Source organism: Planctomycetota bacterium (genome assembly GCA_016125255.1).
In the GTDB taxonomy this organism is placed as follows: Bacteria; Planctomycetota; Phycisphaerae; order Phycisphaerales; family Zrk34; genus RI-421.
Genome location: WGMD01000006.1, coordinates 115,343 through 230,685, shown reverse-complemented (window position 1 = coordinate 230,685; position 115,343 = coordinate 115,343). Strand labels below are relative to the sequence as shown.

At 64.1% G+C, this 115,343-nt stretch carries 94 protein-coding genes, 1 tRNA gene and 1 pseudogene (2 of these 96 running past the window's edge); 44 read left to right on the top strand and 52 right to left on the bottom strand.

Features of this window, described 5'->3' with window-relative positions; all coding sequences use genetic code 11:
* The 5 genes from GC162_07670 to GC162_07650 all read left to right on the top strand — a co-directional run.
* Positions 1-1,192, top strand: partial view of a trypsin-like serine protease gene (locus GC162_07670; protein ID MBI1368519.1) — the 3' portion only. It extends 152 nt beyond the left edge of the window; only the last 1,192 of its 1,344 coding nucleotides appear in the window; its start codon lies beyond the left edge, outside the window; it ends in the stop codon at positions 1,190-1,192.
* Between the two features lie 78 nt (positions 1,193-1,270).
* Complete coding sequence (locus GC162_07665) at positions 1,271-1,798, top strand: sigma-70 family RNA polymerase sigma factor (protein MBI1368518.1); 528 nt, start codon at positions 1,271-1,273, stop codon at positions 1,796-1,798.
* Positions 1,791-3,305 carry a hypothetical protein gene (locus tag GC162_07660; GenBank protein MBI1368517.1) on the top strand — a complete coding sequence of 505 codons (1,515 nt, stop codon included), beginning with the start codon at positions 1,791-1,793 and terminating at the stop codon, positions 3,303-3,305. Before GC162_07665 ends, GC162_07660 begins: the two co-directional genes overlap by 8 nt.
* 59 nt (positions 3,306-3,364) lie before the next feature.
* On the top strand, positions 3,365-4,777 hold the full coding sequence (locus GC162_07655; GenBank protein MBI1368516.1) for a hypothetical protein: 1,413 nt from the start codon (positions 3,365-3,367) through the stop codon (positions 4,775-4,777).
* Between the two features lie 15 nt (positions 4,778-4,792).
* On the top strand, positions 4,793-5,026 hold the full coding sequence (locus GC162_07650; protein ID MBI1368515.1) for a hypothetical protein: 234 nt from the start codon (positions 4,793-4,795) through the stop codon (positions 5,024-5,026).
* 72 nt (positions 5,027-5,098) lie between these two features.
* On the opposite strand, the gene GC162_07645 is transcribed toward GC162_07650, so the two are convergent.
* The 14 genes from GC162_07645 to GC162_07580 form a co-directional block, all read right to left on the bottom strand.
* On the bottom strand, positions 5,099-5,974 hold the full coding sequence (locus tag GC162_07645) for a prepilin-type N-terminal cleavage/methylation domain-containing protein (protein ID MBI1368514.1): 876 nt from the start codon (positions 5,972-5,974) through the stop codon (positions 5,099-5,101).
* A gap of 6 nt (positions 5,975-5,980) precedes the next feature.
* Positions 5,981-6,763, bottom strand: a complete 783-nt coding sequence (locus GC162_07640; protein ID MBI1368513.1) for a prepilin-type N-terminal cleavage/methylation domain-containing protein — start codon at positions 6,761-6,763, stop codon at positions 5,981-5,983.
* A 61-nt stretch (positions 6,764-6,824) separates the two neighbouring features.
* Entirely contained in the window at positions 6,825-9,326 is a 2,502-nt protein-coding gene (locus GC162_07635; GenBank protein MBI1368512.1) for a hypothetical protein, read from the bottom strand.
* A 19-nt stretch (positions 9,327-9,345) separates the two neighbouring features.
* Positions 9,346-10,956: a hypothetical protein gene (locus GC162_07630; protein ID MBI1368511.1), complete on the bottom strand. Its 1,611-nt coding sequence runs from the start codon at positions 10,954-10,956 to the stop codon at positions 9,346-9,348.
* Positions 10,953-11,489 carry a sigma-70 family RNA polymerase sigma factor gene (locus GC162_07625; GenBank protein ID MBI1368510.1) on the bottom strand — a complete coding sequence of 179 codons (537 nt, stop codon included), beginning with the start codon at positions 11,487-11,489 and terminating at the stop codon, positions 10,953-10,955. Before GC162_07625 ends, GC162_07630 begins: the two co-directional genes overlap by 4 nt.
* 251 nt (positions 11,490-11,740) lie before the next feature.
* Positions 11,741-12,157 carry a VOC family protein gene (locus GC162_07620; GenBank protein MBI1368509.1) on the bottom strand — a complete coding sequence of 139 codons (417 nt, stop codon included), beginning with the start codon at positions 12,155-12,157 and terminating at the stop codon, positions 11,741-11,743.
* Positions 12,158-12,222: 65 nt separating this feature from the next.
* Complete coding sequence (locus GC162_07615) at positions 12,223-12,579, bottom strand: YciI family protein (GenBank protein ID MBI1368508.1); 357 nt, start codon at positions 12,577-12,579, stop codon at positions 12,223-12,225.
* A 19-nt stretch (positions 12,580-12,598) separates the two neighbouring features.
* Positions 12,599-12,991, bottom strand: a complete 393-nt coding sequence (locus GC162_07610) for a YciI family protein (GenBank protein MBI1368507.1) — start codon at positions 12,989-12,991, stop codon at positions 12,599-12,601.
* A 75-nt stretch (positions 12,992-13,066) separates the two neighbouring features.
* Complete coding sequence (locus GC162_07605; protein MBI1368506.1) at positions 13,067-13,498, bottom strand: YciI family protein; 432 nt, start codon at positions 13,496-13,498, stop codon at positions 13,067-13,069.
* A gap of 89 nt (positions 13,499-13,587) precedes the next feature.
* Positions 13,588-14,835 (bottom strand): sigma-70 family RNA polymerase sigma factor, encoded by a 1,248-nt coding sequence (locus tag GC162_07600; GenBank protein MBI1368505.1) that lies wholly within the window; start codon positions 14,833-14,835, stop codon positions 13,588-13,590.
* A gap of 476 nt (positions 14,836-15,311) precedes the next feature.
* The gene (locus tag GC162_07595) at positions 15,312-16,259 is read right to left on the bottom strand and encodes a prepilin-type N-terminal cleavage/methylation domain-containing protein (GenBank protein MBI1368504.1); all 948 of its coding nucleotides are present in this window, start codon (positions 16,257-16,259) and stop codon (positions 15,312-15,314) included.
* Positions 16,260-16,264: 5 nt separating this feature from the next.
* Complete coding sequence (locus tag GC162_07590; protein MBI1368503.1) at positions 16,265-16,990, bottom strand: hypothetical protein; 726 nt, start codon at positions 16,988-16,990, stop codon at positions 16,265-16,267.
* A 2-nt stretch (positions 16,991-16,992) separates the two neighbouring features.
* Complete coding sequence (locus tag GC162_07585; protein MBI1368502.1) at positions 16,993-18,489, bottom strand: hypothetical protein; 1,497 nt, start codon at positions 18,487-18,489, stop codon at positions 16,993-16,995.
* Complete coding sequence (locus GC162_07580) at positions 18,489-19,019, bottom strand: sigma-70 family RNA polymerase sigma factor (protein ID MBI1368501.1); 531 nt, start codon at positions 19,017-19,019, stop codon at positions 18,489-18,491. The genes GC162_07585 and GC162_07580 overlap by 1 nt, the downstream gene beginning before the upstream one ends.
* Before the next feature lie 152 nt (positions 19,020-19,171).
* Between GC162_07580 and GC162_07575 the strand changes: the two genes are divergently transcribed.
* From GC162_07575 to GC162_07560, 4 genes are read left to right on the top strand one after another with little or no spacing between them, the layout of a single operon-like run.
* Positions 19,172-19,732, top strand: coding sequence for a sigma-70 family RNA polymerase sigma factor (locus tag GC162_07575; protein ID MBI1368500.1), 561 nt, complete (start codon positions 19,172-19,174; stop codon positions 19,730-19,732).
* Entirely contained in the window at positions 19,729-21,306 is a 1,578-nt protein-coding gene (locus tag GC162_07570; protein MBI1368499.1) for a hypothetical protein, read from the top strand. Before GC162_07575 ends, GC162_07570 begins: the two co-directional genes overlap by 4 nt.
* Entirely contained in the window at positions 21,303-22,241 is a 939-nt protein-coding gene (locus tag GC162_07565; protein MBI1368498.1) for a DNRLRE domain-containing protein, read from the top strand. The genes GC162_07570 and GC162_07565 overlap by 4 nt, the downstream gene beginning before the upstream one ends.
* On the top strand, positions 22,238-23,044 hold the full coding sequence (locus tag GC162_07560) for a prepilin-type N-terminal cleavage/methylation domain-containing protein (protein ID MBI1368497.1): 807 nt from the start codon (positions 22,238-22,240) through the stop codon (positions 23,042-23,044). Before GC162_07565 ends, GC162_07560 begins: the two co-directional genes overlap by 4 nt.
* Positions 23,045-23,158: 114 nt before the next feature.
* Here GC162_07560 and GC162_07555 read toward each other — a convergent pair whose 3' ends face one another.
* Together GC162_07555 and rpsO are read right to left on the bottom strand one after the other, a co-directional pair.
* Positions 23,159-25,303: a polyribonucleotide nucleotidyltransferase gene (locus GC162_07555; GenBank protein ID MBI1368496.1), complete on the bottom strand. Its 2,145-nt coding sequence runs from the start codon at positions 25,301-25,303 to the stop codon at positions 23,159-23,161.
* Positions 25,304-25,579: 276 nt separating this feature from the next.
* Positions 25,580-25,849, bottom strand: coding sequence for a 30S ribosomal protein S15 (gene rpsO / locus GC162_07550; protein ID MBI1368495.1), 270 nt, complete (start codon positions 25,847-25,849; stop codon positions 25,580-25,582).
* A 156-nt stretch (positions 25,850-26,005) separates the two neighbouring features.
* On the opposite strand from rpsO, the gene GC162_07545 reads away from it, so the two are divergent.
* From GC162_07545 to GC162_07515, 7 genes are all read left to right on the top strand, one after another.
* On the top strand, positions 26,006-27,643 hold the full coding sequence (locus GC162_07545) for a phosphoglycerate dehydrogenase (protein ID MBI1368494.1): 1,638 nt from the start codon (positions 26,006-26,008) through the stop codon (positions 27,641-27,643).
* Entirely contained in the window at positions 27,636-27,971 is a 336-nt protein-coding gene (locus tag GC162_07540; GenBank protein MBI1368493.1) for a hypothetical protein, read from the top strand. Before GC162_07545 ends, GC162_07540 begins: the two co-directional genes overlap by 8 nt.
* Before the next feature lie 82 nt (positions 27,972-28,053).
* Positions 28,054-28,608 (top strand): sigma-70 family RNA polymerase sigma factor, encoded by a 555-nt coding sequence (locus tag GC162_07535; protein ID MBI1368492.1) that lies wholly within the window; start codon positions 28,054-28,056, stop codon positions 28,606-28,608.
* A complete protein-coding gene (locus tag GC162_07530; GenBank protein ID MBI1368491.1) occupies positions 28,605-29,942 on the top strand; it encodes a hypothetical protein in 1,338 nt (445 codons plus the stop codon). Before GC162_07535 ends, GC162_07530 begins: the two co-directional genes overlap by 4 nt.
* On the top strand, positions 29,939-31,417 hold the full coding sequence (locus tag GC162_07525; protein MBI1368490.1) for a hypothetical protein: 1,479 nt from the start codon (positions 29,939-29,941) through the stop codon (positions 31,415-31,417). The genes GC162_07530 and GC162_07525 overlap by 4 nt, the downstream gene beginning before the upstream one ends.
* The gene (locus GC162_07520; GenBank protein MBI1368489.1) at positions 31,414-32,307 is read left to right on the top strand and encodes a prepilin-type N-terminal cleavage/methylation domain-containing protein; all 894 of its coding nucleotides are present in this window, start codon (positions 31,414-31,416) and stop codon (positions 32,305-32,307) included. Before GC162_07525 ends, GC162_07520 begins: the two co-directional genes overlap by 4 nt.
* 44 nt (positions 32,308-32,351) lie before the next feature.
* Positions 32,352-33,635, top strand: a complete 1,284-nt coding sequence (locus GC162_07515; protein ID MBI1368488.1) for a polysaccharide pyruvyl transferase family protein — start codon at positions 32,352-32,354, stop codon at positions 33,633-33,635.
* Between the two features lie 53 nt (positions 33,636-33,688).
* Here GC162_07515 and GC162_07510 read toward each other — a convergent pair whose 3' ends face one another.
* The gene (locus GC162_07510) at positions 33,689-34,450 is read right to left on the bottom strand and encodes a DUF1080 domain-containing protein (GenBank protein ID MBI1368487.1); all 762 of its coding nucleotides are present in this window, start codon (positions 34,448-34,450) and stop codon (positions 33,689-33,691) included.
* Between the two features lie 256 nt (positions 34,451-34,706).
* Here GC162_07510 and GC162_07505 point away from each other — a divergent pair, with 256 nt between their 5' ends.
* Positions 34,707-37,757: a hypothetical protein gene (locus GC162_07505; GenBank protein MBI1368486.1), complete on the top strand. Its 3,051-nt coding sequence runs from the start codon at positions 34,707-34,709 to the stop codon at positions 37,755-37,757.
* Between the two features lie 45 nt (positions 37,758-37,802).
* On the opposite strand, the gene GC162_07500 is transcribed toward GC162_07505, so the two are convergent.
* The 3 genes from GC162_07500 to GC162_07490 are packed head-to-tail and all read right to left on the bottom strand — an operon-like array spanning position 37,803 to position 41,061.
* A complete protein-coding gene (locus tag GC162_07500; GenBank protein MBI1368485.1) occupies positions 37,803-39,110 on the bottom strand; it encodes a hydantoinase/carbamoylase family amidase in 1,308 nt (435 codons plus the stop codon).
* The gene (locus tag GC162_07495; GenBank protein ID MBI1368484.1) at positions 39,035-39,778 is read right to left on the bottom strand and encodes a (S)-ureidoglycine aminohydrolase; all 744 of its coding nucleotides are present in this window, start codon (positions 39,776-39,778) and stop codon (positions 39,035-39,037) included. The genes GC162_07500 and GC162_07495 overlap by 76 nt, the downstream gene beginning before the upstream one ends.
* A complete protein-coding gene (locus GC162_07490) occupies positions 39,775-41,061 on the bottom strand; it encodes an allantoate amidohydrolase (protein MBI1368483.1) in 1,287 nt (428 codons plus the stop codon). The genes GC162_07495 and GC162_07490 overlap by 4 nt, the downstream gene beginning before the upstream one ends.
* 58 nt (positions 41,062-41,119) lie before the next feature.
* Between GC162_07490 and GC162_07485 the strand changes: the two genes are divergently transcribed.
* Genes GC162_07485 through ade form a run of 4 tightly spaced genes read left to right on the top strand, consistent with a single transcriptional unit; the run spans position 41,120 to position 47,359 of the window.
* Complete coding sequence (locus tag GC162_07485; GenBank protein ID MBI1368482.1) at positions 41,120-42,577, top strand: 2Fe-2S iron-sulfur cluster binding domain-containing protein; 1,458 nt, start codon at positions 41,120-41,122, stop codon at positions 42,575-42,577.
* 15 nt (positions 42,578-42,592) lie between these two features.
* Entirely contained in the window at positions 42,593-44,941 is a 2,349-nt protein-coding gene (gene xdhB / locus GC162_07480) for a xanthine dehydrogenase molybdopterin binding subunit (protein MBI1368481.1), read from the top strand.
* Positions 44,942-44,949: 8 nt separating this feature from the next.
* Positions 44,950-45,744 (top strand): xanthine dehydrogenase accessory protein XdhC, encoded by a 795-nt coding sequence (gene xdhC, locus GC162_07475; protein MBI1368480.1) that lies wholly within the window; start codon positions 44,950-44,952, stop codon positions 45,742-45,744.
* Positions 45,737-47,359: an adenine deaminase gene (gene ade / locus GC162_07470; protein ID MBI1368479.1), complete on the top strand. Its 1,623-nt coding sequence runs from the start codon at positions 45,737-45,739 to the stop codon at positions 47,357-47,359. Before xdhC ends, ade begins: the two co-directional genes overlap by 8 nt.
* Positions 47,360-47,418: 59 nt before the next feature.
* On the opposite strand, the gene GC162_07465 is transcribed toward ade, so the two are convergent.
* On the bottom strand, positions 47,419-48,534 hold the full coding sequence (locus GC162_07465) for an aminotransferase class V-fold PLP-dependent enzyme (GenBank protein ID MBI1368478.1): 1,116 nt from the start codon (positions 48,532-48,534) through the stop codon (positions 47,419-47,421).
* A gap of 51 nt (positions 48,535-48,585) precedes the next feature.
* Positions 48,586-49,740: a helix-turn-helix domain-containing protein gene (locus GC162_07460; protein ID MBI1368477.1), complete on the bottom strand. Its 1,155-nt coding sequence runs from the start codon at positions 49,738-49,740 to the stop codon at positions 48,586-48,588.
* A gap of 197 nt (positions 49,741-49,937) precedes the next feature.
* Between GC162_07460 and GC162_07455 the strand changes: the two genes are divergently transcribed.
* From GC162_07455 to GC162_07395, 13 genes are all read left to right on the top strand, one after another.
* Positions 49,938-52,229, top strand: a complete 2,292-nt coding sequence (locus GC162_07455; protein ID MBI1368476.1) for a beta-galactosidase — start codon at positions 49,938-49,940, stop codon at positions 52,227-52,229.
* A gap of 4 nt (positions 52,230-52,233) precedes the next feature.
* Entirely contained in the window at positions 52,234-53,466 is a 1,233-nt protein-coding gene (galK, locus tag GC162_07450; GenBank protein MBI1368475.1) for a galactokinase, read from the top strand.
* Positions 53,463-54,446, top strand: coding sequence for a substrate-binding domain-containing protein (locus tag GC162_07445; GenBank protein MBI1368474.1), 984 nt, complete (start codon positions 53,463-53,465; stop codon positions 54,444-54,446). Before galK ends, GC162_07445 begins: the two co-directional genes overlap by 4 nt.
* Positions 54,447-54,459: 13 nt before the next feature.
* Positions 54,460-55,989: an ATP-binding cassette domain-containing protein gene (locus tag GC162_07440; protein MBI1368473.1), complete on the top strand. Its 1,530-nt coding sequence runs from the start codon at positions 54,460-54,462 to the stop codon at positions 55,987-55,989.
* Between the two features lie 4 nt (positions 55,990-55,993).
* Positions 55,994-56,983: an ABC transporter permease gene (locus GC162_07435; GenBank protein ID MBI1368472.1), complete on the top strand. Its 990-nt coding sequence runs from the start codon at positions 55,994-55,996 to the stop codon at positions 56,981-56,983.
* Entirely contained in the window at positions 56,980-57,939 is a 960-nt protein-coding gene (locus GC162_07430; protein ID MBI1368471.1) for a sugar ABC transporter permease YjfF, read from the top strand. The genes GC162_07435 and GC162_07430 overlap by 4 nt, the downstream gene beginning before the upstream one ends.
* A gap of 212 nt (positions 57,940-58,151) precedes the next feature.
* On the top strand, positions 58,152-58,676 hold the full coding sequence (locus GC162_07425) for a sigma-70 family RNA polymerase sigma factor (GenBank protein ID MBI1368470.1): 525 nt from the start codon (positions 58,152-58,154) through the stop codon (positions 58,674-58,676).
* On the top strand, positions 58,658-60,148 hold the full coding sequence (locus GC162_07420) for a hypothetical protein (GenBank protein MBI1368469.1): 1,491 nt from the start codon (positions 58,658-58,660) through the stop codon (positions 60,146-60,148). Before GC162_07425 ends, GC162_07420 begins: the two co-directional genes overlap by 19 nt.
* Before the next feature lie 23 nt (positions 60,149-60,171).
* Entirely contained in the window at positions 60,172-61,140 is a 969-nt protein-coding gene (locus GC162_07415) for a hypothetical protein (GenBank protein ID MBI1368468.1), read from the top strand.
* A gap of 93 nt (positions 61,141-61,233) precedes the next feature.
* Entirely contained in the window at positions 61,234-62,061 is an 828-nt protein-coding gene (locus GC162_07410) for a prepilin-type N-terminal cleavage/methylation domain-containing protein (protein ID MBI1368467.1), read from the top strand.
* 134 nt (positions 62,062-62,195) lie between these two features.
* Positions 62,196-63,173 (top strand): family 43 glycosylhydrolase, encoded by a 978-nt coding sequence (locus GC162_07405; GenBank protein ID MBI1368466.1) that lies wholly within the window; start codon positions 62,196-62,198, stop codon positions 63,171-63,173.
* An 11-nt stretch (positions 63,174-63,184) separates the two neighbouring features.
* Entirely contained in the window at positions 63,185-65,188 is a 2,004-nt protein-coding gene (locus GC162_07400) for a hypothetical protein (protein ID MBI1368465.1), read from the top strand.
* Positions 65,185-67,701, top strand: coding sequence for a hypothetical protein (locus GC162_07395; GenBank protein ID MBI1368464.1), 2,517 nt, complete (start codon positions 65,185-65,187; stop codon positions 67,699-67,701). The genes GC162_07400 and GC162_07395 overlap by 4 nt, the downstream gene beginning before the upstream one ends.
* Positions 67,702-67,806: 105 nt before the next feature.
* Here the strand turns inward: GC162_07395 and GC162_07390 are convergent.
* The 11 genes from GC162_07390 to GC162_07340 form a co-directional block, all read right to left on the bottom strand.
* Positions 67,807-67,880, bottom strand: a tRNA-Met gene (locus GC162_07390).
* Positions 67,881-67,892: 12 nt separating this feature from the next.
* Positions 67,893-69,290 carry a glycosyl hydrolase gene (locus tag GC162_07385; protein MBI1368463.1) on the bottom strand — a complete coding sequence of 466 codons (1,398 nt, stop codon included), beginning with the start codon at positions 69,288-69,290 and terminating at the stop codon, positions 67,893-67,895.
* A gap of 6 nt (positions 69,291-69,296) precedes the next feature.
* Entirely contained in the window at positions 69,297-70,592 is a 1,296-nt protein-coding gene (locus GC162_07380; protein MBI1368462.1) for a DUF1015 family protein, read from the bottom strand.
* Positions 70,593-70,692: 100 nt separating this feature from the next.
* Positions 70,693-71,472, bottom strand: a complete 780-nt coding sequence (locus GC162_07375) for a hypothetical protein (GenBank protein MBI1368461.1) — start codon at positions 71,470-71,472, stop codon at positions 70,693-70,695.
* On the bottom strand, positions 71,465-72,349 hold the full coding sequence (locus GC162_07370; GenBank protein ID MBI1368460.1) for a hypothetical protein: 885 nt from the start codon (positions 72,347-72,349) through the stop codon (positions 71,465-71,467). Before GC162_07370 ends, GC162_07375 begins: the two co-directional genes overlap by 8 nt.
* Before the next feature lie 6 nt (positions 72,350-72,355).
* Positions 72,356-73,255, bottom strand: a complete 900-nt coding sequence (locus GC162_07365) for a hypothetical protein (protein ID MBI1368459.1) — start codon at positions 73,253-73,255, stop codon at positions 72,356-72,358.
* A 34-nt stretch (positions 73,256-73,289) separates the two neighbouring features.
* Positions 73,290-74,411, bottom strand: coding sequence for a phosphotransferase (locus GC162_07360; GenBank protein MBI1368458.1), 1,122 nt, complete (start codon positions 74,409-74,411; stop codon positions 73,290-73,292).
* 68 nt (positions 74,412-74,479) lie between these two features.
* Complete coding sequence (locus GC162_07355; GenBank protein ID MBI1368457.1) at positions 74,480-75,358, bottom strand: YicC family protein; 879 nt, start codon at positions 75,356-75,358, stop codon at positions 74,480-74,482.
* Positions 75,359-75,376: 18 nt separating this feature from the next.
* Positions 75,377-75,901 (bottom strand): preprotein translocase subunit SecG, encoded by a 525-nt coding sequence (secG, locus tag GC162_07350; protein MBI1368456.1) that lies wholly within the window; start codon positions 75,899-75,901, stop codon positions 75,377-75,379.
* A gap of 23 nt (positions 75,902-75,924) precedes the next feature.
* Entirely contained in the window at positions 75,925-76,692 is a 768-nt protein-coding gene (locus GC162_07345; GenBank protein MBI1368455.1) for a triose-phosphate isomerase, read from the bottom strand.
* A gap of 103 nt (positions 76,693-76,795) precedes the next feature.
* A complete protein-coding gene (locus GC162_07340) occupies positions 76,796-77,266 on the bottom strand; it encodes a hypothetical protein (protein MBI1368454.1) in 471 nt (156 codons plus the stop codon).
* A gap of 224 nt (positions 77,267-77,490) precedes the next feature.
* Between GC162_07340 and alaS the strand changes: the two genes are divergently transcribed.
* The 6 genes from alaS (at position 77,491) to GC162_07310 (ending at position 84,582) form a co-directional block, all read left to right on the top strand.
* A complete protein-coding gene (gene alaS, locus GC162_07335; GenBank protein ID MBI1368453.1) occupies positions 77,491-80,298 on the top strand; it encodes an alanine--tRNA ligase in 2,808 nt (935 codons plus the stop codon).
* Positions 80,299-80,314: 16 nt separating this feature from the next.
* On the top strand, positions 80,315-80,770 hold the full coding sequence (locus GC162_07330) for a hypothetical protein (protein MBI1368452.1): 456 nt from the start codon (positions 80,315-80,317) through the stop codon (positions 80,768-80,770).
* Positions 80,771-80,889: 119 nt separating this feature from the next.
* Positions 80,890-82,134, top strand: coding sequence for a DUF3419 family protein (locus GC162_07325; protein MBI1368451.1), 1,245 nt, complete (start codon positions 80,890-80,892; stop codon positions 82,132-82,134).
* A gap of 2 nt (positions 82,135-82,136) precedes the next feature.
* Positions 82,137-82,877 (top strand): methyltransferase domain-containing protein, encoded by a 741-nt coding sequence (locus tag GC162_07320; protein ID MBI1368450.1) that lies wholly within the window; start codon positions 82,137-82,139, stop codon positions 82,875-82,877.
* A 7-nt stretch (positions 82,878-82,884) separates the two neighbouring features.
* Entirely contained in the window at positions 82,885-84,093 is a 1,209-nt protein-coding gene (locus GC162_07315) for a stage V sporulation protein E (GenBank protein MBI1368449.1), read from the top strand.
* 90 nt (positions 84,094-84,183) lie between these two features.
* Complete coding sequence (locus GC162_07310; protein ID MBI1368448.1) at positions 84,184-84,582, top strand: hypothetical protein; 399 nt, start codon at positions 84,184-84,186, stop codon at positions 84,580-84,582.
* Between the two features lie 33 nt (positions 84,583-84,615).
* Here the strand turns inward: GC162_07310 and GC162_07305 are convergent, their stop codons facing one another.
* From GC162_07305 to GC162_07220, 18 genes and pseudogenes are all read right to left on the bottom strand, one after another.
* Complete coding sequence (locus GC162_07305; GenBank protein ID MBI1368447.1) at positions 84,616-85,614, bottom strand: EamA family transporter; 999 nt, start codon at positions 85,612-85,614, stop codon at positions 84,616-84,618.
* Entirely contained in the window at positions 85,544-86,299 is a 756-nt protein-coding gene (locus GC162_07300) for a family 16 glycosylhydrolase (protein ID MBI1368446.1), read from the bottom strand. Before GC162_07300 ends, GC162_07305 begins: the two co-directional genes overlap by 71 nt.
* Before the next feature lie 9 nt (positions 86,300-86,308).
* Positions 86,309-88,303, bottom strand: a complete 1,995-nt coding sequence (shc, locus tag GC162_07295; protein MBI1368445.1) for a squalene--hopene cyclase — start codon at positions 88,301-88,303, stop codon at positions 86,309-86,311.
* A 205-nt stretch (positions 88,304-88,508) separates the two neighbouring features.
* On the bottom strand, positions 88,509-89,717 hold the full coding sequence (gene sucC / locus GC162_07290) for an ADP-forming succinate--CoA ligase subunit beta (GenBank protein ID MBI1368444.1): 1,209 nt from the start codon (positions 89,715-89,717) through the stop codon (positions 88,509-88,511).
* A gap of 106 nt (positions 89,718-89,823) precedes the next feature.
* A complete protein-coding gene (locus tag GC162_07285; protein MBI1368443.1) occupies positions 89,824-91,509 on the bottom strand; it encodes an L-lactate permease in 1,686 nt (561 codons plus the stop codon).
* Positions 91,510-91,521: 12 nt separating this feature from the next.
* Positions 91,522-93,042, bottom strand: a complete 1,521-nt coding sequence (gene hpnR, locus GC162_07280; GenBank protein ID MBI1368442.1) for a hopanoid C-3 methylase HpnR — start codon at positions 93,040-93,042, stop codon at positions 91,522-91,524.
* A 65-nt stretch (positions 93,043-93,107) separates the two neighbouring features.
* The gene (gene mutS / locus GC162_07275) at positions 93,108-95,720 is read right to left on the bottom strand and encodes a DNA mismatch repair protein MutS (protein ID MBI1368441.1); all 2,613 of its coding nucleotides are present in this window, start codon (positions 95,718-95,720) and stop codon (positions 93,108-93,110) included.
* A gap of 383 nt (positions 95,721-96,103) precedes the next feature.
* Positions 96,104-96,886 carry a prepilin-type N-terminal cleavage/methylation domain-containing protein gene (locus GC162_07270; protein ID MBI1368440.1) on the bottom strand — a complete coding sequence of 261 codons (783 nt, stop codon included), beginning with the start codon at positions 96,884-96,886 and terminating at the stop codon, positions 96,104-96,106.
* A 227-nt stretch (positions 96,887-97,113) separates the two neighbouring features.
* Positions 97,114-98,286 (bottom strand): hypothetical protein, encoded by a 1,173-nt coding sequence (locus GC162_07265; protein MBI1368439.1) that lies wholly within the window; start codon positions 98,284-98,286, stop codon positions 97,114-97,116.
* Positions 98,283-99,800, bottom strand: coding sequence for a hypothetical protein (locus GC162_07260; protein ID MBI1368438.1), 1,518 nt, complete (start codon positions 99,798-99,800; stop codon positions 98,283-98,285). The genes GC162_07265 and GC162_07260 overlap by 4 nt, the downstream gene beginning before the upstream one ends.
* Entirely contained in the window at positions 99,800-100,309 is a 510-nt protein-coding gene (locus GC162_07255) for a sigma-70 family RNA polymerase sigma factor (protein MBI1368437.1), read from the bottom strand. Before GC162_07255 ends, GC162_07260 begins: the two co-directional genes overlap by 1 nt.
* Positions 100,310-101,085: 776 nt before the next feature.
* Positions 101,086-101,256 (bottom strand): annotated as a pseudogene (locus GC162_07250) (prepilin-type N-terminal cleavage/methylation domain-containing protein).
* A gap of 57 nt (positions 101,257-101,313) precedes the next feature.
* Positions 101,314-101,997 (bottom strand): hypothetical protein, encoded by a 684-nt coding sequence (locus GC162_07245; protein ID MBI1368436.1) that lies wholly within the window; start codon positions 101,995-101,997, stop codon positions 101,314-101,316.
* A 30-nt stretch (positions 101,998-102,027) separates the two neighbouring features.
* A complete protein-coding gene (locus GC162_07240) occupies positions 102,028-102,672 on the bottom strand; it encodes a hypothetical protein (protein MBI1368435.1) in 645 nt (214 codons plus the stop codon).
* Between the two features lie 62 nt (positions 102,673-102,734).
* Positions 102,735-104,123, bottom strand: a complete 1,389-nt coding sequence (locus tag GC162_07235; protein ID MBI1368434.1) for a hypothetical protein — start codon at positions 104,121-104,123, stop codon at positions 102,735-102,737.
* Positions 104,120-104,698: a sigma-70 family RNA polymerase sigma factor gene (locus tag GC162_07230; protein MBI1368433.1), complete on the bottom strand. Its 579-nt coding sequence runs from the start codon at positions 104,696-104,698 to the stop codon at positions 104,120-104,122. Before GC162_07230 ends, GC162_07235 begins: the two co-directional genes overlap by 4 nt.
* A 470-nt stretch (positions 104,699-105,168) precedes the next feature.
* The gene (gene ppk1 / locus GC162_07225) at positions 105,169-107,349 is read right to left on the bottom strand and encodes a polyphosphate kinase 1 (GenBank protein MBI1368432.1); all 2,181 of its coding nucleotides are present in this window, start codon (positions 107,347-107,349) and stop codon (positions 105,169-105,171) included.
* A 189-nt stretch (positions 107,350-107,538) separates the two neighbouring features.
* Positions 107,539-108,486: a hypothetical protein gene (locus GC162_07220; GenBank protein ID MBI1368431.1), complete on the bottom strand. Its 948-nt coding sequence runs from the start codon at positions 108,484-108,486 to the stop codon at positions 107,539-107,541.
* 96 nt (positions 108,487-108,582) lie between these two features.
* Between GC162_07220 and thrS the strand changes: the two genes are divergently transcribed.
* The 3 genes from thrS to GC162_07205 all read left to right on the top strand — a co-directional run bounded on the left by thrS (position 108,583) and on the right by GC162_07205 (position 111,989).
* Positions 108,583-110,562: a threonine--tRNA ligase gene (thrS, locus tag GC162_07215; GenBank protein ID MBI1368430.1), complete on the top strand. Its 1,980-nt coding sequence runs from the start codon at positions 108,583-108,585 to the stop codon at positions 110,560-110,562.
* A gap of 249 nt (positions 110,563-110,811) precedes the next feature.
* The gene (locus GC162_07210) at positions 110,812-111,681 is read left to right on the top strand and encodes an esterase family protein (GenBank protein ID MBI1368429.1); all 870 of its coding nucleotides are present in this window, start codon (positions 110,812-110,814) and stop codon (positions 111,679-111,681) included.
* Positions 111,678-111,989 (top strand): methylated-DNA--[protein]-cysteine S-methyltransferase, encoded by a 312-nt coding sequence (locus GC162_07205; protein MBI1368428.1) that lies wholly within the window; start codon positions 111,678-111,680, stop codon positions 111,987-111,989. The genes GC162_07210 and GC162_07205 overlap by 4 nt, the downstream gene beginning before the upstream one ends.
* Positions 111,990-112,076: 87 nt before the next feature.
* Here the strand turns inward: GC162_07205 and GC162_07200 are convergent, their stop codons facing one another.
* Entirely contained in the window at positions 112,077-112,862 is a 786-nt protein-coding gene (locus GC162_07200; protein MBI1368427.1) for a TSUP family transporter, read from the bottom strand.
* Between the two features lie 64 nt (positions 112,863-112,926).
* Between GC162_07200 and GC162_07195 the strand changes: the two genes are divergently transcribed.
* Positions 112,927-115,343, top strand: the 5' portion of a protein-coding gene (locus tag GC162_07195; protein ID MBI1368426.1) for a hypothetical protein. It continues 232 nt past the right edge of the window; 2,417 of the gene's 2,649 nt are visible here — the first part of the coding sequence; its start codon is at positions 112,927-112,929; its stop codon lies off the right edge, out of view.

The following is a 115,343-nucleotide window of genomic DNA, read 5'->3' as shown; positions in this document are numbered from 1 at the left end:
CACGACGCAGATCGTCCGTCAGCGTTTCGGCATGCTCGGTGACGATCCGTTCTTCCGCCTCTTCAACATCGCGCCGATGGAGCGCGATGTGAAGCGCACCAGTCTCGGATCGGGGTTCATCGTCCATGCCGAGGGCTATATCGTCACCAATGCGCACGTCGTTGAAGGGGCGGACGACGTGGAGGTCATTCTTTCCAATCAGACGCATCTCAAAGCCCGCGTGCTGGCGTCGGACCCGACGCAGGACCTGGCGGTGCTCAAGGTCGATCCGCCCAAGGACATGACGCTCAAGCCCGTCACGCTCGGCGACTCGTCGGACCTGATGATCGGCGAGCCGGTCGTCGCCATCGGCAATCCCCTCGGGTACGAACATTCCGTCACCGCCGGAATCATCTCCGCCGCCAATCGCGACCTGCAGGTCACGCAGGACTGGAAGCTCGAAGGCCTCATCCAGACCGACGCCTCGATCAACCCCGGCAACTCCGGTGGCCCGCTGCTCAACGCCTATGGCCAGGTCATCGGCATCACCAGCGCCATTCGCTCCGATGCGCAAAACATCGGTTTCGCCATCCCCGTCGATCGACTCCGCATGCTGATCCCCGATCTGCTTTCCCCGCTGGCGGTCAAACAGATCGACCTCGGCGGGCAGATCACCGAAGTGCGTCACATTGATCCGCCCGCCACGATCCGCACCGAACTGCACTGGCAGACGCCAGGCGAAGCAGGCCCCGGCCGCCTCGTCCGCGCCATCAATGGTCATCCCGTCAGCAACATCGTCGACGCCTGCGTCGAGCTGCTCCGCGCCGAGGTCGGTCAGAAGATTCAGCTTACCGATGATCAGGTCCCTTTTGAGATCACCGCCCAGCGCGCCGCCCCGAGCGACGCCCAGCGACTCGCCCGCGCGATGATCGGCGTCGAAGTCCGCGAGCCCACCGCCGGCGACCGTGCCCGCCTCAAACTCGGGCGCGTGGCCGGCGTGCTCATCACTGATGTCCAGAACGGCAGCCCCGCCGACAAAGCCGGCCTCGAACCCGGCGATGTCATCGTGCAGCTCGGCCGCCACCGCATCGACACGCTCGATTCCCTCGCCGTCCTCATGACCCGCGCCGGCGCCGGGGCGCAGGCGGATATTTACATCGTCCGTCGCGGTCAGCTTGGCCGCACCCGCCTGACCCTCCGTGGGACGCTCTGAAAATTTCATCCCAATCCGCCGCCGCCCCTGTTAAGGTATCCGCCTCCTCGTCGTAACAAGAGGCGTAAGGAGCAGACGATGGCGGTTGACCATGACATGATTGTCAAGGTGCTGGTGGCGCAGCGCGGAAAGCTGCTGGCGTACATCCTTTCGCTGGTGCAGGATTTACACGTCGCCGAGGAACTCTATCAGACTGTACTCATGCGGGCGTTGAAAGACTCCGGCTCCGTCGATGGGCCGGACCATCTGATGAACTGGGCCCGCGTCGTCGCTCGCAATATCGCCGTCGATCATCTCCGCTCGACCGGTCGCCGGGCGGTGCTGCTCGACCCGGATGTGCTCAATCTGCTCGAATCGACCTGGCGGACGAAGGACGACGACGCCGACGTCGAACGCACCGAGGCGCTGCGCGATTGTCTGGACGCGTTGTCCCCGCAGGCCCGTCAGCTCATCGAACTGCGCTACGCGCAGGACATGAGCATGAGCGACGTCGCGGCCCGTATCGATCGCCCGCTCAATTCCGTCTACGTGTCCATGTCGCGCATCTACCGACGCCTTTCCGAATGCATCGAAGGCAAACTCCAGCCGAGGCGCGCCAATGGCTGACGCATCGCGCGACAGTTCGTTCGATCTGGCGATGGCGCACTATCTCGATGGCGCGATCGCTGATCGGGCTGCGGCCGCACTCAATGCGCGGTTGCGTGACGATGCGGCGGCGCGCGAGGCGTTTGTGAACTGTTGCCGACTGCTCGCCGATTTGCACGAACACGCCGCCGTGACGCCGCGGGCGTTTGAGGCGGTGGAGACGAAAACAATCGTCCCGGCGCCGCGTTTTGGATGGCGCGCCGTTGCGGCCATCCTCATCGGTCTCGCCGCCGTGGCGGCCTACTTCGTATCGACCTCATCCGTCGCGCCGCACGCAGGGACGAACTCGAACGAGCCGGCGATCGCGACGCTGATCGCGTCCGAGGACGTCACATGGTCCAGCTCGCCCCGCATGGACGGCGAATCGCTGACGACGGGGCGTCTGGCCATCGCCGCCGGCAAAATCGAACTGCTCATCGGCGGGCGCGTCATGGCTCAGCTTCACGGCCCCGCGACGCTCGATCTGAGTTCCGCCGGCCTCGTGCACCTGGATCGCGGTCGCATCGATGTCGACGCCGTGCCGGGCTTCACCGTCACCGCGCCCGGCTTCGTCGTCACCGACCTGGGCACGCGATTCAGCGTCGCCGTCGACGCGCAGGGGCGCGGCGAAGTATTCGTCCACAAAGGCACCGTGAGTCTCGCCGCCGGACGCAGCGGGTTCTCCGGCCAGCTCTTCGCCGGTCAGGGCGCGAGTATCGACGGCGGCATCGTCGCGTCGCTCAGCGCTTCGCAATCGCAACTGGCGCGCCTGCCGCGCCCGACCATTCTCGCCGACTGGACCTTTGATAATTTGCCGATTGGCTCCGCGCTCGCCGAAGGTCAGCGCCTCGGCGATGCCGCCGCCGACCGGCGCGACGCTTTCGTCGGCCCGGGCGCCGAGCCGCAGGTCATCGCCGGGCCCGCCGAGTATGGCGCGACGTCCGCGCTGCACTTTGACAAGGGCGAAAATCCCGTCATATTTCGCGGGAATTTCGGTGGTTTCACCGACGCGGGTGAATCCGCCGGCGACGCCTTCACGTTTGGCCCCGCCGACAGCTTCACACTCGAAGCCATCGTCCGCACCCGCCAGTCCGTCTCCGGCGCGATTGTCGCAAACGATGTCGGGTCGAATCGGCCGTCCTGGTGGCTCCGCGTCGATCAGAAGGGCGTCGCGCGGTTCCTGATCTGTGACGGCCCGACGTTCTGCGATGTCACCTCGCCGATGCCGATCAATGACGGGGTCTGGCACCATGTCGCCGCCGTGCGCGATGCCGAGCAGCACAAGCTGCGATTGTATGTGGACGGCGAGCTGGTGAGCGAGGCGGACGATACGACGCATCGTTCGCTCGCCAATGATCACGACATCCGCATCGGCGCCTTCAATGCGCCGGGTCGATCGCTCGTCGGCGACATCGACCGCGTGCGCATCGCCTCCAAGGCGCTGCCGCCGGAACGATTCATTCACCGTATCGATGCGGGGACGCAATGATGACACCGCGGCGCACGAGCCGCTGCAACGGATCAAATAAAGATAAGGAGCATGAACGCATGAATGGGACACATCGGATCAAGCGCGGCGCGGGGCAACAATCGAAGACGACGTTTCGGGGCGGACTCGCCGCCGGCGCGGTGATGCTGGCGATCGGCTCGCCGTTCGCCGGCGCGGCGACGCTGAATGTGACGGACGGACTGGTCGCATGGTACGACGGGGCGCTGTCGACGTATTCCAACACCGCCGGCACGTCGGCTTCGACGATCGGCGGCAACGTCCTGCGATGGGAGGACCAGGCCCCGCTCGCCGGTAACAACCATGTGCAGCAGCAGAACGTCGTCTCCGATCCGACGCTCGCCAACGCCGGTCTCGCCGACGGACTCAACGGCACGCACACCGTCTTGCATTTTTCCGGGACCAACAATCTGCTCGCGCTCGATGGGGGCAGCGGCCTGCCGAACCAGGATCCCTTCGGCGATTCTCTCGACGGGTCGAACATCACATGGTTCGTCGTCTCCCGCTCCAACTCCGCCGCCACGACGCAGCGCACGCTCGGTGCACAGGTAGGCACGACTGCTAGCCAGTGGGGCAGCTTCTACGAAACCGACGGCGATCAGACCGGCAGCGCACGTAACGGCAGCGGCACGCTGCTGACGAGCCGGGCCGACACCAGCCCCGCCTCGACGGGCATCGTCCGCACCGAGTTTACGATTCAGTCCACCGCGTGGAACGGTGCCGCGTCGATTCAGTCCTTCGTGACCGACAACGCCGGTCATTTCGTGCAGGGGCCCAAGACGGCGGGCGGCGCGGATGTGGGCGACTTCAATCGTTTCCGCATCGGCATGGACTCCGCCGGGACGACCGGGCTGACCGGTGACATCGCCGAGGTGCTCATCTATAACCAGACGCTCGTCGGTCGCGACCGCGCCAAGGTCGAGCAGTACCTCTATGACAAATACTTCCGCACCGCTCCCGATGACGTTGTGGCGTATTACGAGTTGGGCGAAAAGGCGCCGGGCAACACCGGGTCGATCGGCCAGACGATCATCGACGAAACCGGCAATCACAATGGTGCCGTCGCCGGGAACGTCGTCGACTACATCAGCGGCGACGCGGGTCACCAGATCAACGGGCGCGGCATTCACTTCGACGGCTCCGATGAAGCCAATCGTGACCGCATCACGATCGCCGACGATGCCGCGTTCCACTTTGACGGCAGTTTCACCATCGAATCGCTCGTCCGCACGACCGATACCGGCGTGGTCAGCGTGGTCGCCAAGAACGGCGTGAGCGGATCGGTGAGCCAGTGGTGGATGCGCAGCAACACCGGGCGGCTCGAGTTCCTGATCCGCGATGAAGGCGGGCATCAGTATTCGGTGACCAGTGCGGTCGACCAGTTGATCAACACGGGCGACTGGGTGCAGGTCGCCGGCGTGTACGACGCCGCGGCCGCGCAGCTCAAGCTCTAAATCAACTATGAACTCGTGCAGACCGCCAGCGTCGGCACGATCACCGGCCTGATAGGCAACAACCCCGATGTCGTGACGATCGGCGACTTCCTCAACGGCAGCCGCGAACTGGAAGGCGACATCGATTACATCCGCATCACCAACGGCGCGCTCGCGCCCGCGCAGTTCGTCACGGCGATCCCCACGCCCGCGGCCCTTCCGGCAGGGCTGGCGCTCATCGCCCTGCTGGCGGTGCGCCGGCGCAAATGAATCGTTCGATTTCAAATCGTGACGCGCATTTGGCGGCGCGGCTTGCCCCGCGCGGCTCAATGCGCCGGGCGATCAGGGGTGGCCGATGTTGTACATCTTGGCAACATCGTCGACGGTCAGGGCGCGGCGGACGATGCCGATCTCGTCGATGAGACCGTGAATGTATCGTGCCCCGCCGGCCTGTTCATTGCGGCCGATCATCAGGCGGTAGTCATTGAGGTCCATCGGCGTGGTGAGCGTCCGCGTATTCTCGACGTTGCCATCAATGTAAATCGCCTTGTCGTACCGGCCGGAGCCGACGTGCATCGTCACCACCGCCAGATGCCACGCATTGTCATCGACCGGCGTATGGGCGTCGAGCACATCGGCCGGCCCGCCGTGGTTCGTGTCGAACGAGAGTGTGTGAGATGTCAGGTAGCGGTGCAATCGCCAGGTGGAATCGCCCTTGGTGATCAAGGCGTCCCATGTGCCCTGAAACTCGTCGATCTTGAACCAGCAGAAGACGGAGAACGATCCGCGGAAATCGAACTGGCCCTGCGTCTGCACGGCCGTTTCGAGATAGTCGTCCACGCCGTCGAATTGGATCGCGCCCTTACCTTCCCATCGCCCGGTCGCCCACACCGGGAACTTCGTCTCGTCGACCGGCCAGGTCATGCGGTACAGGTCATTGGCCGAGGCGATGCGAATCATCTTCGTGTCGATCGCGCCCTGGGCTTTGTTCTTGACGGTGCGGTCGCCGCTGCCGCCCTGACCCTGAAAATCGTAATACGCCGCCATGTCCGGATCGGCGGCGAGATTCCTCGAATATGCGGCCCATGCGGCGTAGCGCGCCTTCTTCCGCGCGCTGCCTAATGCCGGCAGCAGGATGCCCACCAGCAGCACGATGATGCCGACGACGACAAGGATTTCGATCAGCGTGAAGCCGCGATTTCGTGTCGGTCGATTCATGAAACCTCAGCGATCAGCATACGCGAAGTTGCCCGGGTAATGCACGCGCGTCGGGTCATTGAAGACGAGGCGCTCGGTCTGGAGCGTGTTGGCGGTAGCGACGTGGCCGTCGACGAATCCGACGTTGGCGACGCCGGTGTCCAGAAGCTGGTCCTGATGCGTGGGCAGGAACCCGGCGGGCTCGCCCTGCGCGTAGCGTTCGTAGCGGGGCAGATGATACGTGGCGAGCGTGTCCTGCGTGGGCCAGGTGCGGACGACGAGGTCGGCGTCATTGATGCCCACCCCCGAGTAAGCCGGATGGGCCCACGGGTTTTCCTCGCTGAACATGCACAGTTCCGCGGGGCGTCGGACCTTCGTCAGCGAGCCGATGCCCTCATTGTCATTGTCCGTCATCGGCGGCGTCGAGCCGATGTTCCAGTTCATCGAATAGGCGCGAATCGCATCGTCATTCGTCAGCGCCTTGAAGATCGGACACATCAGCACGCCGGCGCTTCGGAAGTAGGGCCAGAGCAGACTTTGATCGAGTCGCGTGATGCCCGGGCCGTCGGACCCGTCGACTTCGCCTTTCCAATTGAGCGTGATGGCCATGCGGAATGGCGGATACAGGCCGTGGTTGTCGCTGGCGTACATCTGGTTGGACATGACAAGCTGGCGCTGATTGGCGGCGCAGACGGTCAGCGCGGCGACCTCCTTGGCGTTCTCGAGCGTCGGCAGGAGAATCGCCACGAGCACCAGGATGATCGCGACGACGACCATAAGCTCGATCAATGTGAATGCGGCTTTTTTCATGGCGATTTTCCATAGCCGCCGCTCAACGGGCGGCGCGGACGCGCGACACGTTGCGTCGCGGTTAGCTGCGCCGACGCATCGCAACGACGCTCAGCAGCGCCAGCCCGGCGGGCAGCGCCGCGGGGGTCGGGACGGTCATGACTTCCAACCCGCGATTGGCGACGTCGCCCACGAGGTGGAAGTCGGTCGAGTTGAACGCGGTGAAGGCGCCTTCGGCGGCGAAGAGCTCGAACTCGGAGCCGACGCCGCTCTCGAACATGATCACATCCAGGTCATACCACCCTGCGGTCTTGAAAAAGACAGTGGCCAGCACGTTGCCCGGGCCGCCGGTGCCGAAGCGCTCCAGCACGACGTTGCCGCCGATCGCCAGGGAATACCCGTCGTCGCCGTTCATGCCGAACGTGTAAAACCCGGCGGTGAGAATGTGCACGGCTCCGGTGGCTTCGAGTGCGTAGTTGTCGCCGGTGATCGGCGGGGCGACGCCGCCGCCGTAGTTCGCATCGCTGCCGCCGTCGAGCAGATTGAGCGTCGCGTAATAGTCCTTGGCGCGGGTCGAGCCGTAGATCGTCGGGAAATCCAGCAGATCATTCGCCTCATTCAGATCGCCCAGCGACCCGCCCAGTTGTCCGGCCGCGAGTTGGACGGCCTTGACGACGAATCCATTGCGTTGACGGTCGATCGTGTTGTCATCACCGGCCAAGCCATAGAACTCGACATTATTGCTCAGAGCGTCCTGCGCGGTGAACGTCATGCCTTCGCCGCCGCTCTTTTCGAACCAGAGTAGTTGATACTCGTACACGCCCGCTTCCAGGAAGTTGGCGGTGTTGGTGATGGCGTTCGTCCCTTTGGGGTAATTGGCTTCGGAGACGACGGTGCCGCCGATGATGAGTCGGAACCCGTCATCGCTGGCGGTCGAGAACGTGTACTGGCCCGGCGACGTGATATTCATCACGCCCGTGAACGCCACGCCGAAGTTGTCGCCGTTGAATCCGCTTGGCACGCCCACGCCGCTGATGTTCGTCCGAGCATGACCCCGATCGAGCGTCGGCGTCACCGTGCCGTCGAGCATCTGACCGACTTCGTAGAGCGAGTTGACCGTGAAGCCGGATTTCTGCACATCATGTTCGCTGACGGTCTTGACGCCCGTGCCAGTGGCGATGGCGCTGCCGAGGTTCTCGCTGCTGGTCAGCACATTCTGATAGACGGCGATTCCACCGTTGGCCGTATCGCCCACGAGCGGGCCGACCGTATTGTCCGTTCCCTGTTTGGCCCAGAATTCGAGATTGTTGCCGCCGCCGCCGTTGTACTGCGTCAGTTCGAAGCGATACAGACCGGCTTCGTCGAAGGTGATGCCGACGCGCTGATCGCTGCCGCCGGTCGGGCCGACGAATTCGGAGACGACCTTCCCGCCGATCGTCAGACGGAAGCCGTCATCGGAATTGACGCCGAACACGTACTGCCCGGCGGTCTGAATATCCAGGACGCCGGCCCACTGGGTCGCCATGTTGTCGCTGGAGCCGCCGGGGTAGTTGGCGGTGCCGGCGATGAGGCCGGGCGTGCCGGCGCTGTTGGTGTAGTTGATCGTGCTGACGGAACCGGCCGCGGCCTGACCGCCGGGGTGGAATAGTTCGCCGCTGAGCAGGCCTTCGCCCTGATCGATGCTGCCGAGCGCGCCGCTGCCGCTGGCGAACTGCTGGAATCGGATGCCCGACGCCGAGCCCGCGCCGCCGAGCGAGTCGGCGATCTTCTCGCTATTGGTCAGATTGCGACCGGCCGTCGCGGCGATCTGGCTTTGCGTCAGCGCTTCGTTGTAGATGCGCACATCGTCGAGTTTCACCTGCGCGAAGCTGTTGATCGATCCGCCGTTGTCGCGGCCGCCGAAGACGACATATTCATACGTCGCGGCGGCGACGGAGCCCGTGTCCGAGCCGTCCGTGATCGACCCGGCCGTGTCCAGCACGCCGTCGACGTACAAGTAGCGATTGCCGTTGGCCGAGTCCCACACCCCCGTGAGCTGGTGCCATTGCCCGTCGTTGACGTTGATCCCGCCTTGCGGATCGTCATTGCCCCCGGTGCCGCGCAGTGTGAAGGCCGCGTGGTTCGTGTCGTTGAATTTGCGGAGCTGATACCCGTTGCCGCTCTCGCCCTTTTCCGAAACGAAGCCCTCCCACGTATCGGGCCAACCCTTGACCCAGACGCTGATCGTCATCGGCCCGGCGGCGATGTCCGCGTCGTAGGTCGATTGATACGTCAGGTTGTCGCCGAGATTCTGGCTGCCGCCAATCTTGGCGTTGGAGTTGATCACGCGCACGGCGCTCGAACCATTGGTCAGGTCCAGCGAGGCCCCGCCCCGTCCCAGCGGCGTGTCGGTCGAGAAGCTGATCGTGCCGACCGCTTCTCCGTCATGCGTCCCCGCGGGCTTGAACCCGGAGGTTTCCAGCAGATTATTGTCGAATTCCCATTCCCCGATCAGACTCGCCTGCGCGATCCCCGCCGGGATCCCCGCCGCGATCATCATCGCCCCGATCACGCCCATCCGTTGCATCACATGTTCGATACCCATTCCAATTGCTCCTTTCGCTTTAGCGAATCTCTTGTCCTTGCTCCGTCATCGCCGCTGGTTCCTCGTCCGAGCGACCGACGTGATAGATCTCGTTGATTTCGCGCTCGCTCAGCGCCCGTTTGAACAGCGCCGCCTCGCCGATCAGACCGTCGAAGGCGCGATCGTCGCGACCGGCCGTCTCGGCGTTGTTGCCGATCCACACGGGCCAACCATTGGGTCCGACCCATCGCAGATCGCGCTGAGCTTCGAGTTTTCCGTCGATGTAAAGCCGCTTCCGCGGCGTGTCGCCCGCCTCGTACGTCGCCGTCACCAGATGCCATCGCCCATCGTTGACCGGCGTCGAGGCGGGCATGTCATCGGTGTCGCCATTGGCGGTCGTGCCGAAGCTCAGCGTGTCGGTGTTGTCGTTGCGGTGCACGCGCCATGAGCTGTCGCCTTTGGTGATCAGCGACTGCCAGTGCGTCGTGAACCGATTGACTTTGAACCACGCCATCACGCTGAACGACCCCGAAAAATTACACCGCTCGCTCGCCGCATCATTCAGCGCCACATGCGATCGACCGCCCGGCCCGTCAAAACGCAGCGCCCGCTTGCCCGGCCAGCGGCCTTCGTCCCAAACCGGCCCGTCGATCTCCGCGTCCATCCCGCGATCCTTGCCCGTCGCCTTGAGCAGTTCCGGCGCGCCGTCGGAAAAGTCGTAGTACGCCACGATGCTCGGATCGCGCGACAGGGCCGTGCTGAACGTCTGCCATCGTTTGAAGCCGCGTTCTGTTTCCCCCGCCACGCGCGCCGCCAGCAGCAGCGCCGCCGAGTCGGCCGGCCCGATGCGCCCGTCGACGCCGATCGACGCCGACTCGTCGACAGTAAAGATCGCGTTCTGAAGCGCATTGGCCAGCCGCACGCGACCGGCCATGACCTGAATCGACGTGCGCCCGAGTCGATCGACGACCATGGCGAAGCGTGTGCCCAGATCGATGACGCGCGCCTCGTTGGGCGCGGTCACGGTGAACCCATGCGCCCGTTCAGGCACGAACGCCGTCAGCACGCCTTCGTCGAGTCGGCCGAGGTTGCGGTCGATGACCTGAAAGCGCGCCGGGCCGAACAGCGTGACCACCGCGCCGTTTTCGAACATGATCTGGGCTGACCCGCTGGTCAACTCCATCGCGCCCGCCGCCAGATCGCTGCCGGGCTGCGTGGGCAGATTGGCGTCGCTCCACTGCGCATCGGCGCCCATGTCCGTGAGCATCGCCACCGCCATCCGTGGCACGCCCGTCGGACGCACCGATTCGCCGGGATGGTGAAACACGATCGCGGCCGCCGCGCCGATGAGCGCGATCGCCGCCGCCAGTCCCATCCACGGCCGAAACAGCCGCCGCGCCTCGCCCCGGCTCCGCTTGGCCACCGGCCGCGCGGTCGTCGTCGCCTGCGCTGCCGGGGTATCTTGACCGTTCATCGTCCACGATAAATCCATCTGCAGCGACAGGTACATCAGATACGTCCGCCGCACGTGGTCATCATCCGCCATCTTCGCTTCCAGTTCACGCCACTGCGCCGCCTCAAGCCGGTTCTCCACAGCGCCGTGAATCAGCTCCATCGTCGCCGCGTCCAGTCGTGTGTCGCGCCTGCTCATGACCGCCCCCCGGCCACGCGGCGCTCGATGCACGTCATCAAACTGGTATGCACCCGCTGAAGCGACCGATACACCGCCCAGACGCTCTGTCCGATCCGCTCGGCGATCGACTTGGGCGATAACGACTGGCTGTACCGCATCTCGAGCAGTTCGCGATTGGACCCGTCGAGATGTTTCATGCACTCCTGCAAAGCCGACTGCCGCGCATCGAACTCGGGTCGCATCGCCTCGGCCATGTCGGCCAGTTGATCGAGCGTCCGCTGGCTGAACACCCGGCGCTGCACATCTTCCTTGGACCAGTGATTGAGCACCTCGTAACGCGCAATGCGAAATGCCCACGCCGCGAAATCCGACGCCCGGTCGAACTCGTCGAACTTGCGCCAAAGCACGATGCTCGTCTGCTGCATCAGGTCCTCGGCATCGTCCAGCGACCGCACCTGCGAGCGGATAAACCCAAGAATCCGCCGCTGATGCGCCATCAGCAGCTCGACGAACGCTTCATAATCTTCGCTTGTGGCTCCGGGCCGATTCATGATCTCAATTGCGCCTCAAAAGAAGTGGCTCCACAGGGGAAACGTCGCCATCATCCCCGTTTTGGCGCGCGAAAACGTGAATTGTGAAAATATATTTCGACGACCGCGAATGAAAAGGCCCTCCCCCCTGAGGGGGAGGGCAGGGTGGGGGTGAATTGAGTAGATCGAGTCCCGGTTCCGAGTCGAAGCGCGCTCAAACGGATACGCTTCGCCCTCCCCCGGCACCTCCCTCGGAGGGAGGGGAGGAAGAATCACATCTTTTGCGGGACAATGACCATCCATGACACGCCGAATTTGTCGGTGACCATGCCGAAGGCGGGGGAGAAGAATGTCTTGGTCACGGGCATTTTCACCTGGCCGTCTTCGCTCAGAGCCGCGACGACTTCCTTGGCTTTGGCTTCCGAGGGCACGTCGAACGACAGCGAGATGCCGCCGAAGGTGGAAGTGCCGGCGCAGCCGCCGTCGGAGCACATCAGTGTCGCGTCACCGATACGGAGTGTGGCGTGCATGACCTTCTCGGCGATGGCGGTCATGTGCTCACCCGATCCGCACGGCACGGGGGAGTCCTTGAATCGCATGAGCATTTCGACCTGCGCGCCGAGCGCCTTCTTATAGAACTCGATCGCTTCTTCACTGCGTCCTTCAAAACAGAGGTAGGGCTGAATCATGGTTGAAGTCCTTGTTGGATGAAGGTTGAAAATCACGCGGCAAGCCGCGTCGCTGAACGAGGTTGTCACATTTCGGGCAGTCCCGCGAGGTCCATGACGGGGCGGACTTCGACGGTGCCTTTTTTGGCGCCGGGGATGCGGGCGGCGATGGCGATGGCTTCGTTGAGATCGCGGGCTTCGACGAGGAAGTAGCCGCCGAGTTGTTCATGCGTCTCGGCGAAGGGGCCATCGGTGATGACGGGTTTGCCGTTGCGGACGCGGACGCTGGTGGCGCTGGCGACGGGCATCAGGGGCGAAGCGCCGAGGTACTGGCCGCGCTGGTGAAGCTCGTGCGTGATCTGCGTCGACTCGGCGTAGCACTTTTCACGCTCCGCATCGGTCCAGTCGGCTTCGTTGGTGTAGATGAGCAGCAGATATTTCATGGCTGAATCCTCGGTCAAATCACTTGTTCTTGGCGGCGTCGCGGGCGGCGATGAGTTCATTGATCATCGGCTCGGCGGGGCGAATCTCAAAGGGCCCGCCCAGCCGCACGCCCGGATGCTTGGACATCAGCGCGACGGCTTCGGCCATGTCCTTCGCTTCGAGAATCAGAATCCCGCCGATCTGCTCCTTCGTCTCGGCGTAGGGCCCATCGGTGACGACGGTTTTGCCGTTCTCGAAACGGAGGGTTTTGGCGGTGCGCGGCCCTTGCAGCGCCTCGCCGCCGGCGAAATGCCCGCCGTCGCGCAGCACATCGTCGTACGTGAAGCATTCCTCCATCATGGCCTGCGCCTCCTCGGGGGCGAACGATTCCATCTTGTTTTCTTCGATGTAGCCGAGGCAGATGAATTTCATGGGGGGCTCCTTGGGGATCATGTTATGTGTGTGTGGAAAAGCACCCGCGAGAGGCGTCGCTAAACGGAGGGATTGTTACTCGCCGTGTCGGGCGGCGATGTCGGCGCGGAGGCGGTCATTATGAGCGCGGATTTCGGGGGTGGCCGCATCGCCGAAGTCCTCCACTTCGTAGATCGGGCGGATTTCAATCACCGACTGATCGCCCGTCGGGTTCGGGCATCGTTTGACCCATTCGGTGGCTTCTGCCAACGATTTACAGTTCCAGAGCCAGTAGCCGGCAATAAGCTCCTTTGTCTCGGCGAACGGGCCGTCGACGATGGTACGGTCGGTGCCGCTGAACACGACGCGGGCGCCCTTGCTGCTGGGTTGAAGGCCTTCACCGGCGAGCATGATTCCGGCTTTGACGAGTTGCTCGTTGTAAGCGCCCATGGCGGCGAACATTTCCTGGCTGGGCATGACGCCGGCTTCGGTGTCGCGATTGGCTTTGACGATGATCATGAAACGCATGGCGGGGCTCCGTGTGCGGGGTTGAATTTCCAGTTCCATCAGTGAGTCGAACGGGCGGCGGCGAAATCGACACGCGGCGAAAAATATTTTCAGCCCAGTTCCGCGAGGCGGCGGATCAGAAATCGCCGCTCCGGGTCCTGCTGCGTGAGGCGCAGGGCATTTTCATACGACACGCGGGCGTCGTCCATCCGCCCGAGCCGCCGGCAAAGGTCCGCGCGGGCGGCGTGCGCGAGGTAATAGTCGGCGAGCGATCCATCGGCCAGCAGGGCGTCGATCAGCGGCAGACCCGCCGCCGGTCCGTCGCGCATGGCGATCGCCACCGCCCGATTGAGCGCGATGATCGGCGAGGGCGTCACTTGCATGAGCAGGTCGTACAGCGCCGCGATCCGCCCCCAGTCCGTCGCCGCCGGGGTCGCCGCCTGCGCATGCACGGCGGCGATGGCGGCCTGAAGCGTGTACGTCCCGAAGCGACCGGTCGCCATCGCCCGCTCCGCCAAAGCCACGCCTTCGTCAATCATCGCCCGGTTCCACAAGCCGCGGTTCTGATCATCCAGCAGCACCAGATCGCCCGCCGCATCCGTCCGCGCCGCACTGCGAGATTCATGCGATAACATCAACGCCAGCAGCCCCATCGCCTCCGCCTCCGGCAGCAGTTCGACGAGCACGCGCCCGAGCCGAATCGCCTCGCCGCAAAGGTCGGATCGCGTGACCGACTGACCCGACGAAGCGGAGTAGCCCTCATTAAAAACGAGGTAAATCACCCGCAGCACGCCGTCGAGCCGCTGGGGCACGTCCGCCCGCGTCGGCACTTCGTAGGGAATCCTCGCGTCGCGGATCTTCGCCTTGGCGCGGACGATGCGCTGGGCGATCGTCGTGGGGGACACGAGAAACGCCCGGGCGATCTGCTCGGTGGTGAGCCCGCAGACTTCGCGAAGCGTCATCGCCGCCTGCGCTTCCGGCGACAAGGCGGGATGCGAACATGTGAAAATCAGCCGCAATTGGTCATCTTCGACGCCCGGCTCGTCCGGCTCCGCCGCGCGCTCCTGCCGATCGAGCCGCTCCGCAAGCGTCGAAAGCGACGCATCGAATCGCGCCCGCCGGCGGATGACGTCGATCGCCTTGTGCCTCCCCGCCGCCACGAGCCACGCCCGCGGATTGCCCGGCACGCCGTCGCGCGGCCACTGATCCATCGCCGCCGCGAACGCCTCCGCCACCGCCTCCTCCGCCAGATCAAAATCCCCCAGCACCCGGATCAACGTCGCCAGCACCCGCCGCGACTGAGCCCGGTACGTCGCTTCAATCCGCGTGAACACATTGTCGCCCGAAGCTTCGCTCATCCGCACGTCACTCGCCGCTTGATCGAATAGACGCGCATCATAACACGAGCGGATCACCCGATGCTGGGTCCCATTCCCCATTCACACCGGCGCGGCATACCCCGCCGTTTTCACCACTTTCGTGCGCCCTCGTTCCCCGCTCAATATCGCAACTTTTCGCGCACCGCATTGTCCTCATGCCCGACGCGGCGCGCCCGGTGCGCATCGGCGCGGTGGGCGTCGCCAACCCCGTGCGCGCTTTTGCGGGACTTACATCAACGCCGCGACGCGCCCGTGCGATTTTTGCATCGCCGGTGCGCAGGAAGTTGTCGGTGGCTGTGGGAAGCGTGGGTGAAATGACCCACATCGAGCGAGAGAAGATCGGATTCCAACAGGCACGACCGGCCGCCGACCGCGTCCATTGCGGGTTGGTATCCAGACAAAAGAATGGTTCCAGACACCTTTCCGGACCGACACCTTTCCGGACCCCGCGCCGGTCACCAATGCGGTCGATTGTCACGGTTCCATTGGCGGTTGACCTGGTCATTGAACGCGGCGGTGATGAGTTCGTCCTGTCGCTCCGTCTCGGCGTGTCCGTCGCCGCGCAGGGTGTTGACGCGTTCGACATGGACCGCGCCGGGGTACTGGCGCGGGGCGTAGCCGCCGATGTAGGCGGACCAGTTCACGTCGCCGAGCGTATTGAGATCCCAGTTGCTGTCACCGAGGACGATGAACGTTGCGGGCGCGACGACGCTGCTCATCGTCTGGTATCCATCGCTTCCGCCGACGTTGTGGTATGTCCCGGTGCCCAGAGCATTGCCGGGGTAGAACGGATAGCCCCAGACGTTGTATCCATAACTGAACCAGCTTCCGCGGCCGGAGCCGAGGTGGTATTCATCCTGCTGCCATCCATACACGTCCGGGGCGAGCCCGCTGCCGAGCTTGCGGACCCATCGCGTCTTGGGGTCCGCGGCCGGACAGTAGAACACATCCATCGCCCCGGCAAGCTCCCGGCGCAGCGTCGGAGGCCAGATCCAATCGCCATTGGAACGATTGACGCCCGCGGGGAAATACTGCTTGTGGTCGAGTCCGTAGGTCATGACGGCCATGCCCATCTGTCTTTCGTTGGAAGCACAAACGACCTGCCGGGCGCTGGCCATCGCCTTGCTCAATGACGGCAACAGAATGGCGATGAGCAGCGCGATGATGCTCACGACGACGAGGAGTTCGATGAGGGTGAAACCATGTCGGCGGCGGGCGCGATATTCAGCGTCGGGGCTTGCTCCGCGCGGCCCGATTCGTTCGCCGCATGGGGCCGGTTCGACACGCTCACGATGAAGAAGCCCCGCCTCCAAATATGTCGTTCGCATCAGCATGTGTTCCATCACATACACTCTCAATGCGGTCGATCCGTTTTCACGGATCGACCACAAGCAGGCAAACATTCGATTCAGCGCCGTCGGCGCAGGGTCAGGAGTCCAAGGAGCGACAGCCCCGCCGGCAGCGCGGCGGGCGCGGGCACGATCGCGACCGCGGTCTGGTAAAGCGTCAGGGCGTTGAGCTGGGTGGTGTTGGCGGTGGTGTAGGTGGCGTCGGTGTAGCCGAGCATGGTGAAGGACTGGGACAATGTGGCGTCGGCGATGAAGGTTCCGGTGATGAGTCGGCCGTCGCCGTAGGAGACGCCGGCGGAGTAGCCGGGGCTGAACGTGCCCATGTTCTGTCCGTCGACCTTCATGGCGCGCGTCGCGGTTCCATTGCGTCCGTCCATGATCAGTAGCTGAACACGGTAGGTCGCGCCGTTGACGAGCGTGCCGACGCCGCCGACGCCGAGCGTAACGGTCTTGGCGGTGGTGGTGGCGACGAACGTCGCGGTGCTGGAGACGGGATTGGTGGCGGAATTGACGTGGGCGGTGGTGAAGCTGGAGCCGAAGTTAATACCGCCGGCGACGAAACTGATGCCGTCGAAGGTGGTGGCGGACCCGCCGGCGTTGGCGGCGTAGACGAATGTGCCGGTATGGTCGAACTGTCCAGTGCCCATATGGTCCTTGAGCGGGCTGGGCGTGTTGACGTAGAGGCCGGAGGACCAGGTGATGACCGACGCGCGCGCGCTGAGGACGGGCGCGAGCGTGAGTGCGAGGAAGGTCGCGACGAATGCGGCGGCGGACGGGCGTTTCATGGTCATTCTCCTGGGGTTGGTTGATGTTCGAGGTTCGGTTCGGAATCGGACGTCTCGGCGCCGGCGGAGCCGAGGCGCCAGAGCGCGTGAATCTGCGCGTCGGACAGTGCGGTTTGAGCGATGAACAGGTCGTCCATGTCGCCCCTCAGCGGGCGCGGATCGCGTGAGGTCCACTGCCCGATCTGCAAGGCGTCGAGCTTGAGTCGCAGGGGCGCGTTGAGGTGTTGACGCAGGACGCATTGGCCGTTGAGGTAGTGCCGCACCTCCGCGCCGGGGCCGTCGTACACGCTCGCCACATGCACCCATCGGCCGAGTTGCCCTGGCGCGAGGGCGACGGGGGCGACGATCGTCTGCGGCGGTTGAGCGCAAATGGCCAGCGTGACGCATCCGCCGCGCATGTCCCATGCGAAGTCGCCGGTCTCCATCCACTGTCCATTGATCGCCAGCGTGCGGATCGGGCGTCCGGACGGATCAAGCCGAACCCACGCCGCCAGCGTCACCTGCCCGCGCGCCTCGCCGAGCGAGAGCGGCGGGCGTGCCGCAAAATCGTTGAGCTTCAAGGCGCGGCCCGCGGCGTCGGATCGCCCGTCCGCCGCGCCGTCGTCGAACGATTCGTAGACCATCACCGCCGCGTCATTGCGTAGCACCATGCCCATCAGCGGCGCGATCTTGTCCGGTGCGGCCCACGGCGTATCGAGCAGCGACGCCAGCGAGCCCGCCCGTACCCACGCCCCCGCCTCGTCGACGCCCGCCAGATCACCCGCCGCCAGCATCAGCGGCGCCCCGACCGGCGGATGCAATTCGACGCGTCCCTGTTTGACGCCGACCGCCTGTCCGCGTGCGTCGGCGATGACCCGGAACGCCGTGCCCAAATCGACGATGCGTGTGCCGTCATGCAGCTCCACGCTGAACCCGTGCGCCGCCGGGGGCACAAATGCGTTCATGTCGCCGCGCATCAGTCGTCCGCGGTTGAGCCCGGTCATTTCAAATTCACACGGGCCCGTCAGATCGACGACGGCGGTGGAGTTGAACATGAGCTGGGCTTTGCCGGCGGTGAGTTTGATCGGGGCGGTGAGGGCGGAGCCGAGGGAAAGGGAGCCGTCGGTGTTTTCGAATTGCGCGTCGTTGGAGACGTCGCTGAGGATGGCGAAAGACGCGGGAGGGTTGGAGTGGGGAGTGGGGAGTTCGGAGTGGGGAGTGGAAGGCAGGAAGACGAAGAACAGCGCGGCGGCGATGACGAGCAGTGCGGCGATGGCTGCCACACTCCGCACTCCCAATTCCCAACTCCGCACGCGTTCGATCCGGGGTTTCTCGGTGCTGATCGCGCGGTTTGCGGGCAGTGCGTGCAGGTCGGTGAGGGTGGTGTGCAGGAGGAGGAAGCGGGCGGCGTCGCGGGCGGCGGCGGGGGAGGCGGCGATATGGTCGCAGAGCAAGCGCATGGCGTCCGGCGCGAGGCGGGCGTCGAGGTAGTCGCTGAGCTGACGATTGAGGTCGCTCATCACTCGGCCTCCTGACGCTGAAGGCGGCGCTCGATGCACTGGGCCAGCGCGGCGCGGACACGGTAGAGCAGGACGGAGACGGCGTTGGCGCTGGTGCTGAGTTTGTCAGCGATCTGCTGGACGGAAAGCTGCTGCTCGTAGCGGAGCGTCAGGGCCTGTCGGGCGCGATCCTCGACGGCGGCCAGGCAATGCTCCAGCGCCCGGCGGCGCTGGCCGGTTTCGGTGGCCAGTTCGGCGTAGGCGATGGACAAACTCTCCAGCGCGGCGGGGTCGAAGCACATTTCCGCGCGGGGCTTTTGACGGAAGTAGTCGGCGACGCGGCGATGGGCGATGGTCATGACCCAGGGCGCGAACGGCCGGGCGGGGTCGTACTTGTCAAAGTCCTTGAAGGCCGAGTGGGCGATGTCCTGCATGACATCCTCGGCGTCGGCGACGCGGCGCACGGCCGCGAAGACAAAGGACTGCACCGCCGCCTGACACTGCACCCACAGAACGGGGAAGTTATTGTTATCGCGGGTGTTATAATTCATGTCATCGTCCGCGGCGTCGTGAGCCGGACCTTGTCTTCATCTATAAATTCGCGAGGACGGGGCGAATCTGTCGGGCGGTTTTGAAAAGATTTTTCGAGTGGCGCGTAATTTTCAGGGGGCATTGTAAACCATTAAGCGGAAGGACAGGCCTCATGAGCGATGGATCGGACATCCATTTCAATGCGGATCGTGATCGGGCCAAGCGGATCGCGCGGCTCTGGACGGCGGCGCAGCCGACGGTTCGGTCGTTTTTGCATGCGCTGTTGCGCGAGCCGGGCGCGGTGGACGATCTGCTTCAGGAAGTGGCGGTGACGATCGTGGACAAGTTCGACGAGCTGCGATCGGCGGACAAGTTCGCGAGCTGGGCGATGGGGATTGCCCGGAACAAGGTGATGAACTACCGGACGGTGCGATCGCGGGATCGTCACCTGTTCGATTCGCAGGCGGTGGACCGGTTGATCGATGTGCACGCTTCGATGGCGGGCGAGTCGGAGCCGCGGCGTGCGGCGCTGGAGCGTTGTCTGGAGACGCTGAGCAAGCGCGGGCGTGCGGCGATCGATCTGCGTTACGAAGAGGAGTTGGCGTCGGAGGCCATCGGCGCGAAGCTGGGGCTGACGCGCAACGCGGTGAACGTGCTGCTTCATCGCACGCGTGCGGCGCTGCTCGAGTGCATCGAGTCGCGGCTGTCGATGCGGAAGGGGGGCGAGGCGTGAATATGCCTGGCGATGAACACGATGCGATGTATCTGATCGAGCGCTACTACGCGGACGAACTGGACGCGGGGCAGGTCGAGGCGATGTGGCGGAGCATAGAGAGCGACGAAGCGTTCGCGCGGCGGTTCGCAGCGTACACGATGCTCGAAAGCCACCTTTGGGAACGGGGGCGCGCGGAGCGGTCGAGCCGCGCGGCGACGGCGCGGGAAACGGAACACGCGACGGAGCTGCGGCCGATGCGTCTTGGCGGGGGGACATGGGGCATGGCGATCGCGATCGCGGCGGCGGTGGCGCTGGCGGCGACGGTGTGGATCATGACATGGAGCCGGGCGGATCACACGTTGCCGCGCATCACGGCGGTCGAACCGGCGAATGTCGGGCCGACGGTCGGGACGGTGACGGAAATGCACGATGCGGTGTTCGAGAATGCCGCCGGCGAGATGTCGCTGGGCGGGTCGCTGCCGGCGGGGCCGATCCGGTTGGCCTCGGGTTCGACGCAGATCATGTTCGCATCGACGGCGGTGGTCGAACTGGTCGGGCCCTGTTCGTTTGAGATGATCGATGCGATGCACGGGCGGCTGGATCGGGGTCAGTTGACGGCGTATGTGCCGGATGGGGCGCACGGTTTCGCGATCGAGACGCCGCACGGCGGGCGGGTCGTGGACATGGGCACGCGGTTTGATTTGTTCGTGGACGAAGCGGGGTTAGCGCATGTGACGGTGATGGAGGGTCGGGTGCGCGTGGACAGTTTGGGGGGGGCGGGGCGGATGTTGAGCATGGGCGAAGTGGCGAGGATCGATGCGGCGGGGACGATCGATGTCGCGAGAGCGACGTCGCCGCGGGCGATTCCGTTGGGCAATCTCTTTGACGATCCGGCGGGGACGAGTCTTGAGCGGGCGATCGCGTCGGACACGTTCGGGGCCGCGGCGCACATCGGCGGGCTGGCGGTGGCGCAGATTCTTCACGGCGGGGACGTGCCGGGGACGATTCAGCCGATCGTGCCCGAGGAGTCGGGTCAGAGCGCGATCGCGGTGGATCTTCGCGCGATGGGTTGGACGAATTTGCGGACGGATCGCGCGCCGGCGAACGATGCATGGAGCAATCTCGAAGGCGAAGGGGGGATTCGCACGACGGGTCGGCGGGCGCCGGCGAATTTGCCTCGGACGGAGCAGGGGGTGGGGATGCATGCGAACCTGCTGCTCACGCTCGACCTTGCGGCGATTCGCAAGGCGGGGTTCATGGATGCGGACGCGCCGCTGCGTTTTGTCGCTGATCGTGCCGGGCTCGATGACACGGGTCTGACGCGCGGGTCGGTGCATCTGGCGGTGCTGGTCAGTGACGAGCACGGGGTGATCGCGGGTCAGATGGACGGGCGCGAGGCGAGTGTTATTGATGACAACGGCGTGTATCGACTGCCGGGGGCGGGGGCGGCGCTGCGCGGTCGCGCCGCGACAAGGTTCGATGTGGCGCTGCCGCCGAGTGCGCGGTATCTGACGCTGATCGTCGCTTCGGCGGGCGACACGGAGGAGGACCACGCCGTCTTCGCCGGCGCCCGCATCGAGGTGGGGCCATGACGACGAATGCAATTCGAGAGCTTCGCATGTTGACGAAAGCTTGCTTTATTCTTGTTCCTTTTGAAGGAGAATCGCTGATGGACCGTCTCCGCATGATCATGATGGCGCTGTTGAGCGCCGTCGCCGTGTTTGCCATTTCGCCCGCCGCCTCCGCTGCGACGATCACGTTTCAGGAAGGCGCGCACGTCGTGTCGAGCGACGGCAAGATCGACATCGCCAACTACACCGGCACGCGCGACACGTCGCTCGTGCAGGAATCGTCCAACAACAACTATGGCGGACGCACGACCATCCTCGTCGGCGTGCTCGGCTCCGGTCGCGTTCGGGGCGGGCTCGTCGGCTTTGACGTCTCGGCGCTCGCCGGTCACTACCTGACGATCGACTCGATGACGCTGCGGTTGTACGTGGACGCCACCAGCGCCGCCGGATCATCGCAGACCATCAGCGTCGCCCTCGAACAGGCCGGCAACGCCGGTTGGGTCGAAGGCACGGCCAACAGTGCGACGCAGACCGGCTCCGCGGACTGGAACTACGCGGCCCATACCTCCGGCGCCTGGCTCGGCGGAACCAACGGCGCACGCACCGCCTCCGACCTCTACGGCAACGTCGGTTCCCTCGCCGTCTCCGCCACAGGCACCGGACAGACCGGCACATTCGTCGACTTCACTCTCAGCGCCGCGTCACTCCCCGCCTCCGTCAACACGCTCACCAAGATCATCGAACTGTGGCTCGGCTCCGGCGGGGCAAACAACGCCGGCCTGCTCCTGTCCTACGGGGCCAACGTGAGCAACCCGCAGTGGCAGTTTGCCTCCAGCGAATCCGCCACCGCCTCGCACGCCCCGCAGCTCATCATCACCTACACCGTCCCGACCCCCGCCGCGCTCCCCGCCGGCCTGTCGCTGATCGGCCTCCTTTCGATGCGCCGCCGTAAATGAAAAACATCCCCTCCCATCCCGAAGCGCGTTTCGATTCGAGGCGGGGTGACTTAAGTCACCCCGGCGCGCCCGGCGCGCGATGCGCCTTCACCTTGATCGAACTCCTCGCCGTCGTCGCCATCATCGCCGTGCTCGTCGCCATGCTCCTGCCGGCCATGAAAGCCGCCCGCCGCGCCGCACGACTTGCCGTCTGCGCCTCCAATGAGCGGCAGGTCATGCAGGGACTCCTCGCCTATGCGACCCAGTACGACGGCAAGCTCCCCTACGTCGGCGCCTGGAACAAGTTTCAGGCCATGATGTACGTCATGTACGAACGCACGCAGGGCCTTTCCCCGCAGGGCTTTGGCAACCTCGGCCTGCTCACGCCAGCCGATCTCGTCGATCAGCGTACCGACGTCCTGTTCTGCCCGCTTCAGACCACCCCCGCGCTTCTGAATTGTCACGGCGACCTGACCTCCCCCAACGCGCAGCCCTCCGCCGGGCACTCCATGTATCCGGCCGACCTGGCCAAATACGGCTGGTCCAACCTCCGTGGCGGATACTTCACACGCAACTTCAACACCAGCGCCTACCAATCCGTCTCCATCACCCAACTCGCCGGCCGCCCGTACCTCGCCGACGTCTTTAGCACGTGGGGCGCCGTCGAATCCTCGCATGCCGACTCTGTGACCGTCGGCTACGGCGACGGCTCCGTCGCGCTCCAGACCGCCGACCCGATCGCCACGCCGCAGTACCTGACCGTCAACTACGCCACAAGCTGGAACCCCAGCTTCGAACTCATCTGGCAGACGTTCGGACGCTGAACCCGCATCCAACGAGGCGGGGTGACTTCAGTCACCCCGGCTTGTGGGCAACAATGAACAACCCCGCCGCGGGCGCGACGGGGTTGTGAGTTTGACGCGGGATGGCGCGGGGGTTTACTGCTTGGCCCCGGCTTCGGCGGCGGCTTCCTCGGCGATGACGGCCTTGCGGGAAAGACGCAGGCGGCCCTGTTCGTCCTGGCTCAGGACCTTCACGCGGAGCATCTGGCCGATCTTCACCACGTCGGCGACCTTCTCGACGTACTTGTCGGAAAGCTCCGAGACGTGGCAGAGCCCGTCCTGTCCGGGGATGACTTCGATGAAGGCGCCGAAATCCTTGATCGAGGAAACCTTGCCGTTGTAGATCTTGCCGACCTTGACCTCTTCGCAGAGGCGCTCGACTTCGTCGAGGGCTTTCTCGGCCTTGCCGGCGCCGACGGCGGAGATGAAGACGGTGCCGTCTTCCTCGACGTCGATGGTCGCGCCGGTGTTTTCCTGGATCGCGCGGATGGTCTTGCCGCCGGGTCCGATCAGGCGGCCGATCTTGTCGGGGTCGATCTTGGTGCGGAGCATGCGCGGAGCGTACTTGCTGATCTCCTTGCGGGGCGCGGGGATCGTGCTCTCGATGAGTTCGATGATCTGGAGGCGGGCTTTCTTGGCCTGCTCGAAGGTGGCGGCGATGATGTCGTAGCTGAGGCCGCGGGTCTTGAGGTCAAGCTGAATGCCGGTGATGCCGACGCGCGTGCCGGAGACCTTAAAGTCCATGTCGCCGAAGTGATCTTCCTCGCCGAGGATGTCGGTGAGCAGCATCGTCTTTCCGTCCTCCTCGACGAGTCCGACGCTGATGCCGGCACAGGTGTTGGTGATCGGCACGCCGGCGTCCATGAGGGCCAGACACCCGCCGCAGACGCTCGCCATGGACGACGAGCCGTTGGACTCGAGGATTTCGCTCACGAGCCGGACGGTGTAGGGGAAGTCCTCGGGGCTGGGGAGCACGCCCTGCAAGCTGCGTTCGGCGAGCGCGCCGTGACCGATCTCGCGGCGGCCTGGGCCTGTGACGCGGCGGGCTTCACCGACGCAGAAGGGTGGGAAGTTGTAGTGCAGGTAGAACTTCTGGGAGTATTCATCGTGAAGGCCGTCGACGATCTGTTCGTCCCGGCCGGTGCCGAGCGTGGCGATGGCCAGCGACTGGGTTTCGCCGCGGGTGAATGTGGCGGACCCGTGCGTGCGGGCCAGGACGTTCACTTCGGCGGAGAGCGGACGAATCTCGTCGCTCTTGCGGCCGTCGGTGCGCTTGCCTTCGAGAATGATGCGGCGGGTCACTTCCTCTTCGATCTGCTCGAAGGTTTTCTTGATCTCGCGGCGCTTCTCGATCGCCGCCTTGTAGGCGGTGTAGCTGAGGTTCGAATCGGCGGCGGGCTCGGGGGCCTTCTCGTCGAGGTAGGTCTTGAACACGGCCTTGACCGCTTCCTCGCGGGCGAGCTTGCCGTCGGTGCGCTTGGCGGCGGTCAGCGAAGCGGTGATGTCGCTGCGGACCTGCGCGACGACTTCGGGGGCGGGCAGATGAAGCTCGGCGACCTTCTCCTTGGCGGCCTTGGAGACCAGCTCGTCGATGGCGTCGAGCAGGATGAAGATCTGCTGATGACCGAACTTGATGGCTTCGAGGACGACGGACTCTTCGACTTCCTGAGCGCCGACTTCGATCATGTTGATCCCGTCGCGGTGGCCGGACAGGACCAGCTCCATGTCGGAGAACTCAAGCTGGGCGAGGGTCGGGTTGACGGCGAACTGGCCGTCGATGCGTGCGACGCGGACGGTCGCCACCGGGCCGGCGAAGGGGATCGAGCTGATCGCCAGGGCGGCGGCGGCGGCGGTGCCGCAGATCACGTCCGGATCGTTCTGCCCGTCGGCGGATTCGACCCAGCACTGAATGAGCACTTCGTCGAGCAGTCCCTTGGGGAACAGCGGACGGACGGGGCGGTCGATCATGCGCATCGTCAGAATTTCCTTCTGCGACGGCGCGCCTTCACGCTTGCGGAACCCGCCGGGGAACTTGCCGGCGGCGCTGATGCGCTCGCGGTAATCGACCTGAAGCGGGAAGAAATCGATGCCCTCACGGGGGGCGCCGCGCACGACGGCGGCGAGCACCGTGGTGTCGGCGTAAGTCGCCCAGATGGCGGCGTCGGCCTGCTTGGCGTACTTGCCGGTTTCGAGGCGCAGCGTGCGCCCGCCGATTTCACGTTCGACGACGATATGAGCCATGACCATGTCCTTAAACCGACTGCCAGTACGGTTTGGGATAAACCAGTGGAGGGGCCCATGCGGGACCTGCGGTTCGCAGGTGGCAGTCGGCCGAAAACAAGGTGTCAGCTTTCAGCGGTCAGGTGTCAGCTTTTTTGCTGACGGCTGATGCCTGACTGCTGACGCCTTCCTTGTGTTTGGCCTACTGCCGCCTGTCCCAAACGGGGCGGGCCGCTCCATCACATTGAATGTAAAAAACACGCCGCGGAGTTATCCGCGGCGTGCCGGTGAGTCGTTTTACTTGCGCAGGCCCAGACGATTGATCAGGTCCAGGTAGCGCGTGCGGTCCTTGCTCATCAGGTACCGCAGCAGGCGATTGCGTTGACCGACCATCATGATCAGCCCGCGGCGCGTGCTGTAGTCGTGCTTGTGGGCACGCAGGTGTTCGGTCGTGTCGTTGATCCGCTGCGTCAGAAGGGCGACCTGCACCTCGGGGGAGCCGGTGTCGCCTTCGTGCGTGGCGTAGTCTTTGATGATCGAGTTCTTCAGTTCGGCCGTCAAGGTCATGGCAATGCGTCTCCGGGTCAATTTCGAGTCGGCAGTATATCCGCCCCTTTGCACGCAGGCAATCGACAACGCCGGGAATCTTGGATAAGATATCGACCCCAATCCCTCCACCGGACGTACGGCGGAGCCAACAGCCAAAGAAGGGATTTATTCGCCATGGCCCAAGCCACCGCTTCCACCCCCGATGTGATCCACATTCTCATCGCCGACAAACTCTCCCCCGCCGGCGTCGAGATGCTCAAAAACACCGAAAACGTCACCGTCGACGTCAAGCCCGGCCTCAAGGAGGACGAGCTTGCCGCCATCGCCGGCAACTACGACGGCATGATCATCCGCTCCGGCGCTCAGGTCACCGCCAAGGTGCTCGCCAACCCCGGCAAGCTCCGGGTGATCGCCCGGGCCGGCGTCGGCGTCGATAACGTCGACCTCGACGCGGCGACCGAAAAGGGCGTCCTGGTCATGAACAGCGCCGACGCTTCGACCATTACGACCGCCGAGCACGCCTTCGCGCTGCTCATGGCGCTGGCCCGCAACATCGGGCCGGCCTACAAGGTCATGACCGAAGGCGGATGGGACCGCAACAAGTTCGTTGGCCGGCAGCTTGAGGGCAAGACGCTGGGCGTCGTCGGGTTCGGGCGCATCGGCCGGACGGTCGCGGAGCGCGGGCTCGCCTTCGGCATGAAGGTCGTCGCCGTCGACACCTTCCTCAATGCCGAGACCGCCCTCGACGGTCAGGTCAAGATCATCAAGAGCTTCGACGAAATGCTGGGCATGGTCGACTTCGTGTCCTTCCATGTTCCGCTCAATGATCACACCCGCAACATGCTCAATGCCGAGCGCTTCGCCAAGGCCAGGAAGGGCTTCATGATCATCAACGCCGCCCGCGGCGGGGTCATCGAGCTCGATGCGCTGATCGCCGCCCTCGACGCCGGTCAGTGCGGCGGGGCGGCGCTGGATGTGTACGAAGTCGAGCCGCTCGAGAAGGACAGCCCGCTGCGCAAGCATCCGAAGATTCTGCTGACTCCGCACCTCGGCGCCTCGACGGAAGAGGCGCAGGAAGCGGTGTCCAATCATGCGTGTGCGCAGGCGCTGGAATACCTTCAGGGCAAGGGGATTCGCGGGGCGGTCAACGCGGCGGGGCTGCGGATGGACCTGGAGCCGATGCAGATCAAGTATGTGGAGCTGGCCAAGCGGATGGCCCGGCTGATCTCGCCCATGTGCGAGAAGGGCATCAGCGGCGTGACGGTGACGTGCCAGGGGGAAAGTCTCGCCGGCGCGGCGAGCACGATCGAACGCATGGCGCTCGTCGAAGTGCTCTCCGACGCGCTGGACGTGCCGGTCAACGTGGTCAACGCCAAGCTTTTCGCCGAGCAGCGGGGGATTCAGACGCGGTCGGTCATCGACGATCAACCCCGGCCGATCGCGCAGGTCGTCATCGAGATTCAGAGCGGTTCCGACCGCCGGCGGATCGTCGGTGCGATTTATCAGGATGGGCAGCCGCGCGTGCTGGAGATCTGCGGGTATCACATGGACATGGTCCCCGCCGGTCCGATGGTGCTTCTGCTCAATGAGGACAAGCCGGGCATGATCGGACTCATCGGCAACGAGTTCGGCGGCGCGGGGGCGAACATCGCCGACATGGCTCTGTCGCGTCGCGGCGATACGGCCATGACCGTGCTCAAACTCGACAACGTCCCGGCCGAGGCCCTGCTCACCCGCCTCAAGTCCAAACCCGGCATCCGCAAGATCGCCGTCGTCGAATTGCCCCCGGTCAAGGGAGTCAGCCATGAGTGATTCGAAATCCAGGGATATGCGTGATCTGGGCTACGACGCGGAGGACGCGTACTTCCATGAGAAGGATCAGGAAGCCGTCGACCGGCTTCGGCAGAACCTGACGTCGGCGCGGAAGAAGCAGGCGGCCGATCAGTCCGGCGAGCCGCACTGGCTGCGCTGCCCCAAGTGCGGGGCGAAGATGGCGGAAGTGGCGATGGGCCCGGTGAAGGTCGATCGCTGCGGCGGGTGCGGCGGCGTGTATTTCGACGCCGGCGAACTGGAACTGCTCCTCAAGGCCCGCGAACCGAAGGGCGTTTTGAGCGTGCTGGGCAATCTGCTGACGCGCTGAGCGTTTTTTAGAAAATTTTCCGTTTTTTGCGCGGTACATTCTCCGGATCGGGTCAGTATCCCTATCCAGAGGTCAAGCGCGCATGTCCGATTCGAGTACCTCATTCGATCCCCGGCGTCATGAGCAGTTCATGCGCCACTTCACCGCCAATCAGCGGAACATTTATCTTTACATCCGCTCCCTGACGCCGCACGCGGCGGACGTCGAGGACATCTTTCAGCAGACGAATCTGGTGCTCTGGCAGAAGTTCGACACGTTCGACCCGGCGGGGTCGGCCGCCGACTTCCGCGCCTGGGCCTTCCGCATCGCGCATTTCGAATTGCTCAATCATCGCTCGCGCTGCGGCAAGGGGGGCGTCAAGTTCTCCGACGCGTTCGTGGCGGACATGGCCTCGCAAATCGAGCGGGAGTCGGAGGTGATGGAGGCGCGCCTGTCGGCGCTGAGCGCGTGTCTGGCGAAGCTGCCGGACCACGACCGCCGCGTCATTCAAAGCCGCTACAGCTCCGACGCGAGCGGGCGTTCGGTGGCGATGTCGATGGGGCGCAGTCCGCATTGGGTGTACAAGGCGGTGTCGCGCATCCGGCGGACGCTGCTCGATTGCGTGCAGCGCACCTTGCGGCAGGAGGGCGTGCTGTGAACGCGACGCTGATGGACCTGCTCGATCTTCTGTGCGAAGGCGACCTGTCGACCGATCAGGCGGCGGCGCTCGAAGGGCTTGTGCGCGAAAGCGAGGAGGCCCGCCGGTTGTATTTGAATGCGATCCTCTGCGACGGGTATCTGCGGTTCGAGTTCGGCGCGGGCGCGGCGTCGCCGGTCATCGCGTCGCCGATGCGAAGGGCGCGCTGGCGATACGCGGCGCTGGCGGTGGCGATCGTGTTGGCGGTCGGGTTGTCCATGCTCACTGTCCCCCGCGGCCCCGAGCCGGCGATACGACCGTCCGTCAACGAAGCGCCGGTGGCCATGCTCAGCGACATTTCGCGCGACGTCGTGTTCGCCGATGCGCCGCACGCCGTCGGCACGGACCTCATGCCCGGGGTGATCGCGCTCAAGGCGGGCACGGCCCAGGTCGTCTTCCACAGCGGGGCGGTCGTCGATCTGGCCGGGCCGTGCCGATTCGAGATGACCGGCGCCAATCGCGGGCGTTTGAGCGAAGGGGCGCTGCATGCTTTCGTCAACGACCGCGCCCACGGATTTGCCGTTGACGGCCCAGACGGCGTGCGCGTGGTCGATCTGGGCACACGCTTCATGATGCGCGTCGATGACGGCCGCACACGCGTAGCGGTCATCGAAGGCACCGTAGAGACGCGCATCGAAAACCAGATGATCCGCCTCACCGCCGGTCAGGGCGTGAACCGTCAGGGCGATGCGTGGGTCGTGACCGATGCGAATCAGTCCGGCATCGCGGGCATGGATGACCATGTGCGATTCCTTACCTTCGGTCCGCCGGTGCTGCGTGCGGGCGTACTGGAGGACTCGCATCACCTTTTCGTCCTGCGCGAGCGCGCCAACTACCGGCTCCGCAAGACTCAGTCGGCCGGTGTGGTCGGCAGCGGGTCGTTCTCCCGCGGGAACGTCCGTTCCGGCACGATCCCCGCCGGGACCTGCGTCGACAGCTACCTGCTGCACTTTGACGCAGAGGGCGACACCAGCGAGAGCAAGGCCACGCTCGACGCACTCATCATCTTCGCCCGCCCGATCCTCGGCGTGATCGCCTTCGACGGCATCGTCGAAGCCGATGCGACCTTCGGCGCGCCGGATGTGCAGTACGAGGCGGACACGACGCGCGGCATCGAGCAGGAAGACACATTCGCCATCGGCCCCGACGGCCGCACCCTCCGCGTGCACCTGACGGGATGGCGTCCCGATGAACTGCGCGTACTGGTGGCGTCGGAGCCCGCCGCCTCGCAGGCCGATCATGTCAATCACCGTGCCGCCGGCGCGGAAGACTCAACACCAGGAGAACACCCATGAGAACCCGCAGACCATTGCAACGCACTCGATTCGCCGTCGCGGCCCTGTTCGCGCTGGGCATGAGCTTCTCGCCGGTCAACGCCGAACTGTTGCTCTACGAACCTTTCAACTACACCGCAGGCGCGAATCTCACCGGCCAGGGCGGGACGACGGAATGGGGCTTTGACGCCGGTTCGACCTGGACCTTCGGCGGCTCGCAGACCGCCGACCTCCTCGCCGATTCGATCCCCTTCGGCACGAATCTCATCACCGAAGGCAACAAACTGCGGTACAACTCCAACGCCAACGCCAATCTGGAGAACGCCGTCGCCAGCCGGCCGATCGATTTCACAGTGAGCGGCGGGACGTTGTGGATGTCTTATCTGACCCAGAACAGCGTCAGCGACCAGACGAACACCGGCAAGGGCGTCTTCATCGACGAGTCCGCCACCAGCAGCGGCGGGGGCAGCCGCAAATTCTCCGCGCTCGCCAAGCGCAACGGCGTCGCCGCCGCGGCCGTCGAATACAACGGTGTTGCCACCAACGCCGGTGCCGACTACAACGCTACGACCCAGGCGTACATGGTCATCGCCAAATTCGAGAACGTCGGCTCCGGCGGCGGAACCGCCAAGATGTGGGGCCTGACCAGCAGCGAATTCGACTCGATCTACGGCGACTACATCATCACCGAGGCCGAACTCAACGCCGTCGTCCCCGCCGCCCGGCAGGTCACCACGACCGTCGGCACGCAGACCACCGTGACCACCAATGATTTTCTCAATCTGCTGTTCGTCGATCAGACGGCCGGCGCCAACGCTGCCTTCTGGACCGACGAGGTGCGCGTCGGCAATTCGCTCAACGACATGACCGCCGGCCGAATCGCCTATTACGACTTCACCGGCTCCGACGGCAATTTCAACACGACCGCCTTCGACTCCCGCGACACCCAGAACAACTCCGCCGCGAGTCGCATCGCCAATCACGGTTTCGCGCTCGGCGGCTCCGGCGTGTACATCATCACCAACACCGCCTTCGACACCAGCGAAAGCACCTCGCCCGGCCTCAACCTCGGCGGCGGGAATCAGACTTCCCCGACCCACTACATCTCCTTCACCGTCGATCCCGGCGACGGCATCGAGATGTACTACGAGGCGCTGACGCTCTACGGCAATACCTACTACGCCAACGATCAGTTCAACCTCGAACTGCGCGTCGTCGACGGCAACGGCTCGGAAGTCTCTCTCGGCACGTATTCGTACACGCCCGGCAACGCCAACAACGAATCGGTCAAGTTCATCACGTTCAACTTCGCGAACTTCGCCTCGTACAACACGACGGAGTGGCGCATTTACGGATGGAACACGCAGTCCGCCGACGCGGGCATCCGGCTCGACGACATCACGCTGTTCGGCTCCGTCGTGGCGGTGCCCGCGCCGCTGGCGCTGCCCGCGGGGTTGGGGCTGCTGGGCATGGCGCTGATGCGCCGACGCATATGACAAAAAATCTTTCATATCGTTCGCGTCATTTAGCGGGGGGGCTTGCCCCGCGCGGCGCGCGCCTCGGGCCGCGCGGGGCAAGCCCCGCCGCTAAATGGCGCGCTCGACGCCGACATGGCTTTACGCTCATCGAACTGCTCGTCGTCGTGGCGATCATCGCGCTGCTGATTTCGATTCTGCTGCCGTCGATGGACAAGGCGCGGGAGGCGGCGAGGCGGGTGGTCTGTGCGTCGGGCGAGCATCAGATGTTCATGGGCCATTTCGCGTGGGCGGCGGATCACAAGGGCCAGTTCGTCGAGGGCCAGCCCATTTACGACCAGTCAGGCCCGAGTTCCGGCGCGACCGGCGAGTACGCGGTATGGTTCCGCGGCTGGGCGGCGCCCAAGGCCTCGGAATACGGCGGGCCGTATATTCGCGAGGGCGCCCTCGTGCGCCGCAATTACCTGCCCGACGGACGCATGTTCTATTGTCCGAGCTGGAAGGGCGTCATCGGTTACGAGAAGATCGGCGCTGAGTACAGCGGCGGCGGCGGATGGTGGGAGAATGCCGCCGACGCGCCCGCGGCGCAGCTCTTCATGCAGACCACCTATCACTACAACTGCACCTTCAATTTCGAAAAGTCCGCTTCGCTGACCGGATGGCGCTCGGCGCTCAACAGCGACCCCGGGTCGCGCGTGCTCATCGCCGACGCCTTTTCCGACCCGACGCGCGGCGTCGACTTCCATCATCGCGACGGGTACAACATCGCCCGGCTCGACGGGTCGGTTTCGTACTTTGGCGATCCGCGCAATATCATCCGCGACCACAAGGGCGGCTTGACGTATCACGCCAGCACCGCCGATTATCAACTGCACCAGGCCCCGGTGTGGCGGCTCTTTGAACAGCCCTGATCGCGCCGCGCCCGCCGGACCGCCGACCGTGCTAACATCCGGGTATGAGCAAATACCCGCCGATTTCCCGTCGTCAATTGATCCGACATGCCGCCGGCGCCGCGGCGGTTCTTCCTTTCGTCAGCGCCGTGCGATCGGCGCTGGCGGCGAGCGGGGCGAAGCGGCCGCTCATCATGCTTCGCTCGGGATGGCAGACCGTCAATATCGGCGACATCACGCACACGCCCGGCGTGCTGGCGGTGCTCCGCAAGTTCATCCCCGAAGCCCGCGTCATCGCTTGGCTCAGCGCCATGGACCGCGGCGTCGACGTCATGCTCAAAAAGGAGTTCCCCGATGTGGAGCTGACCGACGACGGCAAGGTTGCCGTGAGCCGCTTTGACGAGGTGGATTTGATGCTGCACGGGTCGGGGCCGTCGGTCGTGGCGGCGACGAGCTTGGACAAATGGCGGCAGGCCACGAAAAAACCGTTCGGCACGTTCGGCGTGACCGTCGGCTCGGTCAATGACTGGCTGCGCGATCTCCTGAACGATGCGGCGTTCGTCTTCACGCGCGAAACCGCTTCGCTGGACGTGCTGCGCAAAGCGGGCGTGACGAAACCGACGCTCGACTTCGCGCCCGACGGGACGTTCTACTTTCCGATCCGTGATGACGAGAAAGGATTGGCGTATCTGAAGGCGAGCGGGTTGGAGGAACGCAAGTTCATCTGTGCGATCCCGCGCCTGCGTTATACGCCTTATCACAAGATTCGCGCGCACGGGGCGAACTGGACGCCCGAGCACATCAAGATGGTGGAGGAGACGAACGACAAGTACAAGGAACAGGATCATGCGAAGATCCGCGAGGCGATGATTCGATGGGTCCGCGAAACGGGGATGAAAATCCTTGTCTGCCCGGAGATGACGTATCAACTCGACATCGAGGACGAACTGCTGATCGATCCGTTGCCGGCGGATGTGAAGAAACAGGTGGTGAAGCGTGATGTGTACTGGCTGCCGGACGAGGCGGCGTCGGTGTACCGGCGGGCGCACACGGTGATCAGCGCGGAATGTCACTCACCGATCATCGCCGCGGCGAATGGCACGCCGGCGTTTTACATCCGCCAGCCGACGGACACGATCAAGGGGCAGATGTATTACGACCTGGGGTTCAATGACTGGGTGTTCGAGGTGGACGATGTGACGGGCAAGGACATCGCGGACCAGCTCATGAAGGTGCACGCGGATTATCCGGCGGCGCTGGCGAAGCTGGGTCGGGCGATGGGGAAGGTGACGGAGCAGTACGAGAAGACGACGGCGGTGGTGAAGTCGCATCTGGGAGAGGCGCAATGAAAAAGCGGGGGGACTGAAGTCCCCCCGCCTCGAAAATGCCGGGGAATCCGCGGTTATTCGAGGGGGCGGATCCAGATGTTGCGATAGCGGATGGGGTCGTTGCGGTGGTCCTGGAGATGGATGGGGAGTTTGTCGGCGTGCTTGGCGTAGGGTTGACGTTTGGCGTGGCTGGTCGGGCCGACGAGCGCTTCGTGATCCTGCACGAGGCAGCCGTTGAAGAAGACGGTCATGGTGGCGGGCTGAGTGACTTTGCCGGCGTCGTCGAAGTGCGGGCGATGGAAGATGATGTCATAAGCGTTCCATTCACCAGCCGGTCGGGCGGGGTTCACCAGCGGCGGGTACTGCCCATAGATCGACCCGGCCTGTCCGTCGGCGTAGGTCTTGTTCTCGTTGCGATACGTGTCCAGGACCTGCACTTCGTAGGTGTCCATGAGGAACACGCCGGAGTTGGAGCGCGACTGGCTCGTGCCCTTGGAGCTCGGGTCGCTGGACCATTCGATATGGAGTTGGCAATCGCCGAAGGCGTCTTTGGTGCGCATGTCGCCGGACTTGGGCACGACGACGAGGGCGCCGTCCTTGATCTCCCATTTGCCGTCCCACTTGTCGGTGTTCGTGCCGTCGAAGAGGACGACCGCATCGCTCGGCGGCTTGCATCCCTCGCTGAACGTGCCGGGCTCGACGACGGGGGACATGGGGCGATTCATGTCGTGAATCTCCCAGTCCAGCGGATTGCGCGACCCGCCGGTCGCCGCGGCGTAAACGCTCAGCGACAGCGCGGCCAGCGCGAGCGCGGCCAGAACATGACGGGAACGCATTTGAGTCAGAAGGCGGTTCATCAGGCGGGCTCCTTGAAAGTCGGAAAGGGGTACAGACCTTGGATCATACGTTTTGCCGGGCGGCGTTCGCAAGGGCGGATCGGGGCGCGGATCGGCCCGTCGCGAAAGAAAACGCTGATTTTGGCTGAAAAATTGCCCGGCGGCGAAGTTTTTTCTTGCATGGGGCGACGCGTTTGGGTTAACCTCATGGCACGAGGATCAGTTCATTTTTGAGGCCAGGCAAGAGGAGCATGTCATGAGAGACGCGCAACGCCGCGGACGTTTCGGGTTCGTCATCGTTTTAGGTTCGCTCATCGCCGGTGCGGCTGTGTCCGCGCCGGGCGCCACCAAAACATGGGACGGCGGCAACGCCGGCGACAACTGGTCGGCGGACGGCGCCGGCGGCAACTGGTCCGGTGATCCGGCGCCGGTGACGGGCGTCGACAGCGTGCTGTTCAATAACGGCGGGTCCGCCGCCTCGCTCGGCACGGTCACGAACATCCTCGACCTCTCGCCCATGAGTCTCACCGGCCTGACCTACGTCAACACCACCGGCAGCACGCACACGACCGACCTCAACGGCAATACGCTCACCGTGCTCGGCGACGTCAACGTCGGCGTCGACACCATCGGTCAAAACACCCTTGTCGGCTTCACCGACACGAGCGGCGGGCAGAGCGGCGTGCTCGCCATCGGCAATGGCTCGCAGCAGATTACCATCGGCCAACGCATCACCTTCACCTCCGGCAACATGAGCGCCCAGCTCAATCTCAATGCCGTGCCCACCGTCAACATCGACGTCGCCACCCTCACGCTTTCCGACAACGATACCAACCAAACCTCGACGACTTCCGCCACGCTCAACCTCGGCGCCAGCAACACCATTCTCGCCGACACGTTCTACGTCGGCCGCCGCAAAGGCACCGCCACCGTCGACATCGTCTCCGGCGGGACGCTGAACCTCGGCTCCAATGCCGACCGCACCGACCTGCTCATCAGCTTCGGCGACGTGAACACCTCGTTCACCGCGGCGAGCGACTTTGACATGTCCGCCGGGAAGCTCGTGGCGGTGCTCGATGATCTGAAGATCGGCGTCAAGACCACCGGCACATCGACGGGCAACTCCACCGGCACGTTCACGATGTCCTCCAACGCCGCCAACAGCGTCGACGTCAACAATGTGGTGCTCGGCGACTGGTCCGCCACCGGCGCGGGCACCGCCTCGGGCTCGATCTCGATGCTCGGAGGCACATTCACCGTCAACAACAACCTCGTCCGAGGAGCCGCCAACGGCTCGGGCAACTCCGACAGCCACGTCACCGTGTCGGGCGGAACCATGAATGTCGCCGGCGACTTCCAGGTCGACACCGTCGACATCGGCTACAACGGCCGCACCGGACTCGTCACCGCCGGCGGCGATGCACAAGTCGGCTCCGGCTCCGAAACACTCACCATCGGCCGGCGCAATTCCGGTACTGGCGGAACCACCAATGGAACGCTCGACCTGACCAGCGCCGACTCGACCGACATCAACGTCGGCACCGTCAGCATCGGCCGGCAGGAGACCTCCAGCGACACCGTCAACGGCACGCTCAAGCTCTCGACCGCCGGCACGAACACGCTCACCGCCAACACCATTCGCCTCGGCTTCATCGCCGGCGGCAACACCGGCAACACCACCGGCAACATCCAGTTCGGCGGCGCGGCCAACAACGTCTCCGTCGATACGTTCATCGTCGGCAATGACAAGGCGACGGGCAATGTGACCATCGCTTCCGGCGGCGTGCTGACGCTCGGCGGAAAAACCGGCGCTGCGGCCGACCTGTTCATCGGCGACAACGCCGCTTCCGGCACCGGCACCACGCCGACCGGCAGCGTGTTCAACATGTCCGGCGCGTCGGCGGCGAGTGTGCTGACCCTCGACGAGCTGGTCATCGGCCGCTACTCCAGCGCCGGCTCCGGCGGCGGCACCGGCACGTTCACCATGAACGCCGGAACCGTCAACGCCAACAGCATCGCCCTCGGCGTCGACACCGGCTCCAACCCGTCCAACTCCTCCGGTACGCTCAACCTCAACGGCGGAACCGTCAACGTCAGCGGCTCGATCACCAACGGAGCCGGCAGCGCCACGCTCAATGTCAACGGCACCGCCGCGATGAGCGTCACCGGCGCCGCCGCCCTCGACACGGTCAACATCGGCTCCCCCGGCGGCAACACCGGCTCGCTCGACACGACCGGCGGCTCCAACTTCAACCTCACCGCGACCAACATCAATCTCGGCACGTCCACCAGTTCCGCCGCCAAGGGGACGCTCATTCTTGCTTCGACAAGCTCGTTGACCGCCACGACGATCACGGTCAGTGATAACACCAGCTCCGGTCAGGACAGCGTGCAGAGCAAGGTCACGCTGGGCACGACCATGACCACCATCGCCGCCGACACATTGACCATCGGCGGACGCAAGGGCAACGGCCTCGTCGCATTCAACGGCTCGGGCACGCTCGCCCTCGGCTCCGCAGGCAACCGCATCGATACGCTTCGCCTCGGCTACAACAACGTCGGCGGCACCGGCACCAACGCCGTCGGCACGCTCGACGGCACCAACGGAACCATCAACGCCTTCGTCGACAACATGGTCCTCGGTCAGCATGCCTCGGGCTCCGGATCCGGCACCGGTACGCTCACGCTGACCGACGGCGTCTTTGATGTGAATACACTCACCCTCGGCGACGCCCCCGGCTCCGGCTCCGCCACCGGCATCGTCAATCTCTCCGGCGGAACCCTCAAGGCCGGCACCATCCAGCACGGCGCCAACGTCGGCACCTCCAACGCCACCTTCAATTTCACCGGCGGCCGACTCGCCGTCGACAACTTCGACTTCGACCTCGTGCAGAACGGCGGCGTGCTCGCCCCCGGCAACTCGCCCGGCCTGACCGCCATCGACGGAACCTACAACCTCAACGCCGGCTCCATCGAATTCGAACTCAACGGCATCATCGCCCAGACCGAGTATGACCAGGTCACCGTCACCGGCATCGCCAACCTCGCCGCCGCCGGCGTCATCAACCTGCTCGTCGGCTTCGCGCCCACCGACGGCGACACCTTCGACCTGCTCATCGCCGACGAAATCACCAGCAGCGCCACCGTCAATCTCCCCGACCTGAACTGGTCCTACGAAATCATCAATGACTTCGACGGCAACAACGACGTGCTGCGCGTGACCTACACCGAAATCATCCCCGAGCCGGCGACCCTGACGCTGCTGGCCCCAATGATGTTCGCGATGCTGCGCCGCCGTCGAAGCTGATCAATCGCGCCCTCTCAAGCCGCTTGCGGCTTAGCACGCTTCCAATCACCCCGCCAGCGTGGCGAGCGTGCGCGCCAGGACTTCGACGCCGCGCGCGATGTGTTCGGGGCTCGCGTATTCATCAGGCCGGTGCGACACGCCGCCGCGGCAGGGGATGAAGATCATGCCGATCGGGCACAGGCGGGCCATGAACAGCGAATCGTGATACGCCCGGCTCACGAGCTTCATGCTCGATGCGCCCGCCCCTTCGCAGGCGGCTTGCACGGCGTCGATGACGAAGTCCGCGCAGGCGGCGGGGGGGTCGGCGTTGCGTGTGGTGAAACGGACTTTGACGCCCCGGCGGGAGGCGAGCACGTAGGACCCGGCGACGAGGTCTTCGATGAGCCGGTCGCGCCGCTCGCCGTCGATGTCGCGGATGTCGAAAGTCATGGCGGCGCGGAACGGGATCGAGTTCACGGCGGCGGGCTCGACGCGAATCTGCCCGCAGGTGCCGACGGTGTCGGGGCTCGCCGCATTGGCGAGCCGCTCGAGCATCAAGACGATCTCCGCCGCGGCGCAGAATGCATCATGGCGATCGCGCATCATCACGCCCCCCGCATGCCCGCCTTCGCCGTCGACGACGACATCGAGCGTGGCCGGCGCGGCGATGGCGGTGACGATCCCGATGTCGAGGTTCGCCGCTTCGAGGCGCGGGCCTTGTTCGATGTGAAGCTCGACGAAAGCGTGGTAATGATCGGCGGACAGCCGCACCTTCGACATGTCGCCGCGGAACCCCGCGGCGGTGCGGACCTGATCGTAGTGATGACCCTCCGAATCGGTCAGGGCCGAAAGCTGCGCCGGCGAGAGTACGCCGCTCATCGTCCGCGAGCCGGTGCAGCCCATGGCGAAGCGCGTCGGCTCCTCGCTGGTGAACATGATCACGTCGATCGAGCGGCGCGGTTTGAACCCGGCGGCCTGAAGAGCGCGGATCGCCTCCAGCGCCCCCAGCACGCCGACCGTTCCGTCGTACATCCCCGCATTGGGAATCGCATCCGTGTGCGACCCGCTGCCGATTCCCGGAAGCGACGGCTCCGTGCCGGTCCAGCGGGCGAACGTGTTGCCGATCGGATCGACATGCACGGACAGTCCCGCCGCCTCGTAAAGCGCGCGAAGCATGGCGCGACCCCGGCGGTCCTCCTCGCTGAACACGATGCGCGTCACCGCCGGCGCGGGATAGCTGCTGATCTTCGCCAGCGCGTTCAGTTCCCCCAGCAGCCGCTCGATGTTCACATGTGGCTTCACGACATGGCGTCCCGGTTGACGTTCTTGGAATATAGGTACTGCGCCGGCGCCTTGCCGATCGCACAGAACCATTGCGGACAGTAGGGCCCCATCCAGATCGAATCGCCCGCCTCGACGGGGAACCATTCGTCGCCGAGCCGATACACGCCGCGCCCGCGCGTCATGTACAGCCCATGCTCGAACACATGCACCTCGACGAGCGGCAGCGCCGCGCCGGGGTTGAACGTGAACAGATTCACCGCCAGGTCATACCCCGGCTCGTCCGGCAACAGATTCGCCAGCATCGCATCCGGATCGCCCATGAACGGTTGTGCCTTGCGATCGGCCGCCCGCCCGACCAACGCCTTCGGCGGCGCGACGCCTTCGCGCGCTTGGTACCGGTACTCGAAGAGGATCAGCGAAGCGACGTTGTCCGTGGTGATCTCATGCGGCGCGTCCGGCGGCAGGTACGCATAGCCCTGTGCATCGAGCGCATGCTTCTTCCCATCGAGCGCGAGCGTCGCGGCCCCATCGCGCACGAACACGAAGCGCTCGACGCCCGGCTGCGGCGGGGCCGACACGGAGCCGGGGCCCATCATGGCGATGTACTGCGTGAACCCCGCGCCCATCGCCGGCGAAATCAGCACGACGCCCTGCGTCTGCCTCCAACCCGGCAGCGCCGCGATGACATGCGAATCCGGCCCGATCATCGCATGATCGCGCGCGACGCGGCTGCGCGTCTGACCCAATGGTAACGTCATGGTTGTGGCTTCCTCGTGTGTTCTTCGGCAATCCGCCCGATGCATCGCACGATCACATCGATCGCGACCGCGACATCGCCCGCCTCGACGCGCTCCGAGGGATGATGGCTCACCCCGCCGGGATGGCGCACGAACAGCATGCTCACCGGCCCCAGCGCCGCCATCGGCACCGCATCGTGTCCCGCCCCGCTGGGCAAAACCGGCGCTTCGCACCCCGCCGACTTGGCCGCAGCGGCAAGACACGCGCGGAGTCGATCGTCCATCTTCACCGCCGCCTGCGAGCGGGATTCATCGATGGTGAACGTCACGCGCGCGGCGCTTGCGAGCCGCCTCGCCTCATCGATCAGGCGGGTCATCGCCGCTTCGCGCGCCGCGTCGAGCGGATGACGCACGTCCAGCGAGATGGTCGTTGTTTCGGGAATGACATTCGTCGCGTTGGGCAGATTGTCGATGCGGCCGATCGTAACGCGCAGGTCGGGGTCGGACTGGCTCATGTCCGACGCGGCGGCGATGAACCGGCTCGCGGCGACGAGCGCATCGGCGCGGTCGGCCATCGGCGTGGTCCCGGCGTGCGCGGCCCGGCCGTGGAACGAGAGCCGCAGACGCGACTGGCCGGCGATGGCGCTGACGATGCCGACCGGCTGCCCGAGCGATTCGAGCACGGGGCCCTGTTCGATGTGCGCTTCGATGTATCCGATCAGGCGGGCGCGATCATAGACGGCGTCGGCGATCGCGCCGGGGTTGAGGCCGTAGCTTGCGATCGCCTCATGCATGGCGACCCCGGCGTCATCGACGCGGTCGAGCCAGGCGGGGTCGAACGTGCCCGCGAGGGCGCTGGAGCCGATGTAGCTCAGGCGATAGCGCACGCCTTCTTCTTCACTGAAGGCGACGACGTCGACGTGAAACGGCAGGGGGATGTCGCCGAGTTGTTCGACGGCGGCGAAGCCGATGACGATGCCCAGCGCCCCGTCATATCGGCCGGCGTTGGGGACCGTATCGAGGTGCGATCCGATGAGCAGCACGGGCGCGTTATCCGAGGCGGCGGGGCGTCGGGCGATGAAATTCCCCGCCGCGTCGATGCGGCATGAAAGGCCCCGTTCGTCGGACCATTGGGCGAGCAGATGGTGCGCCGCTTTCATGCCTTCGCCCAGAAAAACACGCGTCAATCGATCGGCGTCGTCGGAGCAGCCGGCCAGATCATCGCAAAGCCCGAGGGCCGTCACGCCGACCGAGGCGTCGGCGGGAAAAGCATTTGGGTGCGACGACAATGTTTTGGCGCACATATCGGCGTATGATAGCAGGGATGGGCCTGACGGGTAGAGGCGTCGGACCGGTTATGACATGACGCGCGACGAGATTCACTTTCACATCAACGGCCAACCGCATCGCATTCACGCAGGCGAAGCGACACTCACACTCTCCGACTACCTCCGTCGTCGCCGCAACCTCGTCGGCACGAAAATCGTCTGCAGCGAAGGCGACTGCGGTGCGTGCACCGTGCTGGTCGCGCGACTCGACGAGGACGCCGAGCCGACCTACCGCCCGGTCGATGCGTGCATCACCTTCCTCTTCCAGCTTGACCACACGCACGTCCTCACCGTCGAAGGCCTCGCCGAATCCGGACGGCTCAATGTCGTGCAGCAGGCGATGGTTGATGGCCACGGCTCTCAGTGCGGATTCTGCACGCCGGGCTTCGTCGTCACGATGACCGGCCTGTGCGAAGATGCTCATCGCGCCGGTCAGCAGCACATCGAACCCGAGCAGCTCCGCTACGGCCTGACCGGCAATCTCTGCCGCTGCACAGGGTACGTGCAGATTGTCGAAGCCGGCGCGAAGATCGATGCGGCGGGCGGCACGCCGTTGTGCAAACGCTACCCCGTCGCGCCGATGCGCGAAGCGTTCGCGGGTGATGAACCGAGCGTGCGGCTCACCGAGGGCGACATCGACGTGTGCATCGCCGCATCGATCGACGAGGCCGCCGCGTTCATCGCCGAGCGGCCGGGCGCGCGGATCGTCAGCGGGGCGACGGACGTCGGCGTGGCGGTCAACAAGAACCGATACGCGCTCAATCATGTGCTGTGCCTCAACGGCATCGCGGCGATGAAGCGCGTGGCGTATGACAATGGCGAAATCGTCATCGGCGCGGCGACGCCCTGGAGTGATGTGCTGACCTTCTGCCGCGAAGGATTGCCTGAATTTGCCGAGGTGCTCGATGTGTTCGGCGCCCCGCAGATTCGCAACGCCGGCACCATCGGCGGTAACATCATCAATGCCTCGCCCATTGCCGATGCCCTGCCGCTCTTGTTCGTCACCGAGGCGCAGCTCACGCTTGTCAGCACGGCGGGCCGGCGCGTCGTGGCGATCAATGACTTTTACGTCGGTTACAAGAAGTTCGACCTGCGCCCGGGCGAGCTGCTCGTTGAAGTCCGCCTGACGCGCCCCAAACCGAATCAGCGCCTGCGACTCTACAAGGTGTCCAAGCGCCGCGACCTGGACATCTCGACGTTCACGGCTGCGATCCTTCTGACGATGAACGGGCCGATTATCACGGATGCGGCGCTGGCCTACGGCGGCGTCGCGCCGGTGGTGCTGCGCCTGCCGAAAACCGAGGCGGCGCTGCGCGGGCAGGCACTGAGCGAATCGCTGATGCTCGAAGCCGGGGCCATCGCGCAGCGGGAGATCAAGCCGATCAGCGATGTGCGCGGGTCGGCGGACTACCGGCTTGAGCTGGCGCGCACGATTCTACTCAAGGCGTATCACGACATCGCACCGGCCGACGCATCGGCGACGCCGGCGTAAGGAAACGCACTGACCATGCCCACTTTCGGCAAACCCATTCCGCACGACTCGGCGACCGGCCATGTGACCGGCTCCGCGCTGTTCATCGACGATTGCCCGCCGATGTCGGGCGAATTGTTCGTCGATTTCGTCGGCGCGCCGTGTGCGTCGGGTGTGATCAAACGCATCGATGTGTCGAAGGCGCTGTCGGCGCCGGGTGTGGCGGCGGTTTTGACGCACGAGGACATTCCGGGCCGCAATCTGTGGGGCCCGATCTTTCATGACGAGCCGATTCTCGTCGCCGATCGGATCAGCTATCTGCATCAGCCGGTGGCGATCATCGCCGCCGAGTCGCGCGAGGCGGCCCGAGCGGCGCGATCGCTGGTGACGATCGAGGTGGACGAGGACAAGCCGATCCTGACGATCGACGAGGCGATCGAGCGCGAGAGCTTTCTGGCGTCACCGTTGAAAATCGAGCGCGGCGATGTCGAGTCGGCGCTGGCAAGCGCCCCGCATACGCTCAGCGGCGTGTTCCGCAACAAGGGGCAGGAACAGTTCTATCTCGAATCGCAGGCGGCGATCGCCTATCCCGGCGAGGACGGGCAGGTGCGCGTCGTCAGCTCGACGCAGAATCCGACGGAGACGCAGATCGTGCTTGCGGAAGTGCTCGGCGTGCCGATGAGCCGGGTGGTGTGCGAGTGCAAACGCATGGGCGGCGGGTTCGGCGGGAAAGAGACGCAGTCAGTACCCGCGGCGTGTTTCGCGGCACTGGTCGCGATGCGGACGGGGCGATCGGCGCGCGTGGTGTACACCAAGGACGACGACATGCACATCACCGGCAAGCGCCACGCTTATCGCACCGGCTATCGCGTCGGCTTCGATGAAGACGGTCGCGTGCTGGCGGTGGATTTCGATTTCGTCTCCGACGGCGGGGCGTTCTGCGATCTGTCGACGTCGGTGCTGGAGCGGACGCTGCTGCACTCGGACAATGCGTACTACCTGCCGACCGCCCGGCTGCGCGGGTGGATCGCGCGGACGAACACGCCGCCGAATACGGCCTTCCGCGGGTTCGGGGGGCCGCAGGCGATCATCGCCATCGAAGCGATCATGAGCGACATCGCTCACGCCCTCGGCCGCGATCCGGCCGACATACGACGCATCAATCTCTACGGCGAAGCGCCGCGGAATGTCACGCCCTACGGCCAGATCGTCCGCGATCACGTCATCGTCGAGACGGCCGACCGGATTCGACAGACGAGCAACTACGACACCCGCCGCCGCGCGGCGATGGACTTTAACGCCCGCTCAAAGACGCACCTCAAGGGCGTGGCGATGACGCCCGTGAAGTTCGGCATCTCGTTCACGACGCGCTTCCTCAATCAGGGCAACGCGCTCGTCAACGTCTACGAAGACGGATCGGTACAGGTCTCGACGGGCGGGACGGAGATGGGGCAGGGGCTTAACGTCAAAATCCGCCAGATCGTCGCGGACGAATTCGGCATCGCCGTCGAGCGTGTGCAGATGATGACGACTTCGACGGAAAAGAACGCCAACACCTCGCCCACCGCCGCCAGCGCCAGCACCGACCTCAACGGCACGGCGGCGGCGAACGCTTGCGAAGAGATCAAGGCGCGCATGGCCCAGTTCGCCGCGACGTTGCTGGCCGCGCCGCAGCGGGGGCTGACCGCCGAACCGGCGGCGATCCGGTTCGCGGACGATCACGTCCATGACGAGCGCGATCCGTCGCAGCGCATCGCCTTCACGAAATTCTGTCACGCCGCACGCCGGGCGCGCGTCGATCTGGGCGCGCGCGGTTTTTACGCCACGCCCGGCGTCGACTTCAACCGGCAGACCGGGCAGGGTTCGCCCTTTCTGTATTACACCACCGGCGCTGCCGTCGCCGAGGTGACGATCGACCGCTTCACCGGCGCGACGGTCGTCGATCGCATCGACGTATTGATGGACATCGGCCGGTCGATCAATCCGGGCGTCGACCGCGGACAGATCATCGGCGGGTTCGTGCAGGGTATGGGCTGGTGCACGACGGAGGACCTGTGCTACGACGCTCGGGGCGAGCTGCTTTCGCATTCGCCGACGACGTACAAGATTCCCGATATCACCGATATTCCCGCGGTTTTCAACGTCGACACGATCGGCAATCCGCGTCATGTGGTGAATATCCGGCGATCCAAAGCCGTGGGCGAGCCGCCGCTGATGCTGGGCATCTGTGTCTGGGCGGCGGTCAAGGAAGCGCTCAACGCGCAGTCGAAAAACGGACCCGTGGCGTTGCCGGCGCCGGCGACGGGGGAAGTGGTGCTCATGACGCTTGCCGGGATCAGGAACGGATTGTGTCATGCGGCGGGCGCGGGATCGGTCGGAGTGTGAGCAAATCCATGCGTGACTGGAATCTGATGGAAGTGATGCTCGATCTGCGGCGGACGGGGACGCCGTTCGTGGAGACTACGCTGGTCGAAGCGCGCGGCTCGACGCCCGCCGACGCGGGGAGCCGCATGATCGTCACGGCCGACGGGCTGCTCGCCGGGACCGTCGGCGGCGGGCGCATCGAAGCGAAGGCCATCGAGTTCGCGCAGCGGATGCTCGCCGATCGGGCGGTGCCGACGCAGTGCGTTGAGTGGAATCTGAAAAACGATGTGGGCATGACCTGCGGCGGGGTCGTGCGGGTGTACTTTGAGGCGTCGAACCTGCTCGATTGGAAGATCGTCATTTTCGGCGCGGGGCATGTCACGCAGGCGCTGGCCCGGCTGCTGGTGACGATGCCGTGCATGGTGCGCTGCATCGACCCGCGCGGGGAGTGGCTGGAGCGCCTGCCGGCGGGCGTGGCGCGCACGCGCACCGACGATCCGCCGGGCGAAGTGGAGAAACTTAGTGACGACTGTTTCGTGCTCTGCATGACGCGCGGGCACAAGAGCGATCTGCCCGTGCTTGTCGAAATCTTCCGGGAAAATCGCGTATTCGCCTACCTGGGCGTCATCGGCAGCGCGTCAAAGGCGGCGGTGCTGCGACGCGAGATCGGCGAAGCGGGCGTGCCGGCGCAGCGAGTGCAGTTTCATTGCCCGATCGGGTTGCCCATCGGGTCGAACCATCCGTCGGAGATCGCGGTGAGCATCGCGGCGCAGCTTCTGGAAGTGCGCGGGCGGGGAATAGGTCGAGGGTCTGTTGATGCGTGAACGGATTGCGGGTCAGATTGTGGATGCGACGACGCGTCGTATCTTTGCGGGTGTGGTGCATGTCGAGGACGGGCGCATCGCGGCGATCGAGGAAGGCGGCGATGGCGGGGCGTACCTGATGCCGGGGTTTGTTGATGCGCATGTGCATGTGGAAAGCTCGATGCTCACACCGGCGATGTTCGCCGCGGCTGCTTCGGTGCACGGCACGGTGGCGACGGTCAGCGACCCGCACGAGATCGCCAACGTGCTGGGCGATGCGGGCATCGAGTTCATGCTCGCCGATGCGGCGCGCGTGCCGCTCAAGTTCATGTTCGGCGCCCCGGCGTGCGTGCCGGCGACGCATTTCGAGACCGCCGGCGCGACGCTCGGCGTCGAGGCGACGCGCCGCTGGCTCAACGATCCGCGCATCGGGTATCTGAGCGAGATGATGAACTGGCCCGGCGTACTGTCGCGCGATCGGGAGGTCATGGCGAAGATCGAAGCCGCAAAATCAGCGGGCAAACCCGTCGATGGCCACGCGCCCGGCCTGCGCGGCGAGCAGGCCAAGCGCTATCACGAAGTCGGCATCAGCACCGATCACGAATGTTTCACGCTCGCCGAGGCGCTCGACAAGCTGGCCGCCGGCGCGAAGATTCTCATCCGCGAGGGCTCCGCCGCCCGGAATCTCCAAGCGCTCTGGCCGCTGGTCGGCACGCACCGCGGGCGCGTCATGCTCTGCTGCGATGACAAGCACCCCAACGATCTGGTGCACGGGCACATCAACGACATCGCGGCCCGTCTGATCGCGTACGGCATCGATGTGTTCGACGTGCTCGCCGCGGCGTGCATCACGCCGGTCGAACACTATCGTCTGCCGGTGGGCCTGCTCCGCCTCGGCGATCCGGCGGATTTCATCGAAGTCGAAGACCTGAAGCGATTCAACGTGCGGCGGACATGGATCGACGGGAAACTCGTCGCGGAAGGCGGTTCGTCGCGCATGACCGTCGCGCCCGCCGAGCCGATCAACCGGTTTGAGGCGAAGCCGACGACGCCCGCCGACATCCGCATCGCAGCCCGGTCGTCGCGCGTGCGCGTGATCGTCGTCGATGACGGTCAGATCGTCACGCGCCGCAGCGTCGAAGCGGTCAAAGTCATCGATGGCGCCGCGGCGGCGGATGCGACGCGCGATCTTTTGAAAATCGCCGTGGTCAATCGATACAAGCCGGCCCGACCGGCGGCGGCGTTCGTGCAGGGGTTCGGCCTCAAGCGCGGCGCGATCGCCGGCTCGGTCGCACATGACTCCCACAATATCATCGCCGTCGGCGCGGACGATGCATCGCTCCGTCGGGCGGTCAATGCGGTCATCGAACGGCGCGGCGGCCTGGCCGTCGTCGATGGCGATCAGACGCATGCGTTGGCGCTGCCGGTGGCGGGATTGATGTCCACGCAATCGTGCGGCCAAGTGGCGAAACAGTATGATCTACTCGAGACCGCGGCGCGGTCGCTGGGTTCGACGCTGCGCTCGCCGTTCATGACGCTCAGCTTCATGTCGCTGTTGGTCATTCCCACGCTCAAACTGAGTGACAAAGGGCTTTTCGATGGGGAAAAGTTCGCGTTTGTCGATTTGTTTGCGTGAGCAGAAAAACAGGCCGCTCGTTCGACGGGCTCACGACAAGAAGCGGCCTCGCTAAACGATTAGGTTTTGGCGGGGATGTCGGCGAGGACTTTCTTGAGGGCTCCGACGACGGTGTCGACGTTCTGTTTCGTCGAGCCGTGGCCCATCAGGCCGATGCGCCATGCTTTGCCCGCCAGATCGCCGAGGCCCGCGCCGATTTCGATGTTCATCTCATTGAGCAGACGCGCGCGGACCTGCTTGTCGTCGACGCCCGCCGGGATGGCGACGGGGTTGAGCATCGGCAGACGATGGCCCTTCTGATTCGTGAACGGCAGGCCGAGCGGCTTGATCTGCTCGGCGAGATAAGCGTGCGTCTGGCGATGGCGCTCGAATCGCTTCTCGAGCCCTTCTTCGAGCACGAGGCGCAGGGCCTCATGCAGCGCGACGTTCATGTTCACCGGCGCGGTGTGATGATACGCCCGGTTGCCGGTCCAGTAGTTCATGAGGAACGTCATGTCCAAATACCACGACTGAACCTTCTTCTTCCGCGCCTTGATCCGCTCGATCGCGCGCGGCGAGAAGGTCACCGGGCTGAGCCCCGGCGGGCAGGACAGGCACTTCTGCGTCCCCGAGTAAGCCGCATCAACGCCCCATTCGTCGATCTTCACCGGCGCACCGCCCAGACTCGTCACGCAGTCGATGACGAACAGCCCGCCGACGTCATGCACCGCTTTGCCCAGCCGATCGAGCGGCTGATGCGCCCCGGTGGACGTTTCGGCATGCACGATGGCGAAGAGGTTGGGCTTGACCTCCTTGATCTTTTCGATGAGCGCCTCCTGATCGAAGACGGTGCCCCAGGGGGCTTCGATCTTGACGACGTTCGCGCCGCATCGGCCGGCCTTGTCGGCGAGGCGACCGCCGAAGACGCCGTTGACGCAGATCAGCGCGGTGTCGCCGGGCTCGAGCAGGTTGACCATCAGCGCCTCGGCCCCCGCGCTGCCGGTGCCGGAGACGGCGAGGGTCAGCTCGTTGGTCGTGTCGAAGACCTTCATGAGCATCTGGCGCGTTTCGTCCATGATCTTCATGAACGCCGGGTCCATGTGTCCGATCGTCGGCTGCGCGAGCGCGGCGAGCACGCTGGGCGGAACGGGGCTGGGGCCGGGACCGAGCAACAGACGCGAGGGAGTGACGGGCATGTGAACGCTCCATGGAGATTGCCGAACCAGTACAACAGTATAACCGACGGGTTAGCGCATCTGCGATTGGCGTCGATATCGGCCGGGCGTGATGCGCTCGGTCCGCTTGAACAGGACGCTCAGGTATTCGGGGTGCGCGAAGCCGGTCAGCCGGGCGATGCGGTCCAGCGGCAGTTCGGTCCCGGCGAGCAGTTCCTTGACGCGCTTGAGCTGCGCCCGGCGAATCTCGGCATGAGGCGATCGGCCGAGCTGCTCGCGGAAGCGCCGCTCCAGCGTCGTGCGCGACACCGCCAGCTCTTCGAGCAGTTCCTCCACGCTCAAACCGAAACTTGCCCGCTCGCGGATGATCCGCAGCGACTCGGCCACCAGCGCATCCTCGATTGCCAGCACATCCGACGACTGCCGCGTCACGACATCGAGCGGCTCGATCAGCAGGGACGACGCCTTGACGTGCCGACCGTCCATGAGCCGGTCCAGCACGCCCGCCGCCTCGTACCCGACGCGCGCCGCATGCGGCACGACGCTCGACAGCGGCGGGCGACCCAGACTGCAAAGCAGCTCGTCATTGTCGCACCCGATGACCGCCACCGTTTCGGGGATCGCCAGATTCGCCCGCGCTGCGGCGTCGAGCACATGCTGGCCGCGCAGATCGTTGGCCGCCATGATGCCGACCGGCTTCTTGAGTCGGCGAAGCCAGCGCTCGATGCGCCGCTGCTCGACGACCCACGACCGGTCCCGCCGCCCGCTCCATGTCGATCGGTAGCTGTGTACGTCATGACCGGTCGCGGCGATCCGGTTCTTGAATCCGTCATGGCGCAGCTCCGACCATCGGTGATCGGAGAACCCGCAGAATGCGAAGCGGCGAAATCCGCGGTTGAGCAGATGATCGGCGGCGAGGCGGCCGATGGCGGCATGATCGGATTCGATGCGTGGCACGCCCGGGCGCGGCTCCTCGATGTCGCTCAGGTCCACGATCGGTTGACGCCGGGGATCGATCGCCAGCAGCGATCGGCGGGTGCGACAGATGATCCCGTCGCCGCGCCAGGTCGCCAGCCAAGCCGGCGGGCGTGCGAACAGATCGCTCTGATCTAAAAAGATTGACCAGGGCCGATGCGTCTGCACATATCGGTTGACGCCCTCCAGCAGCCGCCGGCCGTAGATGCTCGACGTTTCCACAATCAGCGCGACCTGTCGGATATGCGGCATACAAGGAAATACTATGCCGTATGTCGTCATCCGGCTGAAATGAGTGAATTGCCCGTTCATAAGTGCAGAACGATCGAATCAGACGTGGCAAAGGATCTCAAAATATATGACGGCGATCTCAATGCGGCCGTTGTGTCGTGGTCGTAGCATGTCTCGATATTCAGATGAGGCCCCCTGTTCTGGAGCACATGATGCGAATGCGGCGGATGCTTGCGGCTGTGGCGATGTCGATGACGGCGACGGCGATCGCGCGGGGTGCGGGCCCGGCCCCGGAGGCGTGGTCGCCGGCCAAGGCGACGATCATGACACGATGGGCGAAGGAAGTTTCGCCGGACAACGCGCTCGTCGAGTATCCGCGGCCGCAGATGGTGCGCGAGGCGTGGACGAATCTGAACGGGCTGTGGGACTACGCCATTGTCGAAGCGGCGGCGGAGGCGGCGCCCGCGTCGTGGGACGGGCGGATTCTCGTGCCCTTCGCGATCGAGTCGGCGCTGAGCGGCGTAGGCAAACGCGTCGGGCCGGGCAAGGCGCTGTGGTATCAGCGCACGTTCGAACGGCCGGCGACCACGGCGGGCGGACGGCTGCTTCTGCACTTCGGCGCGGTCGACTGGCAGGCGACGGTGTGGGTCAACGGCACGCAAGTCGGCGAGCACCGCGGCGGGTATGACCCGTTCACGTGCGACATCACCGATGCGATCAAGGGCGATGGGGCGCAGACGCTGACGGTGCGCGTGTGGGACCCGAGCGATGCGGGGGCGCAGCCGCGCGGCAAGCAGGTCGAGCGGCCCGAAGGCATCTGGTACACGCCGGTCACGGGCATCTGGCAGACGGTCTGGCTCGGGCCGGTCCCGGCCAGCTACATCCAGTCACTCAAGATCACGCCGCACCTCGCCGCCAAGACCGCGGAGATCGAAATCGGTGCGAGCGCCGCCGGCCAGACGGCGATGATCGATCGCGTCGAATTGCCCGGTATTTCAGGCGTCAAAGTCGAGACCACCACCGATCCGACACGCGTGATCATCCGTCTCGAAAACCCGCGGACATGGTCGCCGGAAGATCCGTATCTGTACCCGGTGAAGATCACATGGAAAGGCCCCGACGGGAAGACGGACACGGTCGAAAGCTACTTCGGCATGCGCTCGATCGAGATGAAGAAGGACGAAGCGGGCTTCAACCGCATGTTCCTCAACGGCAAGCCGGTGTTCGAGTACGGCCCGCTGGATCAGGGGTGGTGGCCTGATGGTCTGTACACGGCTCCGACGGACGCGGCGCTGCGTTCTGACATCGAGGTGACGCGGCAGATGGGCTTTAACATGTGTCGCAAGCATGTGAAGGTCGAGCCGGCGCGGTGGTACTACTGGGCGGACAAGCTGGGGCTGCTCGTGTGGCAGGACATGCCGTCGATCATGCAGCGCGGCAAGCGCATGCAGGCGGGCAGCGGTTCGCACAAGGATGTGAGCTTCACGCCGGAGGAGCACGCGACGTACATGAGCGAATGGGAAGCGATCATGGCCGCGCTGCACAATCATCCGAGCATCGTGGTGTGGGTCCCTTTCAATGAAGGATGGGGCCAGCATCAGACGAACGAGGTGATTGAGTGGACGATGCGGCGCGATCCATCGCGCCTCGTCGACGGGCCCAGCGGATGGGAGGATCTGGGGGCGGGGTCGATGAAGGACATGCACAATTATCCGGGGCCGGGGATGTTCGCGGTGATGGACGAGCGGATCAGCGTGCTGGGCGAGTTCGGCGGGCTGGGGCTTCCGGTGAAGGATCACCTGTGGCAGCCGGATCGCAACTGGGGCTACCGGACGTACAAGGACTCGGACGAACTGGGCGATCACTATCGGCAGCTCATGATCAATCTGCACCGTCTGATCGGCAAGGGCCTCGCCGCCGCGGTGTACACGCAGACGACGGACGTCGAGGGCGAAGTCAACGGGCTGCTGACTTACGATCGCGAAATCTGCAAGATCGGCGTGGAAAAGCTGGCGAAATGGAATGCCGAGCTATACATGCCGCCGCCGATGGAAAAGACGATCGTGCCCACCAGCGCTGAAGCGCCGCAGCAGTGGCGCTACACGACGACTGCGCCGGCGGACGATTGGATGAAGCCGGACTTTGACGCATCCAACTGGCACGAAGCGCCCGGCGGGTTCGGCACGCCCGAGACGCCCAACACCACCGTCCGCACGCGCTGGGACACGCCCGACATCTGGATCCGCCGCACCGTCGAACTCGACGCCGGGGCGGGCGAACTGATGCTTTCGATCTATCACGATGAAGACGCGGAAGTGTTCATCAACGGCGTTCCGGCGACGACGGTCAAGGGTTTTGTCACCAACTACGTGACGATGCCCCTCAGCGCGGCGGCGACGGCGGCGCTGCGCGAGGGCCGCAACGTCATCGCCATTCATTGTCATCAGACCGGCGGCGGGCAGTACGTCGACGCCGGGCTCATTCGCCTCGTTCCGCAAGGCGGCCGCTGACCTAATGCACGACGAAGCGGGAAAATCCGTGACCCATGATGCGCGACTCGCGGCGCTGATCGCGCGCGCGGAGGCGGGGTTCATGCATCGCTTCGGCCGTGCGGCGACGTACATCGCGGCGGCGCCGGGGCGCGTCAATCTCATCGGCGAGCACACCGACTACAACGACGGCTTTGTGCTGCCGATGGCGATCGATCGCTACACCGTGCTCGCGGCAGACCGGACGACGCACGGGCAGGTCCGCTTCGCGAGCGCCTTGGGCGAGAGCGAGGCGGCGGTCGATGTGAAGACCTTTGACCATGAGGGCCAGCCGGCCTGGTCACGTTACGCGATCGGACCGTGGGCCCTGATGGCGCAGCGGCGCATCGTCGGGGGTGCGGCCGATGTGTGGATCGAAACGGATGTCCCGCTCGGCGGCGGGCTCTCGTCGAGCGCGGCCCTGGAAGTAGCAACGGCGACGCTCGTCGAAGCGCTCGGCGGCGCCTCGCTTGATGCGATGGACAAGGCGAAACTTTGCCAGCGGGCCGAGCATGAATACGCCGGCATGCCGTGCGGCATCATGGACCAGACCGTCAGCGTGCGGGCGCGTGCGGGGCATGCGCTGCTGCTCGATTGCCGCAGCGGCGAGGTGGAGCACGTGCCGATGCTCGATCCGGGCGTTTCGGTGCTGGTGGCCAATACGAATGTGAAGCACGCGCTGACGGAAAGCGAATATCCGACGCGGCGGCGGCAATGCCGCGCGGCGGCGGAGGCGCTGCACATCGTGTCGCTGCGCGATGCGGACATGGCGATGCTCAATGCGGCGACGTCGGCGATGGACGATGTCACCTATCGCCGGGCACGGCACATCATCACCGAAACCGCGCGGACGCAGGACGCGGCGGCGGCGCTGCGCCGCGGCGACTGGCGAGCTATGGGCCGGCTCATGGATGCGTCGCACCTGTCGATGCGTGATGACTTTGAGATCAGTTGCGATGAACTCGATCTGATGGTCGATCTCGCTCATTCGATCGGGATCGACGGCGGCGTGTTCGGCAGCCGCATGACCGGCGGGGGATTCGGCGGGTGCACCGTCTCGCTGATCGCCGCCGATCATGCTTCTCGCATCATCGATCAAATGCACCGCGCCTACCTCGACCATACCGGTATCGAGCCGACGCTCTTTCTGACTCACCCCGCCCGGGGCGCGCACATGGTGCGCCGCCCCCGGCTTCCCGCACAGGAGCAAACCTCATGAACTTCCGAACCCGCATGCTCGCCTTGACCGTGGCCCTGTCTCTGCTCGCCGGTTGTAACAAGGAACCGGCTTCCTCAACTGGAAGCGGCGGGGGAATGAGTGCGGCGAAGAAACTCGTCGTGGGCTTCTCGCAGATCGGCGCCGAGTCGAACTGGCGCACCGCCGAAACGCAATCGATTCAGGGCGAAGCCCAGAAGCGCGGTGTCGAACTCAAGTTCTCCGACGCGCAGCAGAAGCAGGAAAATCAGATCAAGGCGCTCAATGCGTTCATCGCGCAGGGCGTGGATGCGATCATTCTCGCGCCGGTGGTCGAGACGGGGTGGGAGCCGGTGCTGGGCAAGGCCAAGGAGCGCGGCATTCCGGTGATCCTCGTCGACAGGGGCGTGAGCGTGAGCGATGCCAGTCTGTACGCGACGCTGATCGCTTCGGATTTCGTGAACGAAGGCAAGATGGCGGGGGAGTGGCTGGCCATGAAGATGGACGGCAAAGCGAATATCGTCGAGCTTCAGGGCACGGTCGGGGCTGCGCCTGCGATCGATCGCAAGAAGGGCTTTGAGGAAGCGATCGCCGCGCATCCGGACATGAAGATCATCCGAAGCCAGAGCGGCGAATTCACACGTGCAAAGGGAAAGGAAGTGATGGAGGCGTTTCTGAAGTCCGCCGGCGACGAGATCAACGCCGTGTACGCACACAACGACGACATGGCGCTGGGCGCGATCCAGGCGATCGAGGAAGCGGGCAAGAAGCCGGGCGTGGACATCATCGTCGTGTCGGTCGACGGCGTGAAGGCGGCGTTCGAGGCGATGGTGGCGGGCAAACTCAACTGCACGGTCGAGTGCAATCCGCTGCTGGGTCCGGCGGCCTTCGACGCCGTCGAGCAGGCGGCCGCGGGTAAGCCGCTGCCCAAACACACGGTCGTCGAGGACAAGGTGTTCGATCAGTCGACGGCGAAGGATGTCATCGGGTCACGCCAGTATTGAGGCGATGTGCGGAATGGCGGATACACCTCTCATCGAGATGCGCGGGATCGTCAAGACGTTTCCGGGCGTGCGGGCGCTCGACGGCGTCGACCTGACGCTGCGCCGCGGCGAAGTGCACACGCTCATGGGCGAAAACGGCGCGGGCAAAAGCACGCTCGTCAAAGTGCTCACCGGCGTGCACCGGCGCGACGGCGGAAGCATCCATTTCAAAGGACAGCCGATCGACCCGGCGAGCCCGCTCGACGCGCAGCGGCTGGGCATCGCGACGGTGTATCAGGAAGTCAACCTCGTGCCGGACTTGAGCGTGGCGGAGAACATCTCGATCGGGCGCGAGCCGCGGCGGATGGGGCTGATCGACTGGCGAGCGGTCCGTCGGCGGGGCGAAGAAGCGATGGCGCGGCTCGGCGTGAGCATCGACGTGCGGCAATCGGTGCGAAGCTGCTCGATCGCGATTCAGCAGATGGTCGCCATCGCCCGGGCGCTGGATCAGAACGCCTCCGTGCTCGTGCTCGACGAGCCGACGTCTTCGCTGGACACCGCCGAGGTCGCCGAGTTGTTTACGGTCATGCGGCGGCTGCGCGGCGAGGGACTGGCTATCGTCTTCATCAGCCACTTTCTCGAACAGGTCTACGCCATCAGCGACCGCCTCACCGTGCTGCGCAACGGCAAACTCATCGGCGAGTACGCGGCGGCGAAGCTGCCGCGGCTGCAGCTAGTGTCGAAGATGATCGGGCGGGAGCTTGAAGCGGTTGAGCGGATGGAACAGCGCCATGCGACCCCGGCGACGACGACGGAGACGCCCGTGGTGCTGGAGGCGAAAGGATTGGGGCGGCGTCATAGCGTGACGTCGATGGACCTTCAGATGCGAGCGGGGCAGGTCGTGGGGCTGGCGGGTCTGCTCGGATCGGGCCGCACCGAGACCGCGCGGTTGATCTTCGGCATCGACGCGCCGCAGGAAGGGTCGATCACGATCGATGGCAAGCCCATGCATCGTCACACGCCGCGCGCCGCCATCCGTCACTGCATTGCGTTCACGCCCGAAGACCGCAAAGTACAAGGCATCGTGCCGGAGTTGAGCGTGCGGGCGAACATCGTGCTGGCGCTTCAGGCGCGGCGCGGCTGGCTGCGTCGCATTGGCAGCCGGGACGCCGAGGCACTGGCGGAGCGTTTCATCAAGGCGCTGAACATCGCCACACCCGACGCTGACAAACCCGTCGGCCAGCTTTCGGGGGGCAATCAGCAGAAGGTGATTCTGGCGCGCTGGTTGGCGATGGATCCGCGCGTGCTGATTCTCGATGAACCGACGCGGGGCATCGACGTGGGCGCCAAAGCCGAGATCGAGAAGCTGATCGCCTCGCTGTGTCAGCGCGGCATGGCGCTCCTTTTCATCTCCAGCGAAATCGAGGAAGTCGCCCGCGATTCGCATCGGGTCATCGTGCTCCGCGATCGCAAAAAAGTCGGCGAACTGACCGGCGGCGACATCACCCTGCCGAAGATCATGCAGTTCATCGCGGCGCGACATGCGGAGAGCGCCGATGCGTGAGTCGATGGGCAAACTCATCTGGCCGATCGCGGCGCTGGGCGTCCTGCTCGTGTTCAACGCGCTGGTCAACCCGGCGTTCTTTCACATCGAAATCATCGACGGCCGCCTCACCGGTTCGCTTGTCGACGTGCTCGATCGGGCGGCGCCGGTGCTGCTGGTGTCGATGGGCATGACGCTGGTGATCGCGACGGGGGGTGTGGACCTTTCGGTCGGCGCGGTGATGGCGATGGCCGGTTCGCTGGCGGCGGTGCTGCTGGCGCAGCATGGCGCGAGTCTGACGATGGCGATTACCGTGCCGCTGATCGTCTGCACGCTCGCGGGGGCGTGGAACGGCTTGCTCGTGTCGACGGCGGGGATTCAACCGATTGTGGCGACGCTGATTCTGATGGTCACCGGACGGGGCATCGCGCAGCTTCTGAGCGACGGACAGATCATCAGCGTCGCCGGTCACGCCGGCTTCACATTCATCGGCGGGGGCGACCTGTTTGGACTTCCGTTCACCGTGACGATCGTCGTCGTCATGGCGATGCTCACGGCCGGTCTGACGCGCATGACCGCGCTGGGCCTGTTCATCGAATCCGTCGGTGGCAACGAAACCGCCTCTCACTACGCCGGCCTGAACGTCCGCCTGATCCGTTTCATGGTTTATGCGTTCACCGGCCTGTGCGCCGGGATCGCCGGTCTGATTTACGCATCCGACATCACGGCCGCGGACGCCAACAACGCCGGTCTCTACATCGAGCTCGACGCCATTCTCGCCGTCGTCATCGGCGGCACGCCGCTTGTCGGCGGACGTTTCTCGCTCACCGGCTCGCTCATCGGCGCCCTGATCATTCAAACGCTCACGACGACGATCCTCATGACACGCTTCGGCGGGCAGAGCATCCCCACCGAATATAACTTCATCATCAAGGCTCTCGTGGTGCTCATCGTGTGCCTGTTCCAATCGGACGTGCTGCGGTCGATGGTGTTTCGTCGAAAGGTGCGGGCATGAAACGATTGCCGACATGGATGCGATCGCCGACTGTCGCCACAGCGTTGGTCTTTGTCGTGCTCTACGCGTCCGCATCGCTGGCGTATCCGGGGTTCTGCTCGTGGTTCGGGTTCACTTCGATGTTCGCGGAGAACGCTTCGCTGGGCATGGCGGCGATCGGCATGACGTTCGTCATCATCTCCGGCGGAATCGACCTGTCCGTCGGCGCGGTGATCGCGCTGGCGAGCATCTTTCTGGCCAAGTGTCTGGTGGTCTGGCACATGCCGGTCGTGCCGGCGGTGTTGCTTGTCATGGCGCTGGGCGCGGGATTCGGCGCGGGTATGGGCGCGATCATCCGCTGCTTCCGATTGCCGCCTTTCCTCGTGACGCTCGCGGGGATGTTCCTCGCACGCGGCGTCGCGCTGGCGCTGACGCCGCAAAAGCGATTGGAAATCCGCGGCGTGCCGGCGTTCGATGCGCTTGTCCGTTTCGGCATCGTCGACTTCAACTTGCCGGCGATCGTGTTCATGATCACGATGGCCGGCGCGATGGTGCTCGCATCGATGACGCGATTCGGACGCAACATCTACGCCATCGGCGGCAGCGAATCGTCGGCCATGCTCATGGGCCTGCCTATCGGTTCGACCACGATCCGCATCTATGCTTTGAGCGGCCTGTGCGCCGCGATCGGCGGAATCATCCACGCCGTCGGCACGCAGGCCGGCGACGCCTCGGCGGCTTATCTGATGGAACTCGACGCCATCGCCGCCGTCGTCATCGGCGGCACACTCCTGTCCGGCGGCGTCGGGCACGTGGCGGGCACGCTTCTGGGCGTGCTCATCCTCGGCGTCATCACCACGATCCCCAACTACCAAGGCAACCTCAATACATGGTGGACGAAGATCGCCATCGGCGGATTCCTCCTGATGTTCATCCTGCTTCAGCGCCTGCTCGAGCGCAGCACACGCGCGACATAACGGTCCCGCGGAGTCGCCCACCGCGATCATCAATTGAACGGCATGGCAGATCGTATCCCATGATGCTTGAGAGAGTTACGATTGAAATCAACAGGCGGCGGTGACCGGAAAAATTCTTCCCGCCAAGTGTCACATCCCGTGTCCAGCGGGAGATTTACTAGCGAGGTTCTTCGTTCGATTCAGCGGCAAAGTATTGAGGCGTGACAGTCAGCATGTCGCAGGAAGCTCAGGAAATTCTCGCCCGGGAGTGGGTCAAGTCGCAGCGCTTGCTCACGGGTTATCTGCACGCGGCTCTGGGGGACTTTCAGAAATCGGAGGAAGTCGCGCAGCGCATCGCGGTGGTGGCGGTGCGGCGAGCGGCGGATTACGACCCGCAGCGGCCGTTCGTGCCATGGCTCTTGGGCATCGCCAAGCTGGAGCTGCTCAAGTTCAGTCGCGACCAGGCGCGGGATCGTCATCAGTTCACCCCCGATCTGCTCGACCGATTGACCGCCAATTACGTCGAAGCGGCGCCGCAACTCAAGTCGATGGAGCAGGCGCTGCGTGAATGTCTGAAGCAGGTTCCTGACCGTGCGCGTCAGGTGCTGGACATGCGATACAACCAGGCGATGCACACGCTCGAAATCGCCCGGCAGGCGCGGACCACCGACGCGGCGATCCGGGCGCTGCTCAAGCGCACGCGCCACATGCTCAAACGCTGCATTCAGTCCAGTCTGGGATGGGAGTCGACGCAGTGAATCGTCCGCTCAAGGACATGATCGACGACTTCCTTGACGGCGCATTGAGCGACGACGATCGCGATCTGTTCAACGCCGCGCTCGATGATGATCGGGCAATGCGCGATTTCATCTTCGCCAATCACCTGCACGCGCTCATTTACGATGCGATGAGCGAATCGGCGCCGCTGGCGAAGATCGAAGACGCGGATACGGAGCCGCAGGTGATCGTGAAACGCGCGTCGATGTTCGGCGTTCGGTTCTGGGGATTGGCGCTGGCCGCCGCGGTGACGTTGGCGGCGACAGTGTGGTTCGCCATGTCGCCCGGCCCTTCGAATGCCGTGTCTCGATCAACGCCGCCGGCGGGGTTGGCGATTCTAACGAACTTGGAAGATGCGGTGTTTGACGAGTCCGGCGACGCAAACGGGGTCGAGTCGCCCAAACTCGGCCACGAATTGTCGCATGGGCCGATTCGCCTCGTTTCGGGCAAGGCGCAGGTGATGTTCAACTCGACCGCCGTGGTCGATCTGGCGGGGCCTTGCGAGTTTCGCATGGTCGGTCCCAATCGCGGGCGGCTCACGAGCGGGCGCGTCGAAGCGTATGTCCCCGAGCGGGCGCACGGCTTCGTGGTGGAGTTGGCCGGTGATGCACGCATTGTCGATCTGGGCACGCGCTTCGTCGCCGATGTCAGCAATGACGGCGTGAGCATGCTGCACGTCACCGAAGGTAAAGTGCGGCTGGAGACGCGCGACAACCAGTATGTGCTCGCGGCGGGCGATGTGCGACAGATCAGCGCCGGCGTCGCCCGCAATTTCTCGGATGACGTGCTGCTCATGAATCCCGTGGCGTACTGGCGGTTCGATGCGGCGGAGGACGGGCGGGCGATCGATCTGATCGGCCTTCGCCGCGCGTCCTTCAACGGCACGGCCCACATCGCCGACCCAGACGACGATCGCAGTCTCGTGCTCGACGGCCGCGGCTATCTGACCCTCGACGCCGATGACGCACTGAATCAGATCGGCAACCGGCTGACCGTCGCTGCATGGGTCCGGCTCAACAGCCGCGAGCGTCAGGCGATCGTGCACAAGTGCTATGACGTCGCGTCCTACTCGCTGGAGATATTTGACGAGCATCCGGCCTTCGTCGTGATGCAGAAGGGGCAACACAAGCCGATTCACGTGGGCGCGAGCGAATTGATGCCGGTGGATCGATGGGTGTTCCTGGCCGGCGTTTACGACGGCAGGACGGTCGCGCTCTACGTCGACGGCCGGCGCGTCGCCGAGGAGTCCGCCTCGCGCAGTCTGCCGGTGAATGTGTCGCGCGGTCCGATCTACGTCGGCCGCCGCAGCGATCGTGATGCGGACTACGTCGATGGGCGAATCAGCCGACTGGCGATCTTCGACGCGGCCCTGTCGCCCGAGCAGATCGCGACACTAAGCAAGCAGACGCTTGAACCTACGGAAGCGCCGACGAAGTTCGACGCAGGAAAATGAGACCTCTTTGAAAGGAGCGAATAATGCCTTGTTCCCAATCGCGTATCAGTTGTTTCATCCAACGCATCGTCACCGCATTCATTCTTGCGACATCTGCTGGTGCCGGACAGGCCGCGGTTCTCGGGCCGTACACCGCCGATTCCAATACGCTGCTGCTGTACCATTTTGACGAAGTCAGCGGCGGAAGCGATCCCGGCAATCCCATCGTCAACTTCGGCGCCAACGGCACGAGCTACAACCTGACCAACACCGGCGGCTTCGACGGACGTGATAACGTGCTCGGTAACGGAGGCGGATATGGCGCCACGGCATTCACCGGCTTCGGCTCCGCGTTCGACGTCTTGAGATCAGGCAACAACACCTATCACAGCGGCGTGTCCGGCTCCTCGGTCGGCGGCGGGCTGAACATCGGCACATCGTTCGCCCAAAGCAATCTTCAATCCGCCTCCGGCGCATTGACCTATGAAGCGCTCATCAAAGTCAGCGACATCACCAATGAGCATCAAATCCTCTCCCGCGACACCTCCAGCGGCACACGCGGTTTCGTGTTTGAAATCGCCGGCGGCATCCTGAAACTCGTCAGCTCCGGCGGCGGGTCCGCCGTCAATGCCACGATCCCGACGTCGGGCGCCAACGCCTTCGCCGCCGACACTTGGTTCCATGTCGCGGTGACCTACACCGGCGCCGACGGCGTCTCGGGCAACACGAAGATCTACTGGACGAAGGTCGACAACGCCGCCACGCAGGCCAATCTGATCGGATCGGGTACGCTCAATGACATGGCCAACGCGACGACCGATTTGGTCATCGGGTCGTCGAACCGCAGTCCCTATCGATTCGAGCTTAACGCTGTGGACGAAGTGCGCGTCAGCGATGTGGTGCGCACGGCTGACCAGTTCATCTTCGGCCCTGTCGTCGTGCCGTCGCCGGCGGCGCTGCCCGGCGGGCTGGCGCTGTTGGCATTTGCCGCACTCAAGCGTCGCCGCCGCTGATCGGACGCCCTGACGAAATCCGCGATCGCACGGTGAAAGCCGTCCGATCGCCTTGCTCCTGGTTCCGCTCGGAACATCAATATGGCGACACCTATGAATCAACGATCTGGCCGGTGTACGAGGATGCCCAACGCGTTCACGCTGATCGAACTGCTCGTAGTGACGACGATCATTGCGGTGCTGATCGCGATTCTCCTGCCGTCGTTGAAACAGGCCAGGGCCGCGGCGCAGCGTGCGTACTGCGCCTCCAATACGCATCAGCTCCATGTGGCCCAGACGCTGTACTTGGCGGACAACTTCAATCTTCTGTTTCCCTACTACTGGAATGCGGAGGCGGGCGCGGGGAAGGTGTGGACGTACGAACTGAAGCCGTATATCAACGCGGCGCACGATGTGCTCAAGTGCCCGAGCACCGAAGACCCGCCTGGCAAATCGGTTTGGGGCAACGATCCGAACCCTTCATCAGCCAACACGCGCATGGGTTCGGCCCGCATGACATGGGGCGATCAGCGCCACGGGGAAGTTGAACCCTGGGACCGCTCCAGCTACGGGTACAACACCTGGCTCTGCTATGACAATCGATACATCGCGGACTCAGATGTCTTCAAGTCGCTCAATGAAATCACCATGCCCAGCCGCGTGCCCATGCTGGGCGACTCCGCATGGCGCGATCTTTACCGGGGGACGCTCAAGATATTTCCCTCGAACATGGATGACCCCTATCGTTCCATGGCCAGCTCGATGGATACCGTAGCACTCTGGTGCACCAATCGCCACGGTCGGGCCACCAACGTGGTGTGCATGGACGGGTCATCAAGCGCCGTTGTGCTCACGGAATTGTGGTCATTCAAATGGCACAAGTCCTACGACACCACTACGCCCGTCAGCGGAATTCCCAAGGAATTCTGGAATCTGAATTAGCCCCGCTCAATCCTCAAGCCGGACGACGTTCTTTAATGAAATCCCACCGCTTCCCGCTTCGCGTCTTTGCCTGCGCCTGGATCGCTACGATCGTTCTTGCCCAAGGTTTCGCCCATGCCGGCGACACGCCGCGCATGTACTACGCCGACACGGTCAGCGGCAAGCCCTTCTCGAAAGACCCGGCGGTGGTGCGATTCAACGGCAAGTACTGGCTTTACTATTCGATCCCGCCTTACGCGGGAAAATCCGGCGCGGGTTGGACGATCGGCGTGGCGACCAGCGAGAATCTTGCGGATTGGACGAAGGCCGGCGAACTGCAGAATTCAGGCGAACCTGAAAAGAAGGGCTTTACTGCCCCCGGTGCGATCGTGCTCAATGGCAAGGTGCATCTGTTCTATCAGACCTATGGGACGGGCCCGAGGGACGCCATTTGTCATGCATGGTCGAGCGACGGGCTCAACTTCACGCGCGATCCGAGCAATCCGATCTTTCGTCCGACCGGCGACTGGACCTGTGGGCGGGCGATCGATGCGGATGTGATCGTGTTCAAGGGCCAGCTTCTGCTGTACTGGGCGACGCGCGATCCAGAGATGAAGATTCAGATGCAGGGCGTCGCCGCCGCTCCGGTCGATAGCGATTTATCGCGGGAGACATGGAAGCAGTTGAACATGGACGGTCCGATTCTCAAGCCGACCGTGCCGACGCCGCTCGATGATCCGAACCTCGATCTGGCATGGGAAGGGCGGTGCATCGAGGCGGCGGCGATGGCGCTGCACGAGGGGCGTCTGTACATGTTTTATGCCGGCAACTACAACAATGCGCCGCAGCAGGTCGGCGTGGCGGTCAGCGACGACGGCTTGCATTTCAAGCGGCTCTCGGACAAGCCGATCGTGCCCAATGGGCCCACGGGCAGTTGGAACCATAGCGAATCCGGCCATCCGTTCCTGTTTCAGGATGACGACGGGCGCGATTATCTTTTTTATCAGGGCAATAATGATCACGGTAAGACGTGGTACCTGTCGATGGTGCCGATCCGCTGGGAGCATGGCAGGCCCATGCCCGCGCCAAACCTGCTGCCGCCGGCCCCATCCATCGCCTCACCGCAGGAATAACAGGATCAGTGATGGCTCGATTCAGACAGCCGGGACGGACAATGGTGTGTCGATTGATTCTTGTCGTGACGTTCGCAATGTGTGCGGTCGTGGATGCCCAGTCCAATCGCCCACCGCTACAGGCACAGCTGTACTATCGCCTGCCGATGGGTAGCGTGCATGCAAAATCTTGGCTCAAACACCAGCTCGAAATACAGCGCGATGGTCTGACCGGAAACGCCGAGGAACTCTACGACGACATCGGTCAAAGTGACTGGATCACGGACCGGGCGCGCGGCGGGCAGTACGCATGGGAACGCGGACCATATTATGCCCGTGGGCTGGTCGCGCTGGCGTATGTGCTGGACGACGAGGGGTTGAAGGCCAAGGCGAAGAAGTGGGTCGACCGCGTCATCCAAAGCCAGCGCGACACCGGCGACTTCGGGCCGCTTGAACGCAATTGGTGGCCGAACATGGTGGTGCTGTATTACATGCGCGACTATTTTGAGGCGACAAGCGATGTGCGTATTTCGGCATTCATCGAAAAATATCTGAAATATGAGCTTGCCGAACTGCCGACGCATCCGCTCGGCGACGGGACCAAGTGGCAATGGCCCAAAGCGCGCGGCGGAGACAATCTCGAAATCGTGCTGTGGATGTACAACCGGACGGGCGAGCAGTGGCTGCTCGATCTGGCGCATCTGCTGATCGATCAGACGAATCAATGGAGCCAGTACTACGCCGATGGGACTGGCGACAACTGGTATCCCAACCATGCGGTCAACACGATGCAGGGGCTTAAGACGCCGCCGCTGACGTATCTGGTCACAGGGCGGGACATTGATCGGCAGGGATTCGCCAACGCCACCCGGCCCGATGGATGGCTCATGCAGAAATACGGACGCATCGATGGCATGCTCAACGGCACCGAACCGCTGTCCAACCGCAGCGCCACCGAGGGCTCCGAACTATGCGCGATCGTCGAGCGGATCATGTCCGACGCCGTCGCCCTACGGATTCTCGGCGATGCGCAGATCGGCGATCAAAACGAACGCGTCGCCTATAACGCGCTGCCCGCATCACTGATGTACAACGGACAGGGCATTCGATACTACATCCTCGCCAACCAACCCAAATGCACCAATGAATTCCTCGGCTTTCGTGACAATGGCGCGGGAAAGTTCGCCATTTGTCCGAGTCCGAATTCCGGGTATCCTTGCTGCCGAAGCAATTATCACATCGGTTGGCCGGCATTTGTTCATGACATGTGGATGGCGACGGCCGACAGCGGGCTGGCCGTCGCCGCCTATGGACCCAACACGGTCACAGCCCCGGTCGGCGCGGACAAGCGCGTAGTGACCATCGACCAGACGACCGACTACCCGTTTCGCGAAACGTCGACGTTCACCATCGTGACAAAGCAAGCCGCGGCGTTTCCATTGGAATTGAGAATCCCATCATGGTGTAAGAATCCGATGGTGCGGGTTAATGGCGAGCCGCAGAAGGGCGTCGAGCCCGGCCGATTCTTTCGCATCGAGCGCCCTTGGCGCGACGGCGATACGGTGCAGGCGCAGTTCCCGATGGCCATCGATATGGAGCCGGGGGAAAATGGATCGGTGGCGGTGACACGCGGGCCGCTCGTCTATTCGCTGCTCATCGACGAAGAATGGAAAGCGGTCCGAGACTATTTGCACGATCGGTTTCACGCGTATGAGATTCGTCCGGCAAGTGATTGGAACTATGCATTGCTGAACGACGATAACAAGCAGCCGGCGGTCGTAGTGGAGCAGGCGGATACAATCCCGGAACAGCCATTCCATGTCGCCGATGCGCCAGTGCGGCTGAAACTCAAAGGCGCGAAGACGACGGAAGGTGGTTGGGGATCGTTCCAGGAGCGCTGGGTCGGTCGAGCTGTGAGCCCGCCCCAAAGCCCTGTGACTTCATTCGGCAAGATCGAGGACGTGACGCTCGTGCCGTACGGATCGACTGAAATACGTGTCACATACTTTCCGTGGTTCAAATCGGATACGAAATGAGTGCGACCATGATTCACCAACGAATTGCCGCGGGATGCGTTCTCGCGTTTTGTCTCTGCTGGCTTGGCATCGCTGAAAAGGTCCAATCCGCTGAGTATTACGTGAGCAGTGAAACCGGGGATAACAGCAATGATGGCAGCCGGGAGCATCCGTTCAAGGATCCTTCCTGCGGCGCGGCGCGCCTGCGATCCGGCGACACGCTGATCCTCCTCGCCGGGCGTTATCACGATATTCTTTCCACGAATCGCGAAGTTGAAGGCGCCACCAATCCCAATCCAATTCCCGGCGACCAATGGCAGGATCCGGCCCGACCCGTGGTCATCCGAGCGGAGGAAGGTCAGAAAGTCGTCTTCGACGGTACGGTCGCCATTAGTGACATCAGTGAAGGCGCATGGGAGCCCTACAAGAGCGGCATTTATCGCATTAGGTTGAAGCGCGATATCTGGGAGCTTTTCGATAATGGTGAAGTTCAGACTTCCGCGCGCTGGCCGAACGCATTCTGGTACGACGGGTCGATCTGGGATCAGAGCCGTTGGGCGTCGTTCGGGGACAACACATATCTGAAGAACCGCGAGTACATTGATGCGGACACGAAGCCGTTTCCGCACTGTGACATCGCCAAGGCCGGTTTCGATGCGACCGGCGCGCTGGCGATCATGAACATCTCCAACTTCGACACCTACTGCGAAATGGTGACTGAGCATGGCAAGGGCAATCCGCGCTTCAAGACGAAGTTCAACGAGTATGGGAACATCCGCGCGCTGCCGATCATGCGCGGCCCGGACAACGACGGCAAGGTGACTCGGCAGTTCAAGAAGGACGAAGGCCGACTGCTGCCGATCTTCAATCTGTTCTTCCTGGAATGCAGTCTCGAACTGCTCGATGCGCCGACGGAATGGTTCTATGACAAGGATTCGAAATACCTCTATTACTACCCGATGGACGGGAAGAATCCGCAGGGGCGGGATGTTCGGGGGAAGGTTCAGACGTATGCCTTCGACTTGTGGAACGTGCGCGGCGTCGTGCTCAAGGGCCTGAACTTCTTCGGGACGACGATTTCTTTCCGAGGGACCGGGGAGGACAACGACAACTGCACGCACATCACGGTCGAAGATTGTGATTTCCTGTATCCCAGTTACAGCAAACGCATGCTCGGCGACAATCGAACACCCGAAATCACGCAGCTCGCGACGGATCAGCCGCGTCATCTGACCATTTGGAATCCGCGTCATTTCACCGTGCGCAACTGCACATTTCGCAAGGCCGACGGGTCCGGCATCCACATGGCCGGTGCGGACAATATTCTCGACAACTGTCTTTTCGAGCAGATCGACTACTCGGTGATCGATCCGTCTTCGGGGCGGAAGGAAGGCAAACAGATGACCTTTCGCGGCAATGACGACACCGTGCAGGTGCGTCAGTCGCCGGGTATTGTGATTCATCGCGTGACGGTGAACACGGCTGGTTCGGCGCACAGCATCCCGAACGGCGCGAACGTCAAGGACATCAAGAAGCCGAATGTTCAGGGCGACAAGAATGCGAAGTTCTCGGTGGTTTCTTACTGCCGGGTCATCCGGGGCGGACTGCTTCAAGTTCAGGACGGCGCCAATTTCCACATCTGGCAGTTCGACTCCGACTATGGCACGTTCGATCACTGCTGGGCGCAGGACACGACCAAATGGGGCTACCGATTTGACGGGGCGTACGCGCCGGATCCGGCGGTGTTCGAGTTCAACTCGCGGCTGGATCACTGCCGCGTGAGCTACTGCGTGGCGTGGAACATGTCGCGTGACCATGTCTTCACAGGCAAGAGCTTCGTGCGCTACGGCAGCGGTTCGTTCATCCTCCGCGGCGACTGGCATTACGTCTACAACAACCTCGGCCTCGGCGAAGAGCCGGCGCCGATCTATATCGCCTCGGAAGACGGCGGGAATACGCACACGGAGGTCTACAACAATGTTGCCCGGGCGATGTCTGGGAAGTACCACGCCAAAGGCCCCGAGCCGTTCAATGGTCATCAGGGACAGAACATCGGCGCCGGCGAAACGATCGATCCGGCACAGCTTCTGCGCGATCCGCAGAACATGGACTTCCGCCCGCGAGCGGGGTCGCCGCTCATTGACAGCGGCAAGTACATCGATGGCGTCACGACCGATGTGGTCGGCACCGCGCCGGACATCGGGCCGTACGAATATGGCGCCAAGGTCTACTGGATTCCGGGGTATCAATCGCCAAGTGCGTCGACGCCGATCCCGCCGGACGGAGCGACGACGGCGAAGCCCGATCTGGATCTGATGTGGCTGCCGGGATATCAGGCCGGGAAGCACACGGTGTGCTTCGGACGGAGCGCCGATGCGATGACGCGAATCGGGGAATTCACGGATGGCAACATCTGCTCGCCGGGACCGCTGACGTCGGGCACGACGTACTTCTGGCGCGTCGATACGATCGATCGAAACGGTCAGTTGCTGACCGGTCCCGTCTGGACTTTCACCGTGCAAAAAGCGCAGTGACCGGCGGGCGGCTCATGAACCTATCCATCCTCCGCGGCGTCGATGCGCTCCCGAACCATACAAAAAAAGCCCCGCTTTTCGAATGAAAAACGGGGCGGATCGCAATGCCGACGGGTGGGCTCGAACCACCGACCTAGGGCTTATGAGTCCCTCGCTCTAACCAACTGAGCTACGTCGGCGAAGGCGTCATATTATGGCGTTTTCTGTAGCGAATTCAAATCGGCAGGGGGATCAAAAAAAGTGGCATGCGGCCCGCCGCCCGCAGCTCGTTTGAGCAGCAGGGCGATCTCCATCGCATGGTAATCACCCCAAAGACACGACTCGCCGCAGGGCACACGCCGGCCTTTGGGCACATAGTCCCACCCGCGCGGGCAGTGATAGTTGGCGTGCAGGATCAGGCCCTGGTGCTCACGGTCCGTCGAGAGGTACGGCTCGCTGAAGAGCGTCGATGCGATGACGCGGGCGGCCTGGTCGTATGTCTCATCGTCGAGCAGGCGGCCGAGCCGCCAGAAGCCCTGTGCGGCGATGGCGGCGGCGCTCGCATCGATCGGTTCGTGATCGTTGTACGGATTACTCGGTCCGGCTTCGTAAACGATGTCGCGAGGTATCCCCGGCGCGCCGGCGTCCCAGTAGACCATGCCGTCCGTGAAACTGTGGCGGAGGTACCACTGGGCCGTCGCCTCCGCGGCCCGGCGATACACGCCGATGACCTCGTCGAGCGTTATGCCCATGTCCGAAACATCCGGCCGCATCGCCGCGAGGAACTCGAGTTGCTCGGCGAAGCCGCAGAGGATCCATGCCAGTCCGCGCGTCCATGTCGAGAACGGCGAGTAGCCCTGCTGCGTGCTCGGGCAGCGGTAGCGGCCGTCGGTCGTGTTGAAGATGGACTCATGCACGACGCGACCGGCCTCGGCGGGCGTGTCGTAAATGTCGCGCCCTTCGCCGTAGTAGATGTTGTACTTCGCGGTGCTCAGCCCGTGCGCGATACTGCGATGCAGCAGGTTGATCGGCTCATCGTTTTCGCCCATGAGCACGTGCCCGAGTTGCCACGCCAGCACGAGCGAGCGCATCGAGCGGATCGTGTCGGAAAAAAGCGAGTGGGGGCCGTTGAAGGAGTGCACGAATCCGCCGCCGCCGTGCGTGGGCGTCCAGCGTGCGGCCTGCACGGCGCCGCTGGCCTTGAGCGCCATTTCGTAGAAGCGGCGCTGCCATTCATCGCCGGCGATGCGCCCTTCGCGCATCAGGCGGCGAAGATTGCCGTACGTCGAAACATTGTTGAACCCGTGGTCATGCACGCCGATGTGCGAGACGTGCGGCGCCATGCGCTCGACCGTGCGCGACCGGCCCAGTTCGAGCATCGACTTCTCGCCCGTCGCGTCAAAGAGCAGAATGGCGCAGCCGTATTGAAAGCCCTGCGTCCACTCGGTCCAGCCGCGCGATGTGTAGCGCCCCTTGATCGTGAACACCGGCGTGCCGTCGGCCCGGTTCCACGAACGGTCGATGTCCGCGATCTTCCAGCCGGCCAGATCGAAGAGGCGATCGATCTTTGGCGACAGGGCGTCGAGCGTAGGAGCGTTGTGCAGGTCCATGCGTGCTCAGTTTAACGGATTGATGATCAGACCCGTCGCCAGCTTCGGGAAAAAGAACGTGCTCTTGGGCGGCATGACGGCGTTGGCGCGAGCGACGTCGCACACGCTCCGCAGCGGCGTCGGCTGCATGACCACGCCGAGCCGGCCCGGCTGATCGTGCGTCTGACGGATCAGCTCGGTGAGCTGGTGCGGGTACGCATAGCTGATGCCGGCTCCGCCGAAGGCCGGACGAATGATGCGATCGACGAGCAGTTCGTGAAACACCGCGACGTCGAGCATGCGCCACACGGCGGGCTTGTCCGGCAGATCGCTGGCCAGCGGGTCCGCCGAGTTGGCGCTGACCACCCATGTCCGTCCCGTGCTCGGGTCATAAAGCCCCAGCGCGTGCGCGCCGTAGCCGGGCAGGTCGTCGAGCATCTGCGGCGTGCCGTCGGCGCCGTGATCGCTCTTGACGATCGAGAGGCGGCCGTCCGCCTTGATCACCTCGATGAGCTTGCCCATCTCGAAATCGACCAGACCCTTGAGCACGCGATGCGTCGGCAGCACGATCAGCCCCGGATCCTGCTCGGGCACGAGCACCATGAGGCAGCCCTTCGCCAGCGGCTCGTTCGGATGCGCTTTGAAATAGTTGAGCGCGGTGGTGTAGCGGTGATGCCCGTCGGCGATGAAGATGTCGGTCTTCTCCAGCGCCTTGGCGAGGGCGGAAATCGCCGGCTCGTCGGTGATGATCCATACGCGATGTTCGACTTTGTCATCGTCCGTCCTGCCGTGAAAGTCAGCGGGGCGGGCGAAGGCGGAGGAGAGCAGCTTCGTGACTCTTTCGCCGGCGTCGTCGAAAACGCTGAACACGGGGCTGAGCTGCGCATCGGTGGCGTTCATGAGCTTGAGGCGATCGTCGGTGCCGCCCTGGATCGTCATTTCATGCCGGAAGATGCCGCCGCCGGGACGGTTGAATTCCTCGACGCCGACGGCGCAGAAGAGGCCGCGCCGGGCGTAGGTTTTGCCGCCGGTGGTGTAGGCCTGTTCGTAGGCGTAGACGGCGGGTTTGGCTTCGCGCGTGAAGACGCCTTCGCTGATCCACTTGCGGTACATGTGACCGGCGGCGGCGTAGGCGCTGTCGGGGCCGACGGTTTTGGGCGGGGTGACGGGCAGGTCGACGGCGACGATGTTGTGCGGGTCTTTGGCGAGAAGCGCCTGCTTGGGGCCCTCGTCGAGCACGTCATACGGCGGAGCAATCACGCTCGACACGTCGGCGTTCGGGACAGCGTAGCGGTAGGCACGAATCGGCAGCAGCTTGGGCATGGCGAAAGCTTTCGTAGATAATGGGCGGCTCTATACGGGTGGGTCGAATAGCGTACACGTTCCGAGAAGAATCGCAAATCCGAACGCGTGGACATGGATTTTACGAAGCGCCCGGCTCCATCAGGTCGGCGCGCTCGGTCAGGTAGTCGGCAAGGGCGATGCGGCCGGTGCGGCGGGCGGCGACGGCCAGCAGGCGGTGACACTGCGCGGCGACGGGGGCGGGCATCAGCTCGATGAGCGAAAGGCGACGGGCGAGCTGCGACAGCGCAAGCTGGTCAAATCCGCAGCCGACTTCGTAACGCAACTGAAGCGCGAGCACCTGCACGGATTCGGTCAGGGTGATGGGCTGCTGGTGCAGACCCGCCAGCGCGGCGTGCGCGCCCCAGGCGTCGTTCATCGCGAGGCGGTCTTCGGCGAGCATGAGCAGAAGCTGCGTCCGCATCGAGAACGTCGGCGTCTGGGCGGACTCGGAGAGGAGCGCGGTGATGATGGCGGCGGATTCATCGTGGCGACGCTGGCGGTGACGCAGCGCGGCGAGCTGATGATAGATGAGCAGGCGGACCGTGCGGAACATGGTGAAGCGCGGCAGGGCGGCGGCGATGGCGTGCTCGATCTGCTCGATGGGTGCGTGCGCATTGGTCAGTTCGGCGGCGCGCTGCACGAACTGGTTCGTCCGGGCGGAGTACATCGAGGCGATGAACCAGCCGACGAGTCCGGCGAACATGCTTGCGTAGGGAAGGGTCGTGTCGGCGAGCGTCGGGAGGGCGGAGCCGATCCAACCGAAGATGAAGAGTCCGACGATGGCCCGGCGGACCAGATCGCTCAGGTCGAGCTGGCGGGAGAAGCGCGTCGGATCGAATTGCAGATTCGGGTCAGGCATACACGCCCCCTGTCTGCGAAAGCATATTCGCCAGCGATGGCGCGGGCGGCAGGGCGGCGAGCGACTTGGTTTCCGGCAGGTCGTTCATGATGGCGGCGGGCGAAAGCAGCAGCGTCGCGCGTCGCCACCACTTCCGTGCGGCCGCGTCGTCGGCCCGCTGCTGGAAGGCCGCGGCGATGAGCCCGTAGGCGTAGCCGGCGTCGACGCCGAGCGGGCGAAGCTGTTCGACGATGCGATCGTCCGCGGCCGCGGCGTCCTCGAAGTGATGGGTTTTGATCTGCTGATAGAGCCGACCGGTCGTGAGCATCGCCGACTCGATCGGCGCCAGGTCCGCGCGGGCGAGCGAGCGAATCTCGTCGTCCGCATCGGCGAGCCGATCGACGTGCAGGTACGCCATGATGCGCAGCAGGCGCACGTAATTGGAAGCGGGCGTGCCCTTGGGCAGATGGTCCAGCAGATAGTCGCAGGTTTCGGCGGCCGCGTCGTAGTCGTGCACGCGCATCAGCGCCGCCGCCATGAGCGACACCGTCTGCCCATGCAGATGCGGCGTCGTCGTCAGGTCCGGCAGAAGCGACCACGCTTCACGGACGACATCCATCGGCCGGCGCAGCAGCGACAGTTCGTACACCTGACGCGCCCGGCCTTCGAGGCGCGTGCGGCGTTTTCCCCGGCGGCCGGCGTAGATGATCATGCCGATGAGAATGGTCCACGGGATGACGAGTGTGAGCCAGTGATCGCGCAGGAGCAGCCAGCAGGCGAGCACCACGACGATCATGCCCATGAGCATGCGGCGGGGATTGGCAGGCGGACGCGGCGTGCAACGCTTCAGATGCTCGCGCGTCTGTGCGGCGGTGGGTGGAGTGAAAACGTCTTGCATGTTCAATCAGGGTTGGGCGGGCACGATCCGCACCTGAATTCCGCCCGGGACGACCTGCTGTTCGATGCGGACATTCGCTCGCATCAGGACGCGGCCGGTGGCGGAGAGGTTTCGGGGCTGGGGCTGGGACTCGGGCGCGTCGGCCATCGTGATGCGGATCGCCGGTTCATCCGCGCTGTCGCCGAGCAAGGCGTTGAGGTGCTGCCGCCAGGGCTGGTAGAGGGAGGGATCGGAGACGTTGGCGAGCATCTGGCTCACGGCGGAGAGGCGCTTTTTGTTGTCGAGCCGGAAACGCACGTGCATCGGATGGCTGTTGCGAATCAGGTCCAGGTCGATGAATTCACCGGGTTCGTGTCGGCCGATGCGGGCGGAAAATTCCTCACGCGTCAGATCGTCGGTGAACGTCTGCCCGTCCATGCCCGTCACCAGATCGCCCGGCCGCAGATAGGCATAGGCGGGGAAGCCGGGGTAAGTGAAGCAGATAAGCATGGCGGGGGTGTCGAGCATTGGGTGCTGATGGGCCTTGACGACGAATCGGTTCTCGTTGCGCGGCTCTGGGAAATACACGCCCAGCGCTGCGCCGTTGTCGGGCAGAGTGATGACCTCGGGGCCGGCGTTGATTTGAAGCTGGGCGTAGAAGCGGTGCATGGCGATCTGGACGAGCCGCTGCCGCACTTCCGGCGACTTGCTCGTCCGCAGCGCGGTGCTGAGCTGGTCATCGCTCACGTCGTCGCACGTCATGAGCTGCGTCGTGGCGTTCTCGCGGGTCATGAAATCCGGATCGCTCAGTTGCGCGAGCAACTGGGCGACATCGCTTGTCGGAGCCGGGGTCGCGGCCATCATCGACGACGCCGACGCACACAGGAGCGTCAGGGCGAGCATCGAGATGGCGGCGCGTCGTTGCATGGGTTTACTATAGGCGGCCGAACGGCGGGGCGGGCTAACCGAGAATATTCGCGAGCTTTTCCGCGTGTTCCTGCAGCCAGCGGACCTTCCGCTCGATCATCAGCAGGAACCCGAAGCCCTCCATGCGGGCGAAGGACCCCGTGGCGGCGATCGGAATGACGCTCTCGGCGATCAGCGCTTCGATCATCAGCCACGGCACGACGCGCAGCTCGCTCTTGGAAAGCACGTTGACCGTGTCATACCCAAGAAGGAATCGCTTGAAGCGCGATTCGTCGATGTAGTCGGGCCACTGCGCCGCATCGTCACCGCCGCCGAGGATCGAGAATTGGAGCGCGCCGTTGGCGGTGTCGATGATGCGCTGCTGCATGCGTGCGGCGTCGTAGTCGATGACGGCGACGACGCGTGTCTTGCGGAAGAGCATGTTGCCCGGATGCCAGTCGGAGTGGATGATCTGCATGGGCCAGTCGGGCAGGCCCGATTCGTTGACGCGCATCGCCGCCTCGTTGTACGAGCGGCGCATGAACTTGGCGACCTCGCTGATCTTGTCGGCATGAACGGAGGCGTTGCGCGGATCGACCTTGGCGAGCGTGGCGGGGACGGTCTCCATCGCCGACTGCACGGTCTTGGAGGCGTGATACGAACCCTGCGGCGGCTCGTACTCCGGCTGATAGTCGCGGACGAGCTTGTGAAAGAGCGCCAGTGTCTTGCCCGAGTCCTGCGTGGCTTCGAGACTGTTATCGTAGCCGGTGCCGTTGATGTACTCGAAGCATTCGTAGATGTGGGCCTTCCACTGAAGCATCGAGTTGTTGTCGCGCTTGGTGCCCATCAGGTGGGGCAGGGGGAACTGCTGCGCGGCCAGATGGAGCTGAAGGGCATGCGCGAAGGCGACCTTGAACGGGTCGTTCTTTCCACCGGCGCGACGCTTGAGCAGGAAGATGCCCTTGTCGGTGCGGAGGAGCAGCTTGGGCGCCCGGCGCGACCCGCGGGGGAACTCGGTGATGTTCTCGATGATGCCGATGTCGAAGTGGCTGAGCACGATGGCCAGCTCGTCGGCGGCAAACTGATCGCGATCGCCTTTGGCCTGGGGGCCGGAACTGACCTCGCCGCTGGCCGAGGCGACGGCTGCGGTGCTCGAAGCTGGATTGATACTGCTCATAAGAGCCACCTGACATTGAAAACGGCGGACTCCCCCCAGTATACACCAGAATCCACGCCCGCGAAGGGTTATTCCACGTTCTGGACCTGCTCTTTAATGCGGTCGATCGCCCCCTTCACCTCGACGATCGTCCGGGTGATCAGGGCGTCATTGGACTTGCTGGCGATCGTATTGGCCTCCCGCAGCAGTTCCTGGCTGATGAAATCGAGCGTGCGGCCGGCCGGCTTGTCGTCGCCCCGCGTGAGGATTTCCTGAAACTGCTCCAGGTGCGCCCGGAGCCGCTGAATCTCCTCGCTGATGTCGCATCGTTCGGCGAAGAGCGCCACTTCACGAATCAGATCGACTTCGTTGAGCTTGAGCTTGGCCTGCGCGGTCAGTTCGTCGATGCGGCTGCGGAGACGCTGATGATACTCATGCACGACCAGCGGGGCGCGCTCCACGACCTGCTCGAGCCGCGTGATGATCTCTTTGATGTGCGCGACCAGGTCGGCGGCGAGGCCTTCGCCCTCGGCCTGACGCATGCGGCACATCTTCTCGCACGCCTTGTCCATCAGTTCATGCACCACCGGGCGGCACGACTGAAGCAGCGCCGACTGATCCGGCTGCTGCACGATGCCGGGCAGCGCGAGCATGGAGCCCAGGTCGATGGTCACGGACCCGTCGGTGACGGACTGCTCGATGGTCTGAAGGTGCGAGAGGTATTCCTTGAGGGCCGCTTCGTTGATGGCGTAGGCGGCTTTGGCGCTGGTGTCCTTGAAGGCGACGGTCAGCGTGACGGACCCGCGGGTGATGCGTTTGCGCACCTCGGCGTCGAGTTCGGGTTCGAGGCCCAGCAATTGATCGGGCAGCCGGATCGTCGCCTTCAGATACCGGTTGTTGACGCTGCGCATTTCGACGGTGTAGTGCACCCCGTCGCGATCGGCGCTTGCATCACCATAACCGGTCATCGAACGAATCAAAGGCGATTACTCCGGCTTGGGGGCGTCGGCGGGGGCGGGGGTCGTCGGGGCCGCGGGCGCTTCGGTCTTCGGCGCTTCAGGCGCCTCGGCCTTCGGAGCGGCGGGTGTTTCGGTCTTCGAAGCCGCAGGCGCCTCGGGGAGGGGAATCGCAGGGATGTTGCTGCTATCGATGGGGACGTTGGGGACGGCGGGGGCGGGCTTGCCGCTGCCGGGCGTCGCCGGTTCTTCGGGGGCGTTGGCCGGGGTGACGATTTCGGTGGGCGTGGGCTTGGCGTCGGAGCGGGTGGTGTAGACGAGGCCGATGCCCAGAAGGATGAAGATGGCGAAACCGCTGACGGTGATCCATGTCAGGACGTCGCCGGTCTTGGCGCCGAAGACGGCTCCCTGTCCGCCGCCGGCCCCGCCGAAGGCGCCGCTGAGTCCGCCGCCTTTGGGCTTCTGAATGAGGATGATGAGCGTCAGCACGAGGCAGACGAAGATGAAGCCGATGGCCAGCAATGTGGTGCCGATACCTGCGAGCGTGAGAATCATGGTCAAAGTCCTTGGCGTTGCGATCAGACGGCGGCGTCGATGATCGCCTTGAAGTCGGCGGCCTTGAGGGAGGCCCCGCCGATGAGCCCGCCGTCGATGTCGGGCTGGCTGAAAAGTTCCTTGGCGTTGTCGGGCTTGACGGACCCGCCGTACTGGATGCGGAGGGCGTCGCCGACGGCGGTGTTGTGATCGAAGAGGCCGAAGCTCACGCAGTCGCGGATCTTCTTATGGGCGGCCTGAGCGTCGGCGGTCGTGGCGGTCTTGCCGGTGCCGATGGCCCAGACGGGTTCGTAGGCGATGACGACGTTCTTCATCTGCTCGGGCTTGACGCCGGCCAGACCCAGCAGGGTCTGGCCCATGTTGATGGCGTCGGTCTGACCCTTCTCGCGTTGTTCTAGCTTTTCGCCGACGCAGAGCACGACGGTCATCCCGGCTTCGAGGCCGGCCAGCACCTTGTCATTGATGAGGCCATCGCATTCGCCGATGACGTGGCGTCGCTCGGAATGGCCCACGAGCACGACGGACACGCCCATGTCCTTGAGCATCGAAAGACTGACTTCGCCGGTGTAGGCGCCGTTGGGCTTCATGTAGAAGTCCTGCGCCCCGAGCAGGATGCCCGAGCCGGCGAGCTTCTTGCCGACCTGCGCGAGGTAAGGGAACGCCGGGCACACGAACACTTCCGCCGTCTTGGACGACCCGGCGGCGACGAGCGCGGCGGCCAGCGCATCGGCCTCCGCCGTGTGCAGGTTCATTTTCCAGTTGCCGCCCACGATGGGCTTACGATCAGCCATGTTGCGAAAACTCCACACTGCCCTGAGCGGTCCCGGGCGTGAATCTGAAAGTCGGACATGATAGCACGTCCTGAGCCGGCGACAAATGGGGCAGGCGGGGGCGTCAGCCGCCGTCCGAATCCTCGAGCATTTCGACGTCGATCATGTCCTTTTTGCGACCGGTCGAACGCTTGTTGCGGATCAGGTGTTCGCGGCTGATGATCGGCAGCGTCAGGCCGTCGATTTCAACCTCCAGCCGATCCGGCCACGCCTCATCAAACTGCACACCGGTGATGGAGCAGATCACATCAACCCGGCCCGGTGGAATGCCGACCTGCACGACGTTCGTGGGATGGCAAAAGTCTTCGACGGTGATTTGAAGATCATTGAGCGGCGCGCCGAACCGCGCTAACGCCTGCCATGCGCGCGGGGCATTTTCCGGCGTGGAGCGAATCCAGATGTCCAGATCGTGCGTATAGCGCGGCAGCCGATGCGCCGCCATCGCGTGGGCACCAACCACGAGAAACTCAACCCCCCCGGCGATAAATTCGGACAACACGTCGCGAAACTCCGGCCTCAGTCTTTGTTCGCTCATTAGGCACCCACGGGTTCTCGGAAAGGATTCGCATCAGGTCCAGTCGTTGGGCCGGTGTCATCGCCACCACTTCTTCATCCTTCCCCTGGTCCTGAAGGGTCGTCATGCGGACTTGGATCGTGCGTTTACTCATATGGTCATTATATCGTCCATCCCCCACCATTTTGCCCATTGCCTGGGGTTCCCTACAATGTCCGCTCTGCAAAATAGGGAACCGTCCGCTTATGCCGACCAGTAATGAAATTCGTCGTCAGTACCTGGATTTTTTCGCCTCCAAGTGCGGGCACACCATCGTGCCCAGCGCCCCGGTGGTCCCGCATGAGGACCCGACGCTGCTGTTCACCAATGCGGGGATGAACCAGTTCAAGGACGTGTTCCTGGGCGTCGGCGAGCGGCCCTACACGCGCGCGGTCGATACGCAAAAGTGCATCCGGGCCGGCGGCAAACACAATGACCTCGACGACGTCGGCAAAGACACCTATCACCACACCTTCTTCGAAATGCTCGGCAACTGGTCCTTCGGCGACTACTTCAAGACCGAGGCGATCAACTGGGCGTGGGAACTGCTCACCAAGGTCTGGGGCATGGACCCGACCCGCCTGCATGCGACTTACTTTCAGGGAAACGAAGCGGAGGGCCTCGCCCCCGATGAGGAGGCGAAGCAGCTCTGGCTCTCGCATCTGCCGCCCGAGCGCGTGCATCCTGGGAACATGAAGGACAACTTCTGGGAAATGGGCGACACGGGGCCGTGCGGACCGTGCTCGGAGATTCACGTGGACCTGACGCCCGACAAGTCCGGCGCGTCGCTGGTCAACGGTGGCGACGCCCGCGTGATCGAAATCTGGAACCTCGTGTTCATCCAGTTCAACCGCGACACCGATGGCTCGCTCGCTTCGCTGCCCGCCAAGCATGTCGACACCGGCATGGGCTTCGAACGTCTCTGTGCCGTGCTGCAGGGTAAGTCCAGCAACTATGACTCGGACGTATTTGCACCCTTGTTCGCTGCGATTCAGCAGATCACCGGCGCCCCGGCCTACAGCGCCAAACTGCATAGCGCCGTCGACGTCGCCTATCGCGTCATCGCTGATCACGCCCGCTGCCTGACGTTCGCCATCACCGATGGCGCGATGCCGAGCAATGAAGGGCGCGGCTACGTGCTGCGCCGCATTCTCCGCCGTGCTGTGCGTTACGGGCGGCAGAACCTCAATATCGCCGAGCCGTTCATGCATCGCCTCGTGCCGGTCATCGCCGATCAGATGGGCGATGTGTTCCCCGAACTGCGCGAGGACCCCGGTGCCATCGCGGCGGTGATCCGCGATGAAGAAGAATCGTTCGGCAAAACGCTGGAGCGCGGGATCGAATTGTTCGAAGCCGCTTGCGGCTTAGCACAGAACAAGCAGATCACCGCCGCCGACGCCTTCCGCTTGTACGACACGTTCGGTTTCCCGCTGGACTTGACGCAGCTCATGGCCGAGGAGCGCGGCATGAAAGTCGACGTCGCCGGGTTCAACACGCTGATGGACGAAGCCCGCCAGCGAAGCAGGGGCGACGGCGGGCAAGTCGACGCGAAGCAGAGTCTCTTCGCTCTCGTGCATCAGGGCGATCTGCCCGCCACGAAATTCGTCGGTTACGACGCCAATGTCGCCGACGATGCGCACGCCGCGCGGGTGCTGGTGCTCAACGGCCCCAAGTACGAGCGCGCCACAGCGCTGCGCGTCGGACATGACGCGGCGATCGTCGTCGATGCGACGCCCTTCTACGCCGAGTCCGGCGGGCAGGTCGGCGACCGGGGCACGATTCACTCGACCCACGGCGCCGTGTTCCAGGTCAACGACACCATCAAAGTCGGCGACGTCTACTTCCACCTGGGCCAGCTCGATCAGCCGAACATCCACCGCGACGAACTGCCCTTCACCGAAGAAGACCCGCTGCTTCTGGAGATCGATCAGCCGCGGCGCAACAAGATCATGGCCCATCACTCTTCGACCCATCTGCTCAACTGGGCCCTGCGCGAAGTGCTCGGCGACCACATCGCCCAGAAGGGCTCGCTCGTCGACGATGAAAAGACGCGCTTCGACTTCTCGCAAGGCAAAGCCCTGACCGCCGAGGAGATCGCGCAGGTGCAGAAGCACGTCAATGAGCAGATCGAAGCGGCGCTGCCGATTTACATCGACCTCGCTCCACAGGAAGAGGCGCTGAAGATCAACAGTCTCCGCGCGGTGTTCGGCGAGAAGTATCCGCCGATGGTGCGCGTCGTGTCGATGGGGGCGCCGGTCAAGGACCTGCTCGCCGAGCCGGGTAATGACAAGTGGCGGCGCTACTCGATCGAATTCTGCGGCGGCACGCATCTGAAGACGACGAAGGACGCCCAGCGCTTCGCCATCGTCAGCGAGGAAGCCGTCGCCAAGGGCGTCCGCCGCATCACCGCCGTCGCCGGCGACATCGCGCGCCGGGCCTTCGACACCGCGGCCGTGCTCGCCGAACGCATCGACGCCATCCGCCAGGAGCAGCCCGCCTCGCTCGAGCAGGACCTGGCCGCCCTGACCGATGCGGTCAACACGACGACGCTGCCGCTGCTGGAGCGTGCATCGCTGCGTGCGGGACTCGACGATCTGCAGAAGATCATCAAGGAGCATCGCAAGACGGCGTCCAAACAGGCCGAGGGCGGCGTCGTCGAAAACGCCCGCAAGATCGCCGACGATGCGGCGGGTAATGTCATCGTCGCCATGATCGACGGCGCCGATGCCAACACGCTTCGCACCGCCATGGACGTCATCCGCAAGAAGCGGCCCGAAGCGGCGATGATGCTCGCGGCTGCGGGGGACGACAAGGTGTCGTTCCTGGCGTCGGTGCCGGAAGCAATGATCGGCAAGGGGCTCAAGGCCGGCGACTGGGTGCGCGAAGTGGCGAAGGTCACCGGCGGCGGCGGCGGCGGGCGACCGGACATGGCGCAGGCCGGCGGGAAGAATCCCGCCAAGCTCAATGACGCGCTGACGCTGGCTCGCGAGTTCGCCGCCGCTAAACTTGGCTGATCGCGAGGCGACCCGCATGCAACCCTACGACCTGCCCGACACGCTCCGCGACTTCTTCGCCACCGTGTCCACGCTCTCGCTCGCCACCGTCGACGACGCCCACAAGCCCCACGCCGCCAACCTCAACTTTGTCGCCGACGCCGACGTCAATCTCTACTGGGTCTCCCACCCCGACTCGGCCCACAGTCGCCATCTTTCCGCCCGTCCCGACGCCGCGATCAGCACCTACGCCGACTTCACCGCGCCCTCGGAAATCCGCGGGCTTCAGATGCACGGCCGCGTCGAGCCGATCGACCCCGCCGACTTCGATCGCGTGCTTGCGCTCTTCCTCGATCGTTTCCCCTACGCCGTGCAGCTCGTCGACCGAATCCGCCGCGAGCAGTTCTACGTGCTCCGCCCCACATGGGTCCGGTGGATCGACAACTCCATCAATTTCGGGTTCAAAATCGAAACTCACTGGCCCCGCATCTGATCTTCATTCACATTTCACCCGCTCCTCATATTGCGATCCGATAACACTTTCACATTGCTCACACGGGCCTGATGGATCGGGCCCGCGCGATCGGCAAGACCTGCGAAAGGATCGTGATCATGTCGACATGGACCGCTCCGAATCCCGCCGCGACCTCCAAATCGCTGCTCAAGAAATCCGTGCAGTTCAACGGCGCCATGACCCGCAAGGGCATGCTTGAGCGGCTCTTTTCCCTCTGGTTCCGCGGGTTCATCTATAACCAGATCTGGGAGGATCCCCGCGTCGACGCCGAGGCGCTGGATCTCGGGCCGCACTCGAAGCTGCTGACGATCTCCTCCGGGGGGTGCAACGTGCTCAACTATCTCGTGCACTCGCCCGCCCGCGTCGCCGCCGTCGATCTGAACCGTTGCCACATCAGTCTCGCCCGCCTGAAGATCGCCGCCGTCGAGCATATGTCCAGCTACGAAGACTTCTATCGCTTCTTCGGTTCGGGCAATGAAAAACGCAATCTCGATGTGTACCGCGACTGCCTGCGCGAAAAGCTCGACGAGCCGACGCGCCGGTTTTGGGATCGCCGCCGGTTCGGGGGACGCCGCATCAACTACTTCGCCAAGGGCTTCTATGAATACGCCAAGCTCGGACAGTTCCTTCGCGTCTCGCACCGCTTTGCGCGACTTCTTCGTCGTGATCCCGAGTTGCTCCTTGCCGCTTCCACCCGCGACCAGCAGCAGCACTTCTTTGACACGACCGTCGCGCCGATTTTCGATAACCGCTTCGTCCGTTGGGCCGTCGGACTCCCCGTCTCCGTCTTCTCGCTCGGCATCCCGCCCAGCCAGCACGATGCGATGAAATCCGAAACCGAGGGGCACATCGTCGACATCTACCGCGAGCGCGTGCGCCGGCTCGTGTGCGACTTTCCCATGGATGAAAACTACTTCGCATGGCAGGCGTTCGGCCGCCGCTACGACCACGAGCAGCGCCGCGCCCTGCCCGACTACCTCCGCGAAGGGAACTTCGACACGCTTCGCGCCAACATCCATCGTGTCGAAACCTACCTGACCACGCTCACCGACTTCCTCCGCGATCAGCCCGACGCTTCGCTCGACAGCTTCGTGCTCCTCGATTCGCAGGACTGGATGCCGCCGCACGTCATCGCCGAACTCTGGCGCGAGATCGCCCGCGTCGGCGAGCCGGGCTCGCGCATCATCTTCCGCACCGCCGGTCAGCGCTCGCCCATCGAGGCAGCCCTCCCGCCGGAACTGATGAGTCGGTTCAGCTATCAGGCCGACCGCTCCCGCGAACTACACGCCAAGGACCGCTCGGCGATCTACGGCATGTTCCACCTGTACACGAAGATCAACTGACCATGACCCGCGGGCTTGCAAATCATGTCGCGCCGCTCGCGGACCATGCCGGTCGCATGGACCGCATGTACCGCTTCACGCGTCACGTCTACGACGCCTCCCGCAAGTACTACCTGCTCGGGCGCGACCAGCTTCTTTCGCGTATCGCTAGAGACATGGACGGCGGCTCCGGGGTCGCCGTCTGTGAAATCGGCTGCGGCACCGCACGGAATCTCATCAAGCTGGCGCGGCTGAATCCGGCGCTCCGCCTCTTCGGCCTCGACGCCGCGCAGTCCATGCTCGACACCGCCGCCGCATCGCTGAAGCGGGCCGGGCTCACGGATCGCGTCACGCTGCGCCGCGCGCTGGCCGAGCAGCTCGATCATCGCAGGACGTTTGACCGTGATCATCCGTTCAACGCCGTGTTCTTCTCGTATGCCTTGTCGATGATGCCGACCTGGCCCGCCGCCATCGACGCCGCCCTGGCGAATCTCGCGCCGGCCGGGCGACTCTACATCGTCGACTTCTGCGATCAGGCTGACTTGCCTCGTGCGTTTGCCGGCCTGCTCAAACGATGGCTCGCCCTGTTTCATGTCCATCATCGCCCCGAACTGCTCGCCCATCTTCATTCGCTTCAGGCCGCCGGCCGGATTGAGTTGGAATTGACCTACCTGTATCGCCGCTACGCCTTCTGTGCGGTGATTCGGGATGGGTATGACCCGGCCGCGCAAAAATTGCAGTCGCCGGCGAGCGTGACCCGATAACAGCACGATGCCGTCTTCTGGAAATATCCTTCAATGGCTCGTCATCTGCCTGCTCGGGCTGGCGGTCGTCATGGTCAACTCGGCGGGCATGACGGTCGGTGACGATGCGGTGTCGATGCAGTCGCTTTTGATGGGCCGGACGGCGGTGTATGCGGTGCTGGCGATCGGGGCGATGGTCGTCGTCGGTCATCTGGACATTCGCCGCTTGTATGCCCAGCGCGGGTTCTTCAATCCGGTGGCGTGGCTATTGGTGATATCGCTGGTGTTGTGCGTGCTGGCGCTGGTGCCGGGGCTGGGGCGTAATGTCAATGGTGCAAGCCGTTGGCTGAACCTCGGGCCGGCGAGTTGGCGGTTGAGCTTTCAGCCGAGCGAATTGGCGAAGTGGACGACGATGATCGCGATGGCGTGGTGGGGCGCCCGGCATGCCGGCGGGTTCCGCCGCTTCGGGGACGGACTGCTGGGGGGCATCGTGATTCTCGCCATCGTCTGCGGGCTGATCGTCGTCGAAGACCTGGGCACGGCCGTGCTCATCGGCATGGTCGGCATTCTGCTTCTGATGGCGGCGGGGGCGCGGTGGTGGCATGTCGCCTTGCTCACGCCCCCGGCGATCAGCGCCGTCATCGCACTCATTCTCACCTCGCCTTACCGCGTCAAGCGATTGCTCGCCTTCACCGATCCGTGGGCCGACCCGCAGGGCATCGGCTATCACCTCATCCAGTCGCAGGTCGCCATCGCCGGCGGCGGACTCTTCGGGCGCGGCGTCGGCAACGGACTCCAGAAATTCGGCTACCTGCCCGAAGACACGACCGACTTCCTCTTCGCCATCATCTGCGAAGAGATGGGGCTGGCCGGCGCGTGTCTGGTCATCGGCTTGTACCTGTCGCTGCTTTGGGTCGGGCTCGGCGTCGTCAAGGACTGCCGCCATCCGTTCGGTCGGTTGCTCGGGCTCGGCGTCCTGCTGACGATCGGGATTCAGGCGGCGATGAACATCGCCGTCGTGACCGGCTCCGTGCCGACCAAGGGCATCGCCCTGCCGCTGATGAGCTACGGCGGAACGGGGTGGGTCATGTGCTCGGCAGCGGTCGGACTGCTCGTCGCCATCGACCGGCTCAACCAGCTTGAAGCCGCGGCGGAAGGCGAAGCCGATCCGGAACTTGCATCCGACCCGGCGCCCGTCGTCTCCGTCAGCGCGGCCGACTACCCGGTGACGGCGTAGCCGGTCGGGTGTGCAAAGATTCGTGACATGTAGGGAAAGGTCTCATACATCCTGACCCCACCCGCATCGCAATTCAGATACAATTCCGATATGAAACCAGCAAAGCATCCCGATCAATCGCAGAAAAATAACGACACGCTTCAAGGGTGGATCCCTGAAGTGGCGGATCCGACCGAACTCGTCGAGGCGCTCGACAAGGCGTTCGACTACCGCGGCGACGTGACGATCACGCGCAAGAGCGGGGCGGTCGTGGAGGGCTACATCTTCGATCGCCGCCGGGGCAAGGGCCTGGGCGATTCGACAGTCCGCATGATGCCGCGCGATACGGACGGCAAGGTGATGATCCCCTTCGCCGACATTGCCCGCGTGGAGTTCTCGGGCAAGGACGCGGCCCACGGCAAGAGCTGGGAAAACTGGATCAAGCGCTACGTGCAGAAGAAGATGGCAGGCGAAAAGGCGAGCATTGAGTCCGAATCGCTGGAAGATTGAATGTGTCGGAGAAGCACGCCGCAAGCGGCGTCGCTAAACGGCGTCCCCCAATTTGTAAAGCGCGATGGCGGCGATCATGAGGGCCGCGGCGATGGCGCGGCGGCGGAGGACGTCGCGTGAGACTGCTTTTTCGAGGTGGACGAGGCCGAACTGCGCCAGGGCGGCGCCGAGGGCGATGGAGAACAGGCCGCGGGTGGCCAGGACGATGTTGCCCAGCACCGGGCCGGCGATGGCCAGACAACTGAAGAACAGGATCATGCTCGCGAACCAACCGGTCGAAAACGGCACGGCGGCGATCCAGTCGCGCTTGCGCGTCGAGCCGAAACGCGGCAACAGCAGCAGGGCGATCGAGCCGCAGACGATGTACGCCATGCACGCTCCGAGCATGCCGCCGCGCAGCGCATCGGACGACAGCGCCTTGACCAGGTCGATGATGAACACATCCGACACGGCGTAGAAGAAGCACGTAAAGAGCGTCGCGCCGATGATCGACAGGGGCAGCGTCCCGCCGGAGTAGTTGAGGATGAACGCCGCGGCGACGCTGAGGATGACCGCGCCCCACTGGATCGCCGTCACCGCCTTGCCGACGTAGAACATCCAGATCAGCGCCACCATCACGACCTTCAAACCCAGCAGCGGCGAGATGCGCGACGCATCGGTGCGTCGCAGCGCCACGAAAAGAGCCGCCTGTCCGATCATGTACGACCCCGACGCCCCGAGCAGCGCCCAGAAGTAGTGCGTCACATGCATCGCCTCGCTCGTCCAGAGCCCCGGTAAGAGCGACAAGGCGACGAAACCCATGAGCGTATGCGACAAGACGAGCAGCTTCACCGGCGAGCGATGCTCAGCGATCACGAACCGGCGCGAGAAGACGTACGAAAACGACTGGCTCAGGGCCGCGCAAAGACCCAGGATGACGCCAAGTCCGGGCATGGTCGCAAAGTGTAGGGACGTGCGTGCGCTACTTCTCGTTTTTTTCGTAGACGCGCACGTAGTCGATCTGGAAATCGCTCGGGAACTTCGTGTTGGCATCGGGCGGTCCGGGCCAGTCGCCGCCGACAGCGAGGTTCAGGAGAATGAACATCGGCGTGTCGGGGATCGACCTGGTCGACCGCTGGCGTTCGACGCCGTCGATAAACCAGGCGATATACGTTGGCGTCCACTCGACGGCGATCGTGTGGAAGTCCGCGGAGAAATCGGGGCCGGTCCACTCGGCGGTGTCGGAGCGCAGGCGATGTTCCGCATCGTGCCAGTGATGCGTCATATGCACTTTGTCCGGCTCATGCCCGATCAGTTCCATCACGTCAATCTCCGGCGGCCAGCTCGGCGGATTGGGCAGCATCCAGATGGCCGGCCAGAACCCTCGCCCCGCCGGCGCGCGAAATCGAAACTCGAACCGCCCATATCGCTGCGCGAACTTCATCGCCGTCGTCATCATGCCCGACGTGTACTGCCGCATTCTCCCCGCGTATTTCGCCGCGCCCCGATCCGCCCGGATGTGCAGCACGCCGTCCTTGAGCGTGATCGCCTCCGGCACGTAGGCCTGTAGCTCATTGTTCCGCTCGCGCCCCCACGGATCCGCCGGCGTCCACTTTGTCACGTCCAGCGTGTCGCCATTGAACTCGTCATCAAACGTCAACTTCCAACCGGGCAGTTCCTGCGCCTGCGCGGCGGCGGTGACGACGATGACGCAGATTGCAATGAGTAATTTGAACACGACGCTCGTTCACACCGCTTCAATCGCCCGCTTCCAGCGACCCATGCACATGATGGGGAAGTAGAGGCGGTAGAGGTGATAGCGGAGGTAGAAGACGCGGGGGAAGCCGGTGCCGGTGAACCATTTTTCGTCCCACGTACCGCTGGGCAGTTGCGTTTCGGTGAGCCAGCGGATGGCGCGCTGCACGCCGGCGTCCTGCGGGCCGTAGACGGCCATCATCGCCATCGCGCCCCATGCGGTCTGCGACGCGGTCGAAGGGCCTTCGCCCTTGAGCGTCGGGTCTTCGTAGCTGTCGGCCGACTCGCCGAAGCTGCCATCGGGCTTCTGCACGCCGCGAAGCCATTTGCCCGCGCGCTGGATCCATTCCTGATTCATGTCCACACCGACCGTCCGCAATCCGCCGACGACCTGCCATGTCCCGTAGATGTAATTGACGCCCCAGCGGCCGAACCAGCAGCCCTCCGGCTCCTGCTCGAACTGAAGGAACTTGACCGCCTTCTGCACCACCGGATGCGATGGGTCGAATCCGTGATGCCCGAGGCATTCGAGCGTGCGCCCGGTGATGTCGGGACAGGACGGATCCTGAATGGCGTTGTGATCGGCGAAGGGGATGTGCTCGAGGATCGGCCGGCTGATCGTGCGATCGAAGGCGGCCCATCCGCCGTCTTCGTTCTGCATGGCGAGTATCCAGTTCACGCCGCGCTTCGCCGCCGCCGCCGCTTCCGGGGCGCTCCCGTTGGCCGCACGGTGCAGCGCCATCGCCACCATCGCCGTGTCGTCCACGTCCGGGTAATACGCATTGTTGAACTCGAAGTACCACCCGCTCGGCGGCACATCGCGCCGCACGTTGTTCTTCCAGTCGCCCACGACGTCGCGGCACTCCTTGGCGACGAGCCAGTCGCAGACCTTCTTCACGGCCGGGTGACTCGCCTTGAGCCCCGCCTCCGTCAACGCATATGCCGCGATGCCCGAGTCCCAGATCGGCGAGAAGCACGGCTGAAAGCGAATCTCGTCGCCGTCTTCGATCATCAGCCGGTCAAGCTGCTCGTACGCCCGGCCGACGTGCGGGTCGTTCATGTCGTACCCGAGGCAGCGGAAGGCGATGATGATGTACACCATCGGCGGGAAAATCGCGCCCAGCCCGTCCGAATGCGAGTGATTCGTACGCTCCAGAATCCACTCTTCGATCTGCTTGAGCGCCTTGCGGCGCAGCGGCGTGAGCTTGATCTTCTCGAGAATCTTCAGGCCCTTGTCCACCGCGACGAACAGATTGCGCCAACTGATCAGGCGCTGATCCAGTTCGAGCACGGGGCGATGGCGATAGTCGTGGCTCGTGTACAGCTCCATGATGCCCATCGGCTCGGGAAGCTGCCGCACCGGGCGGTAGCTGGACACGATCGACAGCGGCATGATCATCGTGCGCGACCAGGCCGAGACTTTGTCGAGGTGGAAATAGAACCAGCGGGGCAGGAGCACCATCTCCGGCGGGACGGCCGGGACGTTGTCGTAATGCATCTGCCCCAGCGCCGCCAGGTAGAACTTGCTGTAGGTATTGCACTTTTCCGCGCCGCCGAGCGTGTGAATCAGCTCGCGGGCTTTGACCATGTGCGGCGCGTTGACGTCGTCGCCGATCAGCTTCAGGGCGAAGTATGCTTTGACAGTCGCCGAAAGATCGGGCTTGGCGCCGGGGTACTGAATCCATGCCCCGTCGCTTTCGCGCTGTTGCTTGCGGAGGTAGTTGGCGATCTTGGGAAGGCGGGGGTCCTTTTCGCGCTCGACGATCCATGAGAGCAGGATGTATTCGCTCTGGAGAATCGAATCACCTTCGAGTTCGGCGCACCAGTACCCGTCGGGCGCCTGCTGACGGATCAGTTCATCGACCGCTCCGGCAAGAGCGTCTTCGACATGCGCTCGCAGACTCAGATCCATGGCAACGACGGACCCCGAAAGGGTCGCATCGCCGGTCGATCGCGACGGGCCATTCACAAACGAACCAGTGCTCATGCGGAATCAGTCCGTTCCGACACCGTCATTCCGGCGCGGTCGTGTTCATTTCTCGGCCAGGGACATCGAGCCCGCGCTGCGCCGGCCTGTCGTCCGACGGTTCGCTCCCAAGGCTGACGCCAACCTGACGTGGCGACGGCCCAACATTAACACACGAATGGGCCCGAATCAAGCGGAACCCTTGTTTTTGGGCCAAAATCGCCGATTATGCCGCCCCGACACCCACCGCAGCCGTGATTTTCTTCGCCGCGTCCGTCAGGTCCGTCGCCATCTGCATCACCGGAATATCCGCCTTGGCCTGCTCGATGATCTTGCGGGCCGGTTCGACGTTCGTCCCCTCAAGACGCACGACCAGCGGGACCTTGAATCCGACTTTCCCGGCGGCGGCGACGATCGCGCGGGCGATCTTGTCGCACTGCATGATGCCCCCGAAGATGTTGACCAGCACGCCCTCCACGCCCGGGTCCGCCAGAATGATGCGGAACGCTTCGGTCACCGCCTCCTCGCTCGCCGACCCGCCCACATCCAGAAAGTTCGCCGGCTCCGACCCGTGCAGCTTGACGATGTCCATCGTCGCCATCGCCAGACCCGCCCCATTGACCAGACACCCGATCTTCCCGTCGAGCTTGATGTACGAGAGCCCGAACTCCTTGGCCTTCAGTTCGCTCTCAGGGGTTTCGGACGGGTCGAACATGTCGGTCACGTCCTTGTGACGGAACAACGCGTTGTCATCGAACGTCATCTTCGCGTCGATCGCCAACACCTGTCCCTCCGGCTGTTCGGCCGTGGGCTTGGTGATGATCAGCGGATTGATCTCGACGAGGTCGGCGTCGAGCTTCGTGAAGAGCGCCGCCAGTTTGGTCATGACGGTCATCGCCTGCTTGTGCAGGTTACCGGTGAACCCGAGCTTGAACGCCATGGTGCGGGCCTGATGCGGTTGAAGGCCCATCAAGGGATGCAACTGGCATCGCACGATCGCATCCGGGTTTTCCTCGGCGACCTTTTCGATCTCGACGCCGCCTTCCGACGACGCGATCATGACCGGACACGCCCCCGCGCGATCGACTGTGATGCTCACATAAAACTCTTTGGCGATATCGACGCCCGCCGCCACAAGCACCTTGTTGACCGCCACGCCGTCCGGGCCGGTCTGGTGCGTGACGAGCGGCTTGCTCATCATGGTCTTGGCAGCGTCGAACGCTTCCTGAGCCGATCGGACCAACTTGACGCCGCCGCCCTTGCCGCGCCCCCCGGCGTGAACCTGGGCTTTGACCACGCAGAGCGTCGCCCCGCCCGCCGCCAGCTTCTCGTATGCCGCCTTCGCCTCGTCCGCATTATTCGCCACGATCCCCCCCGGCACCGGCACCCCGGCGTCCGCGAGCATCTGACGGGCCTGATATTCGTGCAGTTTCATGATGACCTTCCGTTAAAAGGTTTGAAAGAGCGTCATGATAACGACTTCCGCGCCGTGACAAAAGCGCCGACGCCCTTCGTTGAGCCGTCGGGCAACGCCCGACGCTTCACCCCATCGGATCGCCCACATGCAACCCGTACACCGCGATGAGCCCCAGCACCCCGATCACGATCAGGTAATACAGCGTCGGCAGCACCGTCTTGCGAAGCGTCTGCCCCTCGCGGCCGAGGAGTCCGACGGTCGCCGACGCCGCCACGACGTTGTGGATCGCGATCATGTTCCCCGCCGCCGCGCCGACCGATTGCAGCGCCACGATCATCGCCCCGCTCAAACCCAATCGCGTCGCCACGCCGTACTGAAACTCCGAGAACATCAGATTGCTCACCGTGTTCGACCCGGCGATGAACGCCCCCATCGCGCCGATCACGCCCGCGAACATCGGCCACACGCCTCCGACATGCACCGCCACCCATTGCGCCATCACGTGCGGCATCGAATCGAGTCCCGCCGCGTTGGTCCCCGAATTGATGTACACGCGCACCATCGGCACCGTGAACACCAATACAAAACCCGCGCCGACAATCACCTTCATGCTCTTGCGCACAGCGCGACCCATCGCCGGCGGGTTCATGCGATGCGCGAAATACGTCACCAGCACCGCCATCGCCATCATCGTCGATGGCAAATACAACGGCGATGTGCTCGCCTTCACATCCGTCCCGAGAATTCCCGCCCATTGCAGCGTCGGCTTCTTGAGCCAATCGCCAAACGGCAGCGACCGCAACCGGGTCAGCACCAACAGCCCCGCCACGATCAGATACGGCAGCCACGCCAACCATACTTCGATCCGCCGCGCCCCTTCATGTTCTTCGAGCTGCAATTGCGTTTTCCACGCATCGGGCCATTGGTCCGCCGATGGAAAGTCCCACGAATCCTTCGGCACAAGCCACCGCCGTTTCGCCGCCGTGGTCATGATCGCCAGTCCGATCAGCGATCCGAGCAGCGATGGAAACTCGGGCCCGAGAAAAATAGCCGTCAGCACATAGGGCACAGTGAACGCCAGCCCGCCCAGCAGGGTGAACGGCAGAATTGAAAGCCCCTCGGTCCATGATTTTCGCGCCCCGTAGAAGCGCGTCATCATCATGACCATCAGCGTCGGCATCAGCGTGCCGGTGATCGCATGAAGCACCGCCGCGCGGACGCCGATCGCGTACAGATACTCGGCCGGGGTCATGCCCGCCGCGGCAAGCTGCGTGACGAAGCCGCCGTGCATCAGCCCGCCGTTGACGCCGATGAGAATGGGCGTGCCGCAGGCGCCGAACGTAACCGCCGTTGACTGAATCATCATGCCGATCATGACCGCCGCCGCCGCCGGAAACCCGATCGCCACCATGAGCGGCGAGGCGATCGCCGCCGGCGTCCCGAATCCCGCCGCGCCTTCGATGAACGAGCCGAACAGCCACGCCACGATGACCACCTGCACGCGCCGGTCGTCGGAAATTCGGTGAAAGCTTCGGCGGATCGACGTCACGCCGCCGGACTCTTCGAGCGTATTGAGCAGCAGAATCGCCGCGAAGATGATCAGAAGGATGTCGAAGGTGATGAATAGGCCCTGAATGCTCGACGCCGCCACCTCCGCGCCGCTCATGCCCCATGCCCACAGCGCGATCGCCGCCGCGCACACATACACCGCCGGCATCGCCCACTTCGCCGCCACGCGAAAGCCCACCAGCAGCACAGCCGCCAATGCGATCGGCATCACCGCCAGCAGTGCCGCCGTGTTGGACCCCATGCGCGCCCCGTATCAGGCCGACTTGACGATGACCGGCTCGGGCGCCCGCTCGGCCCCCGCGCTGACGGTCAGGCCCGTGTTGTGGATGTAAAGCTCCTGCCCCTTGCGGATCTTCCGCCCTTCGTGATCCGCCCGCCGCATCTCATACTTGACTGGCTTCCTGTGATCGCCAAGCTGCCGGCCGACCGCGTAGACCTTTGAAAATGAAAAGAGCATCCGCGTCGTGTTGAACTGGCCGCGCATCCACTGTCGCGCCAGAATCCCCGACAATGCGAACGCCGTCTTCCATCCCAGACTCTTGCGGTTGATGATCGACTGCGTCTCGACGAGGAGCTGATAGAACCGCTCCAAGGGGAGCTTCGTCGGCATGACCGCGTGCTGAATGTCGTACAGGCGATAGTCGAGTGTGGAGAGCCGGCGCTGTTCGGTATGGAAAAGCTCCGTGCCCGGGTACGGCGTCGCCACGGTCAGGTGCACTACCTCCGGCACCTGAAGCGCCCACTCCATCGCGCCCTTGAACTCCGCCTCGCCCCATGACGGATCGGCGATCAGGTTGATCGCCACCTGAATGCCCAGCCGGCGGGCGACTTCCAGTGCCTTGAAATTGTCGTTGGGCGTGATGCGCTTGCGGAACATCTTGAGCTGGTCTTCGTTGAGCGACTCGAACCCGAGAAACATGTACTCGAGCCCCATCTTCGCCCAGCGCTTGAACACATGCTCGTTGCGCAGCAGCACATCGCAGCGGGTTTCAAGGTAGTAGCGCTTCTTGATGCCCCGGCTCTCGATGGCGTCGGCGATGGCCATCCCGTGCTCTTCATGCACGAAGGCGACGTCGTCGACGATGAAGACGTTGGGTTCCTTGATCGAGGCCATGTCCGCGGCGGCGCCTTCGGGCGTGCCCTTGCGGTAGCTGCGCCCGTAGAACGTCCACGCCGAGCAGAACGAGCAGTCCCACGGACAACCGCGCGTAAATTCGATCGACGCGCACGGATCGAGCACGCCGATGAAATACTTGCGGCGGTGTCGCGCCAGATCGCGCGCCGGACGGAACTGATCCAGGTCCTCCAGCAGCGCCGGCTTGGGCCCGACCGAATCGCGCGTCCGTACGCCCGGCAGGCCGTCGACATTGGGCATGTTGTCCACCACCAGCGGCGCGGTGATTTCGCCTTCGCCCTGAATGATGCAGTCGATCGCGCCTTCGCCGTGCTCGAGCACTTCCTCGGCGACGAACGAGATGCTGTGCCCGCCGATGAAGATGAACGTGTCGGGCCAGTGCGATTTGATCGCCTTGGCCAGATCGATCACCTCGGGAATATTCGCCAGATAATTGAGCGAGAACGCGACGGCGTCGGGGCGATACTCGTCCAGCTCGGCCATGAGCTGCATGTGATTGAAAATCTGAAGATCGACCATGCGCACATCATGACCGCCCGCCCGCAGGGCCGCCCCCACGCGCTCCAGACCCAGCGGCTCAAGCCGCAGATAAACCTCGGCATACATCAGCGCGCTGGGGTGCACAAGCATGACTTTCATGGATCACCTTTACTTCAAAAAAATGAAAAACGGCTGACCACGATTCGATTATGACGGGCGAGGCGTCATTTGTCTAACTCCGCCCGCAACTTGCGAAGCAGATCGAACGCCCCCAGCGGCGACAGCGCGTTCAGATCGCTCTCGCGCAACTGCGTCAGAGCCGGATGCTCCACGTACTGCGTGAATAATCCCCACTGTTCCTGGGACTGCGGTTTGGGAGATTTGCCGACATGCGATTCCGTATGCACCTGAAGCTGCGCCATCAGCTCATTCGCCCGCGTGAGCACGCCGTCGGGCAGCCCCGCGATTTTCGCCACGTGAATGCCGTAGCTCTTGTTCGCCGCGCCCGGCGCGATGCGGTGCAGGAACGCGATCTCGTTGTTCCACTCGCGCACCGTCACGTTCAGGTTCACCACATTGTCGAACCGCTCCGGCAGCTCCGTCAACTCGTGATAGTGCGTGGCGAACAGACAGCGGCATCGCCGGGCGGCCAGGTGCTCGGCGATGGCCCATGCCAGCGCCAAGCCGTCCAGCGTCGAAGTCCCCCGGCCGATTTCGTCGAGAATGACGAGACTGCGCGGCGAGGCATGATGACAGATGTTGGCGGTCTCGGTCATCTCGACCATGAAGGTCGATTGCCCGAGGTGGATTTCATCGGACGCGCCGATGCGCGTGAAGATACGGTCGGTGAGGCCGATCGTCGCCGACGCCGCGGGAATGAACGCGCCGGTGTGCGCGAGCAACGTCAGCAGGGCGTTCTGGCGGATGTATGTGCTCTTGCCCGCCATGTTCGGCCCGGTGATCAGCGCCAGCGTCGCCTTCTTATCGAGTTCCGTGTCATTGGGCACGAACCGATCCGCCAGAATCTCGTCAAGCACCGGATGCCGCCCATCGGTGATGATCAGCGTCGGCTCGTCAACGATGTTCGGCCGCGTGTATTGGTATTTCACCGCCCGTCGCGCAAAACACGCCAACACGTCCAACTCCGCCACCACATGCGAAAACTCATGCAGCGCCGTCAGATCATCGCTCGTCGCCTTGCAAAGATCGTTGAACAGGTCCAGCTCGCGTGCGATCGCTTTCGATGACGCGCCCAGCACCTTGTCCTCGTACTCCTTGAGCTGCGGCGTGATGTAGCGCTCGGCGTTCTTGAGCGTCTGCTTGCGGGTGAAAACCGCGGGAATCTTCGTGGCGTGAACATGCGTGACTTCGATGTAGTAGCCGAAGACCTTGTTGTATCCGATCTTCAGCGACCCGATGCCGGTTTCGTCGGCGAGGCGCTTCTGATAGTCGGCCAGATACGTGTTGGAATCCCTTTGAAGCGTGCGGTATTCGTCGAGTGTTTTGTCATAGCTGTCGCGGATCAGGCCGCCGTCGCGCATGTGAGCGGGCGGATCATCGACGCAGGCGGCGCGGATACAATCGCCGAGCTTGTTGAGCGATGGGGCGATGGCGGTCAGGCGATGGTGATAGGCGGCGAGTGTCGGGCGGGCGTCGAGCAGGTCGATGAGCTTGTTGACATCGGTGAGGGAGTTGCCGAGGCCCACGAGGTCGCGGGGGCTGGGTCGGCCGATGGCGACGCGGCCGCTGATGCGCTCCACGTCCTGCACCGCATCGAGCCGCTTGGTCAGGTCCGCACGGAACGTCGCGTCATCGACGATCGCCGCCACCGCGTCCTGCCGGTCGATGATCTTCGCCTTGTCCGCCAGCGGGTAGCAAAGCCATTGCCTTAGCGCCCGCTTGCCCATCGCCGTGCGGCAATCCTGCAGCGCCCCGAGCAATGAGCCCTTCGTTTCGCCGGTGCGGAGCGTGCGTTCGATTTCGAGACTGCGCAGCGACGTCTGATCGATGACCAGATGCGCGTGACGTTCAAAGCGGCGGGGGGGCGACAGGTGGGCGAGTCGGCCGTCACGTGATTGCTGCGTTTCGAGGAGGTAGCTCACCACCGCACCGGCGGGTCCGATGACGATGTCGTCCGCTTCGAGGCCGAACCCGGCGAGTGTGGTGACGTTGAACTGCTTCATCAGCGTCTCGGTCGCTTCCGCCATGCGAAACTGCCACGCCGGCCGCCGCGTCAACGCACACCCGATCGGCCCCGCCAGCCCGCTGATCCGCTCCGGCGGCTGCCCGTTGGCCGTCTCGACATAAAGCAGTTCCCGCGGCCCGATCCGCGCCAGCTCGTCGGCGACCGTATCGCTCGCAAATTGCGCCACGCTCAGCGCCCCCGTCGAAAGCTCCGCGAACGCCAGCGCCACCGTGTCGTCATTGACGAACTGCACCGCCGCGAGGACGCACGGCTCGCCCTCCTCCAACATCGCATCATCCGTCAGCGTCCCCGGCGTCACCAGCCGCGTCACCTCCCGCTTGACGACGCCCTTCGCCTCCTTCGGGTCCTCCATCTGCTCGCAGATCGCCACCCGGTATCCCGCCGCGATCATCCGCCGCAGGTAACCCTCCACCGCGTGATAGGGCACGCCCGCCATCGGCACGCCCTCCGTCCGCTGCGTGAGCGTGACGCCCAGCACCTTGTGCGCCAGCAGCGCATCATCATAAAAAAGCTCGTAAAAGTCCCCCATGCGAAAGAACAGCACGCAGTCCGGGTGCTCCTGCTTGAAGCGCCGGTGCTGACGCATCGCCGGCGTGTCCTGTTTCGCATTGTTCTCATCCGCGCGGGTCATGAACGGCCAGTGTCCCCGCACCCGCACCCGCTTTCAAGTCGCCCCATCAACCGTGGCCCATCCCCCATTCGCACGGGCGCGCTCCCCCCTCGAATATTCGACACGAGCGTGCGCCCCCGTTCCCATCTCAGAATCGCCCCTTTTTCGCCCATTTTTCGCATGAAGCGCGCACCGGACGGACCCGTGCGCATCGGCGCGGAAGCCCCGACGCGCCCGTGCGCGATCGAATAAGGACTTACGCAAACGCATGCGCACAGCCGCGTCCGATTTGCCATCCCGGTGCGCGAATCGCGCCACGCCTGTGCGCGAAGTGGGTGAAATGACCCACATCCAGCGACGAACGTGATTGGATTCCAACGGGGCGTGATCTGCCGCCGGCCGCGTCAGTTCTGCGTCGGCACCCAGAGGTACCATCCGCTGATCGTGCGGAAGAAGTCGACGGGGCGGACATCGGAGCCGGTCCATGTGACGCGGCCGATCGTTTTGCACGACAGGTCGGTGTAGAGGAAGTTCAGGTCGTTCTCGCCGCCGGCGGCGAAGTTGTTGGCGGCGTTCTCCCATCGGATGAACGTCCACGAGGCGGCGCTGTACGAGACCGTGGTGGTCGCGGGACTGGTGTTGGCGCCGGCGGTGAGGAGGCCCATGTCGCGCCCGGGATGCGAGGCGTGCGGGAACGTGCCGTCGACGCGCGACCAGAGCTGATCGCCCGCCAGCAGGTTGAAGTTGTACGTGCCGTTGCTGAAGCTCGTGTCGCCCGCGCCGTAAAGCCCGTCGGCGTTGTAGGCGAAACGCCAGCCGGCGAACCAGACATAGGTCCACTCCACGCTATTGGTGGCGGCCAGCGGCGGATGGGTGTAGTCGATCGACTCCGTGAACGGACAGGCGAGGCGGTTCAGATCGACATAGGGGTTGTACGCGTCGCGCAGGTCGGTCGCGCCCTGCTTGAGCGCGGTGGGCTTGTTGAACCCGTGCTCGGGGTATCGGCCGGCGTGGTCGGCGGCGAACCCGAGAAAACCGAGCCCGCTCTGGTGCAGGTTGGAGGCGCAGACGGTGAGCCGGGCCGCGTATCGGGCCTGTCTGAGCGACGGCAGCAGGATCGCCACGAGCAGCGCCACGATGCTCACGACGACCAGCAGTTCGATGAGTGAAAAGGCGCGTCGGCGCATGGTGCGTATCCATCGTCCCGCATGCACGCCGCGGGCATTGTTCAAATGCGTCCGATGGATTTTCACCCACCGAACGCAATCGCTTCATCCGATCGTCGGTTCGATTCGTCGAACCCAAACCCGCCAGAGTTCTGTGCGATCGGATTTGGCGTCCAATGCGGCGGTCCGACCGTAATCGGACAACCGCGGATCCCTCGATCGTGGAGGGACCAGCAGGCAAACCATCGTTAAGCGCGCCGGCGGCGCGAAGGCATCAGGGCGAGCAGGGACAGTCCCGCGGGCAGCGCGGCGGGCGCGGGGACGGCGATGAGCAGATTCGGCGCGACGTAGAGCCGACCGGCCGAATAGTTCGTCGGCGCCGAGAAGCTCGCGGAGTAGGCGCCGCGACCGAAGGAATAGCCGGCGAACTCGGGGTTGAAGTTGAACGTGCCGGGGCTTGGCACGGCGGTGTCGAGCCAGGCGTCGCCGCCGTTGATGACCTCGGCGACGATCTGGTAGGTGTGATTGGCCAGGAGGGTGATGGAGCTCCAGAGGGTCTGGTAGCGGAAGTCGCCGATGAGCGTGGAGGCGGTGCCGGCCTGAACGACGACCTGGCCGAGTTCGACGGAGCCGTCCCAGATGCCCACGCGATGCGATGTCGCCAGGCCGTCCTGCCCGCTGTCGTAGAAGCCCAGCGCCTCGATGGTCGTGGTCCGGTTTGCGGTGGTGAATTCGAATCCGACGGCCCCGGTGTAGTCGCTGCGGTTTCCGGTGTGCGCGGAGTTGAGGAGCATCGACTCGGAGGGGACGGGCAGGGCGGGGTTGGCGATGAAGGTGGCGTTGCCGCCGGACCAGCGGCCGTTGACGCCGCCGCCGGTGGACCCGTTGCTGGTCGGGCGGGTGAGGGTGCCGCCGCCGGCGTAGCGGGCGTTGGAGAGGGTGAAACCGGAGGCGGCGGCGTAGTTGGCGGCGGTGCCGCCGTCGGAGAAGTATTCGATGCCCGCACCCATGGTCGCGCCGATGGTGTAGGTCTGGCCGGCCACGAGGGTCAGCGGGGCGATCGGCTCATAGCGGAACCCGTTGACGAGCGTCGCCTGCGTGCCGGCGGCGACGTTGACGCTCGCCAGCAGCGTGCCGGAGGCGTTCCAGATGCCCACGGCGTGGCGCGTCACCAGACCGTCGCCATATCCGGCGGCTCCGCTGTTGGTGATGTCTTCGATGCCCAGTGCGTTGATGGTCTGATTGGTCGCGCCGACGGTGAAGTCGTAGCCGATGGTGTATGCCGCATCCGATCGACGGCCGGACGGGCTGGCGCTGAGGGGGCTGATGACGGCGGCGGGCGTCTCGGCGGCGACGCAGGCGAGCAGCACAGCGGCGGCGAGGCGCGAGGCGGCGCGGGTCAGGTTCCGGCGGGTTCTCATGGTTGTGTCTCCTGCGATGTTGCGGGGTTTCTCAGATTCTCCGTGGCGCGGCGCCCGGCCCCGGACTTGGATGTTTCAGAAACGGATTCACGAATCGGGATGAACAAGGCGTTGGCGGCGCCCCATCGCGCGGCATTGGCGCGATCGCTCTGAAGCGGCGCGCCGAAGGCGCCGGAGCGATAGCAGCTTTCGACGAGTCGCACGGCGTCGTCGGCCTCGAACGCCGCGGCGCCGCCTCCGTCAAGAAACCATTCGATGCCCGCGCCCACGTTGGCGCCGATACGGTATCGCTGGCCGGCTTCGAGGCGGATCGGGCCGGCGTCGATCGGCACGTAGCGCCATCCGTCGATCGACAGAGCGCTGGACGGAATCCGCACATGCGCGATAAGTTGCGCGCCCGTCGCGTCCCAGAGTCCCACGTCAATGGGATCCGCGCTGAAAAAGCCGTCGTTCGCGGGCCCCGCCGGCCCGGCGTCCTGCACGCCCAGATGCGTCAGCCACAACGGCGCGTCGCCGACCTGAATCAGCGACCCGACCGTGTAGCGGTTTTCAGCGCGGGCGGTGGTCTTCGCGCCGCTGCGCAGATGTATCGCCGCTCGGGCACGATGCAATTCACCGGGGGCTTTAGCGCCGGCACGCAGGGCGACCAGACATTCGCCGGCCGCGAAATTCAGCGGCGTTGCGTCGCCGACCGAGGCATCGACATGCCCCTGGCGGACGACCATCGTCATCGTTCGGGCCGTCGCCCCGCCGGGCACATCGAGGGCGAAGCGCGTGCCTCGATCGACGATGCGCACGCTGCCGGGCAGATCGATCGTAAACCCGCGTGCTTGCGGACGGCAGTACGCTTCCATCTGCCCGGCCTCGAGCCGCGCGCGGTTGGGCCCGGTCATTTCAAATTCGCACGGGCCGGTCAGGTCGACGACGGCGGTGGACTCGAACATGACTTGGGCGCGGCCGGCAGTGAGTCGGATCGGCGTATTGAGGCCTTCGCCGAGGGAACGCTCGCCATCGGCGAAGATCGCGTCGGGAGACATGTCGCTGAGCATGGCGTATGAGGCCGGGGCGGCGGAGTGGGGAGCGGGGAGTGCGGAGTGGGGAGTGAAAGGCACAAAGACATACAGGAGCGTGGCGGCGAGCATGATCAGCGCGGCGATCGCTGCTTTGAAGATGAACCCTGAACCCTGACCTCTGAACCCTTTGGTGTACCAGACGCTTCGCCCCGGGGCGGGCTCAGCGTCGGCGTGGGGGGATGCGGATGGCTCATTCACGCCGATGCTGCCTGCCCTGAGCGAAGTCGAAGGGAGCGGCGCTTCGCCGCGAAGCGTCTGGTGGCTGTGGCGGGTGGTGAGTTGGGCGTGCAGCGCGCGGAGGCGGAGGTAGGCGCGGCGGGCGGCGGGGTCGTGACGGAGGAGGTCGCAGAGCCGGGTCCACTGTTCGTCGGACAGCTCTTCTTCGAACATCGGCGCGACGAGCGGGGCGAGGTCGGGATGGTGATCGCGCGGGGCGGGCATCAGGCGGGGTCCTGCGTGCGATTGGCGGCTTCGATGCACTCGAGCAGGGCGAGGCGGACGCGGTAGAGCGCCTGCGTGGTGGCGGCGGTGGACTTGCCGACACGGAGGGCCACTTCGCGCAGGGTGTGCTGAGTTTCGTAGCGGAGTTTGATCAGGGCGTGCGCATCAGGGTCGAGGCGGCCGAGGCAGGTTTCGAGCGCATCCCGCCGCTCGCTCAGATGCGAACTGACTTCGACGGCTTCGTCGCACACCAGCTTGAGCAGCTCGGCGTCGAAGACGTGGCGGTCGCGCTTGTGGTCACGGTGGAAGGCCATGACCTGCGTGCGGGCGACGGCGTAGGACCATGCGGTGAAGCTGTCGGCGGCGAGGGCTTCGTCGCGCTTGTCCCAGAGCACGACGTTGGTCTCCTGAAGGATGTCATCGGCGTCGGCGGGGGCGCGGACGAGGGACATGATGTAGGAGTAGAGCCGATTCTGATGAGCGGCGACGAGCTTGACGAATTCGTGCATGTCGTTTTTCAACGGGCGGCTCCGGGCACGGCGCGACCCTGTCGCATGTGTCCATCTGTATGTACCACGAGCGGGGCGAGGGATAACACGAAAAAGGCGGGAATTTTACCGGAGCGGGAAGTGGATGAAACGGCTCGGGTTACACGCAAGGAAAATGCGGCGGCACGGGGTCACCACCACCAATGGCCGTACGTGTCGGTCGGGTCGTGGCGGGCGAACCAGTTGGCGGAGGCGCCGAGGGCGATGAGCTTTTCGGGGAAGTCGCCGACCCAGGCGGTGTGTCCGTCGAGGTAGGTTTCGTTGGAGCCGGCGATGCGCTGTTTGGTGTTGGCGAGGGCGGCGTTGTCGGAAGTGAGGTGGTTGAGTTCCCAGGTGTCGGAGGCGGCGTAATACTTGTTCTCATCGGCGAAGAGGGTCTGCGACGCCGGGCCGACGGGCGAGGAGAAGCTCAGCCAGCGCGGCATGCGGTTGGTGTCCTTGACGGCGGAGTTGGGGGAGATGACGTTGTAGGTATTGGCGGCGTAGATGTAGCCGACGCGCTTGTTGGGGAGGTCCATCGAGTTGGGCCAGGGGGTGTCGAAGACGATGCCGTACATCGATCCGCGCGTGGAGACGGACCCGTTGTCGTAAATCTCCCACGGGTTGGACGGGCAGGTCCAGAGGGCGTCGGGGAGCGCGAGCTTGCGGAACATGTCGCCGCGGAACTGATCGAAGACATGGTTGCGTCCGGTGGAGCCCAGGTCGCGCGTTTCAGGGGGCAGTCGGCCGCTGTTGTCGGCGGCGTAGCCGAGGCAGGCGGTGGTGAGCTGGCGTGTATGGGTGGCGCAGACGACGCGTCGGGCGGCCTCGCGCGCCTGACTGAGCGCGGGGAGGAGGATCGCCACGAGCGCGGCGATGATGGCGATCACGACGAGGAGTTCGATGAGGGTAAAGGCACGGCGGCGCATGGGGGGGGTTCCGTTTCGCAAAGCTCAGGGATGGCCATCCCTGAGCTTTCGCATTGATCATGTGCGACGGCGCAGGGCGGTCATCGACAGCAGGGCGAGCCCGGCGGGCAGCGCGGCGGGGGTCGGGACGGGGGCGGCGCTGGCGGTGACCTGGACGTTGAAGGCCTGAAGGTTGACGGTGCTGGCGGCGGTGGTCAGGGAGAGGAAGGAGGAGGCGGGGACGGCATAGGTGTTGCCGGAGGCGGTGTTGCCGGCGATGGTTCCGCCGTCGTGTCCGATGGTCCACGCTTCGCCGGCGCCGACGCCGCCGACGATGATGGAGGTGAACTTGAGGGAGATGGGGCCGGCGAAGGTGGAGGAATTGAGGGAGAGTGTGGCGAAGAGTTTTTCGCCGCTGTTGATCTGGTTGTTGTCGGAGTTGCCGGTGACGGAGATGTTACCGAAGGAGTTGAACTGGACGCCGGTGCCGCCGGTCTGGGTGTAGGTGATTTTGAAGGCGATGGATTCGCTGGCGGTTCCGCCGATGCTGGTGAGGTTCAGGCCGGTGACGGTGTAGGTCATGGCGGTCATCGCGGGCGGGGCGGTGACGGAGCCGAGGGAGGTCGAGAGGGTCCGCGTGCCGGTGCCGGAGCCGCCGGGAGTTCCGTTGGGGGTCGTGTCGGAGACGTTGAAGATGACGGCGGCATCGGCGGCGGCGGTGATCGCAAGGGTCGCGAGTGTGACGAGCAGGAATTGTCGCATGGCATTTCCTCTTGGTGATTGCCGAGTGATTCATTTGCGGCGGCGCATCGCGGTCATCGCCAGCAGGGCGAGCCCGGCAGGGAGTGCGGCGGGGGTCGGGACGGATTCGAGATGCACGTTGTCGAGCATGACGAAGTTGGCGGTGTTGGCGCCTTTGAAGAAGCGGATTTCGATGTTCTGGGCCCCGGCGGAATTGGAGAGGACTTCGGCGAGCGTGATTTCAAGCGTGAAGGTCTGCCAGGTGTTGCCGGCGAGGACGGAGCCGTTCGATTTGATGTTCACGTTGTTGGCCGTGAAGATCATGCTGAACGCCTGCGTGGTGCCAGAGCTGACGGGGGTGACGCCGGCCTGATCGGTCGTGGCCAGCGCATCGACGCTCAGCACCCATTTGCCGTAGCCGGACGTGCCGTAGGGCGTGCTGGTCAATTGCCGCAGGGATACATCGTCGTATTTGTAGCCGAGGCGCACGACCAGATCGCCGGAGGATTTACCGAAAGCGTTGTTGATCTGTGCGATGGAGTCGACTTGATTTTCACTGGCTTCGGTCCAGCCGTCGACGAGATTGAAGTTGCCGTCGGCGTTGTTGTTGAAGTTCGAATTGCTCAGGGGGACGACGGCGGCGTTGGCGGCGGCGGCCGCGAGGGTAATGACCGCAATGGCGAAGAATTGTCTCATGGTTTTGCTCCTTCCAGCAATGGCCGCGATTTGCACGGCCAGTGAATGACGTTGTCGCTGCCTCATGGGGCCTTCTCCAGCGACGCACGATGGACAACAGAGGCGGCGACGACCTCGTCGAGCGTCGCTTCGCCGCGCCAAAACTGCACCTGTTCGATCCACACTTCATCGCCGCCCGGATCGGCGTTCTTGTAAAGCCGCAACTCGATCGGCTGACCGACCCCCGACTCAAGCACGGACGCGGGGACCGCCGTCAGCCGCCAGTTCCACTCATCGCCCGCCGCATAGTTGTCGGTCACGACGTTTTCGCTGCCGACGTGCGCGATGATCTGCATCGCTTGACTGAACGGCCCACTTGTATCGCTGTCGTGCGCCCGGACACGCACGGCGATTGTGTAGCTTGTGTCGGGCTCGACTTGCTGCGCTGTGGCGAGTCGAAGCGAGACGGCCTGACCTTTGTACCCGAGCCGCACGACATGCGACGCGCCCGCATCCTCGGACACAGGCGCGGGCCAAACGCTCTGGAGCGTGCTGACCATCACGCCCAACTCCGCCGCCGAGCGAGCGCGCGAGCCGTACGCCGCCGTCGCCTGCCATCCGTTAAGCCCGTTCGCAAAATCGCCGTTGACCAATGCAATCCGCTCCGGCCCGACGATCAGACCTCGCGCCGGGTCGAACAAGCGGGACTGACCGGCGACGATCATCTGGGCCACCGAAGCGCTGCGCAGTTCCACTTTGCCCCTGAGCACCTGAAGATGCGTGCGCGACTGATCGTCGATATGGATGGTGAACTCCGTGCCGAGGTCGACGATCTGCGCGCCGCCGGGCACGTCGACGGTAAAGCCATGAGCATGCTCCGGCACAAACGCCTTCATCGTACCGCTCACGAGCCGCCCGCGATTGGAGCTGGTCATTTCAAATTCGCACGGCCCGGTCAGATCGACGACCGCCGTCGAATGGAACATCAACTGCGCCCGCCCCGTCAGTAAATGAATCGCCCCGTTCAAATCCGATCCCATCGCCATCCCTTCGTCCGCGAACTTCGCATCGGCCGACACGTCGCTGAGCATGGCATACGAAGCGGGCGCTCCGTCATGATGCCTGTCGATCTTGCGGTTCGTCGGCAGGTACACCAGCGCCAATGTCGCCATCAGTACGACCGCCGCGGCGATGGCAAGGACACGCCGCGCGCCAAAACGCATCGGCCCCCCGACGAGAATCGGCGCCGCCGCATCGTCGATCGCCGGCTGGGCCTCCTGGCGCGATGCCGCACCCAGGTCCCACTTGAGCCGCGTGTGCACCGCCATGTACCGCAGATAGGCCGTGCGGCACGCCGCGTCCGCCTCGAGCAGCGACTCGAACTCCGCGAACCGCGCATCGTCGAGCGTCTCCTCCAGCCAGTCCGCCAGCAGTCCGTGCATGCGATCGATCTGTGCCGCGTCTTGCATCATGATTGACCCGTCGTCGAAAGCTCCCGGTCCACACACTCCGTCAGCGCCAATCGAATGCGGTGAAGCATCTGCCGGACCGCCGGCGCCTTGCGTCCCATCGCCCGCGCGATGTCGTTGGCCGTCTGCTGGTCGGCATAATGCGACTGCACGATCTTGCGCTGCGCCGCCGGTAGCTTCGCCAAACACTGCTCCAGCGCCCGCTGACGCTCTCCCGACGCCTGCGCCGTCGTGCCGCTCTCCTCCGCCAGCTTGTCGATCAGCGCCGGGCTGAACACGTGTCGATCCCGCGCCAATTTCTTCCGGGCCGTCAGCACCTCAAAGTGAGCAATCCCCAGGGCCCACGACGCAAATCGCGTCCCCATCGCAAATTCCTCCGCCTTGGACCAGAGCACCAGATTCGTATTCTGAAGCACCTCATTGGCCAGTTCCGACGAGCCCACCAGCGACGCGATGTAAGCATAAAGCATGCTCTGTGCATCGGTTAACAGCTTGATGAACTCGGGGCTCTGCTGATTCATGGCCTCATCCAACGCGGTGTCCACGGGCGAACGGTAAAAAATGGCCCGTCGCCTCATCACGGCGCAAACGGGCGAAAGTGTGACACGTGCAGGACATTTTTGTCAATAAAAAATCCCGGCCGGCCGGAGGGGACGCGATGGCGGAAAGACAGAAAATGTTGACAGAATCACAGGATCAGCAAGCTGAGACTTCTGAATCACTTCACCCGCATCCGCATCAAGCCGCTTGCGGCTTAGCACGCATCCGTTTGCACGACCCTCGGTCATTCGGAAGTCTCAATTGACGATGGCTTCCCGCGCATCACTCAAGCCAGGCACGCGATCCGCCACCCGCGCTGTGTCCCAGCCGTACCTCCCCATCGCCCGGCGCACGCGACGACATTCTCACATTCTCAAGAATGTGAGAATGTCATCCGAACGCGGACGAGCATCGGGCGTTCAATGCAACAATCCATTCTCTGATGACATTCGTGTCTTCGCGCCTTCGTGTCTTCGTGATGAAGACGCCTCAGAAGTCTCAAAGAACCTCACGCCACCGGCGACTTGATCGACCGGCGCTCCAGCGCGTCGCGCATGAGCTGCGCGTGCGTGCTCAAGGCCCCGGCCTCGTCGGCGGGGACGCGCTGCACGTACGACCCATTGGGCTGCATGTCCCATGCCTGCCGCTGATCGGTGAGCATGATCTGAAGAATCTGCCACAGGCGGGCGCGCAGCGGGGCGTCTTCGATGGGCGTGATCGCTTCGACACGGTTGCGCAGATTGCGGTACATCCAGTCCGCCGACCCGATGTAGAATTCGCCGTCGAGCGGGTCCTCCGCGCCGTTGCGGAAGTAGTAGATGCGCGAGTGCTCCAGGAAGCGCCCGATCACCGACATGATGCGGATGTTCTCGGAAAGTCCCTCCACGCCCGGCCGCAGACAGCAGAACCCGCGCACGATCAGATCGATCGGCAGCCCGACGCCCGAAGCGCGATACAGCGCCGCGATGATCTGCCGGTCTTCGAGACTGTTCATCTTCGCGACGATCTGAGCCGGTCGCCCGGCCTTCTGATGCTCCGCCTCGCGCTCGATCATCTGCATGAACCGACGATGCATGTTCACAGGCGCGACCAGCAGCCGGCGATAGTCGCGCTGAAGCGACCGGCCGGTCAGATAGTGGAACAACTCGACGATGTCGTCGGTGAAATCCTTCTTCGTCGTGAACAGACCCAGGTCGGTGTACAGCCGGGCGGTGCCGGCGTGGTAGTTGCCCGTGCCGATGTGCGCGTAGCAGCGCAGCCCGTCGTTTTCGCGGCGGACGACGAGCGTCGTCTTGGTGTGCGTCTTGAGCCCGACGATGCCGTACACCACGTGAACCCCGGCCTTTTCGAGCATCTGTGCGACCTGAATGTTCCGCTGTTCGTCGAAACGCGCTTTGAGTTCGACGAGGCACACGACCTGCTTGCCCGCCTCCGCGGCCCGGATCATCGTCTTGATGAACGGGCTCGCGTCGCCCGTTCGGTAGAGCGTCATCTTGATCGCCACCACGCGCGGATCGACCGCCGCGGCGCTGACGAACCGTTCCACGCTCGCCGAGAAGCTTTCGTAGGGATGGTGCACCATCAGATCGGAGCCGCGGATCACGTTGAAGATGTCCACCTCGTCATCGATCAGCGCCGGCGGAACAATCGGGGTCCACGGCTCGCTGCGCAGCTTCGGCATCGACACGTCGAGAATCGGCGACAGGTCGGTGAAGTCCAACAGCTCTGGCATCTCGTACACGTCCGACTCGGAAAGCTCCAGCTCGTCAATGAGAAACTTGAGCATCCACGGATCGGGGTCCGGCCCGTGCTCGAGCCGCACCACCTTCGCGAACCGCCGCGCCCGCAGCTCCTCCTCCATCATTTCAAGCAGATCTTCCGCGTCCTCCTCATCGCGCTCGATGTCGGCGTTGCGCGTGATGCGGAAGGACATGACCTTGAGCAGCTCCATGTTCGGAAAGAGCCGCGCGAGGTTGTGCTCGATGATCTGCTGAAGCCCGACGAAACGGATCGGCTCCGTCGGCGAACCGGCGGGGGGGGCGACGGCCTGACCGGACAACTCGGCGTCGCTCTTGAGTCGAACCCACCGCGGCAGGACGACGGGAATCTTCACGCGCGCAAAGAGCCGCTCCGACTGTCCCGGCGCCCGCAGCACCACGCCCAGCGACTGCGACAGGTTCGAGATGAACGGAAACGGATGACCGGGGTCGACGGCCAGCGGGGTCAGCACGGGGTAGACTTCGCTGGAGAAATAGCGCGTCGCCTGCGCCCGCTCGGCTTCGGTGAGCTGCTTCCATTCGAGCAGTTCGATGCCGTGGGCTTTGAGCTGCGGGAGAAGTTCGTTGCGGTAGCACTCGGCCTGATCGCGGAGCATGGGCAGCACGGCTTCGCGAATGGCGGCCAACTGCTCCGCCGCCGTGCGACCGTCGGCGGAGCGCGTGATGATGTTCGTCACAAGCTGCCGGCGAAGTCCGCCGACGCGCTTCATGATGAACTCATCGAGGTTCGACGTGAAGATGCCCAGAAACTGCACCCGGTCCAGGAGCGGCGTCCGGCTGTCCAGCGCCTCGTGCAGCACCCGCTTGTTGAACTGAAGCCAGCTCAACTCGCGATTGATGAGCATCTCCGGCGCCAGCGAAACTTCGCCATCCGCATTCGGCGTCAATGAGTAAGTCTGAACCTGTGTCATGGCGGCCGACAACCTTCACTTCCCGATCGGGCCAACATCATACCGCATCGCAGGACCAGCGTCAGTGTTCAGATTGTTAAGACGAAGGGGGAGGGGAGTTTCTGGTTTCCAGTTTCCGGTTTCTAGTTCTTGACGTTTGGGCATCGTCGGCAACTAGAAACAAGAAACTGGAAACCAGAAACTAGAAACTCACACCGGATAATACCGATGCGCCACATGCCATAGCAGTCCTTCCTTGAGCCCGACGCCCGGCACGATGACGCGCGGAATCGGAATCTCCGCCATGATCATGCGCATCACCATCATCGAAAGCACGATGACGTCCGCCCGGTCCGGCCGCATCCCGAGCTGAGACACGCGGTCGGCGACGCTCATCGCGCTGATGCGCGTGATGAGCAGGTCCAGCTCGGCGGGCTTGAACTTGTACGACTTGGTCTTGCCGAATAGCTGCGTGCGAAGCTGACCCATGCGGACGATGTTCCCGCCCGTGCCCACGCACAGGTCCGCCGGGCTGTCCGAAAGCTCCGTGCGGACCAACTCGGCGATCGAGCCCTTGTACCGCGCGATGAGCGGCTCGGCGTCGGCCTCGGTGAGCCCCTTGGCGGCGAGCATCTTCATCAGCCGCACCGGCCCGATGCGCAGACTCTCGCAACCCAGCGCCAGCCGATCGCGCGTCACGGTGACCTCGACGCTCCCGCCGCCCATGTCGATCATCACCGCCGTCTTGTTGTTGACGTCGACCGCGCTGGCCACGCCGTGAAACACAAGCTGGGCCTCTTCGAGCGGGTCGATGAGTTCGAGCTTCAGGCCGGTGGCCTGGTCGATGGCGGCGATGAGTTCCCTGGCGTTTTTGGATTCGCGGGCGGCGCTGGTGGCGACGGCCCGCATGCGCTGGACCTGCGCCTGCTCCATGGTTTGTTTGAATTTCGTGAAGGCGGCGACGGTGGCGGCGATCGTGTCGGGCTTGATGATCCCGTCATCGAAGGCGTCGGCCCCGAGCCGCACCGCTTCGCGCGTCGACTGGATCGCGCGCACGGCGCCGTTGACGTCGACTTCGCCGATGATCAGGCGAATGCCGTTGGACCCGACGTCGATCCCGGCGATGCGAACAGGTTTGGCGCGCCATTCTTCTGCCATGCGCCCTAGATAGCAGATATCCGCCGTCGATGGAAGTCGATCGGTTGATCCGATACATTGTGGGGCCTGTTACGATTGCGAATCGGAGCTTTCACCATGCGGATCACCCTGCCCGACGGCAGCATTAAAGAGTTCGACGCCTCGCAAGTCACCGCCTTGAACGTCGCCGAGTCCATCGGCGCCGGGCTCGCCAAGGCGGCGATCGGCGCGAAGGTCGATGGCCAGCTTGTCGATCTGAACCGGCCCATCACGCACGACGCGACCGTCGCCATCGTGACCAAACCCCGCAAAGGCCCCGGCGACGCCGAGGCGCTTTACCTGCTCCGCCACTCGACCGCGCACGTCATGGCCGAGGCGATCCAACGACTCTGGCCCGAAGCCCAGCTCGCCTACGGCCCGCCCCTCGACACCGGCTTCTACTACGACATCAAACTCGACACCCCCATCAGCTCCGACGATTTCCCGAAGATCGAAGCGGAAATGAAAAAGATCGTCGAGGAAAACCGACCGTTCACGCGCTACGAACTGCCGCCGGAGGCGGGCATCGACCGGCTCAATAAGGAAGGCAACAAGTACAAGATCGACAATGCCGAGCGCGCGATCGCCGGCGGGGCGGGTGTGCTCAGTTGGTATGTCACGGGCGAAGTCGACAAGAACTGGGAAGACCTGTGCATGGGCCCGCATGTGCCCGCCACCGGGCTCATCGGCGCGTTCAAAATCACCTCCGTCGCATCCTCGCACTGGCACGGCGATGTGGACTCCGATCGTTTTCAACGTGTGTACGGCACCGCGTTCTTCACGCAGGCCGACCTCGATCAGCATCTCAATCAGCTTGAGGAAGCCAAGGCGCGCGACCACCGTGTCATCGGCGCGAAGCTGGGGTTGTTCGCCATCGACGAGCAGGTCGGGCAGGGATTGATTCTTTGGAAGCCCAAGGGCGGGATGATCCGCTCGCTGCTTCAGGAATTTTTGCAGGCGGAACTCATGAAGCGCGGGTACGACGTGGTGTACACGCCGCACATCGGGAAGATCGATCTGTACAAGACGAGCGGACACTACCCGTACTACTCCGATTCGCAGTTCCCGCCGATCAAGATGCGCGATTCGGATGAGGAGTATCTGCTCAAGCCGATGAACTGTCCGCATCACATCAAGATTTTCGGCTCGGAGCCGCACAGTTATCGCGATCTGCCGATTCGTCTTGCGGAGTTCGGGACGGTGTATCGCTTCGAGCAGAGCGGTGAGCTGACCGGCATGACGCGTGTGCGGGGGTTCACGCAGGATGACGCCCATATTTTCTGCACGCACGACCAGGTCGCCGGCGAGTTCCGGGCGACGGTCGAGCTGGTGCAGTTCGTGTTCAACACGTTCGGGTTCGAGGATGTGAGCATTCGGCTCTCGCTGCACGATCCCGACTCGGACAAGTTCGCGGGGGACGCGGCGGTGTGGGACCGGGCGGAGAACGAGCTGCGTCAGGTGCTCAGCGACATGGGCATTCCGTTCACGGAGGCGAAGGGCGAAGCGGCGTTTTACGGGCCGAAGGTGGACTTCATCGTGCGCGACGTGATCGGTCGCCCGTGGCAGCTTGGGACGGTGCAGCTTGACTACACGCTGCCGGAGCGCTTCAAGATCGAGTACGTCGACGCCGACAACAGCCGCAAGCGGCCGGTGATGATCCATCGCGCGCCGTTCGGGTCGATGGAGCGCTTCATGGCGATCCTCATCGAGCATTACGCCGGGGCGTTCCCCTTGTGGCTCTCGCCCGAGCAGGTCCGCGTGCTGCCGATCAGCGACAAGTTTTCGGCTTATGCCGACAAGGTGCTCGCCGCGCTCAAGTCGGGGGGGCTGCGCGCGACGATGGACAGCTCCAACGATCGCGTCAACGCCAAGATCAAAGTCGCGCAGGAGCAGAAGATTCCCTACATGCTCGTCGTCGGCGGCAAGGATCAGGACGCCGGCACGGTCAGCGTGCGCGAGCGCGCCGCCGGCGATCTTGGCGCGCTGCCGCTCGACAAATTCGTCGAGATGGCCAAAGCGGAAGTCGCGAGCCGGGGGGCGTCGAAGGTGAAGGTGTGAGATCTGACACCCCGTCCTTGAGGGCGTGACGGTGAGGGTGAGGCGTATCAGATCGTGCGAGGTAGCGCTTTGCGGAGAATGCATCAGTGAAACGCATCGATGCGGCGGCGGTTGTGGACTGATGTGATTCACCCCTACCCAACCCTCCCCCTCAAAGGGTGAGGGAAGTGCGGGGAGTTGCTACAATCGGGTGGTGATTGATGGCAACATGTGGAGTGATCCGTCATGCAACGTGTGATTCTGTTTGCAGTGCTGATGTTGACGGCGACGATGGCGGCGCACGCTGACGAACCCTACCAACTCGGCCCCGATTCGATGCGACACGACGGTGTGCCGGTGGGGAAGGTCGCGATGGATGTGTGGAAAAGCACGGACGTGTATCCGAACACGATCCGGCGGTACTGGGTGTATGTGCCGGCGCAGTATGACGGGTCGAAGCCGGCGGCGGTGATGGTGTTTCAGGATGGGCATGCGTACGTCGACGAGAACGGACAGTTTCGCGTGCCGGTGGTGTTTGACAATCTGATCGCGGCGGGCGAGATGCCGGTGACGATCGGGATTTTCATTGATCCGGGCAATGCGGGGGACAAACTTCAGAACGACAAGCCGGGCTGGTCGCCGACGCCGAGCAATCGGAGTTTTGAATATGACACGCCCGATGGGCAGTACGCGAAGTTTCTGATCGACGAGATTCTGCCGGCGGTGGCGAAGCAGTACAAGCTCACCGACAATCCCGATTGCCGGGCGATCTGCGGAATCAGCAGCGGGGGGATTTGCGCGTTCAAAGTCGCATGGGAGCGGCCGGATGTTTTCCGGAAGGTCGTGTCGCACGTCGGCAGCTTCACGAACATCCGCGGGGGCTATCTGTATCCGTCGGTGATCCGCAAGACGGAGAACAAGCCGCTGCGTGTGTTTTTGCAGGATGGGAAGAATGATCTGGATAACGAGCACGGGAACTGGCCGCTATCGAATCAGCAGATGGCGGCGGCGCTGAAGTTCAAGCACTACGATTACCAGTTCGAGTTCGGCGAAGGCGGCCACAATGGCAAACACGGCGGGGCGATCCTGCCGGAGACGCTTCGCTGGATTTGGCGCGACTGGAAGGAGCACACGCCATGACCCCCGGAAGTAAAACCCATAGTTTTGATGAGCAGGTTTGGGCATTGACGAAGCGCATCCCGAAGGGGCGCGTCACGACGTACGGGCGCATCGCGGCGGCGATGGGGACCAGGGCGTATCGGGCGGTGGGCATGGCGCTCAATCGCAATCCGTGTGCGCCGGCCGTGCCGTGCCATCGGGTGGTTGGTTCGGATGGGAAGCTCACGGGTTACGCCGGTGGGCTTGCCAAGAAGAAGCGCATGCTCAGGGACGAAGGCGTGCCGATGCGCGGGGAGCGCGTGGATTTGACGTGCGTGTATGAGTTTTGATCAGTCCTCATCGTGCTCGTTCCTTGTTCTCGTTATCGAACGCGGTGACGATCACGAGAACGAGGAACGAGCACGAGGGGAGAGCCATCAGCGTTGCATCAACGGCGCGAGCATGCCGGCGGCGGCGATGAGGATGAGGATGGCGAAGGCGATTTGTTTGAGGCGGGGTTTGGGCAGGTGGTGACCGATCCACATACCGGGGATCATGCCGAGCAGCACGACGGGGAAGAACAGGCCGCCGATCAGTGCGGCGTGGACGGCGGGCATGCCGAAACGCAGATAGTAGTTGAGCAGGTTCGGGGGAATGAGCATGAAGAAGATGGCGAACATCATCGCGCGGCTTTTGCGGCTCGACCAGTCGTGAGCCATGACCCAGAGCACGACCGGCGGCCCGCTCATGCCGCAGAGTCCGTGCATGAGCCCTGCTGCAATCATCGCCGCGATGCCCCAGGCGATGTGCAGCTTCGGACTCGGATGCGGGCGGACCCACGCCTGCACGAGCACGGCCCCGAGTACGATCGCGCTGATGACCTGCTGCACGACCGACGGGCCGTAGCTGACCAGCACGCTCAACAGCCACGCACCGACCGGCTGCATCGTCATGGCGACGAGCGCCAGCGCAACAGCAAGGCGCCATTGGACTTCGTGCCGCAGTTTCCATGCGGCGACGCCGGTCTGGACAAGGGCGACGATCGCGGTGGTCGGCACGGCCTGCGGAGCGGGCAGGCCGATGAAAAGCAGCAGCGGGGTGGCGAAGAGGCCGAACCCGAAACCGACGGCGGACTGGAGGGCGGCCCCGCTGGCGATGATCAGGGCGATGAGGATGACCTGCACGGGTTCGATGGCGGGGCTCCGGCGAAAGCGGGTGTGCATTGTAGACGCGGCGGTGATACGATGGAGCCCGATCAGAGGTCCACACTTTCACCGGGAGGTTCGCATGACAAGATTCATCCAGATTGCCGCGCGCGTCATGATCGTGCTGATGGTTGCCTGTTCGGTCACGTTCGCCGCCCCGCTGGACAATGAGATTCCCGGCGACGCGATCGTGTACGCCGGCTGGAGCGGGACGGAGACGGCGGGCGACGCCTACGCGCAGTCGCATTTGAAGGGGATGATCGATTCGTGGGATCTGTTGGGGAACCTAGAGGCGATGATCGTGCCGCAGCTTGAGGCGGACAAGGACGAGGCGGGGCTGGCGACGGCGAAGCATCTGTTCGCCTTGGCGCCGATGATGATGCACAAGGGTTGGGCGATTTACATCGGCGGCGTCGATCGGGGCGAGACGGCCAAGGACGATCAGCTTCGCTTCGCCATGATCTGTCACGCCGGGGCCGAGGCGGCGGCGCTGCACGAGCATGTCAAGGGATTGCTCGAAACCGATCCGAAGATGCTCGAAAAGAACCTCACGCTGATTCAGCGCGGCGAGGTGGTCGCTCTTGTGAACAAACGGCTCGACGCGGCGCACCTGGCCCGGCTCGGACTCGGCGACGGAAGCACGCCCGCGTCGCCGGCGCTGACGGACAACGATCGGTTCAAGGAAGCGATGAGCGTCGTCGGCGGCGACAAGGCGATGACGGTGTCGTATCTGGATGTGACGACGGGGTTGAAGCTGGTGATGGACCTGACGGAGCAGGAGCGCACCAAGGCCAAGCGGACGAACAATGAGGATTTCGAGAAGGCCAGGAAGTTTTTCGCGATGTCGGGACTCGACGCCGTCGGGCGCATCGCCTCATCGGGGTTGTTCGAGGGACAGGATTGGCGGGATCGGCAGTGGATCGAAGCCCCGGCCCCGCGCAAGGGTTTTCTCACGCTGCTCGACGGGCCGGCGCTCGATAAGGAAGTGCTCAAGGTGGCGCCGCGGACGGCGACGTGGATGATCGCGGGGAAGTTCGACGTGGCGGGCATCATGCCGATGATCCGGCAGATGGTGCATGAGCTATCGCCGGAGGACGAAGCGAATTTCAATCAGTCGGTGGCGCAGACGAAGGAGTTTCTGGGCGTCGATCTGGAGAAGGACGTGCTGGCGACGCTCGGGTCGCAGTGGCTGATGTACGGGGATTTCTCGGCGGCGGGGCCGATGGGCATGAACCTCATGCTGGTCAACTTCCTGCGCGACGCCAACAAGCTTGACGGGTCGCTGAAGATCATGGAGGACAAGCTCAACAAGGCGCTGGCGAACGAGAACGGGCCGGTCAATGTGAAGCTTCAGCGCAGCCCGGCGGGCGACGCGATGGTCACGTATCTGAACTTCCCGATGTTCAGCCCGGCGTGGGCGATTCACAAGCAGCGGTTCTATTTCTCGCTCTCGCCCGCCGCGGTCAGCTCGCGCATCGGTTTTGACAGCGTGGAGATGAGTCCGATCACGGACAACGCCGACTTCATCGCCCTGACGAAACGGCTCGACCGCACGGAGTTCAACAGTGTGGCGTTTTCCGATCTGCCGAAGGTCGCGCCGATGACGCTGAGCCAGATCGCGGCGTACCTTCAGATGATGCAGCAGTTCCTCCCGGCCAACGGCGGGTTCGATCCGATGCGATTGATGCCCGATACGGCGAAGCTGATGGCGCATCTCACGCCGTCGATGCGGACTTCATGGACCGACGCGACGGGTTACCACGAGGACGGCCTCGTGCCCTTCCCCGGCGCGGATATGCTTTCGCCATCAGGATTGATGTCCGTCGCCTCGACGAGCTTCGCGGCGGGCATCATCATGCCGTCGCTTGGCCGGGCGCGCGTGGTGGCGAATCGGACGGTTAGCGCCAACAACATCAAGCAGATCGAAATCGCGTTGATTCAATGGTCCACGATGCACGATGGAAAGTATCCGCCGGATATGGGCAGGCTAGTCAAAGACGGCCTGCTCGAGCCGAAGGCGTTTGTGAAGCACGAGCATCGCGGCGAGGTTCCCGATCAGTTTGACTCAGCGGAGGCCAAGGCCAAGTGGGTCAATGAGCACAGCGACTACGTCTATCGCCCGGTCAAGGCGGGCGCGGAGCCGAAGGCGGACGAGATTCTCGTCTACGAAAAGATCACCGACGAAACGGACGAAGGCGTCAACGTCGGCTATGGCGACGGCCACGTCGAATTCGTTGACCTCGATACGGCGAAGGATCAGCTCAAAAAGGCGGGGGAGAAGGTGCCGGATGTTGTGCCGGGCGCGGGCGGCGGCGCCATTGGCGGACCGCAGGGAAAAGCGAAGGCGGTGGACCCGGGTAAGGCATACTTCTACGACGTGAAGACCAAAGAATACTTCGTCGATTCAGCGACGAAGATTCCACCCATCAAGAGCGCGGCGGGTAATGACGCGGTGCGGGCGCACTTTTTTACATGCAACGACTGCGGTGACAACAATCG

Excerpts from the sequence above, each read along its gene's own strand:
- GC162_07665 (MBI1368518.1), top strand. The coding sequence starts at position 1,271 with ATGGCGGTTGACCATGACATGATTGTCAAGGTGCTGGTGGCGCAGCGC.
- GC162_07660 (MBI1368517.1), top strand. The coding sequence starts at position 1,791 with ATGGCTGACGCATCGCGCGACAGTTCGTTCGATCTGGCGATGGCGCAC.
- GC162_07655 (MBI1368516.1), top strand. The coding sequence starts at position 3,365 with ATGAATGGGACACATCGGATCAAGCGCGGCGCGGGGCAACAATCGAAG.
- GC162_07645 (MBI1368514.1), bottom strand. The coding sequence starts at position 5,974 with ATGAATCGACCGACACGAAATCGCGGCTTCACGCTGATCGAAATCCTT.
- GC162_07640 (MBI1368513.1), bottom strand. The coding sequence starts at position 6,763 with ATGAAAAAAGCCGCATTCACATTGATCGAGCTTATGGTCGTCGTCGCG.
- GC162_07635 (MBI1368512.1), bottom strand. The coding sequence starts at position 9,326 with ATGGGTATCGAACATGTGATGCAACGGATGGGCGTGATCGGGGCGATG.
- GC162_07630 (MBI1368511.1), bottom strand. The coding sequence starts at position 10,956 with ATGAGCAGGCGCGACACACGACTGGACGCGGCGACGATGGAGCTGATT.
- GC162_07625 (MBI1368510.1), bottom strand. The coding sequence starts at position 11,489 with ATGAATCGGCCCGGAGCCACAAGCGAAGATTATGAAGCGTTCGTCGAG.
- GC162_07620 (MBI1368509.1), bottom strand. The coding sequence starts at position 12,157 with ATGATTCAGCCCTACCTCTGTTTTGAAGGACGCAGTGAAGAAGCGATC.
- GC162_07615 (MBI1368508.1), bottom strand. The coding sequence starts at position 12,579 with ATGAAATATCTGCTGCTCATCTACACCAACGAAGCCGACTGGACCGAT.
- GC162_07610 (MBI1368507.1), bottom strand. The coding sequence starts at position 12,991 with ATGAAATTCATCTGCCTCGGCTACATCGAAGAAAACAAGATGGAATCG.
- GC162_07605 (MBI1368506.1), bottom strand. The coding sequence starts at position 13,498 with ATGCGTTTCATGATCATCGTCAAAGCCAATCGCGACACCGAAGCCGGC.
- GC162_07600 (MBI1368505.1), bottom strand. The coding sequence starts at position 14,835 with ATGAGCGAAGCTTCGGGCGACAATGTGTTCACGCGGATTGAAGCGACG.
- GC162_07595 (MBI1368504.1), bottom strand. The coding sequence starts at position 16,259 with ATGTTTGCCTGCTTGTGGTCGATCCGTGAAAACGGATCGACCGCATTG.
- GC162_07590 (MBI1368503.1), bottom strand. The coding sequence starts at position 16,990 with ATGAAACGCCCGTCCGCCGCCGCATTCGTCGCGACCTTCCTCGCACTC.
- GC162_07585 (MBI1368502.1), bottom strand. The coding sequence starts at position 18,489 with ATGAGCGACCTCAATCGTCAGCTCAGCGACTACCTCGACGCCCGCCTC.
- GC162_07580 (MBI1368501.1), bottom strand. The coding sequence starts at position 19,019 with ATGAATTATAACACCCGCGATAACAATAACTTCCCCGTTCTGTGGGTG.
- GC162_07575 (MBI1368500.1), top strand. The coding sequence starts at position 19,172 with ATGAGCGATGGATCGGACATCCATTTCAATGCGGATCGTGATCGGGCC.
- GC162_07565 (MBI1368498.1), top strand. The coding sequence starts at position 21,303 with ATGACGACGAATGCAATTCGAGAGCTTCGCATGTTGACGAAAGCTTGC.
- GC162_07560 (MBI1368497.1), top strand. The coding sequence starts at position 22,238 with ATGAAAAACATCCCCTCCCATCCCGAAGCGCGTTTCGATTCGAGGCGG.
- GC162_07555 (MBI1368496.1), bottom strand. The coding sequence starts at position 25,303 with ATGGCTCATATCGTCGTCGAACGTGAAATCGGCGGGCGCACGCTGCGC.
- rpsO (MBI1368495.1), bottom strand. The coding sequence starts at position 25,849 with ATGACCTTGACGGCCGAACTGAAGAACTCGATCATCAAAGACTACGCC.
- GC162_07545 (MBI1368494.1), top strand. The coding sequence starts at position 26,006 with ATGGCCCAAGCCACCGCTTCCACCCCCGATGTGATCCACATTCTCATC.
- GC162_07540 (MBI1368493.1), top strand. The coding sequence starts at position 27,636 with ATGAGTGATTCGAAATCCAGGGATATGCGTGATCTGGGCTACGACGCG.
- GC162_07535 (MBI1368492.1), top strand. The coding sequence starts at position 28,054 with ATGTCCGATTCGAGTACCTCATTCGATCCCCGGCGTCATGAGCAGTTC.
- GC162_07525 (MBI1368490.1), top strand. The coding sequence starts at position 29,939 with ATGAGAACCCGCAGACCATTGCAACGCACTCGATTCGCCGTCGCGGCC.
- GC162_07520 (MBI1368489.1), top strand. The coding sequence starts at position 31,414 with ATGACAAAAAATCTTTCATATCGTTCGCGTCATTTAGCGGGGGGGCTT.
- GC162_07515 (MBI1368488.1), top strand. The coding sequence starts at position 32,352 with ATGAGCAAATACCCGCCGATTTCCCGTCGTCAATTGATCCGACATGCC.
- GC162_07510 (MBI1368487.1), bottom strand. The coding sequence starts at position 34,450 with ATGCGTTCCCGTCATGTTCTGGCCGCGCTCGCGCTGGCCGCGCTGTCG.
- GC162_07505 (MBI1368486.1), top strand. The coding sequence starts at position 34,707 with ATGAGAGACGCGCAACGCCGCGGACGTTTCGGGTTCGTCATCGTTTTA.
- GC162_07500 (MBI1368485.1), bottom strand. The coding sequence starts at position 39,110 with ATGGTTCTGTGCGATCGGCAAGGCGCCGGCGCAGTACCTATATTCCAA.
- GC162_07495 (MBI1368484.1), bottom strand. The coding sequence starts at position 39,778 with ATGACGTTACCATTGGGTCAGACGCGCAGCCGCGTCGCGCGCGATCAT.
- GC162_07490 (MBI1368483.1), bottom strand. The coding sequence starts at position 41,061 with ATGTGCGCCAAAACATTGTCGTCGCACCCAAATGCTTTTCCCGCCGAC.
- GC162_07485 (MBI1368482.1), top strand. The coding sequence starts at position 41,120 with ATGACGCGCGACGAGATTCACTTTCACATCAACGGCCAACCGCATCGC.
- xdhB (MBI1368481.1), top strand. The coding sequence starts at position 42,593 with ATGCCCACTTTCGGCAAACCCATTCCGCACGACTCGGCGACCGGCCAT.
- xdhC (MBI1368480.1), top strand. The coding sequence starts at position 44,950 with ATGCGTGACTGGAATCTGATGGAAGTGATGCTCGATCTGCGGCGGACG.
- ade (MBI1368479.1), top strand. The coding sequence starts at position 45,737 with ATGCGTGAACGGATTGCGGGTCAGATTGTGGATGCGACGACGCGTCGT.
- GC162_07465 (MBI1368478.1), bottom strand. The coding sequence starts at position 48,534 with ATGCCCGTCACTCCCTCGCGTCTGTTGCTCGGTCCCGGCCCCAGCCCC.
- GC162_07460 (MBI1368477.1), bottom strand. The coding sequence starts at position 49,740 with ATGCCGCATATCCGACAGGTCGCGCTGATTGTGGAAACGTCGAGCATC.
- GC162_07455 (MBI1368476.1), top strand. The coding sequence starts at position 49,938 with ATGCGGCGGATGCTTGCGGCTGTGGCGATGTCGATGACGGCGACGGCG.
- galK (MBI1368475.1), top strand. The coding sequence starts at position 52,234 with ATGCACGACGAAGCGGGAAAATCCGTGACCCATGATGCGCGACTCGCG.
- GC162_07445 (MBI1368474.1), top strand. The coding sequence starts at position 53,463 with ATGAACTTCCGAACCCGCATGCTCGCCTTGACCGTGGCCCTGTCTCTG.
- GC162_07440 (MBI1368473.1), top strand. The coding sequence starts at position 54,460 with ATGGCGGATACACCTCTCATCGAGATGCGCGGGATCGTCAAGACGTTT.
- GC162_07435 (MBI1368472.1), top strand. The coding sequence starts at position 55,994 with ATGGGCAAACTCATCTGGCCGATCGCGGCGCTGGGCGTCCTGCTCGTG.
- GC162_07430 (MBI1368471.1), top strand. The coding sequence starts at position 56,980 with ATGAAACGATTGCCGACATGGATGCGATCGCCGACTGTCGCCACAGCG.
- GC162_07425 (MBI1368470.1), top strand. The coding sequence starts at position 58,152 with ATGTCGCAGGAAGCTCAGGAAATTCTCGCCCGGGAGTGGGTCAAGTCG.
- GC162_07420 (MBI1368469.1), top strand. The coding sequence starts at position 58,658 with ATGGGAGTCGACGCAGTGAATCGTCCGCTCAAGGACATGATCGACGAC.
- GC162_07415 (MBI1368468.1), top strand. The coding sequence starts at position 60,172 with ATGCCTTGTTCCCAATCGCGTATCAGTTGTTTCATCCAACGCATCGTC.
- GC162_07410 (MBI1368467.1), top strand. The coding sequence starts at position 61,234 with ATGAATCAACGATCTGGCCGGTGTACGAGGATGCCCAACGCGTTCACG.
- GC162_07405 (MBI1368466.1), top strand. The coding sequence starts at position 62,196 with ATGTACTACGCCGACACGGTCAGCGGCAAGCCCTTCTCGAAAGACCCG.
- GC162_07400 (MBI1368465.1), top strand. The coding sequence starts at position 63,185 with ATGGCTCGATTCAGACAGCCGGGACGGACAATGGTGTGTCGATTGATT.
- GC162_07395 (MBI1368464.1), top strand. The coding sequence starts at position 65,185 with ATGAGTGCGACCATGATTCACCAACGAATTGCCGCGGGATGCGTTCTC.
- GC162_07385 (MBI1368463.1), bottom strand. The coding sequence starts at position 69,290 with ATGGACCTGCACAACGCTCCTACGCTCGACGCCCTGTCGCCAAAGATC.
- GC162_07380 (MBI1368462.1), bottom strand. The coding sequence starts at position 70,592 with ATGCCCAAGCTGCTGCCGATTCGTGCCTACCGCTACGCTGTCCCGAAC.
- GC162_07375 (MBI1368461.1), bottom strand. The coding sequence starts at position 71,472 with ATGCCTGACCCGAATCTGCAATTCGATCCGACGCGCTTCTCCCGCCAG.
- GC162_07370 (MBI1368460.1), bottom strand. The coding sequence starts at position 72,349 with ATGCAAGACGTTTTCACTCCACCCACCGCCGCACAGACGCGCGAGCAT.
- GC162_07365 (MBI1368459.1), bottom strand. The coding sequence starts at position 73,255 with ATGCAACGACGCGCCGCCATCTCGATGCTCGCCCTGACGCTCCTGTGT.
- GC162_07360 (MBI1368458.1), bottom strand. The coding sequence starts at position 74,411 with ATGAGCAGTATCAATCCAGCTTCGAGCACCGCAGCCGTCGCCTCGGCC.
- GC162_07355 (MBI1368457.1), bottom strand. The coding sequence starts at position 75,358 with ATGACCGGTTATGGTGATGCAAGCGCCGATCGCGACGGGGTGCACTAC.
- secG (MBI1368456.1), bottom strand. The coding sequence starts at position 75,901 with ATGATTCTCACGCTCGCAGGTATCGGCACCACATTGCTGGCCATCGGC.
- GC162_07345 (MBI1368455.1), bottom strand. The coding sequence starts at position 76,692 with ATGGCTGATCGTAAGCCCATCGTGGGCGGCAACTGGAAAATGAACCTG.
- GC162_07340 (MBI1368454.1), bottom strand. The coding sequence starts at position 77,266 with ATGAGCGAACAAAGACTGAGGCCGGAGTTTCGCGACGTGTTGTCCGAA.
- alaS (MBI1368453.1), top strand. The coding sequence starts at position 77,491 with ATGCCGACCAGTAATGAAATTCGTCGTCAGTACCTGGATTTTTTCGCC.
- GC162_07330 (MBI1368452.1), top strand. The coding sequence starts at position 80,315 with ATGCAACCCTACGACCTGCCCGACACGCTCCGCGACTTCTTCGCCACC.
- GC162_07325 (MBI1368451.1), top strand. The coding sequence starts at position 80,890 with ATGTCGACATGGACCGCTCCGAATCCCGCCGCGACCTCCAAATCGCTG.
- GC162_07320 (MBI1368450.1), top strand. The coding sequence starts at position 82,137 with ATGACCCGCGGGCTTGCAAATCATGTCGCGCCGCTCGCGGACCATGCC.
- GC162_07315 (MBI1368449.1), top strand. The coding sequence starts at position 82,885 with ATGCCGTCTTCTGGAAATATCCTTCAATGGCTCGTCATCTGCCTGCTC.
- GC162_07310 (MBI1368448.1), top strand. The coding sequence starts at position 84,184 with ATGAAACCAGCAAAGCATCCCGATCAATCGCAGAAAAATAACGACACG.
- GC162_07305 (MBI1368447.1), bottom strand. The coding sequence starts at position 85,614 with ATGCCAACACGAAGTTCCCGAGCGATTTCCAGATCGACTACGTGCGCG.
- shc (MBI1368445.1), bottom strand. The coding sequence starts at position 88,303 with ATGAGCACTGGTTCGTTTGTGAATGGCCCGTCGCGATCGACCGGCGAT.
- sucC (MBI1368444.1), bottom strand. The coding sequence starts at position 89,717 with ATGAAACTGCACGAATATCAGGCCCGTCAGATGCTCGCGGACGCCGGG.
- GC162_07285 (MBI1368443.1), bottom strand. The coding sequence starts at position 91,509 with ATGGGGTCCAACACGGCGGCACTGCTGGCGGTGATGCCGATCGCATTG.
- hpnR (MBI1368442.1), bottom strand. The coding sequence starts at position 93,042 with ATGAAAGTCATGCTTGTGCACCCCAGCGCGCTGATGTATGCCGAGGTT.
- mutS (MBI1368441.1), bottom strand. The coding sequence starts at position 95,720 with ATGACCCGCGCGGATGAGAACAATGCGAAACAGGACACGCCGGCGATG.
- GC162_07270 (MBI1368440.1), bottom strand. The coding sequence starts at position 96,886 with ATGCGCCGACGCGCCTTTTCACTCATCGAACTGCTGGTCGTCGTGAGC.
- GC162_07265 (MBI1368439.1), bottom strand. The coding sequence starts at position 98,286 with ATGAGAACCCGCCGGAACCTGACCCGCGCCGCCTCGCGCCTCGCCGCC.
- GC162_07260 (MBI1368438.1), bottom strand. The coding sequence starts at position 99,800 with ATGCCCGCCCCGCGCGATCACCATCCCGACCTCGCCCCGCTCGTCGCG.
- GC162_07255 (MBI1368437.1), bottom strand. The coding sequence starts at position 100,309 with ATGCACGAATTCGTCAAGCTCGTCGCCGCTCATCAGAATCGGCTCTAC.
- GC162_07245 (MBI1368436.1), bottom strand. The coding sequence starts at position 101,997 with ATGCGACAATTCCTGCTCGTCACACTCGCGACCCTTGCGATCACCGCC.
- GC162_07240 (MBI1368435.1), bottom strand. The coding sequence starts at position 102,672 with ATGAGACAATTCTTCGCCATTGCGGTCATTACCCTCGCGGCCGCCGCC.
- GC162_07235 (MBI1368434.1), bottom strand. The coding sequence starts at position 104,123 with ATGATGCAAGACGCGGCACAGATCGATCGCATGCACGGACTGCTGGCG.
- GC162_07230 (MBI1368433.1), bottom strand. The coding sequence starts at position 104,698 with ATGAGGCGACGGGCCATTTTTTACCGTTCGCCCGTGGACACCGCGTTG.
- ppk1 (MBI1368432.1), bottom strand. The coding sequence starts at position 107,349 with ATGACACAGGTTCAGACTTACTCATTGACGCCGAATGCGGATGGCGAA.
- GC162_07220 (MBI1368431.1), bottom strand. The coding sequence starts at position 108,486 with ATGGCAGAAGAATGGCGCGCCAAACCTGTTCGCATCGCCGGGATCGAC.
- thrS (MBI1368430.1), top strand. The coding sequence starts at position 108,583 with ATGCGGATCACCCTGCCCGACGGCAGCATTAAAGAGTTCGACGCCTCG.
- GC162_07205 (MBI1368428.1), top strand. The coding sequence starts at position 111,678 with ATGACCCCCGGAAGTAAAACCCATAGTTTTGATGAGCAGGTTTGGGCA.
- GC162_07200 (MBI1368427.1), bottom strand. The coding sequence starts at position 112,862 with ATGCACACCCGCTTTCGCCGGAGCCCCGCCATCGAACCCGTGCAGGTC.